The sequence below is a fragment of the Streptomyces sp. NPDC047853 genome (assembly GCF_043204535.1).
GTDB lineage: Bacteria > Actinomycetota > Actinomycetes > Streptomycetales > Streptomycetaceae > Streptomyces.
Genome location: NZ_JBIDCI010000009.1, coordinates 113,103 through 225,891, shown reverse-complemented (window position 1 = coordinate 225,891; position 112,789 = coordinate 113,103). Strand labels below are relative to the sequence as shown.

Annotated in this window: 97 protein-coding genes, 1 pseudogene and 3 riboswitches (1 of these 101 running past the window's edge); of the genes and pseudogenes, 47 read left to right on the top strand and 51 right to left on the bottom strand. The window is 73.3% G+C overall.

Features of this window, described 5'->3' with window-relative positions; translation table 11 throughout:
* Nucleotides 1–159: the 3' portion of a VOC family protein gene (locus ACGF5T_RS19215; RefSeq protein WP_053139583.1), read on the top strand. The gene continues 189 nt to the left of window position 1, outside the view; 159 of the gene's 348 nt are visible here — the last part of the coding sequence; its start codon lies off the left edge, out of view; the stop codon is at nucleotides 157–159.
* Between the two features lie 17 nt (nucleotides 160–176).
* Here the strand turns inward: ACGF5T_RS19215 and ACGF5T_RS19210 are convergent, their stop codons facing one another.
* A complete protein-coding gene (locus ACGF5T_RS19210) occupies nucleotides 177–2,156 on the bottom strand; it encodes a DUF5107 domain-containing protein (protein ID WP_366766325.1) in 1,980 nt (659 codons plus the stop codon).
* 162 nt (nucleotides 2,157–2,318) lie between these two features.
* Between ACGF5T_RS19210 and ACGF5T_RS19205 the strand changes: the two genes are divergently transcribed.
* On the top strand, nucleotides 2,319–2,666 hold the full coding sequence (locus ACGF5T_RS19205) for a DUF6204 family protein (RefSeq protein WP_356606988.1): 348 nt from the start codon (nucleotides 2,319–2,321) through the stop codon (nucleotides 2,664–2,666).
* Here the strand turns inward: ACGF5T_RS19205 and ACGF5T_RS19200 are convergent.
* From ACGF5T_RS19200 to ACGF5T_RS19165, 8 genes are all read right to left on the bottom strand, one after another.
* Complete coding sequence (locus tag ACGF5T_RS19200) at nucleotides 2,638–3,204, bottom strand: GNAT family protein (protein ID WP_356606990.1); 567 nt, start codon at nucleotides 3,202–3,204, stop codon at nucleotides 2,638–2,640. The genes ACGF5T_RS19205 and ACGF5T_RS19200 overlap by 29 nt on opposite strands.
* Before the next feature lie 41 nt (nucleotides 3,205–3,245).
* Complete coding sequence (locus ACGF5T_RS19195; protein WP_366766326.1) at nucleotides 3,246–4,169, bottom strand: LD-carboxypeptidase; 924 nt, start codon at nucleotides 4,167–4,169, stop codon at nucleotides 3,246–3,248.
* A complete protein-coding gene (locus tag ACGF5T_RS19190; protein ID WP_366766327.1) occupies nucleotides 4,166–6,133 on the bottom strand; it encodes a prolyl oligopeptidase family serine peptidase in 1,968 nt (655 codons plus the stop codon). The genes ACGF5T_RS19195 and ACGF5T_RS19190 overlap by 4 nt, the downstream gene beginning before the upstream one ends.
* Nucleotides 6,134–6,182: 49 nt before the next feature.
* Nucleotides 6,183–7,505, bottom strand: a complete 1,323-nt coding sequence (locus ACGF5T_RS19185; protein ID WP_361009829.1) for a M20/M25/M40 family metallo-hydrolase — start codon at nucleotides 7,503–7,505, stop codon at nucleotides 6,183–6,185.
* Entirely contained in the window at nucleotides 7,498–8,331 is an 834-nt protein-coding gene (locus tag ACGF5T_RS19180; RefSeq protein WP_356606998.1) for a M55 family metallopeptidase, read from the bottom strand. Before ACGF5T_RS19180 ends, ACGF5T_RS19185 begins: the two co-directional genes overlap by 8 nt.
* Nucleotides 8,332–8,594: 263 nt before the next feature.
* Nucleotides 8,595–9,323 carry a class I SAM-dependent methyltransferase gene (locus ACGF5T_RS19175; RefSeq protein ID WP_356607000.1) on the bottom strand — a complete coding sequence of 243 codons (729 nt, stop codon included), beginning with the start codon at nucleotides 9,321–9,323 and terminating at the stop codon, nucleotides 8,595–8,597.
* A 208-nt stretch (nucleotides 9,324–9,531) separates the two neighbouring features.
* Nucleotides 9,532–11,931, bottom strand: coding sequence for an MFS transporter (locus ACGF5T_RS19170; RefSeq protein WP_366766328.1), 2,400 nt, complete (start codon nucleotides 11,929–11,931; stop codon nucleotides 9,532–9,534).
* Nucleotides 11,932–12,081: 150 nt separating this feature from the next.
* Entirely contained in the window at nucleotides 12,082–12,525 is a 444-nt protein-coding gene (locus tag ACGF5T_RS19165) for an SRPBCC family protein (RefSeq protein WP_366766329.1), read from the bottom strand.
* A 159-nt stretch (nucleotides 12,526–12,684) separates the two neighbouring features.
* On the opposite strand from ACGF5T_RS19165, the gene ACGF5T_RS19160 reads away from it, so the two are divergent.
* The 4 genes from ACGF5T_RS19160 (at nucleotide 12,685) to ACGF5T_RS19145 (ending at nucleotide 16,472) form a co-directional block, all read left to right on the top strand.
* Nucleotides 12,685–13,755: an Rv2578c family radical SAM protein gene (locus tag ACGF5T_RS19160; RefSeq protein ID WP_366766330.1), complete on the top strand. Its 1,071-nt coding sequence runs from the start codon at nucleotides 12,685–12,687 to the stop codon at nucleotides 13,753–13,755.
* A 169-nt stretch (nucleotides 13,756–13,924) separates the two neighbouring features.
* Entirely contained in the window at nucleotides 13,925–15,502 is a 1,578-nt protein-coding gene (locus ACGF5T_RS19155; protein WP_366766331.1) for an alpha/beta hydrolase, read from the top strand.
* Between the two features lie 47 nt (nucleotides 15,503–15,549).
* On the top strand, nucleotides 15,550–15,948 hold the full coding sequence (locus tag ACGF5T_RS19150) for a RidA family protein (protein ID WP_356607010.1): 399 nt from the start codon (nucleotides 15,550–15,552) through the stop codon (nucleotides 15,946–15,948).
* Nucleotides 15,949–15,968: 20 nt separating this feature from the next.
* Nucleotides 15,969–16,472 (top strand): GNAT family N-acetyltransferase, encoded by a 504-nt coding sequence (locus ACGF5T_RS19145; RefSeq protein WP_366766421.1) that lies wholly within the window; start codon nucleotides 15,969–15,971, stop codon nucleotides 16,470–16,472.
* Nucleotides 16,473–16,518: 46 nt separating this feature from the next.
* Here the strand turns inward: ACGF5T_RS19145 and ACGF5T_RS19140 are convergent, their stop codons facing one another.
* A complete protein-coding gene (locus tag ACGF5T_RS19140; RefSeq protein WP_366766332.1) occupies nucleotides 16,519–17,112 on the bottom strand; it encodes an adenylosuccinate lyase in 594 nt (197 codons plus the stop codon).
* 381 nt (nucleotides 17,113–17,493) lie between these two features.
* Here ACGF5T_RS19140 and ACGF5T_RS19135 point away from each other — a divergent pair, with 381 nt between their 5' ends.
* The 9 genes from ACGF5T_RS19135 (at nucleotide 17,494) to pssA (ending at nucleotide 28,308) form a co-directional block, all read left to right on the top strand.
* Nucleotides 17,494–19,299, top strand: a complete 1,806-nt coding sequence (locus tag ACGF5T_RS19135) for a 3-hydroxyacyl-CoA dehydrogenase family protein (protein WP_366766333.1) — start codon at nucleotides 17,494–17,496, stop codon at nucleotides 19,297–19,299.
* 136 nt (nucleotides 19,300–19,435) lie between these two features.
* Nucleotides 19,436–20,248 (top strand): TetR family transcriptional regulator, encoded by an 813-nt coding sequence (locus ACGF5T_RS19130; RefSeq protein WP_356607016.1) that lies wholly within the window; start codon nucleotides 19,436–19,438, stop codon nucleotides 20,246–20,248.
* A gap of 336 nt (nucleotides 20,249–20,584) precedes the next feature.
* A complete protein-coding gene (ccrA, locus tag ACGF5T_RS19125; RefSeq protein ID WP_356607018.1) occupies nucleotides 20,585–21,922 on the top strand; it encodes a crotonyl-CoA carboxylase/reductase in 1,338 nt (445 codons plus the stop codon).
* Nucleotides 21,923–21,932: 10 nt separating this feature from the next.
* Nucleotides 21,933–23,960 (top strand): protein meaA, encoded by a 2,028-nt coding sequence (locus tag ACGF5T_RS19120; protein ID WP_366766334.1) that lies wholly within the window; start codon nucleotides 21,933–21,935, stop codon nucleotides 23,958–23,960.
* Nucleotides 23,957–24,919: a CoA ester lyase gene (locus ACGF5T_RS19115; protein ID WP_356607022.1), complete on the top strand. Its 963-nt coding sequence runs from the start codon at nucleotides 23,957–23,959 to the stop codon at nucleotides 24,917–24,919. The genes ACGF5T_RS19120 and ACGF5T_RS19115 overlap by 4 nt, the downstream gene beginning before the upstream one ends.
* Nucleotides 24,920–24,924: 5 nt before the next feature.
* Nucleotides 24,925–25,437 carry a MaoC family dehydratase gene (locus ACGF5T_RS19110; RefSeq protein ID WP_356607024.1) on the top strand — a complete coding sequence of 171 codons (513 nt, stop codon included), beginning with the start codon at nucleotides 24,925–24,927 and terminating at the stop codon, nucleotides 25,435–25,437.
* Nucleotides 25,438–26,643 (top strand): acyl-CoA dehydrogenase family protein, encoded by a 1,206-nt coding sequence (locus tag ACGF5T_RS19105; RefSeq protein ID WP_356607026.1) that lies wholly within the window; start codon nucleotides 25,438–25,440, stop codon nucleotides 26,641–26,643.
* 170 nt (nucleotides 26,644–26,813) lie between these two features.
* Nucleotides 26,814–27,470 carry a phosphatidylserine decarboxylase gene (locus ACGF5T_RS19100; RefSeq protein ID WP_356607028.1) on the top strand — a complete coding sequence of 219 codons (657 nt, stop codon included), beginning with the start codon at nucleotides 26,814–26,816 and terminating at the stop codon, nucleotides 27,468–27,470.
* Between the two features lie 22 nt (nucleotides 27,471–27,492).
* A complete protein-coding gene (gene pssA / locus ACGF5T_RS19095) occupies nucleotides 27,493–28,308 on the top strand; it encodes a CDP-diacylglycerol--serine O-phosphatidyltransferase (protein ID WP_356607565.1) in 816 nt (271 codons plus the stop codon).
* Nucleotides 28,309–28,451: 143 nt separating this feature from the next.
* Here the strand turns inward: pssA and ACGF5T_RS19090 are convergent, their stop codons facing one another.
* Nucleotides 28,452–29,576 (bottom strand): glycerate kinase, encoded by a 1,125-nt coding sequence (locus tag ACGF5T_RS19090; RefSeq protein ID WP_392888580.1) that lies wholly within the window; start codon nucleotides 29,574–29,576, stop codon nucleotides 28,452–28,454.
* A 178-nt stretch (nucleotides 29,577–29,754) separates the two neighbouring features.
* Between ACGF5T_RS19090 and ACGF5T_RS19085 the strand changes: the two genes are divergently transcribed.
* Nucleotides 29,755–30,249 (top strand): NUDIX hydrolase, encoded by a 495-nt coding sequence (locus tag ACGF5T_RS19085; protein WP_366766335.1) that lies wholly within the window; start codon nucleotides 29,755–29,757, stop codon nucleotides 30,247–30,249.
* Nucleotides 30,250–30,289: 40 nt separating this feature from the next.
* The gene (locus ACGF5T_RS19080; protein WP_366766336.1) at nucleotides 30,290–31,039 is read left to right on the top strand and encodes a Sir2 family NAD-dependent protein deacetylase; all 750 of its coding nucleotides are present in this window, start codon (nucleotides 30,290–30,292) and stop codon (nucleotides 31,037–31,039) included.
* A gap of 33 nt (nucleotides 31,040–31,072) precedes the next feature.
* Here the strand turns inward: ACGF5T_RS19080 and ACGF5T_RS19075 are convergent, their stop codons facing one another.
* The 3 genes from ACGF5T_RS19075 to ACGF5T_RS19065 are packed head-to-tail and all read right to left on the bottom strand — an operon-like array spanning nucleotide 31,073 to nucleotide 35,085.
* Nucleotides 31,073–31,555 carry a methylated-DNA--[protein]-cysteine S-methyltransferase gene (locus ACGF5T_RS19075; RefSeq protein ID WP_356607036.1) on the bottom strand — a complete coding sequence of 161 codons (483 nt, stop codon included), beginning with the start codon at nucleotides 31,553–31,555 and terminating at the stop codon, nucleotides 31,073–31,075.
* A 28-nt stretch (nucleotides 31,556–31,583) separates the two neighbouring features.
* Nucleotides 31,584–33,104, bottom strand: coding sequence for an AlkA N-terminal domain-containing protein (locus ACGF5T_RS19070; protein WP_356607038.1), 1,521 nt, complete (start codon nucleotides 33,102–33,104; stop codon nucleotides 31,584–31,586).
* Between the two features lie 55 nt (nucleotides 33,105–33,159).
* Complete coding sequence (locus tag ACGF5T_RS19065) at nucleotides 33,160–35,085, bottom strand: heavy metal translocating P-type ATPase (RefSeq protein ID WP_366766337.1); 1,926 nt, start codon at nucleotides 35,083–35,085, stop codon at nucleotides 33,160–33,162.
* Nucleotides 35,086–35,142: 57 nt separating this feature from the next.
* Between ACGF5T_RS19065 and ACGF5T_RS19060 the strand changes: the two genes are divergently transcribed.
* Nucleotides 35,143–35,505 (top strand): metalloregulator ArsR/SmtB family transcription factor, encoded by a 363-nt coding sequence (locus tag ACGF5T_RS19060; protein ID WP_356607042.1) that lies wholly within the window; start codon nucleotides 35,143–35,145, stop codon nucleotides 35,503–35,505.
* On the opposite strand, the gene ACGF5T_RS19055 is transcribed toward ACGF5T_RS19060, so the two are convergent.
* The 13 genes from ACGF5T_RS19055 to ACGF5T_RS18995 all read right to left on the bottom strand — a co-directional run bounded on the left by ACGF5T_RS19055 (nucleotide 35,486) and on the right by ACGF5T_RS18995 (nucleotide 52,761).
* Nucleotides 35,486–36,364 (bottom strand): DUF72 domain-containing protein, encoded by an 879-nt coding sequence (locus ACGF5T_RS19055; protein WP_366766338.1) that lies wholly within the window; start codon nucleotides 36,362–36,364, stop codon nucleotides 35,486–35,488. The two genes, ACGF5T_RS19060 and ACGF5T_RS19055, sit on opposite strands and share 20 nt — an antisense overlap.
* Before the next feature lie 31 nt (nucleotides 36,365–36,395).
* Complete coding sequence (locus ACGF5T_RS19050) at nucleotides 36,396–40,313, bottom strand: glycoside hydrolase family 2 TIM barrel-domain containing protein (RefSeq protein WP_366766339.1); 3,918 nt, start codon at nucleotides 40,311–40,313, stop codon at nucleotides 36,396–36,398.
* Between the two features lie 214 nt (nucleotides 40,314–40,527).
* The gene (locus ACGF5T_RS19045; protein ID WP_366766340.1) at nucleotides 40,528–41,187 is read right to left on the bottom strand and encodes an ATP-binding cassette domain-containing protein; all 660 of its coding nucleotides are present in this window, start codon (nucleotides 41,185–41,187) and stop codon (nucleotides 40,528–40,530) included.
* Nucleotides 41,180–42,166 carry an ABC transporter ATP-binding protein gene (locus ACGF5T_RS19040; protein ID WP_356607050.1) on the bottom strand — a complete coding sequence of 329 codons (987 nt, stop codon included), beginning with the start codon at nucleotides 42,164–42,166 and terminating at the stop codon, nucleotides 41,180–41,182. The genes ACGF5T_RS19045 and ACGF5T_RS19040 overlap by 8 nt, the downstream gene beginning before the upstream one ends.
* Nucleotides 42,163–43,056 (bottom strand): ABC transporter permease, encoded by an 894-nt coding sequence (locus tag ACGF5T_RS19035; protein WP_356607052.1) that lies wholly within the window; start codon nucleotides 43,054–43,056, stop codon nucleotides 42,163–42,165. The genes ACGF5T_RS19040 and ACGF5T_RS19035 overlap by 4 nt, the downstream gene beginning before the upstream one ends.
* Nucleotides 43,057–43,061: 5 nt before the next feature.
* The gene (locus ACGF5T_RS19030) at nucleotides 43,062–44,030 is read right to left on the bottom strand and encodes an ABC transporter permease (protein ID WP_356607054.1); all 969 of its coding nucleotides are present in this window, start codon (nucleotides 44,028–44,030) and stop codon (nucleotides 43,062–43,064) included.
* A 32-nt stretch (nucleotides 44,031–44,062) separates the two neighbouring features.
* Nucleotides 44,063–45,661 carry an ABC transporter substrate-binding protein gene (locus ACGF5T_RS19025; protein WP_366766341.1) on the bottom strand — a complete coding sequence of 533 codons (1,599 nt, stop codon included), beginning with the start codon at nucleotides 45,659–45,661 and terminating at the stop codon, nucleotides 44,063–44,065.
* A gap of 122 nt (nucleotides 45,662–45,783) precedes the next feature.
* Nucleotides 45,784–46,293 carry an O-acetyl-ADP-ribose deacetylase gene (locus ACGF5T_RS19020; RefSeq protein WP_356607058.1) on the bottom strand — a complete coding sequence of 170 codons (510 nt, stop codon included), beginning with the start codon at nucleotides 46,291–46,293 and terminating at the stop codon, nucleotides 45,784–45,786.
* Nucleotides 46,290–47,699, bottom strand: coding sequence for an NAD(P)/FAD-dependent oxidoreductase (locus tag ACGF5T_RS19015; RefSeq protein WP_356607060.1), 1,410 nt, complete (start codon nucleotides 47,697–47,699; stop codon nucleotides 46,290–46,292). The genes ACGF5T_RS19020 and ACGF5T_RS19015 overlap by 4 nt, the downstream gene beginning before the upstream one ends.
* A 129-nt stretch (nucleotides 47,700–47,828) precedes the next feature.
* Complete coding sequence (locus ACGF5T_RS19010; protein ID WP_356607062.1) at nucleotides 47,829–48,674, bottom strand: inositol monophosphatase family protein; 846 nt, start codon at nucleotides 48,672–48,674, stop codon at nucleotides 47,829–47,831.
* An 83-nt stretch (nucleotides 48,675–48,757) separates the two neighbouring features.
* Complete coding sequence (locus ACGF5T_RS19005) at nucleotides 48,758–50,596, bottom strand: gamma-glutamyltransferase (RefSeq protein WP_361009786.1); 1,839 nt, start codon at nucleotides 50,594–50,596, stop codon at nucleotides 48,758–48,760.
* A 263-nt stretch (nucleotides 50,597–50,859) separates the two neighbouring features.
* Nucleotides 50,860–51,327, bottom strand: a complete 468-nt coding sequence (locus ACGF5T_RS19000; RefSeq protein WP_356607567.1) for an ATP-binding protein — start codon at nucleotides 51,325–51,327, stop codon at nucleotides 50,860–50,862.
* Nucleotides 51,328–51,552: 225 nt separating this feature from the next.
* On the bottom strand, nucleotides 51,553–52,761 hold the full coding sequence (locus ACGF5T_RS18995) for a PP2C family protein-serine/threonine phosphatase (protein WP_356607569.1): 1,209 nt from the start codon (nucleotides 52,759–52,761) through the stop codon (nucleotides 51,553–51,555).
* 293 nt (nucleotides 52,762–53,054) lie between these two features.
* Between ACGF5T_RS18995 and ACGF5T_RS18990 the strand changes: the two genes are divergently transcribed.
* Nucleotides 53,055–54,119: a biotin/lipoate A/B protein ligase family protein gene (locus ACGF5T_RS18990; protein WP_356607066.1), complete on the top strand. Its 1,065-nt coding sequence runs from the start codon at nucleotides 53,055–53,057 to the stop codon at nucleotides 54,117–54,119.
* A gap of 8 nt (nucleotides 54,120–54,127) precedes the next feature.
* Here the strand turns inward: ACGF5T_RS18990 and ACGF5T_RS18985 are convergent, their stop codons facing one another.
* Together ACGF5T_RS18985 and ACGF5T_RS18980 are read right to left on the bottom strand one after the other, a co-directional pair.
* Nucleotides 54,128–54,808 (bottom strand): response regulator transcription factor, encoded by a 681-nt coding sequence (locus ACGF5T_RS18985; RefSeq protein WP_366766342.1) that lies wholly within the window; start codon nucleotides 54,806–54,808, stop codon nucleotides 54,128–54,130.
* Nucleotides 54,805–55,956, bottom strand: a complete 1,152-nt coding sequence (locus tag ACGF5T_RS18980; protein ID WP_366766343.1) for a sensor histidine kinase — start codon at nucleotides 55,954–55,956, stop codon at nucleotides 54,805–54,807. The genes ACGF5T_RS18985 and ACGF5T_RS18980 overlap by 4 nt, the downstream gene beginning before the upstream one ends.
* A 167-nt stretch (nucleotides 55,957–56,123) precedes the next feature.
* Here ACGF5T_RS18980 and ACGF5T_RS18975 point away from each other — a divergent pair, with 167 nt between their 5' ends.
* The 3 genes from ACGF5T_RS18975 (at nucleotide 56,124) to ACGF5T_RS18965 (ending at nucleotide 58,809) form a co-directional block, all read left to right on the top strand.
* Nucleotides 56,124–57,167, top strand: a complete 1,044-nt coding sequence (locus tag ACGF5T_RS18975; RefSeq protein ID WP_366766345.1) for a carboxymuconolactone decarboxylase family protein — start codon at nucleotides 56,124–56,126, stop codon at nucleotides 57,165–57,167.
* Nucleotides 57,168–57,266: 99 nt separating this feature from the next.
* On the top strand, nucleotides 57,267–57,986 hold the full coding sequence (locus tag ACGF5T_RS18970) for a class I SAM-dependent methyltransferase (protein WP_366766346.1): 720 nt from the start codon (nucleotides 57,267–57,269) through the stop codon (nucleotides 57,984–57,986).
* Between the two features lie 166 nt (nucleotides 57,987–58,152).
* Nucleotides 58,153–58,809, top strand: coding sequence for a hypothetical protein (locus ACGF5T_RS18965; RefSeq protein WP_356607075.1), 657 nt, complete (start codon nucleotides 58,153–58,155; stop codon nucleotides 58,807–58,809).
* Here the strand turns inward: ACGF5T_RS18965 and ACGF5T_RS18960 are convergent.
* The 6 genes from ACGF5T_RS18960 to ACGF5T_RS18935 form a co-directional block, all read right to left on the bottom strand.
* The gene (locus tag ACGF5T_RS18960) at nucleotides 58,806–60,356 is read right to left on the bottom strand and encodes an NCS1 family nucleobase:cation symporter-1 (RefSeq protein WP_361009773.1); all 1,551 of its coding nucleotides are present in this window, start codon (nucleotides 60,354–60,356) and stop codon (nucleotides 58,806–58,808) included. The genes ACGF5T_RS18965 and ACGF5T_RS18960 overlap by 4 nt on opposite strands.
* Before the next feature lie 109 nt (nucleotides 60,357–60,465).
* Nucleotides 60,466–61,488, bottom strand: a complete 1,023-nt coding sequence (locus ACGF5T_RS18955; protein ID WP_356607079.1) for a TIGR03842 family LLM class F420-dependent oxidoreductase — start codon at nucleotides 61,486–61,488, stop codon at nucleotides 60,466–60,468.
* 10 nt (nucleotides 61,489–61,498) lie between these two features.
* Nucleotides 61,499–62,902 (bottom strand): dihydropyrimidinase, encoded by a 1,404-nt coding sequence (gene hydA / locus ACGF5T_RS18950; RefSeq protein ID WP_366766347.1) that lies wholly within the window; start codon nucleotides 62,900–62,902, stop codon nucleotides 61,499–61,501.
* A 139-nt stretch (nucleotides 62,903–63,041) separates the two neighbouring features.
* Nucleotides 63,042–64,325: an aspartate aminotransferase family protein gene (locus ACGF5T_RS18945; RefSeq protein WP_366766348.1), complete on the bottom strand. Its 1,284-nt coding sequence runs from the start codon at nucleotides 64,323–64,325 to the stop codon at nucleotides 63,042–63,044.
* Nucleotides 64,322–65,164: a nitrilase-related carbon-nitrogen hydrolase gene (locus tag ACGF5T_RS18940; protein ID WP_356607085.1), complete on the bottom strand. Its 843-nt coding sequence runs from the start codon at nucleotides 65,162–65,164 to the stop codon at nucleotides 64,322–64,324. Before ACGF5T_RS18940 ends, ACGF5T_RS18945 begins: the two co-directional genes overlap by 4 nt.
* 230 nt (nucleotides 65,165–65,394) lie before the next feature.
* Nucleotides 65,395–65,658, bottom strand: a complete 264-nt coding sequence (locus ACGF5T_RS18935) for a helix-turn-helix domain-containing protein (RefSeq protein WP_053139317.1) — start codon at nucleotides 65,656–65,658, stop codon at nucleotides 65,395–65,397.
* 101 nt (nucleotides 65,659–65,759) lie between these two features.
* Between ACGF5T_RS18935 and map the strand changes: the two genes are divergently transcribed.
* Both map and ACGF5T_RS18925 read left to right on the top strand, forming a co-directional pair.
* Entirely contained in the window at nucleotides 65,760–66,536 is a 777-nt protein-coding gene (map, locus tag ACGF5T_RS18930) for a type I methionyl aminopeptidase (RefSeq protein WP_361009762.1), read from the top strand.
* Nucleotides 66,537–66,702: 166 nt separating this feature from the next.
* Entirely contained in the window at nucleotides 66,703–69,231 is a 2,529-nt protein-coding gene (locus ACGF5T_RS18925) for an ATP-dependent Clp protease ATP-binding subunit (protein ID WP_356607091.1), read from the top strand.
* Between the two features lie 37 nt (nucleotides 69,232–69,268).
* Here the strand turns inward: ACGF5T_RS18925 and ggt are convergent, their stop codons facing one another.
* The gene (ggt, locus tag ACGF5T_RS18920; protein WP_366766349.1) at nucleotides 69,269–71,071 is read right to left on the bottom strand and encodes a gamma-glutamyltransferase; all 1,803 of its coding nucleotides are present in this window, start codon (nucleotides 71,069–71,071) and stop codon (nucleotides 69,269–69,271) included.
* Between the two features lie 120 nt (nucleotides 71,072–71,191).
* Here ggt and ACGF5T_RS18915 point away from each other — a divergent pair, with 120 nt between their 5' ends.
* On the top strand, nucleotides 71,192–71,956 hold the full coding sequence (locus ACGF5T_RS18915) for a hypothetical protein (RefSeq protein ID WP_356607095.1): 765 nt from the start codon (nucleotides 71,192–71,194) through the stop codon (nucleotides 71,954–71,956).
* Nucleotides 71,957–72,200: 244 nt separating this feature from the next.
* Here the strand turns inward: ACGF5T_RS18915 and ACGF5T_RS18910 are convergent, their stop codons facing one another.
* The 4 genes from ACGF5T_RS18910 to ACGF5T_RS18895 all read right to left on the bottom strand — a co-directional run bounded on the left by ACGF5T_RS18910 (nucleotide 72,201) and on the right by ACGF5T_RS18895 (nucleotide 75,721).
* Nucleotides 72,201–72,608 (bottom strand): DUF6278 family protein, encoded by a 408-nt coding sequence (locus tag ACGF5T_RS18910; RefSeq protein WP_366766350.1) that lies wholly within the window; start codon nucleotides 72,606–72,608, stop codon nucleotides 72,201–72,203.
* A gap of 115 nt (nucleotides 72,609–72,723) precedes the next feature.
* A complete protein-coding gene (locus ACGF5T_RS18905) occupies nucleotides 72,724–73,503 on the bottom strand; it encodes an exodeoxyribonuclease III (RefSeq protein ID WP_356607099.1) in 780 nt (259 codons plus the stop codon).
* Between the two features lie 64 nt (nucleotides 73,504–73,567).
* On the bottom strand, nucleotides 73,568–74,203 hold the full coding sequence (locus ACGF5T_RS18900; protein ID WP_361009752.1) for an MBL fold metallo-hydrolase: 636 nt from the start codon (nucleotides 74,201–74,203) through the stop codon (nucleotides 73,568–73,570).
* A gap of 120 nt (nucleotides 74,204–74,323) precedes the next feature.
* Complete coding sequence (locus ACGF5T_RS18895) at nucleotides 74,324–75,721, bottom strand: alpha/beta fold hydrolase (protein WP_366766351.1); 1,398 nt, start codon at nucleotides 75,719–75,721, stop codon at nucleotides 74,324–74,326.
* Between the two features lie 303 nt (nucleotides 75,722–76,024).
* Between ACGF5T_RS18895 and ACGF5T_RS18890 the strand changes: the two genes are divergently transcribed.
* Together ACGF5T_RS18890 and ACGF5T_RS18885 are read left to right on the top strand one after the other, a co-directional pair.
* Complete coding sequence (locus tag ACGF5T_RS18890; protein WP_366766352.1) at nucleotides 76,025–77,050, top strand: hypothetical protein; 1,026 nt, start codon at nucleotides 76,025–76,027, stop codon at nucleotides 77,048–77,050.
* Nucleotides 77,051–77,094: 44 nt separating this feature from the next.
* Nucleotides 77,095–77,562 (top strand): hypothetical protein, encoded by a 468-nt coding sequence (locus ACGF5T_RS18885; protein ID WP_366766353.1) that lies wholly within the window; start codon nucleotides 77,095–77,097, stop codon nucleotides 77,560–77,562.
* 117 nt (nucleotides 77,563–77,679) lie between these two features.
* Here the strand turns inward: ACGF5T_RS18885 and ACGF5T_RS18880 are convergent, their stop codons facing one another.
* Nucleotides 77,680–78,447, bottom strand: a complete 768-nt coding sequence (locus ACGF5T_RS18880; RefSeq protein WP_356607111.1) for a methyltransferase domain-containing protein — start codon at nucleotides 78,445–78,447, stop codon at nucleotides 77,680–77,682.
* A gap of 435 nt (nucleotides 78,448–78,882) precedes the next feature.
* Here ACGF5T_RS18880 and ACGF5T_RS18875 point away from each other — a divergent pair, with 435 nt between their 5' ends.
* The 4 genes from ACGF5T_RS18875 to ACGF5T_RS18860 all read left to right on the top strand — a co-directional run bounded on the left by ACGF5T_RS18875 (nucleotide 78,883) and on the right by ACGF5T_RS18860 (nucleotide 82,814).
* Nucleotides 78,883–79,539 carry a maleylpyruvate isomerase family mycothiol-dependent enzyme gene (locus tag ACGF5T_RS18875; RefSeq protein WP_366766354.1) on the top strand — a complete coding sequence of 219 codons (657 nt, stop codon included), beginning with the start codon at nucleotides 78,883–78,885 and terminating at the stop codon, nucleotides 79,537–79,539.
* Nucleotides 79,540–79,621: 82 nt separating this feature from the next.
* A complete protein-coding gene (locus ACGF5T_RS18870) occupies nucleotides 79,622–80,356 on the top strand; it encodes a translation initiation factor IF-2 (RefSeq protein ID WP_356607115.1) in 735 nt (244 codons plus the stop codon).
* Nucleotides 80,357–80,852: 496 nt separating this feature from the next.
* Complete coding sequence (locus tag ACGF5T_RS18865; RefSeq protein WP_366766355.1) at nucleotides 80,853–81,791, top strand: MerR family transcriptional regulator; 939 nt, start codon at nucleotides 80,853–80,855, stop codon at nucleotides 81,789–81,791.
* 348 nt (nucleotides 81,792–82,139) lie between these two features.
* Nucleotides 82,140–82,814: a precorrin-8X methylmutase gene (locus ACGF5T_RS18860; RefSeq protein ID WP_366766356.1), complete on the top strand. Its 675-nt coding sequence runs from the start codon at nucleotides 82,140–82,142 to the stop codon at nucleotides 82,812–82,814.
* Between the two features lie 120 nt (nucleotides 82,815–82,934).
* On the opposite strand, the gene ACGF5T_RS18855 is transcribed toward ACGF5T_RS18860, so the two are convergent.
* Nucleotides 82,935–83,723 (bottom strand): cobalt-precorrin-6A reductase, encoded by a 789-nt coding sequence (locus ACGF5T_RS18855; RefSeq protein ID WP_366766357.1) that lies wholly within the window; start codon nucleotides 83,721–83,723, stop codon nucleotides 82,935–82,937.
* Nucleotides 83,724–83,762: 39 nt separating this feature from the next.
* Between ACGF5T_RS18855 and ACGF5T_RS18850 the strand changes: the two genes are divergently transcribed.
* Complete coding sequence (locus tag ACGF5T_RS18850) at nucleotides 83,763–84,881, top strand: cobalt-precorrin-5B (C(1))-methyltransferase (RefSeq protein WP_366766358.1); 1,119 nt, start codon at nucleotides 83,763–83,765, stop codon at nucleotides 84,879–84,881.
* A 15-nt stretch (nucleotides 84,882–84,896) separates the two neighbouring features.
* Here ACGF5T_RS18850 and ACGF5T_RS18845 read toward each other — a convergent pair whose 3' ends face one another.
* From ACGF5T_RS18845 to ACGF5T_RS18830, 4 genes are all read right to left on the bottom strand, one after another.
* On the bottom strand, nucleotides 84,897–85,250 hold the full coding sequence (locus tag ACGF5T_RS18845) for a glyoxalase superfamily protein (protein ID WP_366766359.1): 354 nt from the start codon (nucleotides 85,248–85,250) through the stop codon (nucleotides 84,897–84,899).
* Between the two features lie 233 nt (nucleotides 85,251–85,483).
* Nucleotides 85,484–86,167, bottom strand: coding sequence for a (2Fe-2S)-binding protein (locus tag ACGF5T_RS18840; RefSeq protein WP_356607126.1), 684 nt, complete (start codon nucleotides 86,165–86,167; stop codon nucleotides 85,484–85,486).
* 54 nt (nucleotides 86,168–86,221) lie between these two features.
* Nucleotides 86,222–86,626, bottom strand: a complete 405-nt coding sequence (locus ACGF5T_RS18835; RefSeq protein WP_356607128.1) for a (2Fe-2S) ferredoxin domain-containing protein — start codon at nucleotides 86,624–86,626, stop codon at nucleotides 86,222–86,224.
* A 62-nt stretch (nucleotides 86,627–86,688) separates the two neighbouring features.
* Nucleotides 86,689–86,815: riboswitch (cobalamin riboswitch) on the bottom strand.
* Nucleotides 86,816–86,884: 69 nt separating this feature from the next.
* Nucleotides 86,885–87,868, bottom strand: a complete 984-nt coding sequence (locus ACGF5T_RS18830; protein ID WP_356607130.1) for a ferric reductase-like transmembrane domain-containing protein — start codon at nucleotides 87,866–87,868, stop codon at nucleotides 86,885–86,887.
* A 268-nt stretch (nucleotides 87,869–88,136) separates the two neighbouring features.
* A riboswitch (cobalamin riboswitch) is annotated at nucleotides 88,137–88,287 on the top strand.
* Nucleotides 88,288–88,426: 139 nt separating this feature from the next.
* On the opposite strand from ACGF5T_RS18830, the gene ACGF5T_RS18825 reads away from it, so the two are divergent.
* The 8 genes from ACGF5T_RS18825 (at nucleotide 88,427) to ACGF5T_RS18790 (ending at nucleotide 96,852) form a co-directional block, all read left to right on the top strand.
* Nucleotides 88,427–89,410 (top strand): hypothetical protein, encoded by a 984-nt coding sequence (locus ACGF5T_RS18825; protein WP_356607132.1) that lies wholly within the window; start codon nucleotides 88,427–88,429, stop codon nucleotides 89,408–89,410.
* Complete coding sequence (locus tag ACGF5T_RS18820; RefSeq protein WP_366766360.1) at nucleotides 89,407–90,429, top strand: cysteine synthase family protein; 1,023 nt, start codon at nucleotides 89,407–89,409, stop codon at nucleotides 90,427–90,429. The genes ACGF5T_RS18825 and ACGF5T_RS18820 overlap by 4 nt, the downstream gene beginning before the upstream one ends.
* Nucleotides 90,426–91,676: an ATP-grasp domain-containing protein gene (locus tag ACGF5T_RS18815; protein ID WP_366766422.1), complete on the top strand. Its 1,251-nt coding sequence runs from the start codon at nucleotides 90,426–90,428 to the stop codon at nucleotides 91,674–91,676. The genes ACGF5T_RS18820 and ACGF5T_RS18815 overlap by 4 nt, the downstream gene beginning before the upstream one ends.
* Nucleotides 91,669–92,937, top strand: coding sequence for an MFS transporter (locus ACGF5T_RS18810; protein ID WP_356607136.1), 1,269 nt, complete (start codon nucleotides 91,669–91,671; stop codon nucleotides 92,935–92,937). Before ACGF5T_RS18815 ends, ACGF5T_RS18810 begins: the two co-directional genes overlap by 8 nt.
* The gene (locus ACGF5T_RS18805) at nucleotides 92,906–93,655 is read left to right on the top strand and encodes a class I SAM-dependent methyltransferase (protein ID WP_356607138.1); all 750 of its coding nucleotides are present in this window, start codon (nucleotides 92,906–92,908) and stop codon (nucleotides 93,653–93,655) included. Before ACGF5T_RS18810 ends, ACGF5T_RS18805 begins: the two co-directional genes overlap by 32 nt.
* A 92-nt stretch (nucleotides 93,656–93,747) precedes the next feature.
* Nucleotides 93,748–93,869, top strand: a riboswitch (cobalamin riboswitch).
* Nucleotides 93,870–93,917: 48 nt separating this feature from the next.
* Complete coding sequence (locus ACGF5T_RS18800; protein ID WP_366766363.1) at nucleotides 93,918–94,943, top strand: ABC transporter substrate-binding protein; 1,026 nt, start codon at nucleotides 93,918–93,920, stop codon at nucleotides 94,941–94,943.
* Nucleotides 94,940–96,055 (top strand): iron ABC transporter permease, encoded by a 1,116-nt coding sequence (locus ACGF5T_RS18795; protein ID WP_356607142.1) that lies wholly within the window; start codon nucleotides 94,940–94,942, stop codon nucleotides 96,053–96,055. The genes ACGF5T_RS18800 and ACGF5T_RS18795 overlap by 4 nt, the downstream gene beginning before the upstream one ends.
* The gene (locus tag ACGF5T_RS18790) at nucleotides 96,052–96,852 is read left to right on the top strand and encodes an ABC transporter ATP-binding protein (protein WP_366766364.1); all 801 of its coding nucleotides are present in this window, start codon (nucleotides 96,052–96,054) and stop codon (nucleotides 96,850–96,852) included. The genes ACGF5T_RS18795 and ACGF5T_RS18790 overlap by 4 nt, the downstream gene beginning before the upstream one ends.
* Nucleotides 96,853–96,991: 139 nt before the next feature.
* Here the strand turns inward: ACGF5T_RS18790 and ACGF5T_RS18785 are convergent, their stop codons facing one another.
* The gene (locus ACGF5T_RS18785) at nucleotides 96,992–97,909 is read right to left on the bottom strand and encodes a LysR family transcriptional regulator (protein ID WP_366766365.1); all 918 of its coding nucleotides are present in this window, start codon (nucleotides 97,907–97,909) and stop codon (nucleotides 96,992–96,994) included.
* Between the two features lie 127 nt (nucleotides 97,910–98,036).
* Here ACGF5T_RS18785 and ACGF5T_RS18780 point away from each other — a divergent pair, with 127 nt between their 5' ends.
* From ACGF5T_RS18780 to ACGF5T_RS18750, 7 genes are read left to right on the top strand one after another with little or no spacing between them, the layout of a single operon-like run.
* Nucleotides 98,037–99,038 carry a fumarylacetoacetate hydrolase family protein gene (locus tag ACGF5T_RS18780; RefSeq protein WP_356607147.1) on the top strand — a complete coding sequence of 334 codons (1,002 nt, stop codon included), beginning with the start codon at nucleotides 98,037–98,039 and terminating at the stop codon, nucleotides 99,036–99,038.
* Entirely contained in the window at nucleotides 99,035–99,997 is a 963-nt protein-coding gene (locus ACGF5T_RS18775; protein WP_356607149.1) for a cyclase family protein, read from the top strand. The genes ACGF5T_RS18780 and ACGF5T_RS18775 overlap by 4 nt, the downstream gene beginning before the upstream one ends.
* Before the next feature lie 23 nt (nucleotides 99,998–100,020).
* Nucleotides 100,021–101,151 carry an FAD-dependent oxidoreductase gene (locus ACGF5T_RS18770; RefSeq protein ID WP_356607151.1) on the top strand — a complete coding sequence of 377 codons (1,131 nt, stop codon included), beginning with the start codon at nucleotides 100,021–100,023 and terminating at the stop codon, nucleotides 101,149–101,151.
* Nucleotides 101,148–102,155, top strand: a complete 1,008-nt coding sequence (locus ACGF5T_RS18765; protein ID WP_356607153.1) for an amidohydrolase family protein — start codon at nucleotides 101,148–101,150, stop codon at nucleotides 102,153–102,155. The genes ACGF5T_RS18770 and ACGF5T_RS18765 overlap by 4 nt, the downstream gene beginning before the upstream one ends.
* 4 nt (nucleotides 102,156–102,159) lie before the next feature.
* Nucleotides 102,160–103,092: a VOC family protein gene (locus ACGF5T_RS18760; protein WP_356607155.1), complete on the top strand. Its 933-nt coding sequence runs from the start codon at nucleotides 102,160–102,162 to the stop codon at nucleotides 103,090–103,092.
* A 20-nt stretch (nucleotides 103,093–103,112) separates the two neighbouring features.
* Nucleotides 103,113–104,084, top strand: a complete 972-nt coding sequence (locus ACGF5T_RS18755; protein WP_356607157.1) for a fumarylacetoacetate hydrolase family protein — start codon at nucleotides 103,113–103,115, stop codon at nucleotides 104,082–104,084.
* Entirely contained in the window at nucleotides 104,081–104,839 is a 759-nt protein-coding gene (locus ACGF5T_RS18750; protein WP_356607159.1) for an SDR family oxidoreductase, read from the top strand. The genes ACGF5T_RS18755 and ACGF5T_RS18750 overlap by 4 nt, the downstream gene beginning before the upstream one ends.
* A gap of 104 nt (nucleotides 104,840–104,943) precedes the next feature.
* Here ACGF5T_RS18750 and ACGF5T_RS18745 read toward each other — a convergent pair whose 3' ends face one another.
* The 4 genes and pseudogenes from ACGF5T_RS18745 to ACGF5T_RS18730 form a co-directional block, all read right to left on the bottom strand.
* Entirely contained in the window at nucleotides 104,944–105,303 is a 360-nt protein-coding gene (locus ACGF5T_RS18745; RefSeq protein ID WP_356607161.1) for a hypothetical protein, read from the bottom strand.
* 109 nt (nucleotides 105,304–105,412) lie between these two features.
* Nucleotides 105,413–106,838 (bottom strand): annotated as a pseudogene (locus ACGF5T_RS18740) (PHB depolymerase family esterase).
* Nucleotides 106,839–107,192: 354 nt separating this feature from the next.
* Nucleotides 107,193–109,325 (bottom strand): SWIM zinc finger family protein, encoded by a 2,133-nt coding sequence (locus ACGF5T_RS18735; RefSeq protein ID WP_366766423.1) that lies wholly within the window; start codon nucleotides 109,323–109,325, stop codon nucleotides 107,193–107,195.
* A 500-nt stretch (nucleotides 109,326–109,825) separates the two neighbouring features.
* A complete protein-coding gene (locus ACGF5T_RS18730; RefSeq protein WP_366766424.1) occupies nucleotides 109,826–112,777 on the bottom strand; it encodes an SNF2-related protein in 2,952 nt (983 codons plus the stop codon).
* Nucleotides 112,778–112,789 lie beyond the last annotated feature (12 nt).

The following is a 112,789-nucleotide window of genomic DNA, read 5'->3' as shown; positions in this document are numbered from 1 at the left end:
GCGACGATCGCCGTGGCGGACGTCGAGGAGACCCACCGCGTCCTGACCTCGCTGGGCGCGGACGTCATCGCGGGGCCGGTCCCGACGCCGGCCGGCCGCAACCTGATCGCCCGGCATCCGGACGGGGCGATCTACGAGTACGTGGACCGGCGGGCGTAGGGTCCGGGCCGGACGGGTCACTCCCCGTCCGGCCGCATCCGGAAGTCGTGCCGGGCGGGGAGGGGTTCGTCGCCGAGCCGCGCCCACAGGCGGCCGACGACCTCGTCGCCCTCCCTCAGGTCGGCGACCTCGAAGCCCTCGTCGAAGACGGCCCGTGCCTCCTCGGGCCGGCCCTCGGCGACCAGCAGCGCCGCCTCGATCAGCCGGAACCGGCCCCGGGCCCGCGTCGCTGGACGCAGCCGCTCCCACACCGCGCGGGCGTCCGCCGTGCGTCCGACGGCGAGCAGCGCCTCGATCGCCTCGCGGCCGAGCGCGGCGGTGACGGCCGCCGGGCCGTCGTCACCCCCGGGGTCACCGCCGGTGCCCGCCTCGTCCCGCGGCTGTGCGCAGAGGTCGTCGAAGGCGGCGGCGTACCGGTCGGCGGCCCGCTCGTGGTGGCCGTCCTCCCGGTCGGCGACGGCGAGGCAGCGCAGCAGCGGCCAGCCCGCGTCGGCGTTCTTCAGGCCCCGTTCCCAACTGCGCACCGCCTGCGCCCGGTCGCCGCCGTGCCACTGGGCGACGCCGAGGTGGTACTCGGCGACGGGGGTGGCGGCCGTGGTCTCCAGCATGTCCCGCCAGGGCCGGGCGACCAGCGTGCCCCCGGGCGGCTCGTGGCGTCCCTGTTCGGGCAGCGCCCCCGCGCGCAGCAGCTCCAGCCAGGGCCGCTGCTCCTCTCCCAGGGTGCTCTCGGCGAAGGGCGTGCCGGGCAGCTTCCAGCCCGCGCGCAGCACTTCGAGGGCGCCCCAGCCCGACCCGGCGGCGAGGCTCTCGCCGGGCTCGGCGTCGGCGTACGGCTGCCAGGCGGCGTACGCCGCCTCGACGTCGGCGCGCGGCAAGGCCGCCTCCAAGCGGTCCTCGGCGCCGCGCAGTACGGCGTGCCACTCGCCCTCGGCGGGCGCGTCGAGCGGCCCGTACGCCTCCAGCCAGGACACCTCGCTCTCCGCCTCCAGCCGGACGTGCTCCAGCTGTGTGCGGGCGAGTCCGGCCTGGATCTCGCAGTAGCCGCCGGTGCCGGGTTCGGTGAGCCACTCCTGCCAGCGCCGTCCGCCGGGCCCCGTGCCCCACACGAAGAGCTTGCGGCCGCGCAGCACGTCGGTCGAGGTCTGGATCAGCCCGTGGCCCTCCTCGTCGAGCGCGGCGATCCAGCGGCGCCGGTCCTGCGGCACCTCGTAGAACCAGTCGGCGGGGTAGGTGCTGTTGCGCGGGTAGGTCCGGTCGACCCCGTCGTGGACCGGCACGGGCACCCGGCGCAGCCGCCGCTCGTAGCCGAAGAGCCACGCCTCGTCGGCCGGGGCGAGGACGCGCCGGTCCTCGGGGACGGCGATGTTGGACCACCAGTACGTCGCCACCGGACGCTCGTGCGGGTTGCGGATGCGGGCGCCGACGTACAGGAAGTCCGAGCCCTCCGGCAGCCACAGGTCGACCTGGAAGGGCAGGTCGCGCAGCCGCTCCCACTCCCACAGGCGCAGCATCTCCCCGCCGTCGGGGGCGGGCACGCGGGCTGCGTGCACGGGCGAGCAGGAGAGGCCGGTGTGTCCGGTGGCGCCGATGTTCCATTCGATGCCACCGGAGTACCAGGCACCGTTGAGGGCGAAGTTGGCGGGCTGGAACACGGGGTTGGTGTAGAGGAGTTCGCGGCCGGTCGGCTTGTGGTGGAGGGAGGCGACGCGGCCGCCGAGGCCGGGCAGGACGGTGGCCCGCAGCCGGTCGTTCTCGATGACGAGGGCGTCGAACTCCCGGTCCTGGCGCAGCCGGTCGTAGCCGTCCCGGACCCTCAGGGGCAGCAGGCTGCGCAGCGGCTCGTGGTCGACCTGGCGGGCCATGTCGCGGGGCAGGCCCGCCCGGTCGCGTTCGTCGATGCGGTGGGCCTCGTCCAGGGGGCGCAGCGGCGGCAGGGGGTTGTCCGGTCCCAGCGGCGCGGCGGGCAGGGTCAGTACCTCGCGTCGGATCGTCGTCACGCTTCCCCATGGAAGCCGCTCGGCGCCGCCGTGAACAGGGGCTTCGCAGGGGGCGTCGGCGCGACGTCGCTCACGTTTAATTCCCTGGGCGCCGGGCCGGGCGCGGCGTAGGGTCGGGCGGTCGGCGCGGTGACGCGGGAACGGCACGTCGAGGAGCGGCACGTGAGTGAGCAGCACACCTACCGGGTGATCGTCCGGGGCACCTGGGAGGGACTGACCGAGCAGGCCCGTGACCGGCTGATCGCCGAGGCCGCGGACCACTCCATGGCGAGCATGCGGTTCACCGAGGAGGGCTCCCTGTCGTACGAGCCCGCGCCGCTGAAGCACTTCTCGATGCGCTACGTGGTGGTCTCGGACGCGGCGGACGGCGAGGAGATGGCGGGCGCGATCGCCGAGGACCGGGCCGAGGGCACGCTGCGCGGGCTCGGCTACGGGTTCCGGGACCTGCGGTCGACGGTGACGGACCTGGACACGATGAAGATCAACCGGAAGTCACGGTCTCGGCGGTGACCGCCCAGCGCTGATGGTCCCGCCAGGCCCCGTCGACGAAGAGCATCCTCGGCGAGAAGCCCTCCAGGTGGAAGCCGCAGGCGCGGGCCAGCGCGATCGAGGCCGCGTTGCCCGGCTGCACGTTGATCTCCAGCCGGTGCAGCCGCATCGGCCCGAAGGCGTACCGCACGACGAGGTCCAGTCCCTCCCGCATCAGCCCGCGCCCCGCCGCGTGCGCGAAGGCGCCGTAGCCGAGCGCGCCGCTGAGGAAGCTGCCCTGGACGATGTTGTTGATGTTGACGAATCCCGCGAGGGAGCCGCCGCCGGCCGGGCCGGTGCCCTTCTCGCACACCAGGAACCCCGCTCTGGTCCGGTCCTCGATGAGCCGGGACGCGTAGGCCCGGTACGCCTGGGCGCTGTCCGGCGGGAAGAGCCACGGGTGGTGCAGGTCCTTGCTCTCCCGCGCCCGGGCGGTGAACTCTGCGCCGTCCTCGTACGTGTAGTGCCGTATGCCCACGCGAGGGCCCTCGGCGAGGTGGCGGGGTGCGGTGTGCGGCATCCCGCCAGCCTACGACGCCGTGCCGCCCCGCGCGGGGCGGGTCAGACCAGGGCCGGCCGGTCCAGCGTGAGGGTCGCGGCGTCGGTGTCGAGTTCCGCCGTCACGCCGAACGGGACGGTCAGCGCTCCCTCGCAGTGGCCGAAGCCGAAGTCCTCGACGACCGGCACGCCCAGGCCGCCGAGCCGGTCGGCCAGCATCGGCCGCAGCCGCGCGTAGGGCTCGCAGTCCTGCCAGGACCCGAGCAGCACCCCGGCGACGCCGTCGAGCCAGCCGGCGCGCAGCAGCTGGGTGAGGTAGCGGTCCAGCCGGTAGGTCTCCTCCCCCACGTCCTCCAGGCACAGCAGCCCGCCGCGGGCGGAGGGACGGGCGTGCGCGGTGCCCAGTTCGGCGGCGAGCAGGCACAGGCAGCCGCCGAGGGTGACGCCCCGCGCCCGGCCGGGCACCAGCGGCGTGCCGCCCGAGGCGATGACGCGCACGGTCTCCGGGGCGAACAGGGTGGCCTTCAGGTGCTCCTGCGCCCGGGCGTTCTTCAGGAAGTCGATGCCCGCGGCCATCGGCCCGTGCAGCGTGACCAGGCCCAGCCGGGCGGCGAACGCCTCGTGCAGGGCGGTGATGTCGCTGAAGCCGACGAACACCTTGGGCCCGGCCGCGCGCATCGCCGCCCAGTCGAGCAGGTCGGTCATGCGCTGGACGCCGTAGCCGCCGCGGGCGCACAGCACCGCGTCCACGGACGGGTCGCACCAGGCGGCCTGGAGGTCGGCGGCCCGGTCGGCGTCGGTGCCCGCGAGGTAGTCGAAGGTGCCGTGCCGGTCGAGGACGTGCGGGGCCACGACCGGGTCGAGGTCCCAGGCACGCAGTACGTCCAGGCCCGCCTGGAGCCGTTCCTCGGGCACGGGCCCGCTGGGCGCGACGACGGCCACCCGGGCGCCGGGGGCGAGCCGCGCCGGCCGGGTCAGTTCCCTCACGTGGTCAGCTCCAGCGTCGGGACGTCCCCCGGTGTCAGGCCGAAGACCTGCGCGTAGAGGGACAGCTCGGCCTCCAGGGCGCGCACCATGGTGTCCGCCCGGCGGAATCCGTGTCCCTCGCCCTCGAAGGCGAGGTAGGCGTGCGGCACCCCTCGGCCCGCGATCCGGGCGAGGAAGCGCTCGCACTGGACGGGCGGGCAGATCACGTCGTCCAGCCCCTGGAGCAGCAGGAACGGCGCGGTGACGCGGTCGGCGTGCTCGGCGGGGGACCGTTCGGCGTACCGGTCCGGGACCTCGGCGTAGGGGCCGATGAGGCTCTCCAGGTACCGGGACTCGAAGTCGTGGGTCTCCCCCGTCCCCCAGCCGGTCAGGTCGAGGATGGGGTAGATGACCGTGCCGCAGGCGTAGACGTCGGTCGTGGCGAGGGAGGCGGCGGCCGTCCAGCCGCCCGCGCTGCCGCCGCGCACGGCGAGCCGCTCCCGGTCGGCGGTGCCCTCGTCGGCGAGGGCGAGGGCGACGGCGGCGCAGTCCTCGACGTCGACCACGCCCCACTGCTCGCGCAGCCGGTTGCGGTACTCCCGGCCGTGCCCGGTGGAGCCGCCGTAGTTGACCTCCACGACCCCGATGCCGCGCGAGGTGAAGTAGGCGATCTCCAGGTCCAGCACCAGGGGCGCCCGGCTGGTGGGTCCGCCGTGCGCCCACACCACGTACGGCGGCAGCTCGCCGTCGGGGGCCCGGCAGCCGGGGTGGTGGGGCGGGTAGAGGTGGGCGTGGATCTCGCGCCCGGCGGGTCCGGTGAAGGTGCGGGCCCGCGGCTCGGGGTAGTGGGCCGGGTCGACGGCGTCGTCGTGGGGCGCGCCGATCACCCGGGCGCGGCCGGTACGGGTGTCCAGCTCGACCACCTCGTAGGAGGTGCGCGGGCTCGCGCCGACGGCGACGATCCGTTCACCGTGCGCGGCGAGGGTGGCCGCGAACTCGGTCCAGGGACCGGCCGCGTCGACGACCTCGCCGGTCGCGGGGTCGAGTATGCCGAGCGTGGTGGCGCCCCGGCCGTGCACGACGGCGACGAGACCGCTGTCCAGTGGGGTGAACCAGCGCTGTCCGAGCTTCCACAGCGGGCCGCCGAACTCCTCCTCGCGGGCGCACAGCGGCTGCCCGTCGCGGTAGAGGTTCCACCAGCCGGTGCGGTCGGAGGCGTACAGCAGGGTGCCGTCGGGCGCCCAGTCCGCCTGGGCGATCGACTCCTCGGGCCCGCCGGCGACGGTCCGGCCGTCCCGGAGGAGGCCGTCGTCGCCGACCTCGGCGACGATCAGCTCGGTGCCGTCCCAGGGCATGCGCGGATGGTCCCAGGCGAGCCAGGCCGCGCGCCGTCCGTCGGGCGAGAGGCGGGGGCCGGTGACGAAGCGGTGCCGGGCAACGGTGAGTTCGCGGACCGCGCCCCGGTCGTCGGCCGCCGAGCCGTCCAGCGGCACCGCCACCGGGACCCGGCGCACGTCGGTGGGCGCGTCGCCGGTGAACTCCTCCAGCACGCACCACACCTCGCCGCGCTCCGGCCGTAGTTCGGGTTCGACCCAGCGCAGTCCGCCGCCCACCGTCGAGACGGGGGTCAGGGGGCGGGGTTCGCCGCCGCCCGGCTCGTAGGTGTACAGGCGTTGGTCGGCGAAGTGCACGAAGACCAGCAGCGGCCCGGCGTCGCCCGGGTGCGCGGCCCAGGGCCGGCCGCCGTACTCGATGACGCGGCTGCGCACGTTCCACGGCGCGGGCAGGACCGACTCCTCGGTACCGTCGAGGCGCCGCCGCACCAACGTGCGCCGACCGCCCTCGGCGGGCCGGGGCGCGGTCCACCACACCTCGTCGCCGACGAAACCCACGTCGTCGGGCCGTCCGTCGTGCGCGGCGGCCAGGGCCGCGTCGACGGGCGAGGGCCACGATCCGTACGCCAGTGTCTGCACCGACTGCCCCACTTCTCCTCCAGCTTCGTTTCCGGGCCGTGCGCCCGGGGAGCGCGCGCTCCTAGGCGGTGCGCAGGAACCGGTCGAGGACGCGGACTCCGAAGTGCAGCGCCTCGACGGGGACACGTTCGTCCACGCCGTGGAAGAGCGCCTGGTAGTCGAAGCCCTCGGGCAGCTTCAGCGGCGCGAAACCGTAGCCGGTGATGCCGAGCCGCGAGAACTGCTTGGCGTCCGTGCCGCCCGACATGCAGTACGGCACCACGTGCCCCTCGGGGGCGAACTCCTCGACGGCGGCGCGCATCCCGGCGTACGTGGGTGAGTCCACCGGCGCCTGGAGGGCGACCTCGCGGTGGACGAACTCCCAGTCCACGTCCGGTCCGGTGAGCCGGTCGAGGGTGCTGCGGAACTCGTCCTCGTGACCGTGCAGGAAGCGCCCGTCGACCTGGGCGACGGCCTCGCCGGGGATGACGTTGACCTTGTAACCGGCGTCCAGCATGGTCGGGTTGCTGCTGTTGCGGACGGTCGCCTCGACCAGCTTGGCGGCGGGTCCGAGCTTGTCCAGCAGGGCGTCGACGTCGTCGAGGCCGGTCTCGATGCCGTAGACGGCGGCGAGTTCGGTCAGGGCCGCCCGCACGGTCGGGGTGAGGCGCAGCGGCCACTCGTGGTCGCCGATGCGGGTGACCGCCGCGGCGAGGCGCGTGACCGCGTTCTCCCGGTTCACCTTGGAGCCGTGGCCGGCCCGTCCGCGGGCGGTGAGCTTCAGCCAGCCCGTCCCGCGCTCACCCGCGGCGATGGGGTAGAACTGGCGGCCGGCGCCGTCGTGGAAGGTGAACGCCCCGGACTCGCTGACGCCCTCGGTGCAGCCCTCGAACAGCGCGGCGTGGCGGTCGGCGAGGAAGCCGGAGCCGTCCTCGGCGCTGGCCTCCTCGTCCGCGGTGAACGCGATGACGACGTCCCGCCGGGGCCGTACGCCCTGCCGGGCCCAGTCGCGGACGACGGCCAGGATCATCGCGTCCATGTTCTTCATGTCGACGGCGCCGCGCCCCCAGACGACCCCGTCGCGGACCTCCCCGGAGAAGGGGTGCACGCTCCAGTCGGCGGCCTCGGCGGGCACCACGTCCAGGTGGCCGTGGACGAGCAGCGCGTCGGCCGACGGGTCGGTGCCCTCGATGCGGGCCACGACGTTGGTCCGGCCCTCGGTCCGCTCCAGCAGCGTAGGCTCGATGCCGGCCTCGGCGAGCCGCGCGGCGGCGTACTCGGCGGCCGGGCGCTCCCGGCAGTCGCCGCCGCCCCGGTTGGTCGTGTCGATCCGGATCAGCTCGGAGGTGAACCGGACGACCTCGTCCAGTGCCTCGGCGCCGGTGTGCCGGGTCTGCTCAGCCATACTGCTCCTCCACGGCGGCGGAGGCGATCGTGGTGACCGCCTTGAACGTACGGATCGCGTCGAACATGGTGTCGTGGGTGTACGCCACCTTCCGCTCCCCGATCCGGGCCACGCCCGGCACCACCGTCGAGGCAGCGGCCAGGTGCTCGGCGTCGAACTCCACCGCGACCGTGAACGGTCCGCCGCTCACCGGCTCGTGGCGCACCGCGAGAGCCGCCGCCTCCTTCGCCGCCGCCCGGATGTCGGCGGCGGTCCTGGCCGGTGTGCGGCACACCGCCGCGTACCGCGACACATGGTCCTTGACGGCGACCTTCAGCGCCCCGGGCGCGTAGCCGAGCGCGTCCTCGCAGGCCACGTCGTCCCCGGTGACCAGGATCACCGGCACCCCGTACTCGGCGACGACGTGCGCGTTGAGCAGCCCCTCGCTGGCCCGTACGTCGTTCAGCCAGACGCCGGTGATCTGGTTGGCGAGGTAGGTGTGCGCGAGGACGCCCTCCATGCCGGCGCCCGCGTGGTAACCGATGAAGGCGATGCCGTCCACGTCCCCGTGCTGCACGCCCTCCACCATGGAGAGGGCCTTGTGCCGGCCGGTGAGCATCTGGGTCCGCTCGTCGAGCTGCTCCAGAAGCAGGTTGCGCATGGTCCAGTGGGCCTCGTTGACGAGCACCTCGTCGGCGCCGCCGTCCAGGAAGCCCAGCACGGCGGCGTTCACGTCCGAGGTGAACATCGACCGGCACCGCTCCCACTGCGGCGTCCCCGGCAGCACGTCGGCCGGCCAGGTGACACCGGTGGCGCCCTCCATGTCGGCGCTGATGAGGATCTTCATGGGGCGTCACGTTACGCGCCCAGGCGGAGGGCGGCTACGAAGGAGCGGGAAACGGCCTCCACCGGCCGGGCCGGGTCAGCGGGAACCCGCCCTCGGCCCCCTCGACAGCGAGTTCCCGCACGTCGGCCAGAACGGGCTCCGGGGGGCCGGCGTCCAGGTCGGGAGCCGACGGGACGCCCTCCCCCGGTCTCGCCGCGGGCCGTCTCCGGCAGGGAGCCGGCGGAGTGGGACGGAACTCGTGCGTCATCGCCGGGCAGGCTGCGTCACCCCGTGCCCGGGCCCGCCACCACCCACGTCGACGGCAGCTCGATCCTGGTGCCGTCCGGTGTGTACTCCGTGGTGTACAGCGGGAGTTCGCCACTGGCCAGGACGGTCAGCCCGGCCGCGCGAAGGTGCTGCGGCACCGCCTCGTCGGGGGCGGCGCCGGGGGTCAGCCCGTGCCGCAGGACGGGGGCCAGCTTGGCCGGCGGGCCCTCGGGGTCCTGGGCCAGCGCCGCGAGGACCGTCCGGGCGGCCTGGGCGGGCTCCACCAGGAAGGCGCGCCCGCGGGTACCGAGGAGTACGGCGAGGGCGTCGGCCAGCGGCTGCCGGTCGTCGGGCTCGCACTGGTGCAGGACGCCCCGCACATAGACGTTGGCGTCGCCCAGCTCCGCGTGCAGCGTCTGCGCCTCGGCCTTGTCGGCGGCGTCCAGCTGCCGGTAGGCGGCCCGCCCGGCGGGGTCGAAGCGGCGGGCGTGGTCGAGGGCGGCGGCGCTCAGGTCGGCGCCGACGACGTGCGGGAAGCGGTCGGCGAAGAAGCGCGTCTGGGTGCCGTTGCCGCAGCCGAGGTCGATCAGCGGCAGTGCGGGGTCGACCAGGTGCGGCTCGAAGTGGGCCAGGTGGCGGCCGGAGGTCAGCATCGGCTCCGCGTCCCAGAACACCGCTCCCTGTCCCTCGGGCGCCTCGCTCCAGAAGCTCTCCCAGGCGTCCCGGTACCGGCTCGTCACGCTCATGCCCGTCTCCCCAGGTGCGACGACGTACAGCCCGTCGAAGGCGACGGACCCGTACGGTGTACCGCGCCCGGTGCACCGCCACAAGCGCCCGGCGCATTCCTTCACCGGACGTGCGAACGGCGCGCGCCCCGGTGGGCCGCGGCGGGTGGGACGAGGGCGGTGGGAGCGCGGCCGCACCGGCGCGCACGCGCGCGCCGGTGCGTGGGGCTCAGTCCTCGTGTCCGAGCTGGAGGTCGCGTTCGGTCCGGCCGCCGCCGGCCACCTGGAGGACGGTGGCGACGGGCGGGTAGCCGGCGGCGATGACGGTGTACTCGCCGGAGGACAGGTCGACGAACCGGAAGGTGCCGTCGGGTCCGGTGGTCAGCGTGTCCACCACGTTGCCCGCCGCGTCGAGCAGCGTCACGCGGGCGTCCTCCACGGCCCGTCCGGCACTGGCGCGCACGGTGCCGCGCAGCACGGCGCCGCCCGCCAGCTCGACGTCCTGGCGGGTCTCCCGGGCGGCCTGGACGCTGACCGGCAGGGCGGCCGGGCGGAAGGCGGGGGCGCTGGCGGCGAGGGTGTACTCGCCGGCCACCAGCTCGGTGATGACGTAACCGCCCTCCCGGCCGCTGCGGGTGGTGGCGACGACCTCCCCGTGGACGTTGGTGAGGGTGACGATCGCGTCGCGCACGGGGCTGCCGTCGGCGGTGAGCACACTGCCGGCGAGCCGCCCGGCGCCGCCCAGGACGACGTCCAGGTCCACCGGGCGCTCTCCGACGGTCACGGAGACCGCCTGCGGCTGGTGGCCGCCGGCCGCGGCGATCAGCACGTACGACCCCGGGCCGGGGGTGGCCAGCGCGTACCGTCCGTCCTCGCCGCTGGCGCCCCGGCCGATCTGCCGGCCGCCGACGTCGATGAGGGTGAGCGCCGCGCGGGGCACGACGGTGCCGTCGGGATGCTGCACCGTGCCGCAGACCGGGATGCCGGCGGCGTGGGGGGACCGGGCCGACGGCACGGGGGCGACGGGCGGAGCGGTCCCCGGGTCGGTGACGGGGGCGTTGTGGGACACCAGTGGTTTCTCCTTGAGGAAGAGGGCGATGAGCAGCCCGAGGACGAGCACCGGCACCAGGTAGAGAAAGATCCGCGGCATGGCGTCGGCGTACGCCCCGATGTAGGCGTCGCGCAGCGCCGGGGGCAGGGAGTGGACGAGCTGGGGGGTGATGGCCTCGGCGTCGGGCAGGGCGGCGCCCGCCTCGGCGGGGACCCGGTCGGCGAGGGCGTCGGTCAGCCGGTCGGCGAAGAGGGTGCCGAAGATCGCCGCGCCGACGCTGCCGCCGATCTGCCGGAAGTAGTTGTTGGCGCTGGTGGCGGTGCCCAGGTCGGCGGGGCGCACGGAGTTCTGCACGGCGAGGACGAGGACCGGCATCACCATGCCGATGCCGGCGCCGAGGACGGCCATCCAGATGCTGTAGTGCAGCCGGGGCGTGTCGGCGTCGAGCCGGGACAGCAGCCACATGCCGACGACGGACAGCACGCTGCCGAGGATCGGGTGGGACCGGTAGTGCCCGGTACGGCTGATCAGCTGCCCGGAGATGATCGAGGCGCCGACGATGCCGCCCATCATCGGCAGCATCAGCAGGCCCGACTCGGTGGCGGTGGCGCCGTCGACCATCTGCAGGAAGGTCGGCAGGTAGCTGGCGGCCCCGAAGAGGGCGACGCCGATGACGAGGCCCACCAGGCCGGTGATGTTGAAGACGGAGTCCCGGAAGAGCCGCAGCGGGATGAGCGGTTCGGGCGCGAAGTGTTCGGCGACCAGGAAGAGGACCGTGGTGGCGACCGCTCCGGCCGCGAGGCCCAGGATGACCCTCGATCCCCACGCGTACTCGGTCCCTCCCCAGCTGGTGAGCAGCACCAGACAGGTGGAGGCGGCGGCGAGCAGCAGCGCCCCGAGGACGTCCAGGCGCGGCTTGGCCTGCGGCTTGGGCAGTTTCAGGACCACGGCCACGACGGCCATGGTGACCAGGCCGAAGGGGATGTTGACGTAGAAGCACCAGCGCCAGGAGAGGTGGTCGGTGAAGTAGCCGCCCAGCAGCGGGCCGGCGACCGAGGCGAGCCCGAAGGCGGCACCGATCAGGCCCATGAACCGGCCGCGTTCGCGGGGCGGCACGATGTCCGCGATGATCGCCTGGACGCCGATCATCAGGCCGCCCGCACCGACACCCTGCACGGCGCGGAAGGCGATCAGCTGGTCCATGGTCTGCGCCCGTCCGGCGAGCGCCGAGCCGACGACGAACACCAGGATGGCGAACTGGAAGACGCCCTTGCGTCCGAAGAGGTCACCGAGCTTGCCGTAGATCGGCAGGCCGACGGTGGAGGTGAGCAGGTAGGCGGTGATCGCCCAGGACATCTTGTCCAGGCCGTGCAGCTCGCCGACGATCTTCGGCAGCGCGGTGGCGACGATCATCTGCTCCAGCGCGGCGAGCAGCAGCGCCAGCATCAGTCCGACGAACACGAGCCGCACCCGGCGCGGGCTCAGCCCCGCTGTCGGCTCGGGCCCCGGTGCGGGGGGTTCGGGGGGTGTCGGGGGCGCGGTGGCCGGTTCGTCCTGCACCAGAGTGATCCCGCCCATGTTCCGCTCCCCTCGTCACACCTGCTCACAATTGCCGCCTGATGCGGCAACTGCGAACAAGTGCGACGAGTTACGGAAGTGCGGTGGTTTCGGGCGGAGATCACTCGAACCGGTGAGGCGGCCAACGGCCGCCCCCGGCTTGCGCTTTGACTACTTCTCGACCTCGGCCGCGAGCCTGACGAGCAGGGCGTCGTAGATCCGCGCGAGGCCCTTGGGCGCGAAGGTCTTCTCGAAGAAGCCGCCGACACCGCCGGCGCCCTGCCAGGTGGTGACGACGACCACCCGGGACTTCCCCTCGCCGGCCGGGGTGACCCGCCAGGTGGTGACCATGGAGGAGTTGCGGTCCTTCTCGACGAGTTCGCCGTCGGTCGGCTCGGTGACCTCCAGCAGGCAGTCACGCACGCGCTTGCTGGTGGCCTGGAGCTTCCAGTGGACGACGGTGCCCTCGCCGTCGCCGCCCTCGCGGACCTCGTACTCGCTGAACTGCTCGGGCAGCAGCTTCGCGCGGGTGCCGCTGTAGTCGGCGAGGGTGTCGAACACCGTCTCCGCGTCCGCTGCGACGATCCGCTCGGTAGTCGCCTCGACCTGCGCCATCGGGTTCCTCCAGGGCCTGGTTCTCGGGGTCCGGGCAAGCCAACCACCCCGCCGCCCGGCCACCAAATCCGGGGGCGTGAAGCGGCCCCGCGCGACTCGTCCGCACGATCAAGGGAACATGTGTTCTATTGTGGGGGCAGTGCTACCGAGGAGGCGTCAATGCGCTGGGAGAACCTCACGGACTCCGACCACGCCCGGGCCGCCGATCCCGCGCTGTTCGGCGCGGACGCGGTGACCACCCGCACGATCGACACACCCGAGTTCCGCGGCATCACCTTCCACGAGGTGCGGGCCCGCTCGATCCTCAACCGGGTGCCGGGCGCCTCGCGCATGCCGTTCGAGTGGACCGTGAACCCCTACCGGGGCTGCACGCACGCGTGCGTGTACTGCTTCGCCCGCAAGACGCACAGCTACCTGGACCTCGACACGGGGCTCGGCTTCGACTCCCAGATCGTCGTGAAGGTGAACGCGCCCGAGCTGCTCCGCCGCCAGCTGGCCTCGCCCCGCTGGCAGGGCGAGCACGTCGCGATGGGCACCAACGTCGACTGCTACCAGCGCGCCGAGGGCCGCTACCGGCTGATGCCGGGCATCGTCTCGGCCCTCACCGAGCGGGCGAACCCCTTCTCGATCCTGACCAAGGGCACGCTGATCCTGCGCGACCTCGACCTGCTGACCCGGGCCGCGCGGGTGACCGACGTCGGGATCTCGGTCTCGGTCGGCTTCACCGACACGGAGCTGTGGCGCACCGTGGAACCGGGGACGCCCGCGCCGGAGCGCCGCCTGGAGGTGGTCCGGGCCCTCGCGCGGCACGGCATCGGGTGCGGGGTCCTGATGGCGCCGGTCATCCCGTTCCTGGGCGACGAGCCGGCCCAGCTGCGCGCGACCGTGCGCGCCGTCGCGGCCGCGGGCGCCACGTCCGTGACACCGCTGGTGCTGCACCTGCGGCCGGGCGCCCGGGAGTGGTTCATGAGCTGGCTGGGCCAGCACCACCCGCACCTGGTGCGCCGCTACGAGCGGCTGTACGCGGAGGGCGCCTACGCCCCCAAGTGGTACCAGCGCCGGATCACCCGCCAGGTGCACGACCTGGCCGAGGAGTACGGCATCGGCCCCGCGCGCGGGGGGACGCCGCGTCGGATCGCGCGAGCGGAGCCGGCCGCGGGCGGTACGGCGGCCGGACCCGCGATCTCCGGGCCGACGCCGGCCGAACCGGTCCAGCTGTCGCTCCTCTGACGGTCCCCCCTGACTGTCGCCCCCGGGCATTCGAGGGCATCCATCGACCCAATTGGGTCAAGTGCAGACAGAAAGCGTTCTTCCGTCGGCGCTCGCCGGGACGATGCGGCGAGGACCGCGACCCGCGCGGGCCGAAGCCGCTCCGCCCCGCGAGTCCCGGGAGAACGCCATGAGACAACGCGCAGCCGTGCTGTGCGGCGCCGCCGTCATCGCCGCCGGGACCGTCACGGCGCTGCCCGCCGAGGCGAGCGCACCGCACCGGGCGGGCACCGCGCAGGCCGCCGGGCCCAGCTGGAAGAAGTGCGGCACGGCCGACTACCCGACCCTCCAGTGCGCTTCCCTGTCGGTGCCGCTCGACCACGCCCGCCCGGACGGGAGGCGGATCACGCTGGCGCTGTCCCGCGTCCCGCACACCGGATCGACGTACCAGGGACCCCTGCTGGTCAACCCCGGCGGACCCGGCGGCAGCGGGCTGACCCTCGCCGGGTTCGTGGCGTCCTCGCTCCCCCCTGAGGTGGCCGCGCAGTACGACGTCATCGGGTTCGACCCGCGGGGCGTGGGGAAGAGCGAGCCCGCTCTGAACTGCCTGCCGGGCCACTTCGATCCGGTGCGCCCCGACTCCCTGCCCGCCACCGCCGCCGCCGAAGGGGCCAACCTCGCGCGCGCGAAGGCCTTCGCCGACGCCTGCGGCGCGAAGTACGCGGAGGTGCTGCCGTACGTCGACACGGTCAGCGCGGCGCGGGACGTGGACGCGATCCGCAGGGCGCTCGGCGCGGAGCGGATCAACTACTTCGGCTACTCGTACGGCACCTATCTGGGCGCCGTCTACGCGAAGCTCCACCCGGACCGCGTGCGCCGCCTGGTCCTGGACTCCGTCGTCGACCCGACCGCCGTCTGGTACGACGCCAACCTCGACCAGGACCACGTCTTCGACGACCGCCACCGGGCCTTCCTGGCCTGGATCGCGGAGCACGACGGGACGTACGGGCTGGGCACCGACCCGGAGCGGATCGAGGCCGCGTGGTACGGCATGCGGTCGGCGCTGGCGAAGGAGCCTGCGGGCGGGAAGGTCGGCGCCTCGGAGCTGGAGGACACCTTCCTCCCCGGCGGTTACTACAACGGCTACTGGCCCTACCTGGCGGAGGCGTTCGCCGCGTACGTGAACGACGCGGACACCGACCCGCTGGTGGAGGCGTACGAGGACTTCGGTGCCGTGGACGCCGCCGGCGAGAACGGCTACAGCGTCTACACCTCCGTGCAGTGCCGCGACGCCGCCTGGCCCCGCGACTGGGACCGGTGGCGCGAGGACAACGGGGACGTGTACGCGAAGGCGCCCTTCATGACCTGGAACAACGCCTGGTACAACGCGCCGTGCGCCTTCTGGCCCACCAAGGCGCGGCGGCCGGTGGACGTCACCAACCGGGACCTCCCGCCGGCCCTGCTGTTCCAGGCGACCGGCGACGCGGCCACCCCCTACGAGGGCGGCGTCACCGTGCACCGGTTGCTGCGCGGCTCCGGCCTGGTGGTCGAGGACGGCGGCGGGAACCACGGCATCACGCTGAGCGGCAACTCCTGTCTGGACGAGCACCTGGCCGCCTATCTCGCCGACGGCACCGTGCCGCGCGGCGACGGCGAGGCGGACGCGGTGTGCGCGGCACTGCCCGCGCCCAAGCCGCTGCGATCCAAGGCGGCGTCCCTCTCCTCACGCGGCTCGACGCTGCACGGGCTGCTCGGCTTCCGGGGGTAGCCCCGCCCGTCGGAGGCGCTGTCCGACCCGTGGTCCACCATGGACGCATGAGCCGACTGACCAGGATCGCCGCACCCGAGGGCGTCGCGCCCGCCGCCCAGTACACCCATGTCGTCCTCGGTACCGGGCGGTTCGTGGCCGTCTCCGGTCAACTCGCCCTGGACGAGGCGGGCGAGGTGGTCGGCGCGGGCGACCCCGCGGCCCAGGCCCGCCAGGTCTTCGAGAACCTGCGCAGGTGCCTGGCGGCGGCCGGAGCGACCTTCGACGACGTGGTGAAGCTGACCTTCTTCGTCACGGACATGGCGTACATGCCCGCGATCCGCGCGGCCCGCGCCGCGCACCTGCCCGACGACCGGTTGCCCGCCGCCTCGGCGGTGCGGGTCGCGGGTCTGGTCCGGCCGGAGTTCCTGATGGAGATCGAGGCGTTCGCGGTCGTCGCCCCGTGAGCGGGACGCGCGTCCGGGAGATGACCCTCGCCGACTGCGACCGGGTGTCCGAGATCCGTGTCCTGGGCTGGCGGACGGCGTACCGGGGCCTCATGCCGCAGCGGTACCTGGACGAGCTGGACGTCGCCCGGGACGCCCGGCGGCGCCGCGACCTCTTCACCCGCGCCCCGGACGACGTGGTGAACCTGGTCGCCGAGGACGACGGCGGCGAGGTCGTCGGCTGGGCCTGCCACGGCCCGTACCGGGACGGCGAACAGCGGACCGAGGACGCCGAGTTGTACGCCCTCTACGTGGACGTGGGGCGGTTCGGCACCGGTGTCGGGCAGGCCCTGCTCCGGGAGACGGTGCGCCGGTGCGCGGCCGCCGGGCACGCGCGCGTGCTCCTGTGGGTGGTCGAGGGCAACGCCCGCGCCCGGCGCTTCTACGAACGGGAGGGTTTCACCGCCGACGGCGCCGAGGAGCCGTACGAGGTGGCGGGGGTCGCGGTGCCCGAGGTGCGGTACGCGAGGCGACTGGCCGGCTGACGGCTCACCCCCGGTCCCCGCCGGCCCGCGGCCGCGCCTCGACGGCTCACCGCCGGCCCGGGATCCGCGCCAGCGCCCGCACCGCCGCCTCCGCCAGCGCCGGGTGGGCCAGGGCCTCCTTCAGGACGGGTTCGGCCCGGCGGTCGCCGAGCGTGCCGAGCCCCTCGACACAGGCGAGCGCCACCCGTCGGTACGGGTCGTGCGGGCGCAGCCGTCGCTGCAACGTGGTGATGAGGGCGGGCACGGCCTCGGGAGCGCGCAGTTCCACCAGCAGCCGCACCGGGTGCAGGGCGTAGGCGACCCGCAGTTCGTTGGTGGCGAGGGCGGCGGCGGCGCGGGCGGTGCGGGGGTCGCCGAGGCGGGCCAGGGCGTGGGCGGCGGCGGCGCAGCGCGGCGGGTCGCGGTGGTTCAGCAGCAGCACGAGGGCCTCGAAGGCCCGCGGGTCCCCGGCGACGCCCAGGCGGAACGCGGCCAGTTCCCGGGCCCAGAGCTGGTGTCCGGGCTCGGTGAGCACCGCGGCCAGCTCGTCCGGGTCCCCGGTCGCCACCAGCCGGTCGTACGCCACCGGGCCGTCCGGGGCCCCCGGCGCGTCCGCCTCGGCCCGTAAGCGCTCCGTGAGCGTTCGCAACTCTTCGTCCATGACACCGAGGTTAGGGGCGTCGTGGGCCCCGTGGGACGTACATCACGAACACCGGGGGCTGGCGCGCTCGTTACCCGCGAGTTAATCTCAGACGAGCGAGTTACCCACTCGCGGTACTCCTCACGGCGGTTTGGTGACGCAGCCGCGGTGAGAGCAGTCGGTCCGGTACCGGGCACGTAGGTACCGCAGCGCGACCGAGCCCCGGGACAGGGCCGGTCGGACACCGCCGCCGCGCGGGCGTGTGCACGCCCTCCGCACCGGCACCGGGCGTGTGCGCCAGTCAGCCCGGCAACACCCGCACTCCTTCCCTCACGGACCCGGTGCGCGCCGAAGGCGCGTCCGGGACGTTCCCGTCGTCACCCTCATTCCTGGAGTCCCGCGATGGCCACTCCCCTGTCCCACTCCTCCCTGCCCCCGCTCCGGACCATCGCCGTCGTCGGCCTCGGCACCATGGGCACCGGCATCGCCGAGGTCCTGGCCCGGGCCGGTCGCGACGTCGTCGGCATCGACGTCAGCGAGGCGCAGGCCGCGACCGCCGTCGCCGCCCTGGAGTCCTCCACCGCCCGCTCCGTCGAGCGCGGACGCCTCACCGAGCAGGAGCGCGCCGAGGCCCTCGCCCGCGTGCGCACCTCGACCGACCTGCGGGAGGCCGCCGACGCCGACCTGGTGATCGAGGTGGTGCCGGAGTCGTACGAGATCAAGCAGCAGGTCTTCCGGGAGCTGGACGGGATCGTGCGCCCCGAGACGATCCTGGCGACCGGCACCAACGCCCTGTCCGTCACACGGCTGGCCGCCGAGTCGTCCCGCCCGGAGCGGGTGCTCGGCCTGCACTTCTTCAACCCGGCCCCGGCGATGAAGCTGGTGGAGGTCGTCTCCTCCGTGCTGACCTCCCCGGGCGCCGTGGCGGCGGTCACCGACCTCGCCCTGGACCTCGGCAAGGAGCCCGTCGCGGTCGGCGACCGGCCCGGGTTCGTCGCCGACGGCCTGCTGTTCGGCTACCTGAACCAGGCCGCGGCGATGTACGAGGCGAACTACGCCTCCCGCGAGGACATCGACGCCGCGATGCGGCTCGGCTGCGGACTGCCCATGGGACCGCTGGCGCTGCTGGACCTGATCGGAGTGGACACCGCGCGCACGGTCCTGGAGGCCATGTACACCGCCTCCCACGACCGTCTGCACGCCCCCGCCCCGATCCTCCGCCAGCTCAGCGAGGCCGGCCTGACGGGCCGCAAGGCCGGGCGCGGCTTCTACACCTACGAGGCGCCGGGCAGCGCGGTCGTCGTCCCCGACGCCCTGACCCCGAAGGCGGGCGACACCCCGGTCCCGGGCCGTCCCGTGCGCTCGGTGGGCGTCGCCGGTTCCGGCACCATGGCGTCCGGCATCGCCGAGGTGTTCGCCAAGGCCGGGTACGAGGTCGTGCTCGCCGCCCGCAGCGCGGAGAAGGCGCAGACGGCCAAGGCCCGGATCGGCAAGTCCCTGGCCCGCGGTGTCGACAAGGGCCGGCTCACCGCGGAGGCGGCCGCGCGGACACTGGAGCGGATCACACCGACCGGCACCTACGACGACTTCGCGGACGTCGACCTCGCCGTCGAGGCGGTCGCGGAGGACCTGGAGGTCAAGCGGCAGCTGTTCACCACGCTGGACAAGGTCTGCAAGCCCGGCGCGGTGCTCGCCACCACCACCTCCTCGCTGCCCGTCGTCGCCTGCGCCCGCGCCACCTCGCGCCCGCAGGACGTGATCGGCATGCACTTCTTCAACCCGGCGCCGGCCATGAAGCTGGTCGAGGTGGTCCGCACGGTGCTGACGGCCGACGACGTGCACGCCACCGTCCGGGAGGTCTGCGCGAAGATCCGCAAGCACGCCGTGGACTGCGGCGACCGGGCCGGTTTCATCGTCAACGCGCTGCTCTTCCCGTACCTGAACAACGCCGTGAAGATGGTCCAGGAGCACTACGCCACGCTGGACGACATCGACGCGGCGATGAAGCTGGGCGGCGGCTACCCGATGGGGCCCTTCGAACTGCTCGACGTGGTCGGGCTGGACGTCTCGCTGGCCATCGAGAAGGTCCTGCACCGCGAGTTCCGCGACCCGGGACTGGCTCCGGCGCCCCTCCTGGAGCACCTGGTGGCCGCGGGCTGCCTCGGCCGCAAGACGGGCCGCGGTTTCCGCGAGTATGCCCGCCGCTGAGCGGCCGGGCGACTGGTTCCGGTCCGAGGAGGACTGGGGCGGGCTGCTCGATCCCGCCGGGTCTCCCCCGCCCCCCGCGGGCGGGGGAATCCCCGGTCACGCGCATGATTGCGTGCACATGCAGTACGTTCGGGTCATGTCCCAGCCCGCCAGGTCCTCACGTACACCAGCCACGCCCGACGCTCCGGAGAGCGCGGCCGGCAACCGAGCCGCCGCCCAGCGGCTGAAAATGCGCCGGGAGCTGGCGGCGGCCGCGATGGAGCTGTTCGCGACCAAGGGGTACGAGGCGACCACCGTCGACGAGATCGCGGCGCAGGCCGGGGTCGCCCGCCGCACCTTCTTCCGGCACTTCCGCTCCAAGGAAGAGGCGATCTTCCCGGACCACGACGACACCCTGGTCCGTGCCGAGGCCGTGCTCAACGCGGCACCCGCGCACGAGCACCCGCTCGACACGGTGTGCCGCGGCATCAAAGAGGTCATGAAGATGTACGCGGCCCGGCCGGAGATCTCGGTCGCCCGCTACAAGCTGACCCGCGAGGTGCCCACCCTGCGGGAGGCGGAGATCGCGTCCGTGGCCCGCTACGAGCGCCTCTTCACCCGCTACCTGCTGGGCCACTTCGACGAGCACGCGCACGACGACGACGCCAACGACGACCCGCTGCTGGCGGAGGTCGCCGCGTCCGCCGTGGTCACCGCCCACAACCACGTGCTGCGGCGCTGGCTCCGGGCGGGCGGGCAGGGGGACGTGGAGGCCCAGCTCGACCACGCCTTCGCGATCGTGCGCCGGACGTTCGGCACGGGCATCGGCGCCGGGCGCTCCACCGCCGCCGCGCGGCCGGCCACCTCCTCGGCCACCGTGCAGGGCGAGGTGCTGGTGACGGTCGCGCGCACCGACGCACCGCTGCACGAGGTCATGCGCACCATCGAGCAGGCCCTCAAGGAGCACTGAGACCGCGCACCGACCCGCTTTCCCGCTGTGACGACGGCCACCCCCCGGGTGGCCGTTTTTGCATGTCAGTGCCCCTTTTCAGCGGCCCCGGAACCCGCCTTCGATCGATCATCGCTCATCTGTCGGGTAAAGAATTCATCTGAGAACATTTTCTGGCACTCAGTGCCTTGCGGGGTGACACGCGGTGTCATACGTTTAGGGTGTTCGGGCTGTCCCCGCACCTCATCCCCTGCGCGTCCGAACGCCTGCGTCACAGGCACCCTCACCCACCCTCATCAGCACCGACGTCACCCTCAGCGCCCCTCCCTCAGGGCGCTCACCGCCGGAGGCAACACCGTGAAGGACATCCTGGACGCGATCCAGTCGCCCGACTCCACCCGGGCCGACATCGCCGCACTGCCGCTCCCCGAGTCGTACCGCGCGATCACCGTGCACAAGGACGAGACCGAGATGTTCGCGGGCCTCGAGACCCGCGACAAGGACCCGCGCAAGTCGATCCACCTGGACGAGGTGCCGCTGCCCGAGCTGGGCCCCGGCGAGGCCCTGGTGGCCGTCATGGCCTCCTCGGTCAACTACAACTCGGTGTGGACCTCGATCTTCGAGCCGCTGTCGACGTTCGGTTTCCTGGAGCGCTACGGCCGCACCAACGAGCTGGCCAAGCGCCACGACCTGCCGTACCACATCATCGGCTCCGACCTGGCCGGCGTCGTGCTGCGCACCGGTCCCGGCGTCAACGCCTGGCAGCCCGGCGACGAGGTCGTCGCGCACTGCCTCTCCGTCGAGCTGGAGTCGTCCGACGGCCACAACGACACGATGCTCGACCCCGAGCAGCGCATCTGGGGCTTCGAGACCAACTTCGGCGGCCTCGCGGAGATCGCCCTGGTCAAGTCCAACCAGCTGATGCCCAAGCCGGGCCACCTCAGCTGGGAGGAGGCCGCGGCCCCGGGCCTGGTCAACTCCACCGCCTACCGCCAGCTGGTCTCCCGCAACGGCGCCGGCATGAAGCAGGGCGACAACGTGCTCATCTGGGGCGCCAGCGGCGGCCTCGGCTCCTACGCCACCCAGTTCGCGCTGGCCGGCGGGGCCAACCCGATCTGCGTCGTCTCCTCGCCGCAGAAGGCGGAGATCTGCCGCTCCATGGGCGCCGACGCGATCATCGACCGCAACGCCGAGGGCTACCGGTTCTGGAAGGACGAGCAGACCCAGGACCCGAAGGAGTGGAAGCGCTTCGGCAAGCGCATCCGCGAACTCACCGGCGGCGAGGACATCGACATCGTCTTCGAGCACCCGGGCCGCGAGACCTTCGGCGCAAGTGTCTTCGTCACCCGCAAGGGCGGCACCATCACCACGTGCGCCTCGACCTCGGGCTACATGCACGAGTACGACAACCGCTACCTGTGGATGTCGCTGAAGCGCATCATCGGCTCCCACTTCGCCAACTACCGCGAGGCCTGGGAGGCCAACCGCCTGATCGCCAAGGGCAAGATCCACCCCACGCTCTCCAAGGTGTACTCCCTGGAGGACACCGGCCAGGCCGCCCACGACGTCCACCGCAACGCCCACCAGGGCAAGGTCGGCGTGCTCTGCCTCGCCCCCGAGGAGGGCCTGGGCGTGCGCGACGAGGAGATGCGCGCCGAGCACCTGGACGCCATCAACCGCTTCCGGAACATCTGAGGAGCGTGACATGAGTGAGCGTCAGAAGGACCGGCCGTGGCTGATGCGGACCTACGCCGGTCACTCCACGGCCGAGGCGTCCAACGAGCTGTACCGGCGCAACCTCGCCAAGGGGCAGACGGGTCTGTCGGTCGCCTTCGACCTGCCGACCCAGACCGGCTACGACTCCGACCACGTCCTCGCCCGCGGCGAGGTGGGCCGGGTCGGGGTGCCGGTCGCGCACCTCGGTGACATGCGCCGGCTGTTCCAGGACATCCCCCTGGACCAGATGAACACCTCGATGACCATCAACGCCACGGCCATGTGGCTGCTGGCGCTCTACCAGGTCGTCGCCGAGGAGCAGGGTGTCGACATCACCAAGCTCCAGGGCACCACCCAGAACGACATCGTCAAGGAGTACCTGTCCCGCGGGACGCACGTCTTCCCGCCGGGGCCGTCCCTGCGCCTGACGACGGACATGATCGCGTACACGGTCTCCCACATCCCGAAGTGGAACCCGATCAACATCTGCAGCTACCACCTGCAGGAGGCGGGCGCCACGCCGGTGCAGGAGATCGCGTACGCGATGTCCACCGCGATCGCCGTGCTGGACGCCGTGCGCGACAGCGGCCAGGTGCCCGAGGAACGCATGGGCGACGTCGTCGGCCGCATCTCGTTCTTCGTGAACGCGGGTGTCCGGTTCGTCGAGGAGATGTGCAAGATGCGCGCCTTCGGCCGCATCTGGGACCGCGTCACCCGCGAGCGCTACGGCATCGAGGACCCCAAGCACCGCCGCTTCCGCTACGGCGTCCAGGTCAACTCCCTCGGTCTGACCGAGGCCCAGCCGGAGAACAACGTCCAGCGGATCGTGCTGGAGATGCTGGCGGTCACCCTCTCCAAGGACGCCCGCGCCCGGGCCGTCCAGCTGCCCGCCTGGAACGAGGCGCTGGGGCTGCCCCGCCCCTGGGACCAGCAGTGGTCCCTGCGCATCCAGCAGGTGCTGGCCTACGAGAGCGACCTGCTGGAGTACGGCGACCTCTTCGAGGGCTCGAAGGTGGTCGAGGCGAAGGTGGACGAGCTGGTCCGGGAGTCGCTCGCCGAGATCGAGCGCATCCAGGAGATGGGCGGCGCGATGGCCGCCGTCGAGTCCGGCTACCTCAAGTCCCAGCTGGTCTCCTCGCACGCCGAGCGCCGGGCCCGGATCGAGTCGGGCGAGGAGAAGATCATCGGTGTCAACGCCTTCGAGGGCACCGAGCCCAACCCGCTGACCGCCGACCTGGACACCGCGATCCAGACCGTCGACCCGGCGGTGGAGGCCCGTGTCATCGCCTCGCTCCAGCACTGGCGGGACACCCGCTACCAGCCGCCCTTCAACCACCCGCGCCCCTGCAAGGCGCTGGAGAGGCTGAAGGAGGCCGCCAAGGGCACCGCCAACCTCATGGAGGCCACCCTGGAGTGCGCCCGGGCCGGCGTCACGACCGGCGAGTGGGCCGGGGCCCTGCGCGAGGTGTTCGGCGAGTTCCGCGCACCGACCGGCGTGTCGTCGGCGCCGGTCGCCCTGCCCGCCGAAGAGGGGTCGGCGCTGTCCCTGGTGCGCCGGAAGGTGGAACTGACGGCCAAGGACCTCGGCGTGGGCAAGCTGCGCTTCCTGGTCGGCAAGCCGGGCCTGGACGGCCACTCCAACGGTGCCGAGCAGATCGCCGTGCGCGCCCGCGACGCCGGGTTCGAGGTGGTCTACCAAGGCATCCGGCTCACTCCGGAGCAGATCGTGGACGCGGCCCTCGCCGAGGACGTGCACGCGGTGGGCCTGTCGATCCTCTCCGGCTCGCACGCGCAACTGGTGCCGGACGTGCTGGAAAGGCTGCATGTGGCGGGTGCCACGGATATACCGGTGATCGCCGGTGGCATCATCCCGAACGGTGACGCCGAACAGCTGCGGGCCGCGGGAGTGGCCGCGGTCTTCACCCCGAAGGACTTCGACATCACCGGAATCATCGGCCGCATCGTCGACGAGATCCGCACAGCGAACAAGCTCGACCCCCTGGAGGTCCCCGCATGACCACGGTCAACCGCCTTCGCCCCCGGCGTTCCTGCCTGGCGGTGCCCGGCTCCAACCCGCGCTTCCTGGAGAAGGCCCAGGGGCTGCCGGCCGACCAGGTCTTCCTCGACCTGGAGGACGCCTGCGCGCCGCTCGCCAAGCCGGAGGCGCGGCACACCATCGTCAAGTTCCTCAACGAGGGCGACTGGACCGGCAAGACCCGCGTCGTGCGCGTCAACGACTGGACGACCGAGTGGACGTACCGCGACGTCGTGACGGTGGTGGAGGGCGCAGGCCCGAACCTGGACTGCATCATGCTGCCGAAGGTCCAGGACGCCCAGCAGGTGGTGGCCCTCGACCTGCTGCTCACCCAGATCGAGAAGACGATGGGCTTCGAGGTCGGCCGGATCGGCATCGAGGCGCAGATCGAGAACGCGCAGGGCCTGAACAACGTCAACGAGATCGCCCAGGCCTCCCCCCGGGTCGAGACCATCATCTTCGGCCCGGCCGACTTCATGGCGTCCATCAACATGAAGTCGCTGGTCGTCGGCGAGCAGCCGCCCGGCTACCCGGCCGACGCCTACCACTACATCCTGATGAAGATCCTGATGGCCGCCCGCGCCAACAACCTCCAGGCCATCGACGGCCCCTACCTCCAGATCCGCAACGTCGACGGCTACCGCGAGGTCGCCCGGCGCGCCGCCGCCCTCGGCTTCGACGGCAAGTGGGTGCTGCACCCCGGCCAGGTCGAGGCGTCCAACGAGATCTTCTCCCCCTCCCAGGAGGACTACGACCACGCCGAGCTGATCCTGGACGCGTACGACTACTACACGTCCGAGGCGGGCGGCAAGAAGGGCTCCGCGATGCTCGGCGACGAGATGATCGACGAGGCCAGCCGCAAGATGGCCCTGGTCGTCTCCGGCAAGGGCCGCGCCGCCGGCATGACGCGCACCAGCACGTTCGAGATCCCGGAGGCCTGACAGCCATGCAGTTCGGACGCACCTACGAGGAGTTCGAGGTCGGGGCGACCTACAAGCACTGGCCGGGCAAGACGGTCACGGAGTACGACGACCACCTGTTCTGCCTGCTCACCATGAACCACCACCCGCTCCACATGGACAGCAACTACGCCGAGAGCACGACGGACTTCGGCAAGAACGTGGTGGTCGGCAACTACGTCTACTCGCTCCTGCTCGGCATGTCCGTCCCGGACGTCTCCGGCAAGGCCATCGCCAACCTGGAGATCGAGTCGCTCAGGCACGTGGCACCGACCTTCCACGGCGACACGATCTACGGCGAGACGACCGTGCTGGACAAGTGGCCGTCGAAGTCGAAGAACGACCGCGGCATCGTGCACGTGGAGACCAAGGGCTACAAGCAGGACGGCACGCTCGTCTGCGTCTTCCGCCGCAAGGTGATGGTGCCCACCGAGACGTACATCAAGGAGCGCGGCGGCGAGCAGCCCGGCCGGCCCGAGCTGAAGGAACAGGGGAAGTAGATGAGCCGCCTCGCCCAGACCCACGGCCTCACGGACATCCAGCGGGAGATCCTCTCCACCGTCCGCGACTTCGTGGACAAGGAGATCATCCCGGTCGCCACCGAGCTGGAGCACCGCGACGAGTACCCGCAGGACATCGTGGACGGGCTCAAGGAGCTGGGCCTGTTCGGCCTGATGATCCCGGAGGAGTACGGGGGCCTGGGGGAGTCGCTGCTCACCTACGCGCTGTGCGTGGAGGAGATCGCCCGGGGCTGGATGTCGGTCTCCGGCATCATCAACACGCACTTCATCGTGGCGTACATGCTCAAGCAGCACGGCACACGGGAGCAGAAGGACCACTTCCTGCCGCGCATGGCCGCGGGCGACATCCGGGGCGCCTTCTCGATGTCGGAGCCGGCGCTGGGCTCCGACGTGTCGGCGATCTCCTCCAAGGCGGTGAAGGACGGCGAGGAGTACGTCCTGAACGGCCAGAAGATGTGGCTCACGAACGGCGGAACGTCGTCCCTGGTGGCCGTTCTGGTGAAAAGTGACGAGGGTCACCCCGACGGCACGGCGCCGCACAAGTCGATGACGACCTTCCTGGTGGAGAAGGAGCCCGGTTTCGGCGAGGTGCGGCCGGGGCTGACCATCCCCGGCAAGATCGACAAGATGGGCTACAAGGGGGTCGACACCACCGAGCTCATCATGGACGGCCTGCGGGTTCCCGCCGATCGGGTGCTCGGCGGGGTCACCGGACGAGGTTTTTACCAAATGATGGACGGCGTCGAAGTGGGCCGCGTCAATGTGGCGGCACGTGGTTGCGGCGTCGCTCAGCGTGCCTTCGAGCTCGGCGTCCGGTACGCCCAGCAGCGTCACACTTTCGGCAAGCAGATCGCCCAGCACCAGGCCATTCAGTTCAAGCTCGCGGAGATGGCTACCAAGGTGGAGGCGGCGCATGCGATGATGGTGAACGCTGCACGCAAAAAGGATTCGGGCGAACGAAACGACCTGGAAGCGGGGATGGCCAAGTACCTCGCCTCCGAGTACTGCAAAGAGGTCGTCGAGGACGCCTTCCGGATCCACGGCGGGTACGGCTTCTCCAAGGAGTACGAGATCGAGCGCCTCTACCGCGAGGCCCCGATGCTCCTGATCGGTGAAGGCACCGCCGAGATCCAGAAAATGATCATCGGCCGCCGACTGCTCGAAGAGTATCGATTCCAGGGTTAGATGTCCGGATACGGGGTGTTTTCTTGGAGAAGAAGGTCACACCCCGTAGGCACCGTTCGGCCGCCGACTCGGCTTCCTGGCTTACCCAGTTGCGGCGGGAAGCCGCTACGATCGCCGGAAAGCCGCCGTCCCCCGTCAGTGTGCGGCATCATCCGCTACGAAGGTCATCCATGCCCCACAGCCAAACCTCTGCATCTCGCGACAGCCTGGCCGGCGTACGCCTCGCGCGCGGAGCATCGCCGTGGCTTCTGCCGACCGTCGCCACCGCAGCCGTCAGCCTCCTCCGTGCCCGCCGTTCCGGCGCCGCCAAGGCCGTCGCCGTCCCCGCCACCGCGCTCGCGGCGGGGATGCTGTGGTTCTTCCGCGACCCCGAGCGCGAGATCACCCAGGGCCGGGTCATCTCGCCCGCCGACGGTGTGGTGCAGAGCATCATGCCGTGGAAGGACGGACGCACCCGCGTCGCGATCTTCATGAGCCCGCTCAACGTCCACGTCAACCGCGCGCCCCTGGCGGGCACGGTGACGTCCGTCGAGCACGTGCCGGGCGGCTTCGTTCCCGCTTTCAACAAGGAGAGCGAGAACAACGAGCGCGTCGTGTGGCACTTCGACACCGAGCTCGGCGACATCGAGATGATCCAGATCGCCGGCGCGGTGGCCCGTCGCATCGTCCCGTACGTGCCGCAGGGCACCAAGGTCGAGCAGGGTGACCGGGTCGGCCTGATCCGCTTCGGCTCCCGCGTCGACCTGTACCTGCCGGAGGGCGTGGAGGTCGCGGTCGAGGTGGGGCAGAAGACGGTGGCTGGGGTGACTCGCATTGACCGTGGTTGATCCGCAGACCCAGGCCGGCTGGGTGCCCGAGGCCGACGAGGCGGACGACGAGGAGGAGATGCCCCTCTCGCTCCGCCTGTCGATAGCGGACACCCTCACCCTCGGCAACGCCACGTGCGGCTTCATGGCGGTGTACTTCACCACCACCGGCATCCTGATCCCGCACCTCATGGGCAGCGACGAGTCGGGCATGGCCCGGCACAGCGCGGCCACGGCGGTCATCCTGATGCTGTGCGCGGCGATCTTCGACCTGTTCGACGGCCTGGTGGCGCGCAAGCTGCGCAGCTCCCCGATGGGCGCCGAGCTGGACAACCTCTCCGACCTGATCAGCTTCGGGCTGGCCCCCGCGTACTTCGTCCTCGTCTACGGCATGGTCGCGGACGACGCCTACCAGCGCGTGGCGGCGGTGGGGGCGATCGTGGTGCTGCTGGCGGTGGTGCTGAGACTCGCCCGGTTCTCCTGCGTCACCGTGAAGGACGGCACCTTCCAGGGCATGCCGTCGCCGTTCGGGGCGCTGACGGTGGTGTCGATCGTGCTGCTGGAGCTGCCCTTCGTGGCGACGCTGCTCGCGATCATCGGCACCGCCTGGCTGATGGTGAGCCGGGTCGAGTACCCGAAGCCGCGGGGGCGGCTGGCGGTGGCGATGCTGTCGTGGATCGTGCTGTCGATGGGGCTGCTGGCCGCATGGGCCTTCGACGCGCCGAGCGGGCAGCTGCTCCTCCAGACGGGGTGTGCGCTGCAGCTGGTGATGGGCGCGGTGATCCCGCTCTTCGCCACGGCCCGCAGGGTGAACAACTTCCGTGACAACCGGCGGGAGGCGCGCGCGGCACAGCCGTAGCGGCAGCACTGACGCGGAAGGGCCCCTGACCCGGGTGGGTCAGGGGCCCTTCCGTCTGTGCGTCCCCGTCTGCGCGTCGCCGTCTGTGCGTACCCGGCGCGGTGCGGTGGGCCGGGGCCGGGGCCGGGACGGCGGAGGCCGACTCAGCTCAGGAAGTCCCGGGCGATGCCCTCGGCCACCCGTTCCAGGATCGGCCCCGCCTCGGCGATGCACTTGCGCACGTCCGGCTCGACGTCCGTCAGCGGGTAGGCCCGTCGGATGCCGGCCCGCCCCAGTACCGCGGGCGCCAGCGCGAGGCGCCCGCACACCGCGACGACCTCCTTGTTCGCGGCCCGCGCCGCCGCGGCGACACCGGCCGGGGCCTTGCCGTGCAGGGTCTGCTCGTCCAGCGAGCCCTCGCCCGTGATCACCAGGTCGGCCCGCTCCAGTGCCGGCGCGAAGCCGAGCACGTCCAGCATCACCTCGATGCCGGGCCGGAACCGCGCGCCGAGCAGCATCGCGCCGAAGCCGATCCCGCCGGCCGCGCCGGCACCCGGCGAGGCGGCGTACTCGGCGGCCCGCGCGCCCACGGTCTCCGTCTGTTCCAGCACCTTCGCGAAGTGCGCGAGGGCCGCGTCCAGGGCCTCGACGTCCTCGGGTGAGGCGCCCTTCTGCGGGCCGTAGACCGCGGGGGCGCCCTTCGGCCCGGTCAGCGGGTTGTCGACGTCGCTCGCGAGCACCAGCTCGACGCCGGCCAGCCGCGGGTCCAGGTCCGACAGGTCGGCCGAGGCCAGATCGGCGAGGCCGCCCCCGCCCGGCGCGACCGGCGCCCCGTCCCGGTCCGTGAAGCGCGCGCCCAGCGCCGCCAGCATCCCGGCGCCGCCGTCGGTGGTCGCGCTGCCGCCGACGCCGAACACGATCGTCCGCGCCCCCGCGTCCAGCGCGGCCCGCAGCAGCTCGCCGGAACCGAACGTGGACGCCGTCAGGGGCGCGAGGACATCCTCCGGAAGCCGCTGGAGGCCACTGGCCTCGGCCATCTCCACGACCGCGGTGTCACCGCGCAGCGCGAACGCGGCCGTCACCTCGTCACCGAGGGGCCCGGTGACCCGTACCTCCCGGCGTTCGAACCCGGCCGCGACCGCGGCGGCCACGGTGCCGTCGCCGCCGTCGGCCACGGGCAGCGCCTCGACCTCGAGGTCCGGCACGACACGGCGCAGTCCGGCCGTCACCCGCTCGGCGACCTCCACGGCCGTCAGCGAGCCCTTGAACTTGTCCGCGGCGACGAGCACCCGGCGGGCCCCGTCTCCTGCAGCGTCAGCCACCTTGCTCTCCCCTTGCTCTCCGAGCCTTGCGCACGTCAAGGCAGTCGCGCCGCTGCGACCATAACCGGAGGACGGCCACGCCGTCATGCCCTGCCCGCACCCTGGACCGGCCGGGAGGGGGCCGGCGGCTCGCTACGCTTTCGGGATGACCACTGCTGACTACGCCGCATACATCGCCGGGCTGCCCCGCGTCCTGGCCGGCGCCGCCGCCCTGTTCCGCGACGCCGAGGGCCGGGTGCTGCTCGTCGAGCCCAACTACCGCGACGGATGGGTGCTGCCCGGCGGCACGATCGAGTCGGAGGACGGGGAGGCGCCGCGGCAGGGCGCGTGGCGGGAGACCGTCGAGGAGATCGGGCTGGACGTCCGGCTCGGCCGGCTGCTCGCGGTGGACTGGGTGCGCGGGACGGGCCGCCCGCCGATCGTCGCCTACCTCTACGACGGCGGGGTCCTGACCGAGGACGACCTGAAGGCGATCCGCTTGCAGGAGGAGGAGCTGCTGTCCTGGCGGCTGGTGGCCCGCGAGGAACTGGGCGCGTACCTGCTCGGCCCGCTGCACGGCCGGGTCCTGGCCGCGCTGGACGTCCTCGCGGACGGCTCCGGGACGGCCGAGCTGGAGAACGGCGTCCGCGTCGACCGATAACCGTTCGCCGCCCGCACCCCCGCGTCCTACGCTCGACCGCATGACCAGCAAGCCCCTCGTCGCCCTGCTGAGCGGTGCCGGCATCTCGACGGACTCCGGCATCCCCGACTACCGCGGGCCGAACGGGCTGTGGCAGCGCGATCCGGAGGCCGAGAAGCTCGTCACGTACGCGTACTACATGGGCGACCCGGAGATCAGGCGGCGCTCCTGGCGGATGCGCCGGGAGGCCGGGGCGCTGGGGGCCGAGCCGAACGCCGCGCACCGCGCGGTGGCGGAGCTGGAGCGCTCCGGGGTGCCGGTCCGGGTGATCACGCAGAACGTGGACGGCCTGCACCAGCTGGCCGGGGTCCCCGCCCGCAAGGTCCTCGAACTGCACGGCAGCGCACGCAGCTGCGTGTGCACCGCCTGCCACGCCCGGGGGCCGATGGAGGACGCGCTCGCCCGGGTCGACGCCGGTGAGGACGACCCGCCGTGCCGGGAGTGCGGCGGCATCCTGAAACCGGCGACCGTGATGTTCGGCGAGCGGCTCGACCCGGTGGTGCTCGGCGAGGCGGCCGCCATCAGCAAGGCGTGCCAGGTGTTCATCGCGGTCGGCAGCAGCCTCCAGGTGCAGCCCGCCGCCGGACTGGCCGGCGTGGCCGCCGACCACGGCGCCCGCCTCGTCGTCGTCAACGCCGAACCGACCCCGTACGACGACCTCGCCGACGAGGTCGTCCGGGAACCGATCGGGACCGCCCTGCCCGAGCTGCTGCGCACGCTGGTGTCCGGGAGCGACGGAGCGGGTGGGTGAGGGCGGGGACGCGGCAGCCGTTCCGGGGGGCCGCTAGAACAGCGCGGCGCCCCGTTCGAAGTCGAGCAGGCGCTGCTTGCGCTCCAGGCCGCCGCCGTAGCCGGTGAGGCCGCCGCTCGCGCCGATGACGCGGTGGCAGGGGACGATGATGCCGATGGGGTTGCGGCCGTTGGCGAGGCCCACGGCGCGGGAGGCGGCCGCGTTGCCGAGGGCGGCGGCGAGTTCGCCGTAGGTGCGGGTCTCGCCGTAGGGGATGCGGCGGAGCTGGTCCCAGACCGTGCGCTGGAACGGGGTGCCGTTCAGCCTCAGGTCGAGGGTGAAGTCCGTCAGCTCACCCGCGAAGTACGCCGTCAGCTGCTCCTCCGCCTCGGCGAACGGTCCGTCGTCGGGCGCACCGAAGCTCTCCTCGGGCGGGCGGTGACGCTGGTCGGTCATGTAGAGGCCGCACAGGGCGCCGTCCTCGGCGACGAGGGTCAGCGCGCCGTAGGGGCTGTCGATCATGGTGTGCTGTTTCACGGGGGTTCCTCGCAGGGGGTTCACACGGTCACACGGGCAGGAAGTTGATCGGGTGGCTGTCGGTCGCCCAGAGGTACTGGACGGCGTACGCCCGCCAGGGCCGCCAGGCCGCCGCGCGGGCGGTGAGCGCCGCCGGTGTGGAGGGCAGGCCCAGCTCCCCGGCGGCGCGGCGGACGCCGAGGTCGGTGGGGAGGAAGGCGTCGGGGTCGCCGAGGGCGCGCATGGCGATGACGTCGGCCGTCCAGGGGCCGAAGCCGGGGAGGGCGAGGAGCCGGGCCCGGGTCTCGGCCCAGTCGGTCTCGACGCCCAGGGCGAGTGAGCCGTCGGCCAGGTGGGAGACGAGCGTGGTCAGGGTCGTGCGGCGGGTGCGGGGCATGGCCAGGGTCTGCGGGTCCACCCGCGCCAGTGCCTCCGGTGACGGGAAGAGGTGGGTCAGACCGCCCTCGGGGTCGTCGACCGGATCGCCGTGCGCCGTGACCAGGCGGGCGGCGTGGGTGCGTGCGGCGGCGGTGGAGACCTGCTGGCCGAGCACGGCCCGTACGGCGAACTCCGCCTCGTCGACCGTGCGCGGCACGCGCCGGCCGGGCGCCTTGTCGACGAGCGGTGCGAGCAGCGGGTCCGCGCGCAGCTGGTCGTCGACGGCCACGGGGTCGGCGTCCAGGTCGAGCAGGCGGCGGCAGCGGCTGATCGCGACGGTCAGGTCGCGCAGGTCGCCGAGGGTGAGGCGGCAGGCGATGTGGTCGGGGCGGGGGGCGAGCGCGACGATGCCGTGACCGTACGGGAGGCGCAGGGTGCGGCGGTAGGCGCTGATGGGGGTACCTCCCACGCCCTCAAGGCTGTGGGGGAGCCACTCCTCCACGCCGGGTACGGCGGTGGCGGCGAGGTGCCCGAAGAGGTTGTCGGGGTGGAACGGGGTGCGGAACGGGAGGCGCAGGGAGAGGGTCCCGGGGGTGGCGGCGGGGGCCGGGCGGCTCTTCGGGACGCGGGTGCGCAGCTCGCTCGGGGAGAGTGCGAAGACCTCGCGGACCGTGTCGTTGAAGGTGCGGACGGAGGAGAAGCCGGCCGCGAAGGCGACGTCCGCCATCGGCAGCGGGGTCGTCTCGATGAGCAGCCGGGCGGTCTGGGCGCGCTGGGCGCGGGCCAGCGCGAGCGGTCCGGCGCCCAGTTCGGCCAGGAGCTGGCGTTCGACCTGCCGGGTGCTGTAGCCGAGCCGCGCGGCGAGACCGGGAACGCCCTCGCGGTCCACGACGCCGTCGGCGATCAGCCGCATCGCGCGGGCGGTGAGGTCGGCGCGCAGGTTCCACTCCGGGGAGCCGGGGCTGGTGTCCGGGCGGCAGCGCTTGCACGCCCGGAACCCGGCCTGCTGGCAGGCCGCCGCGCTCGGGTGGAAGACCATGTTCTCGGGCTTGGGCGGCACCACCGGGCAGCTGGGCCGGCAGTAGATGCGGGTCGTCAGGACGGCCGTGAAGAACCAGCCGTCGAACCGTGCGTCCTTCGACCGTACGGCGCGCACGCAGCGCTCGGTGTCGGTGTGCATTCCCGTCTGCATGCGTCCAGGATGGCCCGCCGGCCCGGTGTGGGCTGGCGGGAATCCGACACGGACGTCACGCTTCCTGGGCCGGTCCGGATCGCCACGCCGACTCGCGCAGCAGCCGCAGTCCGTTGAGACCGACCAGCACGGTCGAGCCCTCGTGTCCGGCGACGCCCAGGGGCAGCGGGAGATGCCCGATCAGGTCCCACAGGACGAGGACGGTGATGCACGTGCCCGCGATGACCAGGTTCTGGACGACCAGCCCGCGGGCGCGCCGGGACAGCCGGACGACGGCGGGAACCGCCGTCAGCTCGTCGCGCACGACGACCGCGTCCGCGGTCTCCAGGGCCAGGTCGGAGCCGGCCCGGCCCATGGCGAGTCCCGCGTGCGCGGCGGCCAGCGCGGGGGCGTCGTTGACGCCGTCGCCGACGAAGAGCACCCTGCGGCCCGCCCGCTCCCCCTCCCGTACGGCCTCGACCTTGTCCTCGGGCAGCAGGTCCGCGCGGACGTCGGTGATGCCGGTCGCGGCGGCCACGCGGGCGGCGGCGGGGGCGTTGTCGCCGGTGAGCAAGGTAGGGGCGGTGCCGGTGAGGGCGGTCAGCGCGGCGGTTGCCTCGGCGGCGTCGGCGCGCAGCCGGTCGGTGAGGGCGAGGGTGCCGACCGGGGTGCCGTCGCGGGTGACCTGGACGGTGGTGTCGGCGCCCTCGGGGGCCCCGGCCCGGCCGACGTGCACGGTGCGGCCCCCGACCACGGCCGTCACGCCCCGGCCCGGGGTCGCCGTGAAGTCCGCCGCGGGCGCGAGGGGCAGGTTCCGGGCGCGGGCGGCGGCCACGATCGCGCGGGCCAGCGGGTGCTCGCTGGGGTGCTCGGCGGCGGCGGCGAGCGCGAGGAGGGCGTCCTCGTCGAGCCCGGAGCCGGGCAGCGGGCGTACGGCGGTCACCTCGGGGGTGCCCTCGGTGAGGGTGCCGGTCTTGTCGAGGGCGGTGGTGTCGATCTCGCCGAGGCGTTCCATGGCGACCGCGGACTTCACCAGGACGCCGTGCCGGCCCGCGTTGGCGATGGCGGACAGCAGGGGCGGCATGGTCGCGAGGACCACCGCGCAGGGCGAGGCGACGATCATGAAGGTCATGGCGCGCAGCAGGGCGTCCGTGAGGTCGGCGCCGAAGGCGAGCGGGATGCCGAAGACCGCGAGGGTGGCGACGACCACGCCGACCGCGTAACGCTGCTCGATCTTCTCGATGAACAGCTGCGTCGGCGCCTTGGTGCGGGACGCCTCCTCGACCAGGGTGACGATCCGGGCGATCACCGAGTCGGCGGGGTCGCGGGCGACGCGGACGCGCAGCGCGCCGGTGCCGTTGAGGGTGCCGGCGAAGACGTCGTCGCCGGGGCGCTTGAGGACGGGGACGGACTCGCCGGTGATGGTGGCCTGGTCGACCTCGCCGGTGCCGTCGACGACCGGGCCGTCGGCGCCGATCCGCTCCCCCGGGCGGACCAGGATCAGGTCGCCGACGGCCAGCTCGGCGGTCGGGACGGTCTCCTCGCGGCCCGCGTCCAGGCGGGTCGCGGTGGTGGGCGCGAGGTCGAGCAGGCCGCGCACGGAGTCGGCGGTGCGGGCGGTGGCCAGGGCCTCCAGGGCGCCGGAGGTGGCGAAGATGACGATGAGCAGGGCTCCGTCGAGGACCTGCCCGATGGACGCCGCGCCGAGCGCCGCGACGATCATCAGCAGGTCGACGTCCAGGGTCCTCTCGCGCAGCGCCCGCAGGCCCTCCAGCGCGGGCTCCCAGCCGCCGGCGGCGTAGGCGAGGGCGTAGAGCGGGCCGTAGGTCCAGGCGGGGGCGGAGCCCAGGTCGAGCGGGAGCGCGGCGAGGAAGGCGAGGAGCGAGGCGAGCGCCCAGCGGGCCTCGGGCAGGGCGAGGACCCGGGTGCGTCGGCGGGGCGCCCGGTGGACGGACGCGGGGACCTTGGTGGGGGCGAGCGTGGTGGACACGCGGCACACCATACAGGAACAGATGAAGACTCATTCATGCGTTCATGTGTGGTGAGTAGGATGAACCGCATGGGTCACGGAGCCGCCACCACCGCGCAGGACGCCACCGCACGCGTGCGGCTGGACGCGGACAACGTCGCGAAGGTCGCCACGACGCTCCAGGCCCTGTCCACGCCGTCCCGGCTGCTGATCCTGGCCCGCCTGCGCGAAGGCCCGCTGCCGGCCACCGAACTGGCGGCGGAGGTCGGCATGGAGCAGTCGGCCTGCTCGCACCAGCTGCGGCTGCTGCGCAACCTGGGGCTCGTGGTGGGTGAGCGCCGGGGCAGGTCGGTGGTCTACGCGCTGCACGACCACCACGTCGCCGAACTCCTCGACCAGGCCGTGTTCCACGTGGAGCACCTGCGGCTGGGCCTCAGCGACGCGGCGGAGTGAGCAGCTCCCGCATGGTCTCGGCGGCGCGTACGGCGGCGTCCGCGCAGCAGTTGTTGAAGAGCACGTGCAGTTCGTCCGCCTGCCGGGCGGCGCGCCGCAGTCGGGGCGCCCAGGCGGCGAGTTCGGCGGCGGAGTAGTCGTACCGGAAGCGGTCCTCCTTGCTTCCCCTCCCCCACGCGCGGCTGCGCCCGTGGAAGCGGACGACGGCGAGGGCGGGCCGGGTGACCGGCGCGACGGGCGGCAGGGAGGCGGGCAGATCCTGGGCCATGTCGGTGCCGACCGCCGACGCGTCCAGCGCGGACAGCAGCGCGTGGGTGGTGTCCGCCTGCCGCGGCGCCCACCACCCGGGGTGCCGGAACTCGACGGCGAGCGGCCAGGCCTTTGTGCGCCGGGCGCACGCTTCCAGTGTCGCCTCGGCCGGGGTACCGGGCGCGAACCACGGCGGGAACTGGAACAGCACGGTGCCGAGCCGCCCCGCCTTGCGCAGCGGCTCGACCGCCTCGGCGAAGCGGCCCCACACCTCGTCCAGCAGGCCCTCGTCCGCCCGTCCGCGCCGCAGCGCGTCGGGGCCGACTCCTCGGAGGTCGGGAGGCAGGGCCTCCACCCGGGTGGGGTGGCCCGTGAGCAGGGAGAAGGCCTTGACGTCGAAACGGAACCCCTCGGGCGTGCGCTCCACCCACAGCTCGGCGTTGCGCCGGCTCGGCAAGGCGTAGTACCCGGCGTCCACTTCGACGACGGGCAGCCGTGCGGCGTAGTGCCGCAGCCGCCCCTCGGCGTCCCGTCGCCCGCGCGGATACCAGCCGCTCGCCACGAGCTGACGGTCCGTCCAGGAACACGCTCCCACCAGTACGTCACCCATGGGAGCCCGGGTACCCCGGGCTCCCGGGCCTCTAATCGGTCGCCGTGGGCCGGCGTGAGGCGGCCATTGCCTCCCGCACGTCCGTCAACGGCCGCAGCCGGTAGGTGTAGGAGTAGTCCCGGTCGGCGAACAGCTTGAACTCGTCGTGTGTGTGCGCGCCCCAGCTGTTGTCACCGCCGACCCCCATCTGACGGTAATTCAGCCGCAGCACGACGGCGTCGCGCGGGGTGAGCTGGTAGTCGTGCCGCACCCCCGCCGACAGGTCCTCCGGCGTGAAGTGGGACGCGTTGGCCTCCAGCAGGGGCTCGCCCGAGGCGAGCAGGCCGACGCCGTGGCGGTCGGTGAGGGCGATCCAGCGGACGTCGGTCTTGTTGCCGTTCTCCTGCGGCCGGATGTACGGCGTCCACTGCTCGGCGACGGTCCCGGAGTACAGGCCGACATCGGTGCCGGTGTTGCGGTCCCAGTGGTTCTCCTCGGGGCCGCGACCGTAGTAGTGCAGCCGGTCCAGGCCGCGCGGCAGGAACAGCAGGGTGCCCACCTCCGGGATGTACGGGAGGTTCGCGGCGCCCGGGCGCAGGGTGTTGTCGACCTTGATCTCGCCGTTGCCGAACACCGTGTACGAGGTGGTGTACGTCGACTCGACGGTGGTGGGCAGGGTACCGGTGACCTCGATCACGACGGCCCGCTCGCCCAGGGCGCGCACGGTGACGTCCGTGACCTCGCGCCGGGCGCCGGCGTCGCGCCAGGTCTGGTTGCGGGTGTGCTGCCCGTTGCCGTGGTCGTTGTCGGTGGGCGCGCGCCAGAAGTTGGGCACGGGCCCGGAGGTGATCAGCCGCCTGCCCTTGGCCTCGTACGAGGAGAGGGTGCCGGAGCGCTTGTCGACGGTCACCGAGAAGCCCCGGCCGTCGACCGTGACCTCATCGGCGCCGTCCCGGTGGCGCAGGGCCGGCACCCGGTCCAGGGGCACGGGGGTCACGGCGCGGACGTCCACGTCCAGGGCCAGTTGCGCCCGGGCGACCTCGAAGCCCGCCTTCGCCCAGGGCGTGGCCTCCTTGGTGGTGAAGGACAGCTGGAGGAAGTACTCGGTGCCGGGCTCCGGGTCGTCCGGCAGCCTCACGGGCACGGTGATGTCCTTGCGGGACAGCGGCCGCACGTCCAGTTGCCGGCGGGTGAGCCGCCCGCGCCGCACCACCTCGCCGTCGGCGACGAGTTCCCAGTGGCCGTCGAACTCGCGCAGGTCGGTGAACAGGTACTCGTTGACGAGCGTGACCGAGCCCGCCTCCCCGGCCCGCGGTTCGACGCCGACGGCCTGGTAGACCCGTTTGACCTCGGCGGCCTTGCCGGTGTGGCCGCGGTCGGCGAGGACGACGCCGTCGGCGACGAAGCAGCCGTCGTTGGGGTTGTCGCCCCAGTCGCCGCCGAAGGCGAAGAAGGTCTTCTCCTTGGGCCGCTTCCGCTCGACCCCCACGGTCCGCGCGTCGAACCAGAACCGCACCCCGTCGTCACCGGGGCCGCGGTCGTCGTCGGCCAGTTCGGCGGCGGTGAGGGCGCGGGCGTGGACGCGAGCGCGGTGGATGGTGCCGCTGAACTCGCGGACCTGGTTGTCGGCGTCGGTGGCGAGGGCCAGGGAGGCGGTGTTGTTGGTGGGCCTGCGGTCGGTGGTACGGGTCGCCCGCCGCTCGCCGTCCACGTACAGGGTGAGGTTGCCGGCCTCCGCGTCGAAGACGCCCGCGATGTGGTGCTCGCGGCCGGTCCAGTCCTCCGGCACCGTCCAGGTGGCGGTGATCCACTGACCGCCGGAGTGGATGAAGAACTCCAGCGTCCGGTTGTTCTGCTTCAGCGCGTACTGGGTGTCGCCCTTGGTGAGGATCGGCTGGTGGTAGCCGGTCACGTCCGGGGTGACCCAGGCCTCCAGGGTGAGCGAGCCGGTGAGGTCGAGGCCCTCGTCGCGGGCGAAGACGGTGCCGCCGGACAGGCCCTTGCCGGGCTCGAAGGTCCCCGAGGCGCCGAGGATCTCGCCGCGCAGCCCGGCGGGCCCGGTCTCGGTCAGCAGGGTGCGCTCCGGGACCGGCCAGGTCAGCGACTGGTCGACGAAGTCCCAGATCCAGCCGCCCTGGAGCACGTCGTGGGCGCGGACGACGTCCCAGTACTTCTTGAAGTTGCCGGTGGAGTTCCCCATCGAGTGGGCGTACTCGATCATCACGTACGGGCGGGTGTCCGAGGTGTCCTTCGCCCGCTGCTCGACGCGTTGCGGGGTGTCGTACATCTCGGAGCGGATGTCGCTGATGCCGGGGCGGTCGTCGCCCTCGTACTGGATGACGCGGGTGGGGTCGTAGGCGCGGATCCAGTCGTGCATGGCGGTGAAGGTGCTGCCGCCGCCGGCCTCGTTGCCGAGCGACCAGATGACTACGGAGGGGTGGTTCTTGTCGCGGTGCACCATGTTCTGGGCACGGGCCACACAGGCCTCGGTCCACTCGGGGTGGTCACCGGGGTACTCCTCGCGGATGCCGTGCGTCTCCAGGTTGGTCTCGTCGACGAGGTAGAGGCCGTACTCGTCGGCGAGTTCGTACCAGAGCGGGTTGTTCGGATAGTGCGAGGTGCGGACGCTGTTCATGTTGAGTTGCTTGATGATCCTGATGTCCTGGACCAGGTCGTCGCGGCTGAGGGCGGTGCCCCGGTCCGGGTGCATCTCGTGCCGGTTGGTGCCGCGGAAGGAGACGGGCCGGCCGTTGATGCGCATCAGGCCGTCCTTGAGCGCGAACTCGCGGAAGCCGACCCGGTGCGACAGGGTCTCGACGACCTTCCCCGCGGGGTCCCGCAGGCGCAGGACGGCGGTGTAGAGGTACGGCTGCTCGGCCGACCACAGCCGGGGCCCGGGTACGGCCTTCGCGGCCCGTACGGTGACGTCCTGGCCGGCGCCGACGGCGGCGAGGTCGGCGGACTGCTGGAGCGGGCGGGTCCAGACGGCGTGGCCGCGGGCGTCGTGGAGCTGGGTCTCCACGGTGTACCGGCCGGCAGCGGCGGGCCCGTCCCCGTACGCCCGCACGCTCGCGGTGACCACCAGCTCGGCGTCCGTGTACGTGTCGTCCAGCGGGGTCTCCAGCTTGAAGTCGCGCAGGTGCACGGCGGGCGTGGAGTAGAGGTGGACCGAGCGGAAGATGCCGCTCAGCCGGATCATGTCCTGGTCCTCCAGCCAGTCGCCGTCGGCGTAGCGGTAGACCTCGACGGCGATCTGGTTGGTGCCGGGCTTCAGGTGGTCGGTGATGTCGTACTCGGAGGGCGTGTAGGAGTCCTCGTCGTAGCCGACCAGTTCGCCGTTGATCCACACGTAGTGGGCGGACTTGACGCCCTCGAAGTGGAGGAAGGTGCGGCGGCCGTCCCAGTCGCGGGGGACGGTGAACGTGCGCCGGTACTGGCCGACCGGGTTGTAGCGGGTCGGCGCGGTGGGCGGCTGCGGGTCCTCGCCGCGGCCGTTGGGGCCCCAGTACGGGTACGTGATGTTCAGGTAGATCGGGAAGTCGTGGCCGTGCAGCTGCCACACGGACGGCACCGGGATGGTCTCCCAGTCGCCGTCGTCGGTGTCGGTGCGGTGGAAGTCGACGTCCCGGTCCTCGGGGCGGTCGGCGTAGGCGAACTTCCAGGTGCCGTCGAGGCTCAGCCGGTACGGCGAGCGGGTGCGGTCTCCGGTGAGGGCCGCCTTCACGTCCGGGTAGGGCATGAGCGTGGTGTGCGGCGGTTCGGTGCCGAGTCTGAAGACACCGAAGTCCTGCCACTGCGGGGTCTCGTCGGCCGGCGTCCGGCGGCCGGCCGCGTGGGCCGCGACGGGCGGGGCGGACAGGGCGAGCGCGCCGAGGACGGCGGCGCCGCCCTCCAGGAGGCGTCGGCGGCTGACGAGCGGCCGGGGGTGGGGGGCCGGGAGTGCGGCGGGTGACACGGGCGAGTGCGGCATGACCGTGGCCTTCCGTGGGCTTCGGGGGCGGCTCAACGCTCGGTGCTGTGACAGCAGTTGACGTGGGGGTGCTGCACAACTGCCGGTGACGCGGCGACTACTGGGTCAGGCACACCCTAGGACCCGAACACAACCGAATCAATTACCCCATCGGACTTTGTTGGTTCCTGGTGGACGGTGGCCGCTCCCCTGTCCGCGGCGGGCGGGAACGCGGTCAGGAGCGCGTCAAGGTGGCCCATTCGACGGTGCGGTCGCACCAGCGGTCGAGGAGGACGCGGTCGTGGCCGACGGCCAGCAGGCCCGCGCAGGTGGCGGCGCGGTAGTCCTCCACCACCCGGACCAGGGCGGCGGTGGTGGAGGCGTCGAGCATCGCCGTCATCTCGTCGCACACCAGCCAGCGCGGGCGCAGCACCAGCGCGCGGGCGAGGCAGGCGCGCTGCAGCTGGCCGTCGCTGACCTCGTGCGGACGTCTGCTCAGCAGGTCGGTGGTCAGCCCCACGGTGGCGGCCAGTTCACGGACCCGGTCGGTCATCCCCGTCCGGCGGCCGGTGGCGCGCAGGGGCTCGGCGATCAGGTCGGTGAGCGCCAGCCGGGGGTCGGCGGAGAGCCGGGCCTGCTGGAAGACGACGCCGAAGGCGGTGCGCTGCTCACGCGGGGCGCGGTGGCGCCAGCGCCGTACGGGGGTGCCGTCGACCACGAGGGTGCCGGCGTCGGGGTGGTGCAGCAGGGCCGCCACGCGGGCGAGGGTGGACTTGCCGCAGCCGCTCGGGCCGAGCAGGCCGACGGCCTCCCCGGGCGCGACCGACAGGGAGATCCCCCGGATCACGGGCGCGTTCCTGTCGTAGCCGGCGGTGATGTCGCTCAGTTCAAGCACGGTCGGCGGCCTCCGTGAGCACGGCGTGCGGGTGGTGGCAGGCGACCGTGCCGGCCAGCGACGGGAGCGTGGCGCAGGAGTCGGTGGCCCGCTCGCAGCGGACGGCGAAGGCGCAGCCGTCCGGGAGGGCGCCGAGTTCGGGCGGCAGCCCGGGGATCGGGGTGAAGGCTCGTTCGGGCAGGGCGTCCAGCAGGCCGCGGCTGTAGGGGTGGCGGGGTCCGGGGGTGCCGAAGAACTCGTCGGCGTCGGCAAGTTCGACGATGCGGCCCGCGTACATGACGGCGATCCGGTCGGCGATGCGCTCGGCGGCGGCCAGGTCGTGGGTGATCATCAGCAGCGCCCGCCCCTCGTCGCCCGTTCCGTCGTCGACATGGCGTCGCAGCTCGTCGACGGTCCGGTCCACCAGGTCCCGGTCGAGTCCGGTGGTCGGCTCGTCGGCGAGCAGCAGCGGGGCCTCGCCGACCAGGGCGAGGGCCGTGGCGGCACGCTGGGCGAGACCGCCGGAGAGTTCGTGCGGGTGGTGGTCGAGGTGGTCCGGGGGGAAGGCGGCGCGTTCGGCGGCGGCCTCCGCGGCCCGGCGCAGGTCCGCTCGGCCGCGGACCGGGGTGAGGTGCGCGACGGTCTCCTCCAGTTGGGAGCGGATCGTGCGGACCGGGGTGAGGTGGGCGGCCGGGCTCTGCGGCACGAGGCCGATCAGCCGGCCCCGTACGGTGCGCGCGAAGGTCCGCTCGTCGGCGGTGAGCAGGTCCAGGTCGCCGAGGAGCGCGCTGCCCGCGATCCGCGCGTTGCCGGGCAGCAGGCCGAGCAGGGCGGAGGCGAGGACGGACTTGCCGCAGCCGCTCTCGCCGATCAGGGCCAGGCACTCGCCGGCCGCCACGTCGAAGTGGGCGTCGGTGACGGCGGCGACGCTCCGCCCGCCCGGCATCAGGAAACGCACCGACAGACCGCGTACCGACAGCACGGGGGCTCGCTCGGTCACAGCATCAGCTCCGATCGGCGGCGGGGGTTGATCCGCTCCCGCCAGGCACCCGCGAGACCGGCGACGGCGAGGGTGGGGACGATGATGAACAGGCCCGGGAAGAGGGTGGGCCACCAGTGCCCGGCGAGCAGCGATCCCCGCGCCTCCTGGATCAGGTTGCCGAGGCTCGCGGTGTGGGTGGGCAGCCCGAGCCCCAGGAAGGACAGCGCGGACTCGTGCCACATGGCGTGCGGCACCATCAGTACGGCGGCCAGCGCGGCCTGCGGCAGCACGCCCGGCAGCAGGTGCCGTACGGCCACGCGCCACCGGGAGGCGCCGCCGGAGACGGCCGCGTCGACGTAGGGGCGCGATCGCAGGGACAGCACCTCGGCGCGGACGATGCGCGCGGTGGACAGCCAGTGGGTGAGCGCGACGGAGACCACCACCGGCCAGACGCCCGGCCGGAACATGGCGACGATGAAGATGCCGAGCAGCAGGTGGGGCACGGAGGCGATGGTGTCGACGACCCGCATCACACCGCGGTCGACCCAGCCGCCCAGCGCTCCGGCGGTGGCGCCCACGGCGGTGCCGACCACGGTCGCCGTCAGGGCCGCCGCCACTCCGACGAGCAGCGAGACACGCAGCCCGTAGACGCAGCGCAGCAGCAGGTCGCGGCCGACGTCGTCGGTGCCGAACGGGTGGGCCCAGCTGGGCGCCCGCAGTTTCGCGGCGAGGTCGACGGCCTGTTGGTCGAGCTGGACCAGCGGCGGCACGAGCAGCACCGCGAGGACGGTCACGGCCAGCAGCGCCGCGGAGGTGCGCAGGCGCAGGGTGCGGGTGGAGCGGCGGTCGGCGCCGTGGGAGCGCCACACGGTGGGCCGCGCCGTCTTCTCGGCTGTGATCTCAGCCATGGGACTCACATATCACTGAGCTTCACCCTCGGGTCGAAGAGTCCGTAGAGCAGGTCGGCGAGCAGGTTGCCGGCGAGTACGGCGGCGGTGGCGAGGGTGGTGAGGGCGGCCAGCAGCGGGAAGTCGACGGCGGTGGCCGCCTCGACGGTGGCCGCGGCGATGCCCGGCCAGCTGAAGACGGTCTCCACCAGCAGGGCGCCGGTGATGAGTTCGGGGACGCGGGAGCCGATCAGGGTGAGCACCGGCAGCAGTCCCGAGCGCAGTGCGTGTCCGAACAGGACGGTGCCCTCCCCGATGCCGCGGGCCCGTGCGCCGCGCACCGGGTCCTCGGCCAGGGCGTCGCCGACCCCCTGGCGCACGTAGAGCGTGAACCAGGGCAGTTGGGAGACCGCGAGCACGCCCGCGGGCAGCACGATGTGGCTCGCGACCTGTCCGGGGGTGACCTGCTCGCTGGCGGTGTCCGTCAGCCCGCCGGCAGGCAGGACGTCCCACTGGAGGGCGAACAGCCACACGGCGAGCAGCGCGATCCAGAAGACCGGCGCCGCCTCCAGGGTGTACGCGACCGAGGTGACGGCCCGGTCCAGCATCGAGCCGGGGCGGCGGGCGGCCAGCACCCCGAGGAGCGTGCCGGCCAGGACGGCGACCGCGAAGGCGACGGCGCACAGCAGCGCGGACCACACGAGGCGTTCGCCGATCACCTCGGCGACCGGCTGGCGCATCACCCCGGAGTGCCCGAGGTCGCCGGTGAGCGCCGAGGTCAGCCAGTTCCACCAGCGCGCGACGAAGGACTGGTCGACACCGAGGTTGTCCCGCAGCCGGTCCAGGGTCTCCTGGTCGGCGCCGAGCGCGGCGGTGCCGGCGTACGCCTTGACGGGGTCGAACGGGGAGGCGGCGGCGATGGCGAAGACGCCGAAGGTGACGACGAGGACGACGGGGACGGCGAACAGCGCCCGTCGTCCCGCGAGGCGTGCCATCGGTCCCCAGGGCAGCCGCCGGGCGGACCGGTTCACTTCTTGGGCTGCCAGTCCTCGATGTTCCACCAGGGTCCGCTGGCGAAGCCGTGCTCGTGCGGCTCCAGCTGGGTGGTCAGGCCCTTCCAGCGGTCGGCGAGGACGTAGAGGTGGTCGATGTGGGTGAGGAAGGTGTAGCCGGGGTTCTCGACGAGGGCCTGCTGGATGTCGTCGTAGGCGGCCTCGCGCTTCTTCGGGTCCTGGGTGCGTCGCCCGGCGTCGAGTGCCTCGTCCACCGCCTTGTCGTCGTAGCCGGCCATGTTGTTGAAGCCGTCGTTGGCGAGGGAGGAGTGCAGCAGGGTGTAGAGGCCGAAGTCCGGGTCGCCGACGCTGCCGAAGCCCGCGAGGACGGCGTCGTGCTTCATCCGCGGCTCGATGACCTCCCAGGTGGCGCCCTCCACCTTCACCTCGATGCCGGCCTTCTTGGCGTCGGAGGCGTAGGCGAGCGCGTGGTCCTGTCGGACCTTGTCGCCCGAGGGGTAGTACAGGGTGAACGAGGCGCGCCGCCCGTCCTTGGCGCGGACCCCGCCGGAGCCGGCCTTCCAGCCCGCCTCGTCCAGGACGCGCCGGGCCTCGGCGAGGTCCCGCGGGCGCTCGATGCCGCGCGCGTACCAGGGGTCGTCGGCGGGCAGCGGACCGTACGCGGGACGGCCCGCGCCGTCGAGGATCTTGTCGACCATGGCCCGGCGGTCCACCGCGAGGTCCAGTGCCCGTCGGACCGCCCGGTCGCCGGTGACCTCGCCCGTGGTGGGCAGGGTGACGGCCCGGAAGTCGTAGGACTTCGCCTCGTAGGTGCGGCGGCCGTCGTCGTCCTTGAAGGTGGCGGCGAGGTTGGGCGGCAGGACGGCACCGTCGAGGTCGCCCGAGCGCAGGCGGGTGGCGCGCACGTTGTCGTCGGCGATGATCGCCGTGGTGAAGGTCTTCACCGCGGGCTCGCCGCCCCAGTAGTGCGGGTTGGCCTTGAAGGTGAGCTTCTCGCCCTTGCTCCAGTCGGCCAGCACGTACGGGCCGGTGCCGACCGGCTTGGTGTTGAAGGCGCCGGTGTTGGGGTTCTGCTTGCCCGCGACGTGCTCGGGGACGATGGGCAGCACCGTGCGGGCGGCGAAGGCCGCGTACGGGTACTTGAGGGTGAAGACGACGGTGCCGTCGCCGCTCGCGCGGACGTCCTCGACGGCGTCCAGTTCGCTGCGGGCGGTGTTGTTGGTCTTCGCGTCGAGGACGGTGCGGTACGTGTAGACCACGTCCTGGGCCGTCAGCGGCTCCCCGTCGCTGAACTTCACGCCCTCGCGCAGGGTGTACGTGTACGTCCGGCCGCCGTCGGCGATCTTCGGCAGCGCGGTCGCCAGGGCCGGCTTCAGCTTGAGGTCGGTGTCGCGGGCGAGCAGCCCGTCGAAGATCTTGGAGTTTCCGTCCTTGCCGTAGCCGAGCAGCGGGCTCAGGGTGTCCGGCTCCGAGGCCACGCCGATCACGACGGACTCGGCCGCCTCGGCGTCGCCTCCGGTACCGCCCCCGGGCGCGGAGCAGGCGCCGGCGCCCGCGGCGAACGCCGCCACCACCGCGGCACTTCGTATCGGACGGGTCCGACGGGTCCTCATGTCTCCCCCACGCTTGTCGTTGGTGCGGGGTTATTGCACATCAGTTGCAAGAGAAGCGTCAAGCCAGGTGGGAAAGCGTCCGGGGGGCGGGGCGGGGAAAGCGGGCGTGGCGCGAGGGCCGGTCAGCCGACCAGCGCGGCGAACGCCTCGTAGGCCCGGTCGTCGAAGAGGACGAACCGCGCCTCCGCCACCGACGTGTCGGTGGCCCGGACCGTCTCGACGGCGATGCGGGCCGCGTCGTCCATCGGCCAGCGGTAGACACCGGTGGAGATCGCGGGGAAGGCGACCGTGCGGGCGCCGAGTTCGTCGGCGACGCGCAGGGACTCGCGGTAGCAGGAGGCGAGGAGCGCGGAGCGGTCCTCGGTCGTGCTGTACACCGGGCCGACCGTGTGGATCACCCAGCGCGCGTCCAGGTCGCCCGCGGTGGTGGCGACCGCCCGGCCGGTGGGCAGCCCCTTGCCGAGGTGCCCCGCGCGCAGCCTGCGGCACTCGGCGAGGATCGCGGGGCCGCCGCGCCGGTGGATGGCGCCGTCTACTCCGCCGCCGCCGAGCAGTGAGCTGTTGGCGGCGTTGACGAGGGCGTCGGCGCTCTCGCGGGTGAGGTCGCCCCGGACGAGGGTGAGGGTGGTCATGTCTGCCGCAGCCTGCGCCAGACGGCCTTCGCCGCGTTGTGCCCCGACATGCCGTGCACGCCCGGGCCCGGCGGCGTGGCGGAGGAGCAGATGAAGACCGCCGGGTGCGGGGTGCCGTACGGGAACAGGGAGAGCTTGGGCCGCAGCATGATCTTGAGGCCGGAGATCGCGCCGGAGGCGATGTCACCGCCGACGTAGTTGGCGTTGCGGGCGGCGAGTTCGGGCGGGCCCGCGGTGGCGCGGGCGAGGACGCGGTCGCGGAAGCCGGGGGCGAAGCGCTCCAGTTGGCGTTCGACGGCGTCCGTGAGGTCGCCGGACCAGCCGTTGGGGACGTGCCCGTACGCCCAGAAGACGTGCTTGCCCTGCGGTGCCCGGGTGGGGTCGGCGACGCTGGGCTGCACGGTGATGAGGAACGGCGGGTCGGGTGCGCGGCCCTCCCGGGAGGCCGCGTTCAGCGCGGCGCCGATCTCCGCGCTGCTCGCGCCGACCTGCACGGTGCCCGCGGTGCGGGGCGCCTCGGCGGTCCAGGGGACGGGGCCGTCCAGCGCGTAGTCGAGCTTGAAGACGCCGGGGCCGTACCGGTAGCCGGCGTAGTGGTTCCCGAGGCCGGCGATGCGGGCCAGGGCCGTGGGCGAGGTGTCGAAGACGTAGGCGCGGGCGGGCGGCAGGTCGTCGAGGCGCTTGACCTCGTAGTCGGTGTGGACGGTGCCGCCGAGGTCCTCGAGGTAGGCGGCGAGCGCGTCGGAGATGGCCTGGGAGCCGCCGCGGGCCACGGGCCAGCCGCGGGCGTGCGCGGCGAGGGCGAAGACCAGGCCTATGGCGCTGGTGGCGAAGCCGCTGAGGGGGGCCATGACGTGCGCGACGAGGCCGGCGATGAGGGTCTTGGCGCGGTCGTCCCGGAAGCGCCGCATCAGCCACGTCGACGGGGGCAGGCCGGCCAGTCCGAACCGGGCGAGGGTCACCGGGTCGCGGGGCAGTGCGGTGAGCGGCAGGGACATGAAGTCCCGGGCGAGGGTGTCCCACCGGGGGAGGAAGGGCTCGACCAGCCTGCGGTAGGCGCCCGCGTCACGCGCTCCGAAGGACGCGGCCGTCTCCCCGACCGACCGGGAGAGCACGGCGGCCGAGCCGTCCGGGAACGGGTGCGCCATGGGCAGCCCGGCGTGCAGCCACCGCAATCCGTACCGCTCCAGGGGCAGGGCGCGGAAGGCGGGCGAGTTGATGCCGAGGGGGTGCGCGGCGGAGCACGGGTCGTGCCGGAAGCCCGGCAGCGTCAGCTCCTCGGTGCGCGCCCCGCCGCCGACGGTGTCCCGCGCCTCGAACACGGCCACCGAGAAACCGCGGCGGGCCAGCTCCACGGCAGCGGTCAGTCCGTTCGGTCCCGCACCCACCACGACCGCATCGAGCATCGACGGCACCTTCGGACTCCTTCGTCAGCCGATGGCCACTCGGGTCAGGATATGCCCGGGCTCCGACAGCCCGCGGTCGCGGGTGGGGCGGGAGGGGCGCGGCGGGACGGGCGGCGGGGCCGGAGGGGCTCAGGCCTCGCCCGACAGCAGGGCCACCACCCGCCGGGCGGTGGCCGCGTCGCGGGCCGCGGTGAACGGCAGCTCGTTGTCGCCCGTGACGCGAAAGGGCTCGCCGGTGCGGGTCAGGTGGGTGCCGCCCGCCTCCTCGACCAGGAGCAGGCCAGCGGCGTGGTCCCAGGCCGCCTCCCAGGAGAAGGCCGTGGCGTCGGACTCGCCACGCGCGACGGCGAGGTACTCCAGGCCGGCCGAGCCGCAGGCGCGGGGCGCCACACCCGGGGTGCGCAGGCCTGTCAGGGCGTGCTTCTGCTCGTCCGTCGTGTAGTCCGGGTGGGACGTGGCGACCCGCAGGTCGCGGCCGGGCTCGGGCGGACCGGCGTACAGCCGCTCGCCGTCCAGGAAGGCGCCCCGGCCCCGTACCGCCGTGGCGAGCCGGTCCAGGGCGGGGGCGTACGTCCACGAGGCGTGCACCACTCCGCGGTGGGCGAGCGCGACCAGCGTGCAGAAGCCCGGGTCGCCGTGCACGAACTGCCGCGTGCCGTCGACGGGGTCGACGATCCACACCGGTGCCTCGCCGCGTATCGCCTCGTAGGAGGCCGGATTGGCGTGCACGGCCTCCTCGCCGACCACGACCGAGCCCGGCAGCAGGGCGGCCAGGACCTCCGTGAGATACAGCTCGGCCTTGCGGTCGGCGTCCGTCACCAGGTCGTGCGGGCCGGCCTTCTGGTCCACCTCGTGGTCCGCGAGCCGGCGCCAGCGCGGCATGATCTCCTGGGCGGCCGCCTTGCGGACGGCCTCCTCCACGTCGTCGGCGTGCCGGGCGAGAAACTCGTCGATGGTTTCGTTGCTCTCGATCATGACTCCATGAGAGCACGCCCCACTGACAGCCCCCACCCGGGTGGTGGATTCCAGGTGGAATCGGGGCGAACACCCGGCGCCGGTCAGCGGCCGACCGCGTACCCCTGCATCCCGCGCGGGTTCGCCGCCGCCGACAGCACACCCGTCCGCGGGTCCCGCGCGACGGCGCACAGCCGCCCCTCCGACCAGGCCTCGCCGACCGTCACGTGGTGACCGCGGCGCCGCAGCTCCTCGACGACCTCCGTCGGCATGCGTGCCTCCACGGTGACGCTTCCGGCGCGCATGCCGCGCGGGAAGAACGACCCGGGGAAGCTGTCGTTGTGCCAGTTCGGCGCGTCTATCGCGCCCTGGAGGTCGAGGCCGCCGCGGACCGGGGCGCGCAGCGCGACCGCCAGCAGGAAGTGCAGTTGCCACTGGTCCTGCTGGTCGCCTCCGGGCGTGCCGAAGGCCATGACGGGCACCCCGTCGCGCAGGGCGAGGGAGGGCGTGAGCGTGGTGCGCGGGCGGCGGCCCGGCGTGAGCGTGTTCGGCAGGCCGTCCTCCAGCCAGGTCATCTGGAGCCGGGTGCCGAGCGGGAAACCCAGTTCGGGCACGACGGGGTTGGACTGGAGCCAGCCGCCGCTCGGCGTGGCCGAGATCATGTTGCCCCAGCGGTCCACGACGTCGATGTGGCAGGTGTCTCCGCGGGTGCCCCCGTCGGCGGCGACGTCGGGTTCGCCCGGCACCGGGGAGGCCGGGCCCTTGGCGACCGTCGGCTCCCCGACTCCCGGTGCGTCGAGGCCCTCGCCCTCCACGGCCGCCACGCGCGCGTGGGCGCTGAGTCGCGGTACCCGCCCGCCCGGGCTGCCGGGACGCAGCTCGAAGGACGCCTGCTCGCCGACGAGCGTGCGCCGGTCCGCGTTGTACCGCGGCGACAGCAGGTCGTCGAGCGGCACCCCGCCGGCACCGTCCGCGTCGCCGTACCAGGCCTCCCGGTCGGCCATGGCGAGCTTGCAGCCCTCGACCAGCAGGTGGACGTAGTCGGCGGTGTCCTGGGCGGGCAGTTCGGGCGGGAGCAGCGCCAGCTGCTGGAGCAGGACGGGGCCCTGGCTCCACGGGCCCGCCTTGCACACCGTCCAGCCGTTCCAGTCGTACGTCGCCGGTGCCTCGTAGGTGGCGGACCAGCCGGCGAGGTCGGCGGCCGTCAGGGTGCCGGTGTGGCGCTCGCCGCTGGTGTCCAGGGTGGGCCGCCCGGCCTGCCGGACCAGGGCCTCGGCGACGAAGCCGGTGCGCCACACCTCCCGTGCCGCGTCGATCTGCGCCTCCCTGTCCCCCGCGCCGGCCGTCTCCGCGAGCAGCCGCTTCCAGGTGGCGGCGAGGGCGGGGTTGCGGAACGGCTCACCGGGGCGGGGCGGACGCCCGTCCGGCAGGTAGACCTCGGCCGAGGAGGTCCACTCCGTCTCGAAGAGTTCCCGCACGGTCTCGACGGTCTCCGTGAGGCGTTCGACGGGCGGGTGCCCGTGCTGGGCGTACCCGATGGCGTACTTCAGCACGTCGGCCGGGGACTTCGTGCCGTGGTCGCGCAGCAGGAGCAGCCAGGCGTCGAAGGCGCCGGGCACGGCGGCTGCGAGCGGCCCGGTGCCGGGGACGAGGTCCAGCCCGAGCCCCCGGTAGTGCGCGACCGTCGCCCCGGCCGGCGCGACGCCCTGCCCGCACAGGACCCGCACCTCGCCGCCCGCGGGGGCGAGCAGCATCGGCACCTCGCCGGCCGGGCCGTTGAGGTGCGGCTCGACGACGTGCAGCACGAAGGCACCGGCGACGGCGGCGTCGTAGGCGTTGCCTCCGTCCTCCAGCACCGCCATGGCCGACTGGGAGGCCAGCCAGTGGGTGGAGGACACCATGCCGAAGGTGCCGTTCAGGGTGGGACGAGTCGTGAATCGCATGTCTGACCTCGGTGTCGGATACGTCGGTGAGCCACTGCGGCAGCGGGGTCCGCCGCGGGGAACGGACGGGTGGCCCGTCTCCGCCTCGCGGCCCTTCGGCGTCCGCCGACCGGACCGGAGGGGCGATCTCCCCCACCGCCGCGCGCGGCGCCGCTGGGCGTACCCGACCGACGCTATCCCTCGGGAGCGGGCCGGCTCACCCCCGACCGGCTCCGGCTCCGGCTCCGGCTCCGCGAGCATCAGCCCCAGTCGGCTCCGCGAGGTCAGCCCTTCATCGGCTCCCCGGGGGCCTCGGACAGGGCGATGCGGGCCGTGATGCGCTTGCCGGTCGGCTCCTGCTCGATGAACAGGGCCTCGGTGACGGCCTTGACGATCTCCAGGCCGTGCTGGCCGATCCTGGCGGGGTCGGCGGGCCGGGCGGCCGGAACGGTGGGGTCGCTGTCCCACACGACGATGTCCACGCGGCCGGTGGTGATGCCCAGCTCCAGCAGGACGGGGCCCGGGGCGTACTTGCGGGCGTTGGTGACGAGTTCACTGACGACCAGTTGGGTCAGGTCCCGCGCTCGCGCCGTGACGGGCAGGTGGTGGTCCGCGCGGGCCCGGTCCAGGAAGGCTTTGGCGTGGTTCCGGGCGTCCGCGATGCAGCCGTCGTCCCCGCCCAGGGCGAACCCCGCGCGCATCAGGTGCTCGTCCGCTCCCGCACGACCGCCGCCGTCGGCATGGGATCCCACAGGCATCGCCCTCATTCCCCGTTCACCCGCGCACCTGTACCCGCGATGCGGTCACCTATGCCACGGCGGTGTCGTCCGGTCGCCGCGCGGCCGCGTCCGGCCGGGCGATGAAGCCGCGGGCTCCGCGCGCGCCCCTGACCGGGAGCAGGAGTAGACGCCGTCGAGGCGACGGCGTCCGACGGCGGGAAGCGGGGCCGGCCGGGCGCCGCCGGCTCGGGGCGCACCTCACCGGGCGTCGGGCGTGTCGGCGTCGCTGCCGCGGCGGCCCTTCCGGCGGCTGCCGTGCCAGTCCAGAACCAGTGTGGTCGCGTCGTCGAGCAGCGAACCCCGGCACGCCTCGTGGACCGCCGCGGTCAGGGCGCGGACCACTTCGCGGGGGTGCTCGTCACGGGTGGCGTGGATGAGGGCCGGCAGGTCGACCGCGGCCGCCGCGCGGTCGTGCATACCGTCGGTGATCAGCACCAGGCGGTCCCCCGGCTCCAGGCGCAGCCGCTGCACCTGGTACCTGAGGGGAGCGGGCACCCCGAACGGCATGTTGACCTTCAGGGGCAGCTCCTCCACGCGGTCGCCGCGCAACCGCAGGGGCCAGGGGTGGCCTGCGTTGACCAGATCGCACTCGCCGGTCTCCAACTGGATCCGCAGCAGCTGCCCGGTGGTCATGCCCCGCGCATGGCTGGTGATCGCCTGATGGGCGGCGTACGCCTGGTCGAGGAGCCCGCGCCCGGCGCGGCGCGCTCCGCGCAGCGCGTTGACGGTCAGCGTGGCGAGCAGCGCGGAGGCGGTGTCGTGCCCCATCGCGTCGGTGATCGACAGGTGCAGGACGTCCTGGTCGACGGCGTAGTCGTACGTGTCGCCGCCGATGTCGTCGGCCGGGACCAACCCGCCGACCAGGGTGAACTGCTCGGCCTCGCAGCAGGCGGCCGAGGGCAGCAGCTGGTGCTGGATCTCCGCGGCCAGGGACATGGACGTGGTGCGGCGGCAGCAGTGGTACAGGTCGGTGAAGCGGCGGTCGGTGACCACGATGTACGCGAGCGCGTGCGCGGCCTGGCACACCGCGTCGCGGACCGTGTCGTCCGCGTACGGCACCACCAGGTCCAGCACGCCGACGCAGTCGCCGCGGTTGGTCACCGGCGCCACCAGCCGGCAGCCGCCCTCGCCGTCGTCCTCCTGGTGCAGGCGCTGGGAGCGCAGAACCCTGTCGTACACGCTCCCCGCCAGCTCGAGTCTCTCCGGCTCACCGCGCTCCTGGCCCGGGGTACCGGCTCTGGGCAGCCGCACGGCTTCCCGGCCGAGCATGTCGAGGAACAGGAAGGACACCTCCCTGGCCGAGAACCGCTTCTCCAGGTTCCGGGCCACCACGTCGACCGACTCCACCGGCGCGGCTCCCTCCGCCGCACGCAACACCTCGTCCAGGCCCAAGCCTTCACCGTTCAGCACAGGTACCTCCCCGGTCTATCCACATCGATTGCCCGGCGACCTGCACCTACACGCGTCCGCCTGTCGAGTGGCGGGAGTCCGACGCGGTGAGCCCCGCCCGTGTCGCCGTCGGTGCGGGGAGTGTTCCTTTCCGATCACTGACGGACAGGTTCGACACCCGCGAACGGCTCCCTGGGGCACGAGCCCGTCGTGGGCGCGCGTTAGGGTGCCGGAGGAAGTATGTGCGCGTCTGTCCGATGTCCGAGCGACCGGCTCACGACCCGTGCCGCGCGCGGAAGGGAACGAAAGCCGTGCATGGCGAGTACAAGATCCCCGGCGGCAAGCTGGTCGTCGTGGACGTGGAGTCCGAGCAGGGCGTGCTGCGGCGGGTGCGTGTGGCGGGTGACTTCTTCCTGGAACCGGACGAGGCCCTGGACGCCGTGAACGGCGCGCTGGAGGGCGCACCGGCGGACACGGACGCGGCGGGACTGGCCGCGCGGATCGACGCGGCGCTGCCCGAGGGCACCGTGATGTACGGGCTGACCTCGGAGGGCGTCGGTGTCGCGGTGCGCCGGGCCCTCGCGCACGCCACGGACTGGACGGACTACGACTGGCAGCTGATCCACGAGGGCCCGCAGTCCCCGGCCCTGCACATGGCCCTGGACGAGGTGCTCACCGCCGAGGTCGCCGCGGGCCGGCGTCCGCCGACGCTGCGGGTGTGGGAGTGGGGTGCCCCGGCGGTGATCATCGGCAGTTTCCAGTCGCTGCGCAACGAGGTGGACGCGGAAGGGGCCGCCCGTCACGGCATCGAGGTGGTGCGCCGGATCTCCGGCGGCGGCGCGATGTTCGTGGAGCCCGGCAACACGATCACCTACTCGCTGTCCGTGCCGGAGGCGCTGGTGCAGGGCCTGTCCTTCCAGGACAGCTACGCCTACCTCGACGACTGGGTGCTCGGCGCGCTCGGCGAGATGGGGATCCGTGCCTGGTACCAGCCGCTGAACGACATCGCCACGGACCAGGGCAAGATCGCGGGCGCCGCGCAGAAGCGCGTCGTGGGGCCGGGCGGCGGGCCCGGCGCCGTGCTGCACCACGTGACCATGTCGTACGACATCGACGCCGACAAGATGCTGGAGGTGCTGCGCATCGGGCGGGAGAAACTGTCCGACAAGGGCACCAGGAGCGCGCGGAAGCGGGTCGATCCGCTGCGCCGGCAGACCGGGCTGGGGCGCGAGGCGGTGATCGAGCGGATGATCGGCTCGTTCGGCGGCCGCTACGGACTCGCCCGCGGCAAGGTGACCGACGAGGAACTGGCCCGGGCACGCGAACTGGCGGTCACCAAGTTCGGCTCCGACGCGTGGACGGCGCGGGTTCCCTAGCCCCACGGCTACGGGGCGGGCCGGCGACGCGCCTCCACCAGACCCGACTCGTACGCGAACACCACCAGTTGCGCCCGGTCCCGGGCGGCCAGCTTGGTCATCGCCCGGCTGACGTGCGTCTTGGCGGTCAGCGGGCTGATGACCATGTGCGCGGCGATCTCCTCGTTGCTCAGGCCCCGGGCGGCCAGCGCGGTCACCTCGCGTTCGCGGCGGGTGAGCCGGTCCAGTCCGGGGGCGGTGGCCCGGTCCGGGGGCCGGGCGACGAACTCGCCGATCAGGGTGCGGGTGACCGACGGTGAGAGCAGGGCCTCGCCGCGCGCCACCACCCCGATGGCCTGGAGCAGGTCGGCGGGCTCGGTGTCCTTCAGGAGGAAGCCGCTCGCCCCGGCCCGCAGGGCCTCGAAGACGTACTCGTCCAGCCCGTAGTTGGTCAGGATGACCACGCGGACGGCGGCGAGGGCCGGGTCGGCGGCGATGTGCCGGGTCGCCTCGATGCCCGACATCACCGGCATCTGCACGTCCATCAGGGCCACGTCGGGCACCCGCGCCCGTACCAGTGCCACGCCCTGCTCGCCGTCCGCAGCCTCCCCGACCACCTCGATGCCCTCCTCGGCGTCCAGGAGGGCCCGGAAACCGGCGCGCATCAGCGCCTGGTCGTCGACGAGCGCCACCCGTACGACCCCGCTCATCCCGTCTCCCCCGACGGCACCGGTGCGACTCCCCTCATCCCGTCTCCCCGCAGCGGCAGCCGGGCCCGCACCGAGAAGCCGCCCTGCGCGCGAGGGGCGGCGAGCAGGGTGCCGCCGAGGGCCGTCACGCGTTCCCGCATACCGGTCAGGCCGGTGCCCGGGGCCGGGGGGTGGGCCGGGTCGGCGGTCCCGTCGTCGTCGACGCCTATCGTCAGCTCGCCCTCGTGCCACGTGCCGTAGTCGATGCGGACCGTCACCCTCGCCGGTCCCGCGTGCCGCGCCGCGTTGGTGAGGGCCTCCTGGACGATGCGGTAGGCGGCCCGGTCGACGGCGTGCGGCAGCGTGCGCTCGTCGCCGGTGACCGTCAGACCGACGGCCAGACCGGCCGTGCGGGCCCGCTCGACGAGCAGGGCCGGGGTGCCGGTGGGCTCGTCGGCGCGCAGCACGTGGAGGGCGGAGCGCAGTTCGCGCATCGCCTCGCCGCCTGCCTCCTGGATGGCGAGCAGCGCGGGCGGCACCTCCTCGCCGCGCTTGCGGGCCAGGTGGACGGCGACGCCCGCCTGGAGCTTGACGATGGAGATGCTGTGCGTGAGCGAGTCGTGCAACTCCCGGGCGATCCTGAGGCGCTCCTCCCCGGCCCGGCGCAGGGCCGCCTCCTCCCGGGTGCGTTCCGCCTCCAGGGCGCGTTGTTCGGTCTGCCGCAGGTACGCCTGCCAGTTCCGGTCGGCGAGCCCGGTCACCACCGCGCACAGGAACCAGCCGGCGAGCAGTCCGGCCCGCTCGGCCACCTCCTGGGTCCCGGGGCCGGTCGCCACGTACCCGGCCAGGAACACCGCGCCGCCGGCCGCGGCGAGGCCCCGGTGGCCGACCCGGGCCGCGGTGTGCACGGCGCCCAGGACGGGCAGGGCGGAGAGCGGCCCGGGGTGGGCGTGCACGACGTACGCCGTGCCGAGGACGGTGGCGACGGCCAGCACCGCGCGCGGAGCGGTGCGGTGGAACGCGAGGGAGGCCGAGGCCGCGGCGATCAGCGCGTGGTCGACGGCGGTCGTGTCCGCGTCGAACGCGGCGACGGTCATGCCCAGGGCGCCGACCACGGCCGCGAGGACCGCGTCGGCGAGCCGCTCGCGATCGATCTGACGCCCACTCATGCCCGCACCCTAGACGGCCGCGCCGACAGCCGCGTCCGCCCTGTGGAGGGCGTGCGCACTACTCCCGGTGGCGTAGTGGCCGACCGGAGCGGGCCCCGGCGGCGCAGCGCCGACCGCATCCGGCGGTACGACGACCGCGGATGCCCACGTGGCGCAGTCTGCCGTACATGCCCACACCCTTCCGTCACACCGAACCGCTCCCGCCCAAGGCGGCCACCGGCCGCGTCGCGGAGATCTACGAGCAGATCACCCGGGACTTCGGGATTCCCGAGCCCGCTCCCTTCGTGGTCCTCTCCTCCGCCCCCGAACTGCTCGCCCCGGACTGGGCGTTGATGCGCGAGTCCCTGATCGCCGGCCCCGGCGGCCGGACCGGCAAGGAGGTCGCCGCCTTCGGGGTGTCGCAGGCCAACAGGTGCCGCTTCTGCGTGGACGCGCACACCATGCTGCTGCACGCCACCGGCGACCACGCCCTCGCCGAACGCCTCGCCCGGGGGCAGGAGCCGCAGGACGAGCGGCACGCGCGCGTGCTGGAGTGGGCGCGGCGCACCCGGGCCCCGGGGGCCGTGCGGGAGCCGCACCCGTTCCCGCGCGAGGAGACGCCCGGCTACCTGGGCACGGCGCTGTCCTTCCACTTCATCAACCGCGTGGTGTCCGCGCTGGTCACCGAGAGCGTGCTCCCGGGTGACGCCCAGCGGCTGCGTCCGGTACGGAGTCTGGCGGGCCGGTCGCTGTCCCGCGCGGTGCGCCGGACCGCCGTGCCGGGCGCCGCGCTGCCGCTGCTCGACGGACCCGCTCCCGGCCCGGGGCCCCGGTGGGCGGCGGGCACTCCGGTCGGCCCGGCCTACGCGGCCCTGCGCACCGCCGCCCTGACGGGCGCCGGCCTCCTCGACGCCGACGACCGGGTCCTGGTGCGGCGGACCCTGCGCGACTGGGACGGGTCCCACCCGCCGCTCGCACCGGACGTGTTCCCCGGCCGGCGGGAACGGCCCGGCGCCCGGCTGGCGCTGCTGGCCGCGCTCGCGCCGTACCGCGTCACGGCCGAGGACGTCGCGGCCTGGCGCCGACCCGAGCACACCGACCACTGCCTGGTGCACCTCGTCGCGTACGGCGCGTTCGCCGCCGTGGACCGCGTGGAGACCTCCCTGTCCGCCCCCGACGCCCCCTCCCCCGCGCCGCACACCGCCCCGCACACCACCCAGGAGACCTCATGACGCTCGCCGTCGACCCCCGGTCAGGCCGAGGCGTGGAACGGCCCCGTCGGCCGCCACTGGGCCGCCCACCGAGCCCGCTACGACGCGATGCCGGCGGGAGTGAACGACACCCTGTTCGACGCGGCGGCCGTCGCGCCCGGTGACCGGGTCCTCGACGTCGGCTGCGGGGCGGGCGCGACGACCCGGATCGCGGCGCGACTGGCCGCCCCCGGTCACGCGCTCGGTGTCGACATCTCGACACCGCTGCTGGAGCGGGCCCGCGCGTGCACCGCTGCCGAGGGGATCGCGAACGCGGCGTACGAGTGCGCCGACGCGCAGACGCGCCCCTTCCCGGTCGGAGGGTACGACGTGGTGCTCAGCCGCGGCGGTGTGATGTTCTTCGCCGATCACGCGGCCGCCTTCCGGAACCTGGCGCGGGCCTTGCGGCCGGGGGGCAGGCTCGCGTTCGTCTGCCCGCGGCCGCCGGGCCCGTACTCGGACGAGGGCCGGGCGCTCGCCCTGTTCGCGCGGCTCGTCGACTGGGAGCCCGGCCCGGAGCAGGTCGCCGCGCGGACGGCGATGGCCTCGCTGTCGGACCCGGACCGCATCCGGGAGGTCCTCGCCGGTTACGAGGAGGTGGCCGTCACCCCGGTCACCGTCGAGGCGGTCTGGGGCCGGGACGTGCCGGACGCGGTCGAGTTCCTGCTGTCGCGCGTCCCCGGCGGCGCGCTCCCCGCCTCCAGGCTGCCCGAGCTGGAGGAGGCACTGCGCCCGTTCGCCACCGGCACCGGGGTGCGGTTGCGGGCCGGCGTGTGGCGGGTGACGGCTGTACGCCCCTGACGGCTCCCGCCGCCGCTGCCGTGCCCGGCGGAGGGCTCCGGCCCGTCTGCGTCACCGCGCGGGCACGGACCGAGTTCGCCCTTCCGCCCCACGGGGACTCGTGTGAGACTGGCGTCCCGTCCGCAGTGCGGACCCTCTCCGCACCGTCCCCCACGAGAAGTGCGCCGTGCGTCCTCTTCCTCTGCCGCTCGCCCTGACCGCGCGTCTGGCGCCGGTCGCCGTGCTCGCCACGGCCGGCTGGGCGCTGTCGTCCGGACCCGACACGACGCCGGCCGCCCGGGACCGGGCGACCCCGTCCCCCGCGGAACGGTCCGCCTCCGCCCCGGCGACGCAGGCGGTGACGAGGACGTACACCGCCGCCCCCGCGCCCTGCGAGAGCGTGGCCGACAAGTCGGTCGGCTCGCTGGTGCCGGGTGCGAAGGCGGCCGGCAAGGAGATCCCGTCGACCGACAGCAAGGTGCGCCGCACCTGCTCCTGGAACGCGCTGAAGGGCTACGAGTACCGCTGGCTGGACGTCTCCTTCGAGGTGATGGCCTCGGACGAGGCGGCGCGGAAGTCGTACGAGGAACGGGTCGCCGACCGCGAGGGCGGCGGTGAGGTGCCCGGTCTCGGTGACGCGGCCTACTCGGTGGTGGACCTCACCACCGAGGACAAGCAGCAGACGCGCGAGGGCACCGTGCTGGTCAGGGCGTCCAACGCCCTGGTGATGATCACGTACAACGGCAGCGACTTCGAGTCGAAGAAGGCACCCGGCACGGACGAGATCAACAAGGGGGCCATCAAGGCGGCCAGGGAGGCACTGGCCGCCTTGACGGACGGTTAGGGCCGGGGCCCGGCCTCCGCGGCGCCCCTGTCCGGCCGGGTGGCGGGCAGCAGCATGAGCGCCAGGTACAGCACCAGGGAGGTGCCGAGTCCCACGGCCCAGCCGTAGTCGGCCAGGGGTTCCAGGAACGGTACGGGCCGGCCGTCGATCAGGGGGTGGAAGTCGGCGCCGCCGATGGCCAGGACGCCGCCGACGACCAGGGCGGCGACCGCCCGCCAGTTCCATCCGGCGTCGTACCAGTAGCGTCCGCCGGCGCGGTACAGGTCGACCAGGTCGAGACGGGCGCGGCGCAGGATCCAGTAGTCCGCGACGAGGATGCCGGCGACCGTGCCGAGCAGTCCGCCGACCAGGCCGAGCCAGGTGAAGATGTAGCCCTCGGGGTCGGAGTACAGCTTCCACGGGAAGATCAGCACCGCGAGGACGCAGGTGATGAGCGCACCGGCCCGGAAGGTCACCCTGCGCGGCGCGACGTTGGAGAAGTCGAAGGCCGGTGACACCAGGTTGGCCGCGATGTTCACGGACAGGGTGGCGACCAGGACGGTGACGAGGGCGAAGAGCAGCCCCACCGCGTTGTCCGTCTTGGCGGCGAGTTTCACCGGGTCCCAGATCGGCTCCCCGTACACCGCCTGCGAGCCGGAGGTGACCATCACGGACAGGAAGGCGAACAAGGTCATGGTGGTCGGCAGACCGAGGGCCTGGCCGCGGGTCTGCGCCTTCTGGCTCTTCCCGTACCGGGTGAAGTCCGGGATGTTCAGGGACAGCGTGGACCAGAAGCCGATCATGCCCATCAGGGAGGGCCAGAACAGCTTCCAGAAGTCGCCGCCCCAGCCCAGCCTGGAGGGCTGGTCGAGGAGCGGGCCGAAGCCGCCCGCCTTGTCGGCCATCCACCACAGCATCACGAACGCGCCGACCAGGACGAAGGGCGCCGCCCAGTTCTCGAAGCGGCGGATCGTCTCCATGCCGCGGTAGATGATCGCGACCTGGATCGCCCAGAAGACCGCGAAGGACAGCCACATCGTCCAGGCGTACCCACCGACCGTCGCCGCGTCCGTCCAGCCGTCGCCGATCAGCTTGCCGGCCAGGAAGTAGATCGCCTCGCCGCCGATCCAGGTCTGGATGCCGAACCAGCCGCACGCCACGAGCGCCCGCACCACGGCGGGCAGGTTGGCGCCGCGGATGCCGAAGGAGGCGCGGGCGAAGACCGGGAAGGGGATGCCGTACTTGGGGCCCGCGTGCCCGGTGAGCAGCATCGGGACGAGCACGACGACGTTGGCCAGGGCGATGGTGAGCACCGCCTGCTTCCAGTCCATGCCGACGGCGATCAGACCGGACGCCAGGGTCCAGGAGGCCGTGTTGTGGGCCATGCCGACCCACAGCGCGGAGAAGTTGTACGTGGTCCAGGTGCGCTTGCCGACGGGGACCGGCAGCAGGTCCTCGTTGGCGTACGGGCCGCTCGGCGGCGGGGAGCCGGGGGCGAGCTCCACGCGCCCGTCGGGGAGGGTGACTTGGCCGGACGGCGGTATCGCCGGGGGCGCGGTGTCAGTCATGGGCATGCCAATCATGCGGCGGGACGGGAGAGGCCGTGCGGGAGGTGCCGAGGGGTGCGCGGACGTGCCCCGTCTCTCCCCCGGGCGGGGAAGGGGAGACGGGGCCGGGTCAGGTGGTGAGGGCCGGGATGACGTGCGTGCCGTAGGCGTCGATCACGGCTTCCTGGGCGTCGTGCATGTCGTAGAGGGCGAACTGGTCGACGCCGAGGGCCCGCAGGGCCTTCAGCTTCTCGATGTGCCGGTCGGCCGGGCCGATCAGGCAGAACCGGTCGACGATCTCGTCGGGCACGAACCGGGTGTCGGGGTTGCCGCTGCGCCCGTGGTGCGCGTAGTCGTAGCCCTGCCGGGCCTTGATGTAGCCGGTGAGTTCTTCGGGCACGGCGGCGGAGTGCGCGCCGTACTTGTCCACCAGGTCGGCCACGTGGTTGCCGACCATGCCGCCGAACCAGCGGCACTGTTCGCGCGCGTGGGCGAGCGCCTCGGGCGAGTCGTCGGCGGTGACGTAGGCGGGGGCGGCGACGCAGACCGTCACCTCGGACGGGTCGCGCCCGGCGGCGACGGCGGCGTCCTTGACGGTCCTGACCATGTACTCGGTGAGGTAGAGGTCGGCGAGCTGGAGGATGAAGCCGTCGGCCTGTTCGCCGGTCATTTTCAGGGCCTTCGGGCCGTACGCGGCCATCCACACGGGCAGTTCGGCGCCGGGCCGGATCCAGGGGAACCTGACGACGGTGCCGCCGCCGAGGTCGGCCTCCTCACCGCGGGCCAGCGCACGGATGACCTTCATCGCGTCGCTGATGCGGGCGAGGGTGTTGGGTCTGCGGCCGGCGACGCGCATCGCGGAGTCGCCGCGGCCGATGCCGCAGACGGTGCGGTTGCCGAACATGTCGTTGAGGGTGGCGAAGGTGGAGGCGGTCACCTCCCAGGTGCGGGTGCCGGGGTTGGTCACCATCGGGCCGACCTTGAGCGTCGTGGTGCCCGCCAGGATCTGGCTGTAGATCACGAACGGCTCCTGCCACAGCACGGCGGAGTCGAAGGTCCAGCCGTAGCGGAAGCCGTTCCGCTCGGCCCGTTGCATCAGGCTGACGACACGGGAGGCGGGCGGGTCGGTCTGGAGGACGAGTCCGAAGTCCATGCGCGGGCTCCTAGCTGAGGTACTGGCAGGTGGAGCGCGGGGTGTACACGCCGTGGCCCTTGCGTCCGGTGTACTCCCGGTCGGTGAGCACCGGTTCGCCGCGCGAGAGCACCGTCTCCACCCGGCCGGTGATCCGCCGGCCCTCGTACGCCGAGTAGTCGACGTTCATGTGATGGGTCTCGGCGGAGATGACCTGCTCGGCCCGCGGGTCGTAGACGACGACGTCGGCGTCGGCGCCGGGCGCGATGGTGCCCTTCTTCGGGTAGAGGCCGAACATGCGGGCCGGGGTGGCGCAGGCGATCTCGATCCAGCGGCGGCGGCTGATGTGCCCGTCGACCACGGCCTGGTGGAGCAGGTCCATGCGGTGCTCGACGCCCGGCATGCCGTTGGGGATCTTGGAGAAGTCGCCGCGTCCCAGCTCCTTCTGGCCGCTGAAGCAGAAGGGGCAGTGGTCGGTGGAGACGACCTGGAGGTCGTTGGTCCGCAGGCCCCGCCACAGGGCCGCCTGGTGCTCGCGCGGGCGCAGGGGGGTGCTGCACACGTACTTGGCACCCTCGAAGCCGGGCTCCGCGAGGTTGTCGGTGGACAGGAAGAGGTACTGCGGGCAGGTCTCGCCGAAGACGTTCAGTCCCTCGTCTCGGGCCCGGGTCAGCTCGGCCACCGCTTCCCGCGCCGACACGTGCACGACGTACAGGGGCGCGCCGGCCACCTGGGCGAGCCGGATCGCGCGGTGGGTCGCCTCGGCCTCCAGCAGGGCCTTGCGGACCTCGCCGTGGTAGCGGGGGTCGGTCTCGCCGCGGGCGAGGGCCTGCTCGACCAGGACGTCGATCGCGATGCCGTTCTCGGCGTGCATCATGATCAGTCCGCCGTTCTCGGCGGCGCGCTGCATGGCGCGCAGGATCTGGCCGTCGTCGGAGTAGAAGACGCCCGGGTACGCCATGAACTGCTTGAACGACGTCACCCCCTCCTCCACCAGGAGGTCCATCTCCTTGAGCGTGTCCTGGTTCACGTCGGAGACGATCACGTGGAAGCCGTAGTCGATGGCGCAGTTGCCCTCGGCCTTGGCGTGCCAGGCGTCCAGGCCCTCGCGCAGGGAGCGGCCGACGCCCTGGACGGCGAAGTCGACGACGGTGGTCGTGCCGCCCCACGCGGCGGCCCGGGTGCCGGTCTCGAAGGTGTCCGCGGCGTAGGTGCCGCCGAACGGCATCTCCATGTGGGTGTGTCCGTCGACGCCGCCCGGGACGACGTACTTGCCGCTCGCGTCGATCACCCGCTCGGCGGAGAAGGCTCCGGCGGCGGGGGTGCCGCTCGCGGCGAGGGCGGCGACGCGGCCGTCCTCGATCAGGACGTCGGCGTGGATCTCGTCGGACGCGGTGATGACGAGGCCACCGCGGATGACGGTACGGCTGCTCATGCTGCCTCCTCCTGTGAAGGGCCCGCCGGCGGGGGCGCCGCGTGCACGTCGCCGGGGCCGCGGGCACGGGCCGGTCGAGCCGGTCCGCGTCGGCCACGGCCCCGGGCTGCCCGGTGGGCGCCCGCCTCCGGCGCGGCGGTCAGATGCTCCGCAGGGCGCGGTCCAGGATCGCGGCGCCCTCCTCGGCCTCCGCGACGGTGAGGGACATCGGCGGTGCGATGCGCAGGACGCTGGTGCTGTGGCCGCCGCCCTTGCCGATGAGCAGCCCGCCCGCGCGGGCCTCCTCCAGCACGGCGGAGGCCGCCTCGGGCGCGGCCTCGTCGGTGCCGGGCCGGGTCAGCTCGATGCCGATCATCAGGCCGCGGCCGCGTACCTCCCGCACGTGCGGCACCTGGGCGGCGACGCCCCGCAGCCGCTCGATGAGCAGTCCGCCGACGCGCCGGGCGTTGCCCTGGAGGTCGTGCTCCAGGAGGTGGTTGAGGTTGGCGAGGCCGGCCGCCATGGTGACCTGGGTGCCGCCGAACGTGGAGATGCTGTTGGCGTCCAGGCAGTTCATGATCTCGGCGCGGGCGATGACACCGCCGATCGACATGCCGTTGCCGATGCCCTTGGCGAAGGTCACGATGTCCGGCGGGCCGCCGCGTCCGTGCGCCTGCCAGCCCCAGAAGTGCTCGCCCGTGCGGCCCCAGCCGGTCTGCACCTCGTCGGCGATCCACAGGATGCCCCGCTCGTGCAGCACCTCGCGGAAGGCCGCGTAGAGCCCGTCGGGCGGGGAGGTGAAGCCGCCGACGCCCTGGACGGGTTCGGCGATCAGCGCCGCGGGGGCGCGGGTGTGGCCCAGCAGGTCCTTCAGGTCCGCCACGCAGGCGTCGATGAAGTCGCGGTCGTCCAGGTGCGCGTAGGGGCCGCGGGTGCGGACGCCGCCGTGGACGTACAGCGTCTGGAGCGGGGTCAGCGAGGTCGGGGACCAGCCGCTGTTGCCGGTGATGCCGACGGTGCTGAAGGAGCGGCCGTGGTAGCTGTTGCGCATCGCCAGGACGGTGTTGCTGCGCCGATGGGTGGTGGCGAGCAGCAGGGCGGTGTCGTTGGCCTCGGTGCCGGAGGTGGTGAAGAAGACGCGGGCGTCGGGGATGCCGGAGAGGTGGGCGACGCGCTCGGCGAGTTCGACCATCGGCCGGTTGAGGTAGAGCGTCGAGGAGTGGTTGATCCGACCGGCCTGTTCGCTCACCGCCTTGGTCACCTCGGGCAGGGCGTGCGCGGTCATCGTGGTGAGGATGCCGCCGAAGAAGTCGAGGTACTTGTTGCCGGCGGCGTCCCAGACGTGCCGGCCCTCGCCGTGGGTGATCTCCAGCGGGTCCTCGTAGTACAGGGCGAGCCAGTCGGGCAGGACGGCCCGGTGACGGCCGAGGAGGTCCCTGGTCACGGCCGCACCAGCCCTTCGTAGGCGTCGGGGCGGCGGTCGCGGTAGAAGGCCCACTGCTGCCGGACCTCCTCGATGAGGCCGAAGTCCAGGTCACGGACGACGAGTTCCTCCTCGGTGTCGCTGGCGGTGTCGCCGACGAACTGGCCGCGCGGGTCGACGAAGTACGAGGTCCCGTAGAAGTCGTTGTCCCCGTACTCCTCCTGGCCGACCCGGTTGATGGCCGCGACGAAGTACTCGTTGGCGACGGCCGCGGCGGGCTGCTCCAGGCGCCACAGGTGGGAGGAGAGCCCGCGGTGGGTGGCGGAGGGGTTGTAGACCAGCTGGGCCCCGCCGAGACCGAGTTGCCGCCAGCCCTCGGGGAAGTGCCGGTCGTAGCAGATGTAGACGCCGACCTTGCCGACCGCGGTGTCGAAGACGGGCCAGCCGAGGTTGCCCGGCCGGAAGTAGAACTTCTCCCAGAATCCCTTGACCTGCGGGATGTGGTGCTTGCGGTACGTACCGAGGACGGTGCCGTCGGCGTCGATGACGGCCGCGGTGTTGTAGTAGAAACCCGACTGCTCGACCTCGAAGACGGGGACGACGATCACCATGCCGGTCTCGCGCGCGAGGGCCTGCATGCGGCGGGTGGTCGGGCCGTCGGGGACCGGCTCGGCCCAGCGGTAGTGCTCGGGGTCCTGGACCTGGCAGAAGTAGGGGGCGTTGAAGACTTCCTGGAAGCCGATGACCCGGGCCCCCCGGCGGGCCGCCTCGCGGGCGTGCTCCTCGTGTTTCGCCACCATGGACTCGGTGTCGCCGGTCCAGGTGGCCTGGACCAGAGCGGCACGTACGACGTTGGCCATGAGCTGCTCCTTCGACACGACGTCAGAGCCTCTACGCCCGTAGAGCGGACCGTAGAGGGACGAAGGTATGCCTGGCCGGAGGGGCTTGCCAAGACCATCGTCAGCAAGCCGTGGTGTCGATCGCCTTTCGCACTCCTGTGGGTGAGTGGTGGGGCGGGTGGGGCGTCCGTGGCGCCCCTCGGGGCACGGGGGGGCGCTCGGGGCGCCCTGGCCGCGCTCGTCCTGCGGCGTCAGGCGGCCCCCGGCACCGCCGTCAGCACGCAGCGTCCCACCAGGTCGTCCATGGAGAGCCCGAGCGCGCGGGCCAGCGCCGCCACCGTGAAGAAGGCGGGGGTGGGCGCGCGGCCGGTCTCGATCTTGCGCAGGGTCTCGGCGGAGATGCCCGCCACCGCCGCGACCTCCGTCATGCTCCGGTCGCCGCGGGCCAGGCGCAGCAGCCGACCGAGCTGCTCGCCGCGTTCACGCTCTTCGGGGGTCAGGGGGGTGCGCACCATGGCGTCATTCTAATACCGGCTTCCCGTACCGGACCCGTGCCGGGTGGCCGACCGGTCGGCACGGTGATCCACCCAATTAAAATACCGGTATAGTAATTGGCATGGTGGAACTGAAGACGGACTCATCGATCGATGCCATGTACGCGGCCGGCCAGGTGGTCGCCCGCGCCCTGACCGCCGCACGGAAGGCCGCGGACGTGGGCGTGTCCCTGCTGGAGCTGGACGCGGTGGCGCGCGAGGTGCTGCGGGAGGCGGGCGCCGGCTCGCCGTTCCTCGGGTACCGGCCCTCCTTCGCGCCGGTCCCGTTCCCGGCCGTCCTGTGCGCCTCGGTGAACGACGCGATCGTGCACGGCATCCCGGACGGCTACCGGCTGCGCGACGGCGACCTGGTCTCCCTCGACTGCGGGGCGACGCTGGGCGGCTGGGCCGGCGACTCGGCGGTCAGTTTCGTCGTGGGTACGCCGCGCCCGGCGGACCTGACGCTGATCGAGACCGCCGAGCGGGCCCTCGCGGCGGGCATCGACGCCGCCGTCGTCGGCAACCGCGTCGGCGACATCGCGCACGCCATCGGCACGGTGTGCCGGTCCGGCGGCTACGGCATCATGGAGGACTTCGGCGGTCACGGCATCGGCCGCAGCATGCACGAGGACCCGGGAGTGCCGAACGAGGGCCGGCCGGGACGCGGGCTGCCCCTGCGCCACGGCATGGTCATCGCCATCGAGCCGATGCTGATCGCCGGCGGCCGGGACGACTACCACTGCGCGGCCGACGGCTGGACGCTGCGCACCAACGACGGCTCCCGGGCGGCCCACGTGGAGCACACGGTCGCCATCACGGACGCCGGCCCCCGCGTCCTGACGTCGCGCGACGCCTGCTGAACCGCCGGCGTCCCGACCGCGCGGGACACCGGCCGGGCCCTGCGGCGCCCGGGCTTCCCGGACATGCCCGCCGGGACGGATCGTGTCATGTTGGGCATGACCGCGCCCCGGCCGGGTTACCCGGCCCCGGCACGTCGATCAGCGATGCAGCGGAGGTCCGTACACGATGAGCAGCGGCTTCATGGGACCGGAGGGCGACCCGTTCGCGGAATTCCTGGCACGCTTCTTCGGCGGGCCCCGGCCGCGGCAGATCGACATCGGCAGGCTGCTCAGCCAGCCGGCCCGGGAGCTGGTGCGCGGCGCGGCCCAGTACGCCGCCGAGCACGGCAGCCGCGACCTGGACACCGAGCACCTGCTGCGGGCCGCGCTCGCCACCGAGCCGACCCGGGGGCTGCTCAGCCGGGCCGGCGCCGACCCGGACGCGCTGGCGTCGCAGATCGACGAGCGGACCGGCCCGGTGAAGCACCCGCCGGGCGAGGTACCGCCGCCGACCTCGCTGTCCCTCACGCCGGCCGTCAAGCGCGCCCTGCTGGACGCGCACGAGCTGGCCCGCACCACCGGCACCGGGTACATCGGCCCGGAGCACGTCCTCAGCGCCCTGGCCGCCAACCCGGACTCGGCCGCCGGACACATCCTGAACGCCGCCCGCTTCGCCCCCTCGGGGCTGCCCACGGAGCCGCCGGAGACCGCCGGCGGACGGGCCGAGGGCCCGCGGTCCACGAACACGCCGACGCTCGACAAGTACGGCCGCGACCTCACCGACCTGGCCCAGCAGGGCCGGATCGACCCGGTGATCGGGCGCGAGGAGGAGATCGAGCAGACCGTCGAGGTGCTCTCCCGGCGCGGCAAGAACAACCCGGTCCTGATCGGTGACGCGGGCGTCGGCAAGACCGCCGTCGTGGAAGGGCTCGCCCAGCGCATCACCGACGGCGACGTGCCCGACGTACTGGTCGGGCGCCGGGTGGTCGCGCTGGACCTGACGGGCGTCGTCGCCGGCACCCGCTACCGGGGCGACTTCGAGGAGCGCATGAACAACATCGTGGGCGAGATCCGCGCCCACTCCGACCAGCTGATCATCTTCATCGACGAGCTGCACACCGTGGTCGGCGCGGGCGGTGGCGGCGAGGGCGGCTCGATGGACGCCGGGAACATCCTCAAGCCCGCCCTGGCCCGCGGCGAGCTGCACATCGTGGGTGCGACGACGCTGGAGGAGTACCGCAAGATCGAGAAGGACGCGGCCCTGGCCCGCCGCTTCCAGCCGATCCTGGTGCCGGAGCCCACCCCCGCCGACGCGATCGAGATCCTGCGCGGCCTGCGCGACCGCTACGAGGCCCACCACCAGGTCCGCTACACCGACGAGGCGCTGGTGGCGGCCGTGGAGATGTCCGACCGCTACCTCACCGACCGCCGGCTGCCGGACAAGGCCATCGACCTGATCGACCAGGCCGGCGCCCGGGTGCGGCTGCGGGCCCGCACCAAGGGCACGGACGTACGGGCGATGGAGCGCGAGGTCGACCAGCTCGTCCGGGACAAGGACCAGGCCGTCGCGGACGAGCAGTACGAGCGGGCCATGCAGTTGCGCGACGAGATCGCCGGGCTGAAGCAGCGCATCTCCGAGGCGACCGGCGGCGGTGAGGCCGACGAGGGCCTGAGCCTGGTCGTCCGCACCGAGTCCATCGCCGAGGTGGTCTCCCGGCAGACCGGTATCCCGGTCAGCAGCCTCACCCAGGAGGAGAAGGACCGGCTGCTGGGCCTGGAGTCCCACCTGCACGAACGGGTGGTCGGCCAGGAGGAGGCCGTACGGGTCGTCTCCGACGCCGTCCTGCGCTCCCGCGCCGGCCTCGCCAGCCCCGACCGGCCCATCGGCAGCTTCCTCTTCCTCGGCCCGACCGGCGTCGGCAAGACCGAGCTGGCCCGGGCGCTGGCCGAGGCCCTGTTCGGCAGCGAGGACCGCATGGTCCGCCTCGACATGAGCGAGTACCAGGAACGGCACACGGTCAGCCGGCTGGTCGGCGCCCCGCCCGGCTACGTCGGGCACGAGGAGGCCGGGCAGCTCACCGAGGTGGTGCGCCGGCACCCCTACTCGCTGCTCCTGCTGGACGAGGTGGAGAAGGCGCACCCGGACGTCTTCAACATCCTGCTCCAGGTGCTCGACGACGGGCGCCTCACCGACTCGCAGGGACGGACGGTGGACTTCACCAACGCGGTCGTCGTCATGACCAGCAACCTGGGCTCCGACGTGATCACCCGGCGCGGTGCGGGCATCGGCTTCGGCACCGGCGGCTCGGACGCCGACGAGGAGGCCCGGCGCGAGCAGGTGCTGCGTCCGCTGCGCGAGCACTTCCGGCCCGAGTTCCTCAACCGCATCGACGAGATCGTGGTCTTCCGCCAGCTCAGCGGCGAGCAGCTGCGGCAGATCACCAGCCTGCTGCTGGAGCAGACCCGCCGCATGGTGCACGCGCAGGGCGTCACCGTCGAGTTCACCGACGCGGCCGTGGACTGGATCGCCCAGCGCGGCTACCAGCCCGAGTACGGGGCGCGTCCCCTGCGCCGCACCATCCAGCGCGAGGTCGACAACGAGCTGTCCCGGCTGCTGCTCGACGGCCGGGTCGCGGAAGGCGGCCGCGTGACGGTGGACGCCGAGGACGGGCGACTGGCGTTCCGGACGCCCGAGCGGCCCGTCCCCGAGCTGTGAGCGGGCCCTGGGGCCCGCCCCCGCCGCTCCTGACGTCCTAGCGCACGGGCCGCACCACCATCGCCGAGCCGCCGCCGCGCCGTTCCTTCTCGGCGGCGGCCAGCCACCGGCCGTCCGGCAGCCGCTGCACGCCGGTCGCCGCGCCGATCTCCGGGTTGGGCTTGAAGGAGTGCCCGAGCGCCTCCAGCTCCGCCCGCACACCGCTGTCGTACAGGCCGGGTTCGAGTTCGGTCTGCGCGGCGTTGCGCTGGCTGGCGCGCGGCGCGGCGATGGCGTCGACGAGCGGGAGGCCGCGGTCGAGGAAGCCGGTGAGGGTCTGGAGCACGGTGGTGATGATGGTGGCGCCGCCGGGCGAACCGACCGCCACGACGGGCCGGTGGTGGCGGTCCAGGACGATCGTCGGCGCGATCGAGGACCGCGGGCGCTTGCCCGGACCCGGCAGGTTCGGGTCGTGGACGGCCGGGTTGGCGGGGGCGAAGGAGAAGTCCGTCAGCTCGTTGTTGAGCAGGAAGCCGCGACCGGGCACGGTGATGCCGCTGCCGCCGGTCTGCTCGATGGTGAGGGTGTAGGCGACGACGTTCCCCCACTTGTCGGCGACCGTGAGGTGCGTGGTGTTCTCGCCCTCGTACGTCGTCGGCGCCGCCGTGCCGCCGCCCGCGCAGGGCGCGGGGTGCCGGGGGTCTCCGGGCGCGAGGGGGCTGGTGAGGACCGCGTCGTCCTTGATCAGGCAGGCGCGGGAGTCGGCGTACCGCTGCGCCAGCAGCTCCTTGGCCGGTACGTCCTCGAAGGCGGGGTCACCGACCCAGCGCCCGCGGTCGGCGAACGCGATGCGGCTCGCCTCGATGAAGCGGTGCAGGTAGCGGGCCTTGCTCGCCCTGGGGAGGTCGGTCCGCTCCAGGATGTTGAGGGCCTCGCCGACCGTGGTGCCTCCGGAGGAGGAGGGGGCGATGGAGTAGACACCCAGTCCGCGGTAGGAGGTCCGGGTGGGCTTCTGGAACTTGGCCTCGTAGGCCGCGAGGTCCTTCGCGGTCAGGTCGCCGGGGCGGGCGTCCCAGCCGGAGTCGGGGTCCACGGGCGGTTGGTTGACGGTGGCGACGACGTCCTCGCCGAGTTCGCCGTGGTAGAGGGCGCCGACGCCCTTGCGGCTCAGCTCCTGGTAGGTGCGCGCCAGGTCGGGGTTCTTGAACGTGGAGCCGACGACGGGGAGTTCGCCGCCGGGCAGGAACAGCTGCGCGGTGTCCGGGAAGTAGCGGAAGCGCTGTTCGTTGGCGGCGGTCTGGGAGCGGAAGGTGTCGTCGACGGTGAAGCCCTGCCGGGCCAGGCGCTCGGCGGGCGCGAGGACGGCACCGAGCTTCCGGCTGCCCCACCGGTCGAGGGCGCTCTGCCAGGTGGCGGGCGTGCCCGGGGTGCCGACGGCGAGGCCGCTGCTGACGGCTTCGGCGAACGGGATGGGCTTGCCGTCCTCCGTGAACAGCTTCTCGTCGGCGGTGAGCGGCGCCGTCTCGCGACCGTCGATGGTGCGTACGGTGCGGGACTTGGCGTCGTAGTGGACGAAGTAGCCTCCGCCCCCGATGCCGGCCGAGTAGGGCTCGGTGACGCCGAGCGCGGCGGCGGTGGCCACGGCCGCGTCGACGGCGTTGCCGCCCTTGCGCAGGATTTCGATGCCGGCGGCCGAGGCGTCCGGGTCGACGCTGGCGACCGCCCCGCCGTACCCGACGGCGACCGGGGTCTTGGGGGCGACGGGCTTGCTCTGGGCGGCGGGTGGCGCCGCCGCCCCCACCGACACCACGGCGGCGGAGACCGCCAGGACCGTCAGATTCCGTGCGACAGGGCGACGCATCCGCACCTCCAGGGGAAAAGCCGTTCGGGCAGCTTAGTTGATCGTCATGGCCGCGTCAGGAGCATCTCCGTCGCGGCCCGTCGAACACCGGTTCACGGATGCCCGCTAGCATGCGCGCCCATGACTGACGACGTGCGCAACATCGTCCTGGGCGTGGTCGCGGCCGGCATCAGTGCCGCGCTGGGCTGGCTCGCCCGTACGTATCTGCTGAAGCGGAGGCTCCGCCGCAAGCAGGCCTTCTTCGGGCTGCCGGAGGGTTCCGAGTCGCTGCTCGTCGTCAACCGGGACCCGGCCGCCTCCGAACCGGCCGTCCACCGCTTCGACGTCTTCGCGCTGCTGGAACTGTCCGCGCTGATCAAGGACTGCGGCGCGCACATGCACCTGGTCACCCAGGACATGGTCCATCAGGGCTTCGGCGAGCGGACGGAGTTCTGCGTGGGCGGCCCGGGGTCGAACCGGCGCATGGTGGCCCACATGGCGGCCATGCTGCCCGGGGTGCGGATCAACATCGACCCGGAACCGGGCCCGGACCGCGGGGCCTTCCAGATAGGCGGCGAGCGCTACCGCATGGACTCGGGCGTCACGGAGTACGTCCTGCTGGCCCGTCTCACCGCCGGGGACCGGCGCGAGGCCCGCCCCGCGTTCCTGTTCTGCGGCCAGCGCGCCATCGACAACCAGGCCGCCACCCGCTACCTCGCCCGTCACCACGAGAAACTGGCTCGCAAGCACGGCAACAACTCCTTCGTGCTGCTGCTCAAGGTGATCAACTCGCAGGCGTACGGCCCGGATGTCGTCGAGCTCGTCGGGGACGTGACCCGGGCGGCGACGAGCCCTCTGCCGACGCCGGTGCCGGCTCCGGCGCCGCGCAACTCCCACCGGGCCTAGGGCGGGTGTGCAGCTGACCTTCTCCCCGCCCGCGGACGGCCCGTCGTGACGGCCGATCCGCTGCGCGAGCAGTGATCTCCGGCTGCACCCTGCGTACCCCCTGCGCGTCGCGCGTCCCGTGTGTCCCGTGCGCCCTCCGTGCGCGGACCGAGGACTGCAACGTATCGAGACGGACGACGGGTGCGCCAACGACACGCACCTTTCGGGCATTAGCCCTATTTACGGCGCTTGTCCCGCAGAAGGGTCATGTTTCCGCGACTTCGCCGTACAGCTGCGAGAGTTCGGGGACTCCGTCCGCCGCCCATGCCTGACCCGACGCCACCACGTCGAACTCCCGGCCGGAGGCGAGCCGGACGACGGGCTGACCGTCGGACCGGATGGACCAGGCGGCGCCGGGCACGGTGCGCACGATCACGGTGCCGAGGTACAGACCGGCGTCGTTGCCGAGCCAGGTCAGGTTCTCCTCGTCGCTCCGCCAGCGGGGCAGCACCTGGTCGAGCTGCTCCAGGGACACCGCCGAGTCGTCGAGCCGGACACCCTCCCGTGAGGCCTGCGAGCGCAGCAGGTCGCAGTCGGCGAGCAGCTCGCCGATGCCCTCGGCGTCGTGCACGCGCGGGCCTTCGCGCCGTCTGCCCAGGAAGGGGATGTTCATACGTCCAGACTGTCATTCGTACCGCCGTATGCACCACAGGGCACGCAGGACGGACGACGGCCGGGGCGGGCGAGCGCGCGACCGGGGACGGGCGGGCTGGGCGTAGGAGGAGCGCCTACACGTCCAGGTCCACCACGACCGGGGCGTGGTCGGAGGCTCCCTTGCCCTTGCGCTCCTCGCGGTCGACGTAGGAGTCGGTGACGGCCTTGGCGAAGGGCTCGTTCCCGTACACCAGGTCGATGCGCATGCCGCGGTTCTTGGGGAAGCAGAGCTGCCGGTAGTCCCAGTAGGTGAAGGGGTGGTCGTACTTCAGGGGGCGCGGGACCACGTCGGTCAGGCCGGTGCCGCGCAGGGAGGCGAGGGCGGCGCGCTCGGCGGGGGTGACGTGGGTGGAGCCCTCGAAGGCGGCGCGGTCGTGGACGTCCTCGTCCGTCGGCGCGACGTTGTAGTCGCCCATCACCGCGAAGGGGCGGTCACCGGCGGCGTCACCCTCGACGGCGGCGCGCAGGGCCTCGAACCACTGGAGCTTGTAGGCGTAGTGGGGGTGCTCCACCTCGCGCCCGTTCGGCACGTAGACCGACCAGACGCGGACCGGGCCGCAGGTGGCGGAGATCGCGCGGGGCTCCTGCACCCCCTCGTAGCCCGGGTCGCCCGGCAGGCCCTTGACCACGTCCTGGAGGCCCACGCGGGAGAGCACCGCCACGCCGTTCCACCGGCCGGTGGCGTGCACCGCCGCCTCGTAGCCCTTCTCCCGCAGCTCGTCGAAGGGGAACTGCGCCTCGGCGACCTTGGCCTCCTGGAGGCACAGCACGTCGGTGCCGCTGCTCTCCAGCCAGGCGAGCAGCCTCGGCAGGCGGGCGGTGATCGAGTTCACGTTCCAGGTCGCGATGCGCATGTTCCACAACCTACCGGGCGCCACTGACAACCCCGTCCGCCCGGCAGCCCTCCGGCCACCGTGCTCACACCCGCGCGGACTCCCCCGGGGTCAGCCGCAGGTGCTCCGAGCCGCCCAGCGGGCCGATCTGGCGGTCGTAGATCGGCCGGGCGAGGTCGGTGAGCAGGGCGTCGTGGATGTCGTAGGCGCGCTGCGGCTTCACCTCCCGGACGTAGTCGATGACCTCGGAGATCTTGTTCCAGGGCGCCATGACGGGGAGCATCAGCGTCTCGACCGGACGGCCGGGGACGGTGAGGGCGTCACCGGGGTGGAAGACCTTGCCGCCGTCGAGGAGGAAGCCGACGTTGGTGACGCGGGGGATGTCCGGGTGGATCACGGCGTGCAGCTCGCCGTGGACCTCCACGTCGAACCCGGCGGCGGTGAAGGTGTCACCGTGTCCGACGGTGTGCACGCGCCCCGGGAACGCCGCCGAGATCTTCTCCGCGACCGACTCCAGGGTCCAGATCCGGGCGGCCGGGTTGTGCTCCATCGCGGCACGCAGACGCGCCTCGTCGAAGTGGTCCGGGTGTTCGTGGGTGACGAGCAGGGCGTCCGCGCCGAGGGCGGCGTCCTCCTCGCTGAACCCGCCGGGGTCCAGGACGAGCGTCCGCCCGTCCTTCTCCAGGCGGACGCAGGCGTGCGACTTCTTGGTCAGCTTCATGACTCCATCCTGCCGCCGAACCCGGGCCGACGGCGGGGTGTGGCTCGGGCGGGTGGAGATCACTCGGGCGGGGGCGGGGCTCACTCGGGCGGGGCAGGGCTCACTCGGGCGGGGCGGGGCTCACTCGGGCGGGGTGGTTTCCTCCCGCACGACCTGCTGCGCCACCCGGAAGGCGCTGCTCGCGGCGGGGGTGCCGCAGTAGACGGCCGTCTGCAGCAGCACTTCCTTGATCTCTTCCGGGGTGAGGCCGTTGCGCAGGGCGGCCCGCAGGTGCGGCGCCAGTTCCTCCAGGTGACCGCCGGCGACCAGGGCCGTGAGGGTGACGCAGCTGCGGGTGCGCCGGTCCAGGCCCGGGCGGTCCCAGATCTCGCCCCAGGCGTACCGGGTGAGGAGCTCCTGGAAGTCCCCCGAGAACGCGTCGGCCTGCGCCAGCGCCTGGTCGACGTGCGCGTCGCCGAGCACTTCCCGGCGCACCTTGATCCCCGCGTCGTAGGGGTCGGGCCGCCCCTGTGCCGGGGTCTGCGGGGGTACGACGGGCGGCGCGATCTCGGCGATGGGCGCGACCGCCTGCGGCGGCGGGGCCATGGCCGGCTGGACGGGGGCGGCGGAGAAGCCGGGCGCGCCGGGCACGGCCCCGGGTACGACGGGGTGAGCGGCGGGTCCGACGGGCTGGACGGGGGCCGCGGCGGCGCGGGCGACCGGGACGGCGATCTGGCCGGTGGAGGCGTCGTGGGCACTCTGCCAGGCCGTGTCGAAGTGCCGGACCAGCAGGTCGGTGACGGCCGCGGGCTGCTCGACCGGGACCAGGTGGGAGGCGCCGGGGACGACGGCGAGCCGGGCGTCCGGGATGCCGGCGACCAGGGTGCGGGCTTCCGCCGGGCCGGTGACCTGGTCGTCGGAGCCGACGAGGACCAGGGTCGGGACGCCCACGTGCCCCAGCTCACCGCGCACGTCGAACGCGGCGAGCGCCTCGCAGGCGGCGATGTAGCAGCCGGGGTCGGTGGTCCGCACCATCTGCACGGCCCACTCGGTGATCGCCGGCTGGGCGGCGGCGAACCCTCCGGTGAACCATCGCTCCGGGGCGCTGCGGGCGATGGGGTCGAGTCCGTTGGTACGGACGATCACGCCGCGCTGGCGGAACTCGTCGGCGGTCCCGAACCTCGGCGACGCCGCGATCAGCGCGAGCGAGGCGAGGCGCTCGGGGTGCCGCAGCGCCAGCTCGATGCCGAGGGCGCCGCCGAACGCACAGCCGGCGTATCCGAAGCGCTGCACGCCGAGCCCGTCGAGGGTGGCCAGCAGACGCGTGGCGAGCTCGGCGACGGAGCCCGACGGGTGGGCGGGGGCGCCTCCGTGCCCGGGCAGATCGAACCGGAAGACCCGCCACTGCTGCACCAACTCGGGCACCTGCCGGTCCCACATGTGCCAGGTGGTACCCAGTGAGGGACCGAGGATCAGGACCGGGGCCTCTTCTGGCCCGTCAAAGCGGTATTGCAGGGTGTTCGACGGTGTCTCACTCACGCCCCGCACCCTCTCACGTCTCACAAAATCCCACACAGCCGGGGGAAGCGACGGGCCCGATGGCGTGTGGCACCGTCCCGAAGGCGGGAGGACGAGGCGGGATCCGCTCGGGCCACTCCGATCAGCACCTGGCTTCTCGCCGGTGCGGGTGCCTTCGGGCGTGGAGGCGCCGGCGGTCTCGTTGCCGATCGGCCGAGGGCGTCGTAGGTGCAGGTGGTGTCGCCCAGCGGAGCGGGCGGGTCGACCTTCGTGGGGCGGCGGCCACGAGGGCCGTTGTCAGAGGTGATGGGCAAGATTGCGGCCATGAATGTCACTCCTGTCACTCCGCCACGGCCGATCGACGTTGCCGCGGTCTTTCCCCAACTGGCTCCGCTGGCCCGCACGGCGACCCGCCTGCACTCCCGCCCTGGAGCGCCGTCATGGCACGACAGCTCGATCGGCGGGCCGCTGCTGTGGCCCGCCGAGGAGCCGTGGCCGTACTGCGAGGAACCGCATGTGGTGGACGGCATCAACCCAGCCCTGTCCCCGGCGGATCTGCGGCTGGAACGACGGATCTTCGCCGCCTCGCACGGCCGGGACATGACTGCGGAGGAACGGGAGACTCTCGAGCGGATCCGACCCCCTCGGACGTATCCGGTGAGGCCGGCGGTCCAGTCGTACGACGGCCCCATAGCGATGCTGCCCGTCGCGCAGCTGTACGCACGGGATGTGCCGGATCTGCGCCCGCCGGAGGGCAAGGACCTGCTGCAAATTCTGTGGTGCCCCTTCGATCATCCGATCATGCCCAGGACCCTGCTCTTCTGGCGTTCGGCAGCCGCCGTCACCGACATCCTCGACACGCCCCCCGAGCCGCCCGCAGTGCAGTTCGACGGCTATCTACCGGAGCCGTGCGTGCTCGAACCGGAGCAGATCACCGAGTACCCCGACCAGATGGAGTTGAGCGAGGAACTGCGGGAGCAGCTCAGGCGGTGGAGTGTGCCGCAGGCTGCGGAAGAAGACATGAACACGGAGACGTACTACGACTGTGTGCTGTCCAACGCACCCGGCTGGAAGGTCGGCGGCTGGCCCGCTTGGGACGCCACCGACCCCAGCCCGCAGCACTGCTCCGAGTGCGGCACCGGCATGGAGGTCCTGATGACCGTCGCCACGTTCGAGGAAGGGGACGACAGCCGGAACAGCTGGAATCCGCACCCCCACCCAGGTGCTGGTCCGTACCCCGGCCACCGCGGCTTCAACGCGACCGGGGTCCAGATAGGCAGCGGCTACCGGCAGCACCTGTTCGTCTGCCCGGCGGAGCCCGAGCATCCGCACATCGAGTTGATGACGTAGCCCGTCCGCAGTGTGCAGCCGGAGCGTCACAGTGCGGGCATGCCGTGACACCGGGTGGCCGCGAGGCTCAGGGTGCCTACCCGCGGCCCGACATCCGAGAAGGAAGCAGGCCGTCCCTGACCCGACCGCGACGCATCGTCCCAGGTACTCCCACCGAGAGCGTCAGCCGCGAGGTCTCCGACTTCGACATCCACCTCACTCTGGTCGAGCCCGGCGCCACCCGCACCGGCTTCGCTTCGGCCCTGCGCTACACCACAGAAACGGCCGTCTACCGCGACAATGCCGTCGGCCGGACCCGGCGCTATTTGGAAACCGCAGACGAGAGCGTCCTCACCGGCGACCCGGCCAAGCTCGCCGCCGCCATCTACGACACCACCCGCCACCCGCGCCCGCCACTGCGCCTGACTCTCGGCTCCGACACCTATAGCGCAATCCACGCGGCACTCACCGAACGTCTCACCGCGCTCGAGACTCAGAAGGACCTCGCTGAATCAGTCGCCTTCACCCGCTGATCCGCCCCACCGGCACGACCCGTCAGGAGATCTCGCCGCCATTGAGTTGCTCGAGGACGCCGGCCTTCTGTCAGCGGTCCAGCCGTCAGGATGTCCTGGGCGGAAGCAGTGGTCCTGTTACGAGTTCTTACGTGCAGTTATCAGAGCGAAGGAGAGGAATTCTCCGCCGTCCGTAGTGAGCATGTCGATGACGGGCTGGTTCGCGCTCCGGCCGTCGGGCGTGTGCTCGGCTGCTGCCCGGGCCCACAGCAGCCAGTCCCGCCAGGCGTCTTGCGGCAACCGCGCGGAGGTGACCTCCACGAGCTCGGTGATCGCCCACTGGAAGCGCCACCACTCCGCCGTGTGCCAGGCGATCGCTTCCCAGCCGACCACCTTCTTGATGTGAGGTGGGATGGCTCCGAGCTCACGGACCTCCCGTGTCATGGCGGGAGTCGCCATCGCCAGATGTCCGCCAGGGCGGAGGAACCGCGTCAGGTAGGGCAGGTAGCTGTCCGCCGTTCCGAAGTACTCGAACGCGTCCACGCTCACGATGGCGTCGAAGCTCTCCTCCTCGAACGGCAGGGTGTGCGCCTCAGCTCGCACGGCCTTCACCTGGTCGCCGACACCCGCCTCGGCGAAGACGGCTGCCGCGTCCTCGGGGGCGATCCACAAGTCGGCCGCAACGACCTGGGCGCCGTACTCGCGGGCCAGGAACACCGACGTGGCGCCCTTGCCGGAGCCGAGGTCGAGGATCCGCATCCCCGGGCGCAGATCAAGGTCCCGGGCGAGGTCTTCCAGCAGCCACAGCGGGTTCGGTCCCATGTCGAGGTTGAGCAGCCATGCGGGGTCATAGCGAGAGGAACGCGGATAGCGGTCCGGACGTACGAGATCGTTCAAGTCGGTCACGAGCACGAACCCAAGCTGATCATCTACCCAGGCACAACCCGTTTTCGCTCACCTCGCCCCCACGTGACGGTGCGGCGGCCACGTTGTCCCGCACGTCGCCCGCCGCCGGCACTACGAGATCGCGCCCCGCGACACCGGTCAGGGCGGCGGCATCAGCGGCCACACCACCAACCGGACCATCGCCGCGGACTGTGAAGAGTTCCCGCCCGCGCGTCCCGGCGCGTCACGGCACACCGCCTTGAACGCGCCGCCAGCCCGAACAGCTCGTCACCACGTCCGGTCGGACACGCGTACAACCACGCGTACGGCTCGTCCCGGAAGCGTGACGCTTCTCCCACCGCGGCTTCAGACAGCAGCCCCACCCTCACGACCTTCGATGAGTTCGGGCGGCGACAGGAGTCTGAGGGAGGACACCCGATCTCCGGAGGCTGCCCTATGGCTGAACCACACGTTCTGGAAACTCGGAAAGCTCTGGAAAGGGCGATCCACGTCGAGCGGTTGGCGCTCGCTCAGGACCTCGCCCGGCTCAGCGAGGCCCAGTGGGCGAAAGCATCACTGTGTGAACGCTGGACCGTGGAGGAGGTCGTGGCCCATCTGACGGCAGGTGCCGGCACGGGGATGTGGCGCTGGCTGCTGAGCATGCTGGCCGCGCGGTTCGACTCCGATCTGCACAACGACCGACGGCTCGCGCAGCACCGTGGTGCTACACCTGAAGAGACCTTGCGACGATTTCGCGAAGTGGTCGCCGGACCCTCCGGGCCGACCGGACATACTGCGGCCTGGCTGGGTGAGACAGTCGTCCACAGCGAGGACATCCGCCGGCCACTGGGGCTGGTACGGACACCCCCCGTGGCCACGACGACCGCCGTGGCCCGCTTCTTCGCCGGCCGCGATTTCACCGTCGCGAGCAATACCGCGATCGCGGGCTTGCGGGTCGAGGCCACGGACGGACCGTTCACCACCGGCTCGGGGGATCTGCTCCGAGGGCCGACCCTCTCGCTGGTGATGGGGATGGCAGGCCGCGCGGCGGCCTGCCAGGACCTCGAGGGGGACGGTGCGGCAGTCCTGCGCGCCCGACTGCGTTCGGGTTAGGGACAAGCTGAGTACGATCACCCGCACCGGTCTGAGTACGCGAGCGGCTGCCCGTCGCGCGCGGCGCCGGAAGGGTGGGTCCATGCGCCGACTACTGCTTCTCACCCCGCTGTTGCTGCTCACTGTCGGCTGCGGCGTGGTGCAGTCCTCCGAGGACGAGGCGACAGATGTCGCGCGGGAGGCGGCCACGAAGGCGGGCAAGCTGCTGCGCAGTCAGCGCCCCCGCACGGCGGAGGAGGTCGGCCGCTCCGCCACGGGTATCGACGGTGTGGAGGTACTGCGGGTGACGGGTACCTCGACACACGACGGGGACGGCGTCGAGGTGATCGTCCGTACGTCCGGCTCGGCGTACAGCGAGTGGTTCGACGTCCAGGAGGTCGTCGTTCAGCGCTGCTTCGCCGTGCGGGTCTCTCCCACCTCCCGGTGGGGTGAGGCTCCCCGCGACGTGGACTGCCCGGATGGCCCTCCGCTGTCCTTCGCGCCGCCGCCCGAGCCACCCCGGCTGCCTGTCGAGCAGCTCCGCGCGTCACTTCCCCGGGTGCCGGAGGGCGGCCGGGTGGACGAGGCCGGGGTGCGCCGTACGATCGCCGCCCTCGACCTGGATCCCGCGATCCGCACCGAGGTGGACGCGGAGGACGGGCGGGTCGGCATTCTCCTGTCGGTCCCGGGCAGCCACTTCGACCCGCAGGACTGCCTCCTCGCCCGCGTGGGGCCCGGCGCCACCGAGGTGTGGATGCCGCCTCGCATCCAGCGGATGCCCGGAGAGGGCGGCTGCACAGTCGGCAACGCCCTGCACCCGCTGCCACCACCGCACTGAGCGGATGCCTGGCTGCACCGAGGATCTCCGGACCCTTCCTCGCGGTCTCTGCGGCGTCACCCCTCACCCCTCACCCCCGCCGACATGCGTGCACCGGAGAGGCGCAGGAAGCCGGGAGCCGCATCGCGCCGACACCGGAACGGTGCGGGGAAGAAGGCAGCCGCCGGTCGTCCTCTGGTCGAGTCGGGACCGCCTACCCGCGCGATGTCGTCTCGTCATACACCACCGCCCATGGGCGGGGCGGCTCGGCATCCGGGGGCGCGTCGTCGCGGCGGTGCGGGATCGCCGGGCGATCGCGGGCGAGTACGTCGGCTGCGAGTTCGGCGAAGTGCGGGGCGGCGGGGTGGGAGGAGCGGTAGGCGGGCCAGACTCCGCTGGTCCGCCGAGTCGTCGAAGTCGCTTTCCGCGGCCTCGACCCGGCTGACGCACTCGGCCACGAGCCGTCGGCCGTTCACGAGCTTGAGTCTCCAGCAGGGGGAGACCGGAAGGTGGGGACATGAACGGCCACACGCTCTACTCGATCGGCGAGCTGGCCCGGCGGACTGGTACCGCGGTGAAGACCGTCCGGTTCTACTCCGACCGCGGACTCGTACCGCCCGCCGGCCGCAGCCCGGCCGGCTACCGCCTCTACGACGACGATGCCGTCGCACGCCTGAATCTGGTGCGGACCCTGCGCGATCTGGGACTGGACCTTGCAGCCATCCGGCAGGTCATGGACCGGGGACTCGCGCTGTCGGAGGTCGCCGCGGTGCATGCCGACGCGTTGGACGTGCAGATCCGCATCCTGCGGATGCGCCGTGCAGTGCTGACCGCCGTGGCGGAACGCGAGGCCACCCTCGAGGAGACACATCTGATGCACGAACTGGCGAAGCTCTCCGAAGCCGAACGCCGACAGCTGGTCGACGACTTCCTCGACGCGGCCTTCGGCGGTGTGGGGAGCAGCTCCATGTTCACGGGAGTCATGCGCTCGATGACTCCGGAACTGCCGGACAACCCCGATTCGGAGCAGATCCGGGCGTGGGTGGAACTGGCCGAGCTGACGCGGGACCCGGGCTTTCGCGCCCTCGTACGACTCCTGGCCCAGGAGCAGACGGCCGGGCTCGACCAGGGCAGTCCACCCGCTCTGCACCGCGACTTGGCTGCGATCGTCCGCGACCAGGTCACACCGGTCGTGGCAGCGGGTGTCGAACCAGCCTCGCTCCAGGCCGATCCGACCGTCGCGGTGCTCATGAACCGCTGCGCGCATCTCCTCGGCCACCGCGACGACGCCGAGTCGCGCAGGCAGCTCCTGGCCCGGCTGGGACGTATGAACGACCCTCGCAGGGAGCGGTACGGCTCGCTGCTCGCGGTGATCAACGGCTGGCCCGGTCCTGAGAGTCTGCGACCGGTGCTCGACTGGACCGTCGACGCTCTGCGGGCCCGGACACCGGGATGACGGGGCCGGTGAGGCCGCGGCCACCTGCCCGCCCCCCAAGTGCCTCGGGCGGCGCGGTAAGGGTCACAGCGAGAGGGCAGCGCGTACACCCGGTGTGACGGTCGGTATGCTCGCCGCCGTGTCCACACCTGCCGTGCCTTCATCACCCCGGGCCACGAAGGCTCCACGGGATCGCGACGACGCGTGCCCGGGGAGGCCGCGGCGGCACGCGGCCGGCGACGGCGTCCCGGCCCGGGTCCGCGTGCCCGGCGGTGCCCCCACCGTCCGGCGGGCGCGCGCCCTCGCGGAGGGGACCGCCACCCGGCCAAGCGGCCACCACCCCGCCACCGCCTGGGCGGCGATCACCTCATGAGCCGAACGACGACGACCGAGAGCAGCGAGATCAGCATCGTGACCCCCTACGACTACGAGAAGGACGGCGCGGCCATCTACCGCCAGTCCTTCGCGACCATCCGCGCGGAGGCGGACCTCGCGGCGTTGCCCGCGGGCGTCAGCCAGGTGGCGGTCCGGATGATCCACGCCTGCGGCATGGTCGACCTCGTGCGTGACCTCTCCTACACCCCCGCGGTGGTGGCGCGCGCCCGGGAGGCCCTGCGCGCCGGTGCACCCGTCCTCTGCGACGTCCGGATGGTGGCCAGCGGCGTCACGCGCAGGCGGCTGCCCGCGGACAACGAGGTGCTGTGCACCCTGTCCGACCCGGCCGTCCCCGACTTGGCGGCGAGGCTCGGCACCACGCGGAGCGCCGCCGCGCTCGAGTTGTGGCGCGACCGGCTGGAGGGGGCCGTGGTCGCCATCGGCAATGCGCCCACCGCGCTCTTCCGGCTGCTGGAGATGATCGAGGAGGGGGCGCCCCGGCCGGCCGCCGTCATCGGTGTGCCGGTCGGCTTCGTCGGTGCGGCCGAGTCGAAGGACGCCCTGGCCGCCCATCCCTCCGGCCTGGAGCACCTGATCGTCAGGGGCCGTCGCGGGGGCAGCGCCATCGCCGCCGCCGCGGTCAACGCGATCGCGAGCGAGGAGGAGTGAGTGGCGAGCTGTGCAGCGTCGGGCCCGGTGCCGGCGATCCGTCCCTGACGACCGTGCTCGCCGTCGAGGTGGCCGGGCTCGCGTGCCGCTCCCCGAAGAGGTCGTCCGGACGCCTCGCCGCTACCCGCGGACGTCGGGGCCGCGCCGCTCCGGGGACGGGCGGCGTGCGTGGGCCTCGCGCACCCGGCGCACCGCCTGCTCGGGCTCGGTGACCACCGGCACCCCTCGGGGCACCGGAGGCCTGCGTACCACGACCACGGGCACACCGGCCTCACGGGCGGCCGCCAGCTTCGGCGCGGTGGCCGCTCCCCCGCTGTCCTTGGTGACCAGGACGTCGATCCGGTGCCGGAGCAGCAGGTCGCGCTCTCCTTCGGGGGTGAACGGGCCGCGGTCCAGCAGGACCTCCCTGCGCGGCGGGTACGGCGGCTCGGGCGGGTCGACGGACCGGATGAGGAACCAGAGGTCGGCCAGGTCCGCGAAGGCGGACAGGCCCGTCCGTCCGGTGGTCAGGAAGACCCGCCGGCCCAGGGAGGGCAGCAGCGCGGCGGCCCCTGCCAGGGAGCCGGTCTCGTGCCAGACGTCGCCCTCGGCCGGTTCCCAGCCGGGGCGGCGCAGCGCGAGCAGGGGAACATGTGCGGTGGCGGCGGCCCGCGCCGCGTGGAAGCTGATCGTGTCGGCGAAGGGATGAGTGGCGTCGATGAGCAGATCGACCCGGTGCTCACGCAGCCAGTCGGCGAGCCCCTCGGCACCGCCGAAGCCGCCGACGCGCACCTCGCCGGGCGGTGTCCGGGGAGCGGACACCCGTCCCGCCAGGGAGTTGGTGACCCGCAGCCCCGGCAGCGGTTCGTCCGCCAGCCCCTCGGCGAGGCGCCGGGCCTCCGTGGTACCGCCGAGGATCAGCACGTGCACGACAGGTCCTTCATCCGAGTCCCTTCCTGGAAGTGAGGCATGAGCGGCGAGGCCGAGGGCGGTCGCAGCGCCCAACTGAAGCACACCGGGCTGCGCCCCGGCTGGACCACCGGTGCCTGCGCCACGGCGGCGACGACGGCCGCGTACACGGCGCTGCTCACCGGCGACTTCCCCGACCCCGTGACGATCACCCTGCCCAAGGGGCAGACCCCGTCGTTCGCGCTGGCGGCCGAGGAGCTGACGGAGGCGTACGCGACGGCGGGGATCGTCAAGGACGCCGGTGACGACCCCGACGTCACCCACGGCGCGCTGGTCCGGGCGACGGTACGGCGGTTGCCCGCGGGCTCCGGCGTCGTCTTCCGGGCCGGGCCCGGCGTCGGCACCGTCACCCGGCCCGGGCTGCCCCTGCCCGTCGGCGAACCGGCCGTCAACCCGGTCCCCCGGCGGATGATGCGGGACCACGTCGCCCTCGTCGCCGAGCGGTACGGCAGCGGCGGCGACGTCGAGATCACCCTCTCCGTCGACCACGGTGAGGAGATCGCCCGTTCCACCTGGAACCCCCGGCTGGGCATCCTCGGCGGCCTGTCCGTCCTCGGCACCACCGGCATCGTCGTCCCGTACTCCTGCTCGGCGTGGATCGACTCGATCCGGCGCGGGGTGGACGTGGCACGGGCGGCCGGACGCACGCACGTCGCCGGATGCACGGGGTCCACCTCGGAGAAGACGGTGGTCGCCGAGTACGGGCTGCCCGAGGACGCCCTGTTGGACATGGGCGATTTCGCGGGCGCCGTGCTGAAGTACGTACGGCGGCACCCGGTGGACCGGCTCACCGTCTGCGGCGGCTTCGCCAAGCTGTCCAAACTCGCCGCCGGCCACCTGGATCTGCACTCCGCCCGGTCCCAGGTCGACCGGGGCCTGCTCGCCGAACTGGCCCGGCGCGGCGGCGCGGACGAGGCCCTGGCCCACGCGGTGATCGGGGCCAACACCGGCCTCGCCGCCCTCCAGCTCTGCCAGGCCGCCGGGGTGCCCCTGGGCGACCTGGTCGCGACGGCGGCCCGCGACGAGGCCCTCGCGGTGCTGCGCGGGGCGCCGGTGAGGGTGGACGTGATCTGCATCGACCGCGCGGGCACGGTGGTGGGCCGCAGCACGGTCGCGTGACCGCGGGGGCCCCGCCTATGCGCCGACCGCGCTCACGCGCAGGCGGTTGCCGTCCGGGTCACGCAGTTCCAGCTCCCGCCCCCACGGCGCCTCCTCGGGGCGGACCCCGAACTCCCGGGCGACCGCGTCCAGATCGGCGACCCGCACGTACACCAGGGTGTCCGGCGGCGCGTCCCCCTCGTGCTCCGACAGGTACAGCCGCAGGCGGCCGCGGGCGACCTCCGTGAACACCGGGAAGCCCGGTTCGAACCGGTGCTCCCACTGCTGGACGAAGCCCAGTCTCGCGTACCACCGCACGGACACCGCGGCGTCGCCCACCCGGAGGACCGGGATGACCTCCTCGGCGGACGCGCAGTGGTCAGCGGACATGACACCCCCGCTCGGGCGAGTACAGGTGGCCGGCGCCGAACCGCTCGGCGCCCGGGGCCCGTCCGGCCACGGTCACCGCAGTACGGACGCCCCCGTCTCCCTCACCTTACCGGCGACCTCGTCGAGGTCCCGCGGGTGTTCGGTCCGTCAGGCACCGGACGAGGACGGGCCGGGGCTGTCCGACCGCGCGAGCCCTGGCCTTCCGCCGCCGGGAGGTGAGGCCGGCGCCCGCCTCACGCCAGCCCGCAGTCGCCGCACTTCGAACCGGCCGGCGCCCGGTAGTAGAGGCAGCAGCTCCTGCGGCGGAACGCGAGGTCGGGGCCGGTCAGCACTCCGGTGCCCGCCAGGCGTCCGGTGTCCAGCAGCGCGGTCGTCAGGTCGGTGAGCGGTCCGCGGACGGCCGGACGGAGCGCGAGCAGGGCCTGGGCGGCCCCGGCGAGCGCCGACGCCGAGTTGCCGTCCAGCAGCCGCGGGGCGACCTTGACGCGCAGGCCGTGGGCCAGTGCCGACAGATGACCCGTCACCTGCTCGTACAGGGCGCGGACGGAATCGCCCTCGGCCCGGTCGACGTACCGGCCGGCCGGGCGGGGCACCCGCAGGGCCGGTCCGTCGTCGGCCCGCTGCAGGCCCTCCAGGTCGAGGACGATGCCGTGCAGGACGGCACAGGCCAGCACCGGTGACCAGAGGCGGGCGGCGTGGCCGAGTTGGGCGATGGACACGTCGACGCGCGGCTCCCGGGTGCGGTGACGGCGTGCGACGGCCGCGGCGAGGTCGGTGAAACCCGCCTCGTAGGAGCGGGTGACCGGATGCCAGCCGTCGTCCTCTCCGCCGACCCGCAGTGCGAAGAAGCCGCCGAGGCCCGCCACGTCGTGCAGGGCGGCGGTGACCGACGCCGTCGAGGCGCGGGCTGCGTGCACGGTTGCTGTCCCTTTCTCCGACTCCGTGTGTTCGTGCGCTCCGTGTGCGTACGGTCAGGAGGCCGGGCGCCGGCGCGGTGGTGTGATGGCGTACAGGTCGAGGATGTCCGGCCGGGGCGCGACGCCCGGCCCGCCGGCGCGTGCCCAGGCGACGATGTCCTCGGTCGCGTCCGGGTCGTTGACCAGCCCCAGCCAGACGGGCCGCGCCCCGGCGGCCCGGCCCGCCGCGGAGGGCTGTACGACGATGACGTTGGCCTGTTCGCAGACGTCGAGGCAGTCGGAGACGCGTACCGGCACCGCGGCACGCAGGCGCTCGGTCTGGGCCGCGTGGTCCACGCCGGGCACTTTGCGGGTGCCGCAGCAGCAGTCGCGGCACACGACGACGCGGCACGGCACGCGGCCGGTGGCCGGGGCGGTCCTCGCGTCGTCCGTCGTGGGTCCGGTCGGCGTTGCGGGCATGCGGTGCCGTCCCTCTCTCCGGGGAGATCCGCCCCGGTGGTCCGTCGAGGAGGCGACCGCGTGAGTCTCCTGGCTCTCGGGTCGATGCTCGTCCCGGCCTTCCCACCCGTCGCCGGGCAGTGGCCTGTCGGGAGTCGCTCGCCGATCACAGTGGCGGGACCGCGCCGGATTCACACCGGCTTCCTCGTTCCGCCGTCGCCCTTGTCGCCGGCCATCCTGCCATCCCGGGACGCCGTGCCGCCCGCCCGGTGCCGGCCGTCAGTCCGTCTCCTGGGCGTGCGGGGCCGTCGCGGGCGGATCCTCCGGACGGTCCCGCCCGCCGTCACGGCCCGACACCACCACGATGACCAGCCCGACGACGACGGCTCCGGCGACGACCCGTCCCGCCGCCCGCACCCACCACCCCGGCCGGGTCGCGCCCTCGCCCGCCGGACCCAACCGCTCCGCCCGCCGGGCAGGTCTCAGCAGGCGCAGCAACAGCAGTGCGGCGATCGGGAGTTGCAGCAGCCACAGGACGGTGCGCGGCCACTCCCCGTACCAGACGTTGGTGCCGTACAGCAGCGTGTGCCACACGCTCAGCACGTAGACGACGATCACGAAGCGGTGCAGGCGTCGCCAGGTCTTCGCTCCGAAGCGGTGCCGGACGTAGAACAGCAGCCCGAGCGGGACCGCCAGGTACAGGGCGCCCTGTCCGATCGGGATGGCGATCCGGCCGGTGCCGGAGTCGTACCAGAGGGGGACGAAGCTGTCGGCGAAGCCCACCCACAGCCGCTCGGCCCAGTCCAGTGCCGTCTCGTAGCGCACCAGTTCCGCGGCGAACATCAGCGCGTGCGCGAACATCAGCGCCATCGTGGTCAGGCTCGTGGTGCGGTGCCAGCGCTCCAGCACCTGCCGGGAGACCGGCAGCCGGGCGGGGCGCGGCCCCGACAGCAACAGGCCGAAGATCACCGTGCACCAGGCCCACAGCAGTCCCGACCAGCCGAAAGCCTGGCTGAGCAGGTACATCCAGTAGGTACGGGCATCGTCCATGAACGGCATCACCGCGACGGTGTCCGAAGCACCCGACTCCATGCGCGCCCACAGCAACGCGAAGACGAGTGCCGTCACCACCACCGCCGCGGTGGCGTCCGGCAGGGCGGAGCGCAGATCGGCACGCAGAGCGACGCGGTCACCGGGAGGGCGCGGCAGTCCGGGCGGGGCCCCTACCGCCCCGTCCTCGTCCGGCCTGGTGTCTGACGTCATCAGGGGCCTCCAGGGCACGGGCCACCGCGGCAACGGTGTGCGTGTGTCGTGAGGCAACAAGTCTGGCTGATGGGGCGAGGATCCTCAGAGGCGCTATCCGGCCAGAGCCGTCACGACGGCGACACCCGGAGACCCACCTGTTTCTGCCTCCCCTCCACTTTCAAGACAACCGCCGGAGCCCTACTTTCGCAGGGGTGGGAGCGCCTCTACGCTGATGCACGCAGTCGGTTCGCGCCTCCCGTCCGCCCGGACGCCCGAAGCGTGACGCAAGAGGGAACCCGGTGCGAGTCCGGGGCTGTCCCGCAGCGGTGAGTGGGAACGAGAGCCGTCGATGTCACTGGGCCCGTGTCAGGGCCGGGGAAGAGACGGCCGGTAGGTGTCCGCCCTTCCGGCGGACGTGCCCGCGAGTCCGAAGACCTGCCACTGCGCCCGCGTCCCCGCGCGGGCTGTGCACGTGACCTCGTGGACTGGGTCGGCGGTATGGGCGGTCGTACGTCGTGCGTGTGGCCGCGCCTCCCTCCCTGTCGGTGTGCAAGGACCGGTACGGAGGAGGACGGTGTGCGGGATCCAGCCGGTTCGCGTCGGCCGTACCGGCCCCGGGCCGACGTGCCGTCCGACGGGCCGGGGCGCACCCTCCCCGGCCCCGGCGCGGGCGCCCCGCGGGGACCGGACGTGTCCGACGGCACGGTGTCCGGTGTCTGCCACGGCACTCTGGGCGAGCTGTACCAGGGTCCGTTGCGAGCGGGCGCCGAACCCGAGATCGCGGTGGTGTCCTTTCCGGTGGACCGTCACTCCTGGGTGTACTTCACCCCGCGGACGGCGACCGGGGCACCGCTGGCGTCGGTGCTGGGGGAGAAGTCGGCGACGGCGGCCCGGCTCTTCCTGGAGCACTACGGCCTCTCCCTGCCCCCGGGCGACTGGCACACCCACTCCGAACTGCCGGTGGGCGTGGGGATGGCCAGTTCGACGGCGGACATCGTGGCGACCCTGCGCTGTCTGTTCCGCGTCTTCTCCCTGCCGTACGACACGGACGTCGTCCTCGGTGTCCTGGCGGACATCGAGCGCGCCGACAGTGTCTTCCTCGACGAGTTCGCCCTGTATCTCAGCGGCCGGCACCGGGTGGTGCGGCGGCTCGGCCCGGACGTCGGGTTCCACACCGCCTTCGTCACGGAACCCGGCACCGTGGACACCGCCGCCGTCACTCCCCTGCTGCTGGACCACTACCGGCGCCGCGGCGACGAGTACCAGCGGTGCCTCACCGATCTGGTGAAGGGCTTCGACTCGGGCGACCCGGCCGCCGTCGCCCGGGCCGCCACGGTCAGCGCCGCGCTGTCCCAGGAGGTGCTGCCCAAGGCGACCTTCCCCAGCCTGTGGGCCCAGCGTGAGCGGTTCGGCGCCGACGGTGTCTTCGTCGCCCACACCGGCTGCCTGGCCGGCTATCTCTTCACCTCGCGCCCCCGCGCCGAGGTCAAGTCCGAACTGTCCGCGTTCTTCCGCTCGCTCGGCCACCAGTGCACCTTCGCCCAAGGAGGCTACGGGTGATCCACCCCCACATCGCCGACGCCCTGAAAGTCCCCGACCTCGTCCGGCTCACCGACGGCCTGGTCCTGCTGCGGTTCGAGTCGATGAAGATCTACTCGGCCCTGGCCGCCGTCCGCCACCTGCTGGAGCGGGGCACCGTCCGTCCGGGCCAGACCCTGGTCGACAGCTCCAGCGGCATCTACGCCTACGCCCTCGCCCTGGCCTGCCACCGGTACGGCATGCGGTGCCACATCGTCGCGTCCACCACCGTCGACGCCACCACCCTCGCCCAACTGGAGATCCTGGGCGCCGCCGTGGAACAGGTCAGACCGTCGCGGAACCTCAAGCTCGACCAGGAACTGCGGGTGCGACGGGTGCGCGAGATACTCGCCGAGCGGCCCGGACACCACTGGATGCGCCAGTACCACGACGACGTCCACTACCTCGGCTACCAGGAGGTCGCCGACCGGATCGCGGCGGACATCCCGGGCGCGCCGCTGACCGTCGTCGGCGGGGTGGGCTCGGGAGCCTCGACCGGCGGCATCGTGGAACGCCTGCGCGCCGCGGACCCTTCCGTCCGCCTGGTCGGCGTCCAGCCCTTCGGCAGCGTCACCTTCGGCAGCCAGGACCACCACGACCCCGAGGCGATCATCGCCGGCATCGGTTCGTCGATCATCTTCGACAACGTCCGCCACCACCTCTACGACACCGTGCACTGGCTGGACTTCACCCACGCCATGTCGGGCGCCGTCGCCCTGCTGCGCGAGCACGCGGTGTTCGCCGGGCTGTCCACCGGGGCCGGCTACCTGACGGCGACGTACGAGGCCCGCCGCCACCCCGACCGCGTGCACCTGGTGATCGGGGCCGACACCGGACACCGCTACGTGGAGCGCGTGTTCACCCGGCACGCCGAGGCCCTGGACCCGGCCGCGCTGAAGCCCGTCGAGGTCCGCGCCCCGCAGGAGATGACCATGCCCTGGTCGAGGATGGCGTGGCAGCGCACCCCCTGCCCGGCCGGCCGGACGGAGAGCGCCGTATGACCGTGGCCTGCCTGGAGTCGCTGACCTTCGGCCTCGGCCACCTGGTGCGCGCCGCCGACCTGCTCGGCGAGCGGTTGCTGCTCCTCACCCGGGACCCCGCCTACTACGCCCACGAGCTGGACCGGCTGCCCGCCGACGCCCTCGACGTCGTCGTGACCGACACCTTCGACGTGGCCGGGGTGGCCGGTCTGCTCGGGCGTGATCCGGGGCTGCGCGGCCTGATCAGTTCCACCGACACGTGGACCCTGGCCGGCGCCGCCCTCGCCGAACGCCTCGGCCTGCCCGGTCTCGATCCGGCCGTCCTGCGGCTGACCCGGGACAAGGCCGCCGTACGCGACCGGCTGTACGGCGCGGGTCTCACCCGCGCCAGGGCCTTCGAGAGCGCCGAGGCGGACCGCGAGGCCCGCGGACCGCTGCTCAAGGAGGTCGGACTGCCGCTCGTCCTCAAGGACACCGCGGGCACCGGGAGCCAGAACGTGTGGCTGGTCCGTGACGAGGGCGAGCTGGACGCGGCGTTGGCGCAGGCGTCCGGCCGCGAGCTGAAGGGGCGGTTGTTCGCCGAGCCGTACTTCGGCGGACCGGTGTACAGCGCCGAGACGCTCACCTGGGACGGCAGCACCCGGCTGCTGGGCGTCTCCAGTCGGCTCATGTCACCGGAGCCGCACTTCAGGGAGGAGATCACCGCCTTCCCCGTCGCCTTCCCGGCACCGCTGCGGACATCGCTGGAGGGCTGGCTCGACCGGGTGCTCGCCGCCATCGGCTACACCGACCGGTTCGCCCACGTGGAGTTCGTGCTGACCACCGACGGCCCGGAGGTGGTGGAGGTCAACCCCCGCATCGGGGGCGCGCTGGTCGGGGAGGGCCTGTGCCGGGCACTCGGCGTCAACGTGTACGAGGCGATGATCGAGGCCGCGCTCGGCCACCGCCCGCGCCTCATGGACGCGTCCCTGCCCGGCGGCCCGGCCGTCGCCTTCGTCCTCGGCTATCCGGCCGCACCCGGCGTCTTCACGGGCGTCGCCGGGCTCGACCGGCTCGCCGACATGCCGGGAACACCCGCCTGGTACCCGGTCAAGCGGGTCGGCGACCCCGTCGAGCACCTGGGCGACAGCCGCGGCTACGCGGGCATCGTGTACGCCGAGGCCGAGACCGCCGAACTCGCCACCCACCGCGCGGTGGCCGCCGCGGGCGCCCTGCGGGTGCTCACCGACCCCTTCCCCGAGGCCGGTCGGGCGGCGCCCGGTGGGTGAGCGCACCACCCGGCGAGCGGGACGGCGGGCCTCGCTGTTCCCGCTGACCGGCGCCCTGCGGTTCCTCCTGGTCAGCTCGTTCCTCATTCCGCTCGGCAGCTTCATGGTCCTGCCGTTCATGTCGGTGTTCCTGCACGAACGGCTCGGGATGGGGCTCGGCACGGTCGGCGTCGTCCTGGCGGCGGCCTCGCTCGTGCAGTTCTCCGGCGGCATCGTCGGCGGCGCCCTGGCGGACCGGATCGGGCTGCGCCGCACGATGCTGTGGGCCCTCGTCGTACGCACCGCCGGTTTCGCCGGGTTCCTGCTGGCCCTGCGCTGGCCGCCGCTGGCGGTCTGGGCGCTGGTCCTGACGTGCTGCGGTGCCGCGCTGTACCTGCCCGCCAACAAGGCCTACCTGGTGCACGGCGTCGACGACGAGCGCCGTCCGGCCTTCCTCTCGGCGGGCAACGCGGCGCTCAACGCCGGGATGGCCGTCGGCCCGCTCATCGCCGGACCGTTCGTCCTGTCCTCGCCCGGTTGGCTCTTCGCGGCCGTCACGGCGCTGTTCCTCGCGGTCACCGTGGGACACGCGCGGCTGCCCGGAACGGACGCGGAACAGACCACCGGGCCGGGCGAGAAGGCCGCCACGGGTCTCCTGGCGGGCCTCGCACCCCTGCCGTTCGCCGCCAACGCGCTGGCCTTCTACCTCTACTTCCACTTCCAGCACTTCCTGGCGGTGTACGCCGTCGAGCGCGCCTCCGGTGCGTTCTACAGCGTGGTGCTGCTGCTCTGTTTCGCTCTGGTCATCGTCGTGCAGCCGCTCGCGTCGGGTCTGATCCGGCGCATGCCGTACGCCCTCGCCCTCGCGGTCGGTTTCACGGGCCTGGCGGCGGGCCTGGCCGTGCTGGCGGCCGGTACCCGGGCGGCCCTGCTGGCGGGCGGCGCGCTGATCACTCTGGGCGACATCGTGCTGTTCCTCAAGAACGACCTGGAGGCGCTGCGCCGCAGCCCCCGCTCCGACGCCGTCGTCTTCGGGCAGCAGCGGCTGGCCGCGGGCCTGGGCGCCTGCGCGAGCGGCGCCCTGGGCGGGCAGCTGTACGGCCTCGGGGAACGGGCCGGGCACACCGGCTGGTTCTGGCTGCTGGCGGCCGCCCAGTGCCTGCTGCTTCCCCCTCTGCTGCTCACGCTGCGCCGTCGCCCGGCGCGGCCCCCTGTCCCCGACGGCGACCACGAAGGAGCACTGACGCGCGATGACACGGACGGGCGGATTCCAGGACGATGACTTCTGGACCGAGTTCCACGACTTCCTCTTCTCCGAGCAGCGCTACGAGCAGGCCGAGGAACTGCTCGACACCTCTCCCCTGCTCGCCCTCCCCGACGGAGCACGCGTGCTGGACCTGTGCTGCGGGCCGGGCGTCTTCACCGTGCCCCTCGCCCGCCGCGGGCACCGCGTGACCGGAGTCGACCTGAGCCCGGCCATGCTGGACCGGGCACGCAAGCGGTCGGCCGACGCCGGTGCCGACGTGACGTACGTGCGGGCCGACGCACGCGACTACGAGGCACCGGGCGGCTTCGACGTGGTCCTCAACATGTTCACCTCCTTCGGGTACTTCGAGGACCCCGCCGACAACGCGCGCGTGCTGCGCACCATGTACACCTGCCTGGCGCCCGGCGGCACGCTCGTCCTCGACCTCGCGGGGAAGGAACTCCTGGCCCGCCGGGTCACCCCGCCCAAGGTGGTGCGGCGGGGCGACGACCTGATGGTGCAGACCGACACCGTGCTGGACGAGTGGGCGCGGCTGCGCAGCGAGTGGGTGCTGGTGCGGGGCGACCGGGTGACGCGGGCCACCCTGACGTGGTTCGTGTACAGCGCCGTGGAGTTGCGGCGGATGGCCGAGGAGGCCGGGTTCGGCCGCGTGGAGGTCTTCGGCGGGTTCGACGGCCGCCCCTACGACGAGGACGCCGAACGGCTCGTCCTGCGGGCCGTCCGCGAAGGGTGAGGCAGGAGCGGGGCGTGCGGCCGGAAACCGCACGCCCTTTCGCCGTCGGCTCGGCGAAACGTAGGATCACCTGGTCATCGCCGCGACGGGAGACAGGAAGCCGGTGCGAATCCGGCACGGTCCCGCCACTGTGACCGGGGAGCGCCCCTCCGACACGCCACTGCGCACCGCGCGGGAAGGCGGGGGGAACGTCGATCCGGGAGTCAGGACACTGGTCCGTCGCGGGCCCGATCCGAGGAGCGCGGACTCCAGGAGGCTTCACGTGTCCCAGCTGTTCACCCCTGCCCGCACGCGCGGGTTCCTTCGTGCCACGGCCGCTGCCGTGGCACTGTCGGCGGTGCTGCTCACCACCGGCTGCGGTGTATCCGACGAGGGCGGCGGCGACGCCGAGGCCACCGCCGCCGCGCCCGCGGGCTTCCCGGTCACCGTCGACAACTGCGGCGTGCGGACGACGTACGACAGGCCGCCGTCGCGGGTGGTCACCATCCACCAGCACCCGGCGGAACTCATGCTCGCGCTCGGTCTGAAGGACCGCATGGTCGGCACGGCCTTCCCCGACTCCGCCGTGCTGCCGGAGCTGAAGGAGGACTACGAGGCGATCCCCGAACTGGCGGGAAGGGAGCCGTCGTTCGAGAAGGTCCTGGACGCCGAACCCGACTTCGTCTACGGCGGCTACGGCAGCGCCTTCGCCGAGAACGAAGGCCGCTCCCGCGAGGCGTTCACCGACGCGGGCATCGACACCTACCTCAACCGCGAGTACTGCGGCGAGAAGCAGGTGACGATGAAGGACACGTACGACGAGATCCGCACCATCGGCAGGATCTTCGGCGTCCCGGACCGGGCCGACGCACTGGTCGCGGACCTGGAGGGCCGCGTCGGCAAGGCCGCCACCGGCGTCCGGGGCGAGCCCCGGGTGCCCGTCTTCGTCTACGACAGCGGCGACAAGAGCGCCTTCACCGCGGGCGGCAAGAGCCTCGGCACCGAGCTGATCCGGCTGGCCGGGGGCGAGAACGTCTTCGCCGATCTCGACGACGTCTTCGGCGACGTCTCCTGGGAGCAGGTCGTCGAGCGCAGGCCCGAGGTCATCGCCATCTACGACTACGCCGGCGCCGGAAGCGTCGAGGAGAAGAAGAAGTACCTGCTCTCCCAGCCCGCGCTCGCCGACGTACCCGCCGTCAGGAACAAGCGGTTCGTCGTCCTGCCGCTGACCGCCACCCTGGTCGGCATCCGCTCGGCCTACGCGGTCGAGGACCTGGCCCGCGGGCTGCACCCCAAGAGCTTCCGATGACGCAGACCGCAACCGGCACGTCCACCGGACGGACGGTCCGTCGGCGCGGCGCCGAGGAGCCGGGAGGGGGCGGTACGCGGCTGGCCGTCACGCTGCTCGTCCTCACCGTCCTGCTGCTCGCCTCCGCCACGGCCGGCCTCGCGATCGGTTCCGTCCAGGTGCCGCCCGGCCAGGTGTGGGGCATCGTGACACACGCCCTGGGGGCCGACTGGCAGGATCCGGACTGGTCGCGGGCCCGGGAGACCATCGTGGTGGACGTCCGGGCGCCGCGGGTGCTGCTCGGTGCGGTCACCGGCGCCGGCCTGGCGGTGATCGGCACCGCCCTGCAGGCTCTGGTGCGCAATCCGCTCGCCGAGCCGTACCTGCTGGGCGTCTCCTCCGGGGCGTCCCTCGGCGCGGTCTCCGTGATCGTGTTCGGCGTCACCCTCTTCGGTCAGCTCTCCCTGTCGGTGGCCGCCTTCGTCGGCGCCCTGGGCGCGCTCGTCCTGGTGTACGCCACCGCCCGCACCGGCGGACGCATCACCTCGGCGAGGCTGGTGCTGTCCGGGGTGGCGATCGCGGCCGTGCTCACCGCGGTCCTCGATCTGCTGCTGCTCACCACCGACCGGGGCAACGAGGCCCGCGCGGTCCTCGCCTGGACCCTCGGCGGCCTCGGCGGGGTCGACTGGGGCACGCTGTGGCTGCCGAGCGGCGCCCTGCTGCTCGGTGTCGCCGTCCTCCTCGTGCAGGCCCGCAACCTGAACCTGCTGCTGGCCGGTGAGGAGGCGGCCACCACGATGGGGCTGGACGTGGCCCGCTTCCGCGCCCGGCTCTTCGTCGTGCTCTCCCTGGTCACGGGCGTACTCGTCGCGGCGGCCGGGCCGATCGGCTTCGTCGGCCTGATGATGCCCCACATCGTGCGGCTCTTCGTCGGCGGCGACCACCGCCGGGTCCTGCCGACGGCGGCCCTGGGCGGGGCGGTCTTCCTGGTCTGGGCCGACATCGCCGCGCGGACGGTCGCCGCCCCGGCGGAGATACCCGTCGGCGTGCTCACGGCCCTGTGCGGCGGGCCGTTCTTCCTGTGGCTGATGCGCCGGGACGCCCGGCGCGGCACCGACCGAGGAGTGGCATGACCGCGACCGACCTGAGCGTGGACGGCGTCACGCTCACCGCGGGAGCCCGCCACCTGGTGCGCGACGTCTCCCTGACCGCCCGCCCGGGCGAGACCGTCGGGCTCGTCGGCCCCAACGGCAGCGGGAAGTCCAGTCTCCTGCGCGCCGTCTACCGCGTCCTGCGCCCCGCCACCGGTCAGGTCCGGGTCGACGGAGGCGACGCCTGGTCGCTGCCGGTGCGGCGACTGGCCCGCACGGTGGCGGCGGTGGTCCAGGACTCGGCCGCCGACTTCGACCTCGCCGTCCGCGAGGTCGTCGCCATGGGCCGCACCCCGCACAAGCGGCTCCTGGCCGGCGACACCCCCGAGGACGCCGAACTCGTCGACTCCGCGCTCCTCGCGGTGGACGCCGTCCACCTGGCGGACCGCCCGTTCGACCGGCTCTCCGGCGGCGAGCGCCAACGCGTCCTCATCGCGCGCGCCCTCGCCCAGCAGCCCACCCTGCTGGTCCTCGACGAACCCACCAACCACCTCGACATCCGGCACCAGTTGTCCGTGCTCGGCATCCTGCGCGGGCTGCCCGCCACCGTGCTGCTCGCCCTGCACGACCTCAACCTGGCCGCCTACTACTGCGACCGCCTCTACGTGCTGAACGACGGTGCGGTCACCGCCTCGGGACCACCCGCCGAGATCCTCACCCCACGGCTCCTGGCCGAGGTGTACGGAGTGGAGGCGGAGGTCGCCACTCACCCGCGCACGGGCGCTCCGCAGGTGACGTTCCTCCCCGGGGAACCACCGCGGGCCGCGCATCGGCCGTGAGGGTCCGGGTCCGAGCACGGCGGCGGTCCGGGCAGGGTCTCGCGCGGGCGTTCTGCCCGCCCCTGCCGTCATTCACGTTGCGGATGCTCCTCATCCGTCCCGTGGATGACGCGCTCCGCGGACGGGCCGCGGATCCCGCTCAGTTCTCGGGCCGGTCGGCCATCCGCCTGCCGACCCGGGCGGCGGTCTCGCGCAGCCAGATGTGCGCCGCGTCGTGGGTGTGCACCGGGTGCCACCACAGCGCCTCCCGCAGCGGCACCGCCTCGTAGGGCGGCTCCACCACCCGTACCGCGGCGAGCGGGGCGAGGAGCCGGGCGAGACGGGCCTGGAGCAGGGCGATGCGCCGGGTTCCGCTGACCAGCAGGGGCATGACCTGGAAGCTGTCCACGGAGACCTCGACGCGGGGCTCGATGCCCAGCATGCCGAGCTGGCGGACGGCCGGGGCGTCATAGGTGCGCTGGTAGGTGACCCAGGGCAGCCGGGCCAGGTCCTCCCGGGTCAGCCGGTCGTCGACGCTCGGGTGGTCCTCGGCGACGAGGAAGACCCACCGGTCCTGGTAGAGGTCGGTGGCGGGGAAGTCGCTGATGACGCCGTGCGGCATGAGCAGGCCGTCGGTGGTGCTCAGCAGCGTGTCGGTGGCGTCCACCACGGTGGTCGGCGTCTGCGCGAAACGCAGCCGGATGCCGGGGGCCTCCTGGTGCACGACCCGGGCGAGTTCGGCACCGAAGACGGCGACCGCGTAGTCGGACGCGACCAGCTTGAACTCCCGGTTCTCCCGGGCCGGGTCGAAGTGGGCCTGGCTGGCGAAGAGCCGTTCCAGCAGGTCGTAGGCGGTGGACGCGCGATCGAGCAGGACCTGCCCGAGAGCGGTCAGCTCGTAGTGGCCGCCGACCCGCGCCAGCAGGTCGTCGTCGAAGTGGCGGCGCAGACGCGAGAGCGCCGCGCTCATCGCCGGCTGGCTGAGGCCCACGCGCTGCCCGGCACGGGTCACGTTCCGCTCCTCCAGCAGGGCGCGCAGGGCGACCACGAGGTTGAGGTCCAGGCGACTGAGATTCACGGCGGTTTCCCTAGCTGTCCGGCGATGACCTGCGGAAATTCACACGGCTGATGGTTATCATCCACCGAATTGATTTCCCTGATCGCGAGTGGCGGGTCCAGATTAGTGCCATCGCAATCAGGAGGACATGTCCGTGAAACCTGAAGCCGCGTCCGCCCTCTTCGCCGGACCCTTCGCACTGGCCACCGTTTCCGCTCCCGAAGGCCCCGCCTTCCCCGCTCTCGTCACCCCCGACGCCCAGGTGCTCGACCTGCGTCCCGCCCTCGGCGAGACCGGCCTGAGCATGCGCGCGCTCCTCGACGCGTGGGACTCGGTGGCGCCGCGGCTGGCCGCACTGGCCACCGACGCCTCCCTCGTCCGGGCGCCGTTGAGGGACCACCGCGTGCACGCCCCCGTCGAGCCGCGCCAGGTCTTCCAGTCGGGGGCGAACTACCGGCAGCACGTCATCGACCTGCACGTCGCCCACCGCGCGCCCGGCGACGAACGACCGGACGCCCAGCGGCGCGCGGAGGCCGCGGAGATCATGGACCGACGGGCGGCCGAGGACCTGCCGTACGTGTTCCTCGGCCTGCCGAGCGCGATCACCGGTCCCTACGACGACGTCGTCCTGCCCTCGTGGGCCGAGAAGCCCGACTGGGAGCTGGAGCTGGCCGCGGTGATCGGCCGGCCCGCCCACCGGGTGTCCGCGGCAGAGGCCCTGGAGTACGTGGCCGGGTACACCATCGCCAACGACCTGACCGACCGGGCCACCGTCTTCCGGCGGGACATGCCGCAGATCGGCACCGACTGGCTGCGCAGCAAGAACGCGCCGGGCTTCACCCCGCTGGGCCCGTGGATCGTGCCCACCGCGTCGGTCGCGGACCCGGGCGACCTGCGCCTCACGCTGAGGCTCAACGGCGAGACGATGCAGGACGAGTCCACCAAGGACATGATCTTCGACGTCGCGCGGATGGTCTCCTACGCCTCGCAGACCGCCCGGCTGCTCCCCGGCGACCTGGTGCTCACCGGCTCCCCCGCCGGCAACGGCATGCACTGGGGCCGGCTGCTGCGCGACGGCGACGTCATGGACGCCTCCATCACCGGGCTCGGCGCCCAGCGCACCCGCTGCGTGGCGGAGACCGCCCGGTGACCCCGGACCGCACGGACCCCGCGGGCGCGGTCGCCCGGGCCGCGAAGGCGTACTCCAACTGGGGCCGCTGGGGGCAGGACGACGTGCTGGGCACGCTCAACTTCCTCGACGAGGCCAAGCGCCGCGAGGGCGCGGCGCTGATCCGGCGGGGCGTCAGTTTCTCGCTCGCGCAGCGCTTCGACATCGACGGCCCGCAGAAGGGCTGGCGCCGCCGCACCAACCCGGTGCACACGATGCTGGACACCGGCACCGACGCCGCCCTCGGCAACCAGGGCCTGCCGCACGGCATCGGCGGCGCCGACGACGTCATCTCCATGCCGTTGCAGTGCTCCACCCAGTGGGACGGGCTCGGCCACATCTTCGACCACGGCAGGGCGTGGAACGGCCGCCCGGCCGAGAAGGTCGTCACCTCCGACGGCGACCAGGTCACCGGCATCGAGCACATGGCGCCGCACGTCGCGGGACGCGGGGTGCTCCTCGACGTCGGCCGGACCGTCGGCGACGACGGTGAGCTGCCCGACGGCTTCGCGATCACCGAGGAGCACCTGACCGCCACCGCCGAGGCCCAGGGCGTCACGGTCGGCCGCGGTGACCTGGTGCTGGTGCGCACGGGGCAGCTCGCCCGGGTCCGCCGCGAGGGCTGGGGCGACTACGCCGGAGGGCCCGCCCCGGGCCTGTCCTTCACCACGGCCGGGTGGCTGCACGGCAGCGAGATCGCCGCGATCGCCACCGACACCTGGGGTTTCGAGGTGCGGCCCAACGAGTTCGAGCACGCCTTCCAGCCGCTGCACCAGGTCGCCATCCCCCACCTCGGGCTGCTGATCGGCGAGATGTGGGACCTGGAGGCGCTCGCCGGGGACTGCGCGGCCGACGGCGTGTACGCGTTCTGGCTCACCGCCGCACCCCTGCCGATCACCGGTGCGGTCGGCTCGCCGGTCAACCCGATCGCCGTCAAGTAGACCGAGGAACAAGGGAGTTCCCCATGAACCGACCCCGTACGGTACTCGTCGTCGGCGGCGGCGCGGCCGGCAACGCCGTGACGATCCTGCTCCGCCGCGCCGGGTACGCGGTGGACCTGGTCGAGGCCAGGGACGACTGGAACGCGACCGCCGGCTCCGGCATCACCCTCCAGGGCAACGCCCTGCGCGTGCTGCGCGAACTCGGCGTGTGGAAGCAGGTGGAGGCGTCCGGGTTCGGCTTCGGATCCGTCGGCATCACCGCGCCCGACGGCACCGTCCTGCACGTCCAGGACGACCTGCGCACCGGCGGCGACGACCTGCCGGCCACCGTCGGCATGCAGCGGCCGCGGCTCCAGCGGATCCTCATCGACGCGGTGCGGGCCGGCGGCGCGTCGGTCCGGCTGGGCACCACCGCCGAGATCCTGGACCAGGACGCCGACGGCGTCTCCGTACGCTTCAGCGACGGCACCGAGGGCCGCTACGACCTGGTGGTCGCCGCCGACGGCCTCGGCTCCGCCACCCGCGCCGCGATCGGCATCACCGACCGGCCCGAACCGACCGGCATGGCCATCTGGCGCGTCGCCGCCCCGCGCCCGGCCGGCGTGACCCGCACCGACCTCGCCTACGGCGGTCCGGCCTACATCGCCGGCTACTGCCCGACCAGCGAGACCACGCTGTACGCCTACGTCGTCGAGGCCAACCGCGACCGCGCCTCCATACCGCCCGGCTCGTACGCCGAGGAGATGTGGCGCCTGACCCGGCACTACGGCGGCCAGTGGCCGGAGATCAGCGCGCACATCACCGACCCGGCGAAGGTCAACTACACCTGGTTCGACCGGATGCTGGTGGAGGGCTCCTGGCACCGCGGCCGGGTCGTCCTGGCCGGCGACGCCGCCCACTGCTGCCCGCCCACCCTCGCCCAGGGCGCCGCCCTGTCGCTGGAGGACGCGGCCGTCCTCGCCGAGATGCTGACCGGGTCCGACGTCTGGGACGACGCGCTGTTCCAGGCGTACCACGACCGGCGGATCGCCCGGGTCCGCCCGGTCGTGGAGGCGTCGGTGCAGATCGGCCGGTGGCAGCTCGACGGGGTCCGCGACGCCGACGTGCCCGGCCTGATGGGCCGCACGATGACCCTGCTGAGGGAGCTGCCGTGACCGCGGCGGATCCGCCGACCGTGGACGTGCACGCCCACGTCCTGCTGCCCGAGGTCGACGCCCTCGTCGCCGGGCTGCCCGGACACGCCGAGGCCAGGGAGCTGGACGCCCGGCGCAACGGCCCCGCCGCCCTCGCCGTCAGCGGGGCCATGGTGCGCGAGCGCGTCCCGAGGCTGACCGACCCCGCCGTGCGCCTGGCGGCGATGGACGTCCAGGGCGTGGACGTCCAGGTGGTCAGCCCCTCGCCCTCGCACTACCACTACTGGGCCGACGAGGACACGGCCGAGAAGCTGTACCGGCTCGCCAACGAGGCCACGGCCGCGCACTGTTCGGCCGCCCCCGAGCGACTGCGCGGACTGGGGCTGGCCCCGCTCCAGCACCCGGAGCAGGCGGTCCGCGCCCTGGACCACGCCCTGGAGCAGGGCCTGGCCGGGGTGGAGATCTCCAGCCACGCCCCGGGCCGCGAGCTGTCCGACCCGGCCTACGAGCCGTTCTGGGCCCGGGCCGAGAAGACCGGCGCGCTCGTCTTCCTGCATCCCTTCGGCTGCACCCTCGACGAGCGCCTGGACCGGTGGTACCTGTCCAACACCGTCGGCCAGCCCGCCGAGAACGCCGTCGCCCTCTCGCACCTGATCTTCTCCGGTGTCCTGGACCGGCACCCGGGCCTGCGGTTGATCGCCGCGCACGGCGGCGGATACCTGCCGACCCACATCGGGCGGTCCGACCACGCCTGGTCGGCCCGCTCCGACGCCACCGCCGGCTGCGCCCACCCGCCCAGCAGCTACCTGAGACGCCTGTACTTCGACTCGCTCGTCCACGACCCGGGCGTGCTGCGGGAACTGGTCCGGGTCGCCGGGGCGGACCGGGTGCTGCTCGGTTCCGACTTCCCCTTCGACATGGGCACCGAGGACCCGGTCGGCGCCCTGCGCGCCGCCGCCCTCCCCGAGGCCGACTTCCACGCCGTCCGCGGCGGCAACGCCGCGAACCTCCTCCGGAAGGACTGACACCATGCGTCTGCTCACCCACCTGCGGCACGTCGACCTGGCCGTGCCCGACTACGACAAGCAGCTCGACTTCTACGCCGGTGTCTGGGGCCTGAGCAAGGTCGCCGAGGACTCCGGCATCTCCTTCCTGGCCGCCGAGGGCTCCCCCGAGCAGTACGTCGTGCGGCTGCGCAGGGCCGAGGAGAAGCGCCTCGACCTGGTCTCCTACGGGGCAGCGTCCGCCGCCGACGTCGACACCCTCGCCGAGCGACTGCTCGCGGGCGGCGTGCGGTTGATCTCCCGGCCGGGCACGGTGGACACCCCCGGCGGCGGCTACGGCTTCCGCTTCTTCGACGTCGACGGACGCACCATCGAGGTGTCGGCCGACGTCGAGGTCCGCCGGCACCGCAGGATCGAGGAGAAGGAGTCCATCCCGGTCAAGCTCTCCCACGTCGTCCTCAACTCCCCCGACCTGAACCGCACCCGCGCGTGGTACGAGCGCCACCTCGGCTTCGCCCTCTCCGACACGCTCAGCTCCCCGCACATGGGCGAGGTCATGCACTTCATGCGGATCAGCAACCAGCACCACTCCATGGCGCTGGCCAAGGGACCGCACACCTCGCTGCACCACGTCTCCTTCGAGATGCGCGGCATCGACGAGTACATGCGCGGCTCGGGCCGGGTGATGCGGGCGGGCTTCCGGAAGATCTGGGGTCCCGGCCGGCACATGGCGGGCGACAACACCTTCACGTACTTCCTCGACCCGCACGGGAACACCGTCGAGTACACCACCGAGCTGGAGTGCCTGGACGAGGACACCTGGCACCCGCACGTCTACGACTTCTCCCGGCCCGAGGTCACCGACCAGTGGGGCACCGCCAACGCCATGAACGAACTGGTCGCCAAGGAGTCGTTCAACGACCCCGACCGAGGCGTGTTCGTCGCCCCGCCGGTCTGATCCCTCCCAGGAGCCGCACCATGCGTTTCGCCGCTTACGCACACCGTCACCGCCACCGCGTGGCCGTCGTGGAGGACGACGGCACGCTCTACCCGCTGCCCGGCGTCACCTCGCTCACCGCCCTGCTCGCGCGGACCGAGGGTCTGCCCGGGCTGCTCGCCGCCGGGCGCGCCGCCCTCGACGTGCCGCCCGGCCCGCACGTCGACGAGGTACGGCTGCTGCCCCCGCTGCGGCCCGCGTCCGTACGGGACTTCGTCACGTTCGAGGAGCACGTCGAGGGCGTACGCCGCTCCGTCGACGGCGTCGCCGGCGTCCCCGAGGAGTGGTACGCCGCGCCGACGTTCTACTTCACCAACCCGCACGCGATCCACGGCCACCGGGACGGCATCCCGGTGCCGCCGGGGTCGGCCGTGCTCGACTTCGAGCTGGAGGTGGGCGCGGTGATCGGGCGGGAGGGCCGCGACCTCACCCCCGAGCGGGCCCGCGACCACATCGTCGGCTACACGGTGTTCAACGACTGGTCCGCGCGCGACCTGCAGAGCGCGGAGATGAAGGTGGGCCTCGGCCCCTGCAAGGGCAAGGACACCGCCACCACGCTCGGCCCGTACCTGGTCACCGCGGACGAGCTGGAGCCGTACCGGGACGCCGAGGGGTTCCTGCGCCTGGCGCTGACCGCCGAGGTCAACGGCGAGAAGGTCGGCGAGGACCTGCTGTCCCACATGAGCTGGACCTTCGAGGAGATGACGGCCTACGCCTCACGCGGCACCCGCGTCGTACCGGGCGATGTCCTCGGCTCGGGCACCTGCGGCAACGGCGGCTGCCTGGCCGAGCTGTGGGGCCGGCGCGGCGAGCGGACGCCGCCGCCGCTGACGCCGGGCGACACGGTCACCCTGACCGTGGAGGGCATCGGCACCCTGACGAACACCGTCGTCCCCGGCCCAGACCCCGTGCCGTTGCCGGCCGGCCGGCGGCGCGGGCGGGAGCGGCCGTGAGCGACCCGCACCCCGAGCGGCTGCTCGGCAGGGTCGTCGTCGTCACGGGCGCCGCCCGCGGCCAGGGCGCCGCCGAGGCCGAGGCCCTCACCCGCGAGGGCGCCCGGGTCATCGCCACCGACGTGGCACCGGACGGCGACTGCCGCCGCCTCGACGTGAGCAGCGGTCAGGAGTGGGCGGAGCTGGCCGCCGAGCTGCGGGAGGCGTACGGGCAGGTGCACGGCCTGGTGAACAACGCGGCCGTCACCTGGCGGGCCCGCCTCGGTGAGGTGCGGGCCGAGGACTTCGAGCGGGTGCACTCGGTCAACGTGACCGGTCCGCTGCTCGGCATCCAGCACCTGAGCCCGCTGATGCCGCCGGGCTCCTCGATCGTCAACGTCGGCTCCTCGGCCGCGCTCACCGCTCACTACCCGGTCGCGTACACCGCGAGCAAGTGGGGACTGCGGGGACTGTCGAGAACCGCCGCGCTCGAACTCGGTCCGCGCGGCATCCGCGTCAACACCGTCCACCCCGGCTACATCGAGACCGGGATGACGGCGACCGCGGCCCCCGCGTTCCGCGAGGCCAACCTCCGGGAGACGCCCCTCGGCCGCACCGGCACGGTCGACGAGGTGGCGCCGCTGGTCGTGTTCCTGCTGTCGGACGAGTCGTCGTTCATCACCGGTGCGGAGATCCCCGTGGACGGCGGCCTGACCGCGCACGGCGGCGTCAAGTCCGTCTCCGACGCCCTGCGAGCCGCCGAGGCCGGGCCATGAGGCGGCTCGACGGCGAGGTGGCCCCGGTCTCCGGCACCGCCCGGGGCCAGGGCCGGGCGGACTCCCCGGACCCCGTCGCCTTGACCACCGAGAGGCCGCGCGCCTCACGGGCGCCCGCCCCGTGGCCGCCACGACACCGTCACCGTCGTCGTCCACGTAGGCGACCTGCCCGCCGGCTGCGCGGTTCGTCCGGGCGCGGGCACGTAGAGCCTCCAGCCGGTCCCGTTCGCGTCTCCCCGCCGGGTGGTCGCGCTGCCCGTACGGGACGCGACGAGCGTCGGCTGCTCTCGCGAGGCGTGCAGTGCGGCCCGTACGGAGACGCCGACCGCGGCCACGGCGGCCAACGCCGAGACGGACGTCGCTGTCCTGTCCCCGTCCTCCCAGCGGACCACCGCCGGCCAGGCACCGAGCGCGGCGACCAGGAGGCCGGTCCCGGAGAGGACGGCGACACGGAGAGTGATCATCGGAAAATGGCCCCACGGGCGTGACGCACCGTCAGCCCCTATTGATCGACCGGCATATGCCCCGGGGCCGGGACCGGGGCTGGAGCGGCCGGGGGGTCGCTCGCGGTGCTCAGACCGGGCAACCCGAGTCGGCGACCACGTAGTGGCCGGGTGAGGTCTGCTGGAGCGTGTGGGTGGTGAACGTGTTCCACAGGCCCATGGGTTGGCCGGAGCCACGGGCGTAGGCGCGGCCGCCCTCCGCGTAGGCCCGGCCGGCGACGGTGTGGTCGTAGTTGCTCGCCGTGTGGCACGTGGGCGTGAACCCGGTGGTGGTCGCAGCGACCGCGGACGAGGGCGGGCCCGCCGTGCCCGCCGCGTCGACGGCGGTCACCGTGTAGCGGTACGTGCTGCCGGACGCGAGGCCGCTGTCGGTGTGGCCGGTCGACGCGGTGGTCGCGATCCGGTCGCCGCCGCGGAGGACGGCGTACGAGGCCGCTCCGGGGACGGCGTTCCAGCCGAGGGTGACCGAGGTGGCGGTGGTCCCGGTGACGGCCAGTCCGGTGGGGGCGGGGAGCGGGCCGGGCTCCTCGCCGCCGCCGTCGCCGTCCAGCCCCCAGAAGCGGGCGGTGTGGCGGCTGGAGCAGATGGTGTCGAGGTAGTAGGCACCGGTGGCTCCGCACTGCTCGGCGCCGCTGCCGGGGTCGACCGCGAGACCGTGGGCCATGCCGGAGATCGAGTAGACCTCGACCGCGGGCCGGCCGGAGGGGTCGTCGTAGACGGTGCGCGTGGTGCCTCCGGTGAGGGTGTCGGTGCGGGAGGGTGTCTGGCCGATGCCCCACACGTCGGTCCACTGGTCGCGTAGTTCCGTGGCGTTGGCGGGCCGGACGGTGGTGTCGCCGGTGCCCTGCCAGATCGCCACGCGCGGCCAGGAGGTGGTGCCCGCGGGGGCCGCCGAGCGGACCAGGTCGCCCCACTGGGCGGGCGTCCGGTCCGGCGGGCTATACATGCAGGTGTAGGCCGCGCCCACGCTGTCGGCGCAGGCGGCGGGGAGACCGGAGGCGACGGCGCCGCCCGCGAAGACGTCGGGGTAGGCGGCGAGCAGGTTCGCCGTCATGCCGCCGCCGGCCGACAGGCCGGTGACGTAGACGCGTCCGGGGTCGCTGCCGTAGCGCGCGACGGCCTCCTCCACCATCTGTCGGACCGACAGCGCCTCGCCCCGGTCGCGCGCGCTGTCACCCGGCTGGAACCAGTTGAAGCAGTTGTTGGCGTTGTTCGCGCTGCTCGTCTGGGGGAAGACCACCGCGAAGCCGTAGCGGTCGGCGACGGTGGGCCACCCGGAGTGGGCGTAGTAGTCGTTGGCGCTCTGGGTGCAGCCGTGCAGGGCGACCACGAGCGGCGCGTCGGAGGGCAGGGCGTCGGGCACGTACGCGTACATGGACAGGTTGCCCGGGTTGGTCCCTTAAACCGGTGACCTGGGTCAGCCCCGCGGCGGACGCCTGCGGGCCCCCGGCCACCAGGCCGGCGGTGAGGGCGAGGGCGCCTGCCGCGGCGGTCATCCACCTGCGGACGCCCGCCGCGCGGCGGCGGCTCTTCGCGGAGCGGTGCGGGGGGTGCGAGGGGAACGGGTGGTGCGAATGGTGCGAGTGGTGCGGAGGGTGCGGTTGTCCCATGTCGGCTGCCTCCTGGGATGGACACGCTGTGGACACGCTGTGGACGCGCTCCGGAGCCGGCATCGTCGGGGGTTCCGGCGCGGGTGTCCGCGCATCATCCGGCGACGGCATCCCGAACGGCATGGACCGCGCGAACAGGGTGGCGGCGAGTGCTGTGTGACGGGCCTCCATGGCCTCCCCGGCGCCTCGGCGTGTATGTCCCGCCGGTCCCGCCGTGGGAGGCCGACCCTCCCGGACCGGTCAGAGGTCCCCGGCGCCGCCCAGGCCCGTCAGCGCGCCGACCGGGTCGAGGTCGGGGGTGCCGCGCGGCCACCAGTCGTCGCGGCCGGGCTCGGACTCGTAGGCGTACCAGAGGCCCGTCCGGCCCAGCCGGAGCTGCACGTGTCCCCGGGGGTGGGTCAGGTGGTTGCGCCAGGGGCGGAAGGCGGGGAGGTCCGCGGCGAGCAGCAGGGGGCGGGCCCGGTCGAAGCGGCCGGCCGGCGGGTCCCAGGGCTCCTCCAGGACGTCGAGTCCGTCCGGTCCGCCCTGGCGCCAGGCGGCCACCGCGCGCGCCAGCTCGGCCGTCTCCCGGCCGGCGGCCTGGGCGAGGGACGCGTAGAGCGCGCGGGTCCCCGCGGTGAGGCCGGAGCCGGGGCGGGCCGCGGCGAGCCGGACGGCGTCCCGCCACAGCGTCAGCCCGCCGATCGGGTCGCGGCCCGTGGTGAGCAGCGCGTGGGCGCGGGCGGCTGCGTCGGTGGCCAGCTGATCCAGCGCGAACGGGTCGGGGCCGCCCGGTGCCGCCGGGTAGGCCGGCGGCTGCTCGGGGTGCGGGGGTGCGGGCAGCGGCGGCGGGAGGGGCGGCAGCGTGCGCTCGGTCAGGGCGGCAGCGGCCCGCACTCCGGGCAGCGGCGCGGGCCCGCGGTCCTGCGTGGCGCGGGCGGCCCGGGCCGCGTTCAACCGGGACAGGGCGTCCAGCAGATCGCGTTCGCCCCGGCCGCGCAGCAGGAGCAGGACGAAGGGGTCGGCGTCGAGCAGGCGTGCCGTCTGGTAGCAGAGGGCGGCGGCGTGCTTGCAGGGGTGCCCTGAGTCCGGGCAGCTGCACTGCGGGGCGAGGTCGCCGGGGCCGGGCAGCAGGGGGACGCCACAGTCGGCCAGGGAGTGGGGCAGGTCCTTGTCGAGGAGGGCGGCGATGTGCCCGGGCCGCTCGACGGCGGCGTCCAGGAACCGCTCCCAGCACGCGTCGTCCAGCGTGCGCAGCCTGACCTGCACGCGGTAGGGCCGGGGGCGGCTGCCCTGTACGTACGCGAGGACCAGCCCCGGGGTCACGGTGATCGCGTCGACGTGCCCCCGCTCGGCGTACCCCCTCCCGCGCGCCAGCCGCGCGGCGTCCAGGGCGCCCTCCTCCAGCGCGGTCACCCACGCGTTTCCCCACCATGTCCCGGCGAAGTCCCCGCCCTCCGCCGGCCTGGGCGGCAGGGCGGGGAAGGTACGCCGAAGCTCACCGTCCCGGCCGGGGGCCGCCATGGAGCGCGAGGTGCGGGGGGTGCCGGGTGCGGTGGGGGCTGCGGTTCTCACGGGGGGCACGGAAGGTGGCGTCGGAAGGGCGTCCTCGTACGGGCCGCGTGACTCCGTTCCGTGCCGTGCCTGGTACGAGGGCCGCCACGGGACCGGCTCCGAACCCTCCGGTCCACGCTCCGGGTGCGCCGCCACGCTGATCCGCGGCTGCGGTGGGGTGGCGGCGGCCGTCGGCCCGGGGGTCGTCGGCTCGGGGGACGTCGGCCCCGCGGGCGGTGACGTTTCGGCCGAGTCCGCGGACCCTCCGGTGGGCTCACCGGAGGACAAGGGCTCACCGGGCAGCGGCGCGGAGGGCAGGGGTTCCGCGGCAGGCGCGGCAGACGCGGCCGTCCCGGCGGGGTCGGCGGGGTCGACGTCCGGCGGCAGCCGGAAGGCCTCCGCGGCGAAGTCCCGTACGGCGCGGGCACGGGCGGCGGCGGAAGGTGAACCGCCCGCTTGCGGCCCCCGGGCCGGGCGAGACGGTCGGCGGGAACTCGCCGCGTCCTTGAGCGCCGAGTCCGCCCGGGCCTGCCGACGTGCCGCCCGCAGGGCCTCACGTGCCACATCGGCCGGTCGGGCCTCACGTGCCTCACCCGGCGACCCGGCCACACGCGCCGCATCCGCCGACCGACTGTCCGCGTCGTCGGACGGGTCCGCGGAGGCGGGGGGTGTGCCGGCGCCGGTGGCCGTGGGCCGAGCGGGCCGGGTCGTCCCTCCTGGCCGGGCGGCTTCCCCGCCCGCAGTGCCGGGCCTGTCCGGCCGCGGGCCGCTGGACGGAAGCGCCTCGGGTGCGGCCTCCGGTGACGCCGTGACGGCCTTCGCGGTGCGGGCGTGACGCAGCGCGGCGCGCGCGACGTCCCCCGGGCGCGACCCGGGGTGCTCCTCCTCGGCCCGGTCCTGGTCCTGGCCGCGGTCCCGATCCTGGCTGCGGCCCCGATCCCGGTCGAGGTCTTGGCCGCGCTCCCGGTCACGGCCCTGGTCACGGTCGCGACTGGGATCGAGGTTCCGATCACGGTCGCGGTCGAGGCTCGGGTGGGACCCCTGACCACAGTCGAGGCTCGGGTGGGGCCCCAGGTCACGGTCGCGGCCTTGGTCGCCGCCGGGGTTTCGGTCACGGCCTTGGTCACGGTCGCGGCCCTCCTGCTCCCGGGATGGGTGGTGGCCCCGGTTCTCGGAGTGGTCGTCCCTTTCGGCCTGCTCACCCGCCGGCTCGGACGCCGCGGTGTGCGGGCCGGAGCGGGCGCCGTCGCCGTCCGCCCCGGCGGCGGGGTGCGACGCCTCCTCACCGCGTTCGCGCGCCGCGCGCAGGGCTCGGCGGGCCTCGTCGGCGGGCCGGGGGGTCATGACGGCCTCCGCAGGGACACCAGGTCGGACAGCTCACCGACGGTCAGCTCGGTGAGGGCCGACTCGCCCGAGCCGAGGACCGCGTCGGCCAGGGCCCGCTTGGACTGGAGCATCTCGGCGATGCGGTCCTCGACCGTGCCCTCCGTGATGAGGCGGTGGACCTGGACCGGCTGGGTCTGGCCGATGCGGTAGGCGCGGTCGGTGGCCTGTTCCTCCACGGCCGGGTTCCACCAGCGGTCGAAGTGCACGACGTGGCCCGCGCGGGTGAGGTTCAGGCCGGTGCCGGCGGCCTTGAGGGACAGGACGAGGACGGGCGTCGCCCCGCTCTGGAAGCGGTCCACCATGCGCTCCCGCTCCGGGACCGGCGTACCGCCGTGCAGCAGGTCGACGGGAACCGCGCGGAGGGCCAGGTGGGAGGTGATGAGGCGGGCCATGCCGACGTACTGGGTGAAGACGAGGACCGAGCCGTCCTCGGCGAGGACCGTGTCCAACAGCTCGTCCAGCAGGGCGAGTTTGCCGGAGCGGGCGCTCAGACGGTCGCCGCCGCCCGGCGGGTGCTCCTCCTTCAGGAACAGCGCGGGGTGGTCGCAGATCTGCTTCAGCGAGGTCAGCAGTTTGAGGACGAGGCCCCGGCGTCCCATGCCCTCGGCCGCCTCGATGGCGAGCATCGACTCGCGCACCACGGCCTCGTACAGCGAGGCCTGTTCGCGGGTGAGCGGGACGGGGTGGTCCGTCTCGGTCTTCGGGGGCAGCTCGGGGACGATGCCCGGGTCGGACTTCCTGCGGCGCAGCAGGAAGGGGCGGATGAGCCGGGCGAGGCGCTCCACCGCCTGCTCGTCCTCCCCGTTCTCCACCGCCCGGGCGTGCCGGGCGCGGAAGGACTTGAGGGGGCCGAGGAGGCCGGGGGTGGTCCAGTCGAGGAGCGCCCACAGCTCGGAGAGGTTGTTCTCCACCGGAGTGCCGGTCAGGGCCACGCGCGCCGGGGACGGGATGGTGCGCAGGGCCTTCGCCGTCGCCGAGTACGGGTTCTTGACGTGTTGCGCCTCGTCCGCGACGAGCATGCCCCAGCGCTGCTCGGCCAGGGTGGCCGCGGCGGAGCGCATCGTGCCGTAGGTGGTGAGGACGAAGCCGCCGGCCAGGTCGTCCAGGGTGCGGTCGCTGCCGTGGAAGCGGCGGACGGGGACGCCGGGCGCGAACCGGGTGATCTCCCGCTGCCAGTTCCCCAGGAGCGAGGCGGGGCAGACCACCAGCGTCGGTTCCGTCCGGGCCCGCTTGAGGTGCAGCGCGATGACCGTGACCGTCTTGCCGAGGCCCATGTCGTCGGCGAGGCAGCCGCCCAGGCCGAGCGAGGTCATGAGGTCCAGCCAGGACAGGCCGCGGAGCTGGTAGTCGCGGAGGGTGGCGTGCAGGCCGGGCGGCGGTTCGGCGGGCCGTACGCCCGCCGTGAGCCGGTCGCGCAGGGCGGCCAGCGCGCCCACCGGCACCACCTCGACCGTCTCGCCGTCCGCCTCCGCGCTGCCGGTGAGGGCGACGGACAGGGCGTCGACCGGGTCGAGCAGACCGAGGTCGCGCTTGCGGGCGCGGCGTACCAGGCCCGGGTCGACCAGCACCCACCGGTCGCGGAGCCGGACGACGGGGCGGTGGGCCTCCGCCAGGGCGTCCATCTCGGCCTCGGTGAGCGGGTCGCCGCCGATCGCCAGCTGCCAGCGGAACTGGAGGAGGTCCTCGCTCTCGAAGAAGCCGGTGCCGTCCGTCGCCGAACCGGGTGCGGGCCGGACCACCGCGGTCGCGGTGAGGTCCTGGGCCAGGTCGCGGGGCCAGTGCACCGCGACCCCGGCGGCGGCGAGCCGGCCGGCGGCCACGCCCAGCAGGTCGGTGACCTCCTCCTCGGACAGGCTGAGGACGTCGGGCACGTCCTGCTCGGCGAGCCGGTCGAGCGGCGGCCAGACACGCGCCGCACGCCGCACCGCGAGGGCGGCGTCCACGCGGGTGCGGGGACCGAACGCCCCGTCGGCCGCGCCCGACCACAGGTCCGCCGCGTCGGCCACCAGGGTGGGGTCGGCGAGGCTGTGGACCTGCACGATCGCGGCTCCGGCGCCGCGCGCGCCGCCGCTGCCCTCGCCGTCCGTGTCGAACAGGTCGTAGGCCGACAGGTCCAGGCGGAGCGAGATCCGCACGCCCGCGTCCATGCCGGCGGCGACCTCCGCGGCCCAGTCGTGGGCACCGGGCAGGTGCTGCGCTCCGCGCGCGGCGAAGGGGCGGCCGGAGGCGTGGGGCGCGGCCGGAGTGCGGGGCAGGGTGTCGGCGACGGCGTCCAGGAAGGCGCGGACCAGTGCTTCCGGTTCCGGCAGCCGGATCGGGCCCGGGCCGTCCAGCGGGACCGCGTGTCCCTCCGGGGGCAGGGCGGCGGCGACGGCCCGCAGGTGCGCGATGTCGTCGGGGTCCAGGGGGCCGGCCCGCCAGGCGTCGTGCCCGGTCGCCGTCAGGCCGGGCAGGAGCCGGCCGCGCGCGGTGAGCCGCAGGGCGTGCAGGGCCGCCGCTCCCCAGCACGCGGTGGCCGGGTGGGCGGCCGGGTCGTGCCGGGCGCGCACCAACAGGGGCAGGGCCTCACCGACCGGGAGCGACAGCGCGGGCGTCGTGCCGCGCCGCACCGCGGCGCCGTGGCGACGTACCACGGTGAGTTCGGTGGGTTCGGTGGGGCGGGCGGTGCCTCCGGCGGGACCCCCGTTGTCAGGCGGCGCGGTGGCGGCGGTGGTGAGGCCCGGCACGTCGGACGCGGCGGAGTGGAGCCCCGAGGTGACGTCGCCGCCCTGCGGGTCCCAGAAGGCGATCCGTCCGTCGCGCGGGAGGCGGGCGGGGAGGAAGACGGCCGCGAGCCGGAGGGGGACGGGCACGGGCTCCTCCGGCTGCCGCGGCCGTCCGCGCCCGTCCGCTCGCCCGTCGGCCATCATGTCCGCCAC

What these genes read in the sequence shown, in the direction of transcription:
- ACGF5T_RS19200 (WP_356606990.1), bottom strand. Translation starts at nt 3,204, where the DNA reads ATGCCGCACACCGCACCCCGCCACCTCGCCGAGGGCCCTCGCGTGGGC.
- ACGF5T_RS19185 (WP_361009829.1), bottom strand. Translation starts at nt 7,505, where the DNA reads ATGGCTGAGCAGACCCGGCACACCGGCGCCGAGGCACTGGACGAGGTC.
- ACGF5T_RS19180 (WP_356606998.1), bottom strand. Translation starts at nt 8,331, where the DNA reads ATGAAGATCCTCATCAGCGCCGACATGGAGGGCGCCACCGGTGTCACC.
- ACGF5T_RS19175 (WP_356607000.1), bottom strand. Translation starts at nt 9,323, where the DNA reads ATGAGCGTGACGAGCCGGTACCGGGACGCCTGGGAGAGCTTCTGGAGC.
- ACGF5T_RS19170 (WP_366766328.1), bottom strand. Translation starts at nt 11,931, where the DNA reads ATGGGCGGGATCACTCTGGTGCAGGACGAACCGGCCACCGCGCCCCCG.
- ACGF5T_RS19165 (WP_366766329.1), bottom strand. Translation starts at nt 12,525, where the DNA reads ATGGCGCAGGTCGAGGCGACTACCGAGCGGATCGTCGCAGCGGACGCG.
- ACGF5T_RS19160 (WP_366766330.1), top strand. Translation starts at nt 12,685, where the DNA reads ATGCGCTGGGAGAACCTCACGGACTCCGACCACGCCCGGGCCGCCGAT.
- ACGF5T_RS19155 (WP_366766331.1), top strand. Translation starts at nt 13,925, where the DNA reads ATGAGACAACGCGCAGCCGTGCTGTGCGGCGCCGCCGTCATCGCCGCC.
- ACGF5T_RS19150 (WP_356607010.1), top strand. Translation starts at nt 15,550, where the DNA reads ATGAGCCGACTGACCAGGATCGCCGCACCCGAGGGCGTCGCGCCCGCC.
- ACGF5T_RS19145 (WP_366766421.1), top strand. Translation starts at nt 15,969, where the DNA reads ATGACCCTCGCCGACTGCGACCGGGTGTCCGAGATCCGTGTCCTGGGC.
- ACGF5T_RS19140 (WP_366766332.1), bottom strand. Translation starts at nt 17,112, where the DNA reads ATGGACGAAGAGTTGCGAACGCTCACGGAGCGCTTACGGGCCGAGGCG.
- ACGF5T_RS19135 (WP_366766333.1), top strand. Translation starts at nt 17,494, where the DNA reads ATGGCCACTCCCCTGTCCCACTCCTCCCTGCCCCCGCTCCGGACCATC.
- ACGF5T_RS19130 (WP_356607016.1), top strand. Translation starts at nt 19,436, where the DNA reads ATGTCCCAGCCCGCCAGGTCCTCACGTACACCAGCCACGCCCGACGCT.
- ACGF5T_RS19120 (WP_366766334.1), top strand. Translation starts at nt 21,933, where the DNA reads ATGAGTGAGCGTCAGAAGGACCGGCCGTGGCTGATGCGGACCTACGCC.
- ACGF5T_RS19115 (WP_356607022.1), top strand. Translation starts at nt 23,957, where the DNA reads ATGACCACGGTCAACCGCCTTCGCCCCCGGCGTTCCTGCCTGGCGGTG.
- ACGF5T_RS19110 (WP_356607024.1), top strand. Translation starts at nt 24,925, where the DNA reads ATGCAGTTCGGACGCACCTACGAGGAGTTCGAGGTCGGGGCGACCTAC.
- ACGF5T_RS19105 (WP_356607026.1), top strand. Translation starts at nt 25,438, where the DNA reads ATGAGCCGCCTCGCCCAGACCCACGGCCTCACGGACATCCAGCGGGAG.
- ACGF5T_RS19100 (WP_356607028.1), top strand. Translation starts at nt 26,814, where the DNA reads ATGCCCCACAGCCAAACCTCTGCATCTCGCGACAGCCTGGCCGGCGTA.
- ACGF5T_RS19085 (WP_366766335.1), top strand. Translation starts at nt 29,755, where the DNA reads ATGACCACTGCTGACTACGCCGCATACATCGCCGGGCTGCCCCGCGTC.
- ACGF5T_RS19080 (WP_366766336.1), top strand. Translation starts at nt 30,290, where the DNA reads ATGACCAGCAAGCCCCTCGTCGCCCTGCTGAGCGGTGCCGGCATCTCG.
- ACGF5T_RS19070 (WP_356607038.1), bottom strand. Translation starts at nt 33,104, where the DNA reads ATGCAGACGGGAATGCACACCGACACCGAGCGCTGCGTGCGCGCCGTA.
- ACGF5T_RS19065 (WP_366766337.1), bottom strand. Translation starts at nt 35,085, where the DNA reads ATGGTGTGCCGCGTGTCCACCACGCTCGCCCCCACCAAGGTCCCCGCG.
- ACGF5T_RS19060 (WP_356607042.1), top strand. Translation starts at nt 35,143, where the DNA reads ATGGGTCACGGAGCCGCCACCACCGCGCAGGACGCCACCGCACGCGTG.
- ACGF5T_RS19055 (WP_366766338.1), bottom strand. Translation starts at nt 36,364, where the DNA reads ATGGGTGACGTACTGGTGGGAGCGTGTTCCTGGACGGACCGTCAGCTC.
- ACGF5T_RS19050 (WP_366766339.1), bottom strand. Translation starts at nt 40,313, where the DNA reads ATGCCGCACTCGCCCGTGTCACCCGCCGCACTCCCGGCCCCCCACCCC.
- ACGF5T_RS19035 (WP_356607052.1), bottom strand. Translation starts at nt 43,056, where the DNA reads ATGGCTGAGATCACAGCCGAGAAGACGGCGCGGCCCACCGTGTGGCGC.
- ACGF5T_RS19030 (WP_356607054.1), bottom strand. Translation starts at nt 44,030, where the DNA reads ATGGCACGCCTCGCGGGACGACGGGCGCTGTTCGCCGTCCCCGTCGTC.
- ACGF5T_RS19025 (WP_366766341.1), bottom strand. Translation starts at nt 45,661, where the DNA reads ATGAGGACCCGTCGGACCCGTCCGATACGAAGTGCCGCGGTGGTGGCG.
- ACGF5T_RS19020 (WP_356607058.1), bottom strand. Translation starts at nt 46,293, where the DNA reads ATGACCACCCTCACCCTCGTCCGGGGCGACCTCACCCGCGAGAGCGCC.
- ACGF5T_RS19015 (WP_356607060.1), bottom strand. Translation starts at nt 47,699, where the DNA reads ATGCTCGATGCGGTCGTGGTGGGTGCGGGACCGAACGGACTGACCGCT.
- ACGF5T_RS19010 (WP_356607062.1), bottom strand. Translation starts at nt 48,674, where the DNA reads ATGATCGAGAGCAACGAAACCATCGACGAGTTTCTCGCCCGGCACGCC.
- ACGF5T_RS19005 (WP_361009786.1), bottom strand. Translation starts at nt 50,596, where the DNA reads ATGCGATTCACGACTCGTCCCACCCTGAACGGCACCTTCGGCATGGTG.
- ACGF5T_RS18985 (WP_366766342.1), bottom strand. Translation starts at nt 54,808, where the DNA reads ATGAGCGGGGTCGTACGGGTGGCGCTCGTCGACGACCAGGCGCTGATG.
- ACGF5T_RS18980 (WP_366766343.1), bottom strand. Translation starts at nt 55,956, where the DNA reads ATGAGTGGGCGTCAGATCGATCGCGAGCGGCTCGCCGACGCGGTCCTC.
- ACGF5T_RS18975 (WP_366766345.1), top strand. Translation starts at nt 56,124, where the DNA reads ATGCCCACACCCTTCCGTCACACCGAACCGCTCCCGCCCAAGGCGGCC.
- ACGF5T_RS18960 (WP_361009773.1), bottom strand. Translation starts at nt 60,356, where the DNA reads ATGACTGACACCGCGCCCCCGGCGATACCGCCGTCCGGCCAAGTCACC.
- ACGF5T_RS18955 (WP_356607079.1), bottom strand. Translation starts at nt 61,488, where the DNA reads ATGGACTTCGGACTCGTCCTCCAGACCGACCCGCCCGCCTCCCGTGTC.
- hydA (WP_366766347.1), bottom strand. Translation starts at nt 62,902, where the DNA reads ATGAGCAGCCGTACCGTCATCCGCGGTGGCCTCGTCATCACCGCGTCC.
- ACGF5T_RS18940 (WP_356607085.1), bottom strand. Translation starts at nt 65,164, where the DNA reads ATGGCCAACGTCGTACGTGCCGCTCTGGTCCAGGCCACCTGGACCGGC.
- ACGF5T_RS18935 (WP_053139317.1), bottom strand. Translation starts at nt 65,658, where the DNA reads ATGGTGCGCACCCCCCTGACCCCCGAAGAGCGTGAACGCGGCGAGCAG.
- map (WP_361009762.1), top strand. Translation starts at nt 65,760, where the DNA reads ATGGTGGAACTGAAGACGGACTCATCGATCGATGCCATGTACGCGGCC.
- ACGF5T_RS18925 (WP_356607091.1), top strand. Translation starts at nt 66,703, where the DNA reads ATGAGCAGCGGCTTCATGGGACCGGAGGGCGACCCGTTCGCGGAATTC.
- ggt (WP_366766349.1), bottom strand. Translation starts at nt 71,071, where the DNA reads ATGCGTCGCCCTGTCGCACGGAATCTGACGGTCCTGGCGGTCTCCGCC.
- ACGF5T_RS18915 (WP_356607095.1), top strand. Translation starts at nt 71,192, where the DNA reads ATGACTGACGACGTGCGCAACATCGTCCTGGGCGTGGTCGCGGCCGGC.
- ACGF5T_RS18910 (WP_366766350.1), bottom strand. Translation starts at nt 72,608, where the DNA reads ATGAACATCCCCTTCCTGGGCAGACGGCGCGAAGGCCCGCGCGTGCAC.
- ACGF5T_RS18905 (WP_356607099.1), bottom strand. Translation starts at nt 73,503, where the DNA reads ATGCGCATCGCGACCTGGAACGTGAACTCGATCACCGCCCGCCTGCCG.
- ACGF5T_RS18900 (WP_361009752.1), bottom strand. Translation starts at nt 74,203, where the DNA reads ATGAAGCTGACCAAGAAGTCGCACGCCTGCGTCCGCCTGGAGAAGGAC.
- ACGF5T_RS18890 (WP_366766352.1), top strand. Translation starts at nt 76,025, where the DNA reads ATGAATGTCACTCCTGTCACTCCGCCACGGCCGATCGACGTTGCCGCG.
- ACGF5T_RS18875 (WP_366766354.1), top strand. Translation starts at nt 78,883, where the DNA reads ATGGCTGAACCACACGTTCTGGAAACTCGGAAAGCTCTGGAAAGGGCG.
- ACGF5T_RS18870 (WP_356607115.1), top strand. Translation starts at nt 79,622, where the DNA reads ATGCGCCGACTACTGCTTCTCACCCCGCTGTTGCTGCTCACTGTCGGC.
- ACGF5T_RS18865 (WP_366766355.1), top strand. Translation starts at nt 80,853, where the DNA reads ATGAACGGCCACACGCTCTACTCGATCGGCGAGCTGGCCCGGCGGACT.
- ACGF5T_RS18860 (WP_366766356.1), top strand. Translation starts at nt 82,140, where the DNA reads ATGAGCCGAACGACGACGACCGAGAGCAGCGAGATCAGCATCGTGACC.
- ACGF5T_RS18850 (WP_366766358.1), top strand. Translation starts at nt 83,763, where the DNA reads ATGAGCGGCGAGGCCGAGGGCGGTCGCAGCGCCCAACTGAAGCACACC.
- ACGF5T_RS18845 (WP_366766359.1), bottom strand. Translation starts at nt 85,250, where the DNA reads ATGTCCGCTGACCACTGCGCGTCCGCCGAGGAGGTCATCCCGGTCCTC.
- ACGF5T_RS18835 (WP_356607128.1), bottom strand. Translation starts at nt 86,626, where the DNA reads ATGCCCGCAACGCCGACCGGACCCACGACGGACGACGCGAGGACCGCC.
- ACGF5T_RS18830 (WP_356607130.1), bottom strand. Translation starts at nt 87,868, where the DNA reads ATGACGTCAGACACCAGGCCGGACGAGGACGGGGCGGTAGGGGCCCCG.
- ACGF5T_RS18815 (WP_366766422.1), top strand. Translation starts at nt 90,426, where the DNA reads ATGACCGTGGCCTGCCTGGAGTCGCTGACCTTCGGCCTCGGCCACCTG.
- ACGF5T_RS18805 (WP_356607138.1), top strand. Translation starts at nt 92,906, where the DNA reads ATGACACGGACGGGCGGATTCCAGGACGATGACTTCTGGACCGAGTTC.
- ACGF5T_RS18795 (WP_356607142.1), top strand. Translation starts at nt 94,940, where the DNA reads ATGACGCAGACCGCAACCGGCACGTCCACCGGACGGACGGTCCGTCGG.
- ACGF5T_RS18790 (WP_366766364.1), top strand. Translation starts at nt 96,052, where the DNA reads ATGACCGCGACCGACCTGAGCGTGGACGGCGTCACGCTCACCGCGGGA.
- ACGF5T_RS18780 (WP_356607147.1), top strand. Translation starts at nt 98,037, where the DNA reads ATGTCCGTGAAACCTGAAGCCGCGTCCGCCCTCTTCGCCGGACCCTTC.
- ACGF5T_RS18770 (WP_356607151.1), top strand. Translation starts at nt 100,021, where the DNA reads ATGAACCGACCCCGTACGGTACTCGTCGTCGGCGGCGGCGCGGCCGGC.
- ACGF5T_RS18760 (WP_356607155.1), top strand. Translation starts at nt 102,160, where the DNA reads ATGCGTCTGCTCACCCACCTGCGGCACGTCGACCTGGCCGTGCCCGAC.
- ACGF5T_RS18755 (WP_356607157.1), top strand. Translation starts at nt 103,113, where the DNA reads ATGCGTTTCGCCGCTTACGCACACCGTCACCGCCACCGCGTGGCCGTC.
- ACGF5T_RS18745 (WP_356607161.1), bottom strand. Translation starts at nt 105,303, where the DNA reads ATGATCACTCTCCGTGTCGCCGTCCTCTCCGGGACCGGCCTCCTGGTC.
- ACGF5T_RS18730 (WP_366766424.1), bottom strand. Translation starts at nt 112,777, where the DNA reads ATGGCCGACGGGCGAGCGGACGGGCGCGGACGGCCGCGGCAGCCGGAG.